Origin of the sequence: Nocardia coubleae NBRC 108252, assembly GCF_001612805.1 — a bacterium.
Classification (GTDB): domain Bacteria; phylum Actinomycetota; class Actinomycetes; order Mycobacteriales; family Mycobacteriaceae; genus Nocardia; species Nocardia coubleae.
Genome location: NZ_BDBD01000006.1, coordinates 1 through 91,652 on the forward strand (window position 1 = coordinate 1; position 91,652 = coordinate 91,652).

71 protein-coding genes are annotated in these 91,652 nt (G+C 67.7%); 34 read left to right on the forward strand and 37 right to left on the reverse strand.

What is annotated here, in order from left to right:
* The 3 genes from NCO8_RS32330 to NCO8_RS05335 all read right to left on the reverse strand — a co-directional run.
* Positions 1–1,499: serine/threonine-protein kinase (locus NCO8_RS32330; RefSeq protein ID WP_067636911.1), on the reverse strand; the 1,499-nt coding region annotated here is incomplete at its 3' end.
* Between the two features lie 100 nt (positions 1,500–1,599).
* Positions 1,600–2,289 (reverse strand): response regulator, encoded by a 690-nt coding sequence (locus NCO8_RS05330; protein ID WP_174550293.1) that lies wholly within the window; start codon positions 2,287–2,289, stop codon positions 1,600–1,602.
* A complete protein-coding gene (locus NCO8_RS05335) occupies positions 2,286–3,584 on the reverse strand; it encodes a sensor histidine kinase (RefSeq protein WP_084456610.1) in 1,299 nt (432 codons plus the stop codon). Before NCO8_RS05335 ends, NCO8_RS05330 begins: the two co-directional genes overlap by 4 nt.
* A gap of 156 nt (positions 3,585–3,740) precedes the next feature.
* Between NCO8_RS05335 and NCO8_RS05340 the strand changes: the two genes are divergently transcribed.
* From NCO8_RS05340 to NCO8_RS05350, 3 genes are read left to right on the forward strand one after another with little or no spacing between them, the layout of a single operon-like run.
* The gene (locus NCO8_RS05340; protein WP_067493456.1) at positions 3,741–4,064 is read left to right on the forward strand and encodes a hypothetical protein; all 324 of its coding nucleotides are present in this window, start codon (positions 3,741–3,743) and stop codon (positions 4,062–4,064) included.
* A gap of 34 nt (positions 4,065–4,098) precedes the next feature.
* Positions 4,099–4,821 carry an ABC transporter ATP-binding protein gene (locus NCO8_RS05345; protein WP_225279117.1) on the forward strand — a complete coding sequence of 241 codons (723 nt, stop codon included), beginning with the start codon at positions 4,099–4,101 and terminating at the stop codon, positions 4,819–4,821.
* On the forward strand, positions 4,818–7,307 hold the full coding sequence (locus NCO8_RS05350) for an FtsX-like permease family protein (protein ID WP_067636913.1): 2,490 nt from the start codon (positions 4,818–4,820) through the stop codon (positions 7,305–7,307). Before NCO8_RS05345 ends, NCO8_RS05350 begins: the two co-directional genes overlap by 4 nt.
* 2 nt (positions 7,308–7,309) lie before the next feature.
* On the opposite strand, the gene NCO8_RS31075 is transcribed toward NCO8_RS05350, so the two are convergent.
* A complete protein-coding gene (locus NCO8_RS31075; protein WP_157104778.1) occupies positions 7,310–10,243 on the reverse strand; it encodes a serine/threonine-protein kinase in 2,934 nt (977 codons plus the stop codon).
* Positions 10,244–10,403: 160 nt separating this feature from the next.
* Between NCO8_RS31075 and NCO8_RS05370 the strand changes: the two genes are divergently transcribed.
* Complete coding sequence (locus NCO8_RS05370; RefSeq protein ID WP_245655247.1) at positions 10,404–11,300, forward strand: serine hydrolase; 897 nt, start codon at positions 10,404–10,406, stop codon at positions 11,298–11,300.
* Positions 11,301–11,310: 10 nt separating this feature from the next.
* Here NCO8_RS05370 and NCO8_RS05375 read toward each other — a convergent pair whose 3' ends face one another.
* Positions 11,311–11,976, reverse strand: coding sequence for a response regulator (locus NCO8_RS05375; protein WP_067493235.1), 666 nt, complete (start codon positions 11,974–11,976; stop codon positions 11,311–11,313).
* A gap of 9 nt (positions 11,977–11,985) precedes the next feature.
* Positions 11,986–13,149, reverse strand: a complete 1,164-nt coding sequence (locus tag NCO8_RS05380; protein ID WP_084456612.1) for a sensor histidine kinase — start codon at positions 13,147–13,149, stop codon at positions 11,986–11,988.
* Positions 13,150–13,315: 166 nt separating this feature from the next.
* Between NCO8_RS05380 and NCO8_RS05385 the strand changes: the two genes are divergently transcribed.
* Together NCO8_RS05385 and NCO8_RS05390 are read left to right on the forward strand one after the other, a co-directional pair.
* Positions 13,316–14,068, forward strand: a complete 753-nt coding sequence (locus tag NCO8_RS05385) for a hypothetical protein (RefSeq protein WP_067636922.1) — start codon at positions 13,316–13,318, stop codon at positions 14,066–14,068.
* Positions 14,069–14,108: 40 nt separating this feature from the next.
* The gene (locus NCO8_RS05390) at positions 14,109–14,540 is read left to right on the forward strand and encodes an SRPBCC domain-containing protein (protein WP_067636924.1); all 432 of its coding nucleotides are present in this window, start codon (positions 14,109–14,111) and stop codon (positions 14,538–14,540) included.
* Positions 14,541–14,667: 127 nt separating this feature from the next.
* Here the strand turns inward: NCO8_RS05390 and gatA are convergent, their stop codons facing one another.
* Both gatA and gatC read right to left on the reverse strand, forming a co-directional pair.
* Entirely contained in the window at positions 14,668–16,155 is a 1,488-nt protein-coding gene (gene gatA / locus NCO8_RS05395; protein ID WP_067493227.1) for an Asp-tRNA(Asn)/Glu-tRNA(Gln) amidotransferase subunit GatA, read from the reverse strand.
* Positions 16,152–16,448: an Asp-tRNA(Asn)/Glu-tRNA(Gln) amidotransferase subunit GatC gene (gatC, locus tag NCO8_RS05400; protein ID WP_067493225.1), complete on the reverse strand. Its 297-nt coding sequence runs from the start codon at positions 16,446–16,448 to the stop codon at positions 16,152–16,154. The genes gatA and gatC overlap by 4 nt, the downstream gene beginning before the upstream one ends.
* A 214-nt stretch (positions 16,449–16,662) precedes the next feature.
* On the opposite strand from gatC, the gene NCO8_RS05405 reads away from it, so the two are divergent.
* Positions 16,663–17,313, forward strand: a complete 651-nt coding sequence (locus NCO8_RS05405; protein WP_067493223.1) for an ACT domain-containing protein — start codon at positions 16,663–16,665, stop codon at positions 17,311–17,313.
* Here the strand turns inward: NCO8_RS05405 and NCO8_RS05410 are convergent.
* The 3 genes from NCO8_RS05410 to NCO8_RS05420 form a co-directional block, all read right to left on the reverse strand.
* Positions 17,306–17,824 (reverse strand): GNAT family N-acetyltransferase, encoded by a 519-nt coding sequence (locus NCO8_RS05410; RefSeq protein WP_067636926.1) that lies wholly within the window; start codon positions 17,822–17,824, stop codon positions 17,306–17,308. The genes NCO8_RS05405 and NCO8_RS05410 overlap by 8 nt on opposite strands.
* 65 nt (positions 17,825–17,889) lie before the next feature.
* On the reverse strand, positions 17,890–18,234 hold the full coding sequence (locus NCO8_RS05415) for a hypothetical protein (protein ID WP_067493220.1): 345 nt from the start codon (positions 18,232–18,234) through the stop codon (positions 17,890–17,892).
* An 18-nt stretch (positions 18,235–18,252) separates the two neighbouring features.
* Positions 18,253–19,437: an AAA family ATPase gene (locus tag NCO8_RS05420; protein ID WP_243749712.1), complete on the reverse strand. Its 1,185-nt coding sequence runs from the start codon at positions 19,435–19,437 to the stop codon at positions 18,253–18,255.
* Positions 19,438–20,000: 563 nt separating this feature from the next.
* Between NCO8_RS05420 and NCO8_RS31080 the strand changes: the two genes are divergently transcribed.
* On the forward strand, positions 20,001–20,141 hold the full coding sequence (locus NCO8_RS31080; RefSeq protein WP_157104674.1) for a hypothetical protein: 141 nt from the start codon (positions 20,001–20,003) through the stop codon (positions 20,139–20,141).
* Between the two features lie 15 nt (positions 20,142–20,156).
* Here NCO8_RS31080 and ligA read toward each other — a convergent pair whose 3' ends face one another.
* From ligA to NCO8_RS05445, 4 genes are all read right to left on the reverse strand, one after another.
* Complete coding sequence (ligA, locus tag NCO8_RS05430) at positions 20,157–22,271, reverse strand: NAD-dependent DNA ligase LigA (protein ID WP_174550294.1); 2,115 nt, start codon at positions 22,269–22,271, stop codon at positions 20,157–20,159.
* Positions 22,272–22,402: 131 nt separating this feature from the next.
* Entirely contained in the window at positions 22,403–23,470 is a 1,068-nt protein-coding gene (locus tag NCO8_RS05435; RefSeq protein ID WP_084456619.1) for a methionine synthase, read from the reverse strand.
* 38 nt (positions 23,471–23,508) lie between these two features.
* On the reverse strand, positions 23,509–24,624 hold the full coding sequence (gene mnmA / locus NCO8_RS05440; RefSeq protein WP_067636930.1) for a tRNA 2-thiouridine(34) synthase MnmA: 1,116 nt from the start codon (positions 24,622–24,624) through the stop codon (positions 23,509–23,511).
* Entirely contained in the window at positions 24,624–25,829 is a 1,206-nt protein-coding gene (locus NCO8_RS05445) for a cysteine desulfurase family protein (RefSeq protein WP_067636931.1), read from the reverse strand. The genes mnmA and NCO8_RS05445 overlap by 1 nt, the downstream gene beginning before the upstream one ends.
* Before the next feature lie 457 nt (positions 25,830–26,286).
* On the opposite strand from NCO8_RS05445, the gene NCO8_RS05450 reads away from it, so the two are divergent.
* From NCO8_RS05450 to NCO8_RS05470, 5 genes are all read left to right on the forward strand, one after another.
* Positions 26,287–27,417 (forward strand): hypothetical protein, encoded by a 1,131-nt coding sequence (locus NCO8_RS05450; protein WP_067636933.1) that lies wholly within the window; start codon positions 26,287–26,289, stop codon positions 27,415–27,417.
* Positions 27,401–28,039, forward strand: a complete 639-nt coding sequence (locus NCO8_RS31085; protein WP_157104779.1) for a hypothetical protein — start codon at positions 27,401–27,403, stop codon at positions 28,037–28,039. Before NCO8_RS05450 ends, NCO8_RS31085 begins: the two co-directional genes overlap by 17 nt.
* Positions 28,036–28,470: a hypothetical protein gene (locus NCO8_RS31090; RefSeq protein WP_157104780.1), complete on the forward strand. Its 435-nt coding sequence runs from the start codon at positions 28,036–28,038 to the stop codon at positions 28,468–28,470. Before NCO8_RS31085 ends, NCO8_RS31090 begins: the two co-directional genes overlap by 4 nt.
* Positions 28,471–28,797: 327 nt before the next feature.
* Positions 28,798–29,988 (forward strand): serine hydrolase domain-containing protein, encoded by a 1,191-nt coding sequence (locus NCO8_RS05465; RefSeq protein ID WP_067636940.1) that lies wholly within the window; start codon positions 28,798–28,800, stop codon positions 29,986–29,988.
* 49 nt (positions 29,989–30,037) lie between these two features.
* Positions 30,038–31,543 (forward strand): alpha/beta fold hydrolase, encoded by a 1,506-nt coding sequence (locus NCO8_RS05470; protein ID WP_245655248.1) that lies wholly within the window; start codon positions 30,038–30,040, stop codon positions 31,541–31,543.
* A gap of 43 nt (positions 31,544–31,586) precedes the next feature.
* On the opposite strand, the gene NCO8_RS05475 is transcribed toward NCO8_RS05470, so the two are convergent.
* Both NCO8_RS05475 and NCO8_RS05480 read right to left on the reverse strand, forming a co-directional pair.
* The gene (locus tag NCO8_RS05475; RefSeq protein ID WP_067493207.1) at positions 31,587–32,231 is read right to left on the reverse strand and encodes a response regulator; all 645 of its coding nucleotides are present in this window, start codon (positions 32,229–32,231) and stop codon (positions 31,587–31,589) included.
* Entirely contained in the window at positions 32,219–33,466 is a 1,248-nt protein-coding gene (locus tag NCO8_RS05480) for a sensor histidine kinase (protein ID WP_067636944.1), read from the reverse strand. The genes NCO8_RS05475 and NCO8_RS05480 overlap by 13 nt, the downstream gene beginning before the upstream one ends.
* 128 nt (positions 33,467–33,594) lie before the next feature.
* Between NCO8_RS05480 and NCO8_RS05485 the strand changes: the two genes are divergently transcribed.
* Positions 33,595–34,428: an SDR family oxidoreductase gene (locus NCO8_RS05485; RefSeq protein ID WP_067637005.1), complete on the forward strand. Its 834-nt coding sequence runs from the start codon at positions 33,595–33,597 to the stop codon at positions 34,426–34,428.
* A gap of 565 nt (positions 34,429–34,993) precedes the next feature.
* Complete coding sequence (locus NCO8_RS05495) at positions 34,994–35,899, forward strand: IS5 family transposase (RefSeq protein WP_067636947.1); 906 nt, start codon at positions 34,994–34,996, stop codon at positions 35,897–35,899.
* Between the two features lie 51 nt (positions 35,900–35,950).
* Here NCO8_RS05495 and NCO8_RS05500 read toward each other — a convergent pair whose 3' ends face one another.
* A complete protein-coding gene (locus NCO8_RS05500; protein ID WP_157104781.1) occupies positions 35,951–38,668 on the reverse strand; it encodes a hypothetical protein in 2,718 nt (905 codons plus the stop codon).
* Between the two features lie 139 nt (positions 38,669–38,807).
* Between NCO8_RS05500 and NCO8_RS31095 the strand changes: the two genes are divergently transcribed.
* The gene (locus NCO8_RS31095; RefSeq protein ID WP_157104782.1) at positions 38,808–38,978 is read left to right on the forward strand and encodes a hypothetical protein; all 171 of its coding nucleotides are present in this window, start codon (positions 38,808–38,810) and stop codon (positions 38,976–38,978) included.
* Between the two features lie 780 nt (positions 38,979–39,758).
* Here NCO8_RS31095 and NCO8_RS31100 read toward each other — a convergent pair.
* Positions 39,759–40,016, reverse strand: coding sequence for a hypothetical protein (locus NCO8_RS31100; RefSeq protein ID WP_157104783.1), 258 nt, complete (start codon positions 40,014–40,016; stop codon positions 39,759–39,761).
* A 567-nt stretch (positions 40,017–40,583) separates the two neighbouring features.
* On the opposite strand from NCO8_RS31100, the gene NCO8_RS05510 reads away from it, so the two are divergent.
* Entirely contained in the window at positions 40,584–41,537 is a 954-nt protein-coding gene (locus tag NCO8_RS05510) for a competence protein CoiA family protein (RefSeq protein WP_067636953.1), read from the forward strand.
* Between the two features lie 623 nt (positions 41,538–42,160).
* Positions 42,161–42,787 (forward strand): hypothetical protein, encoded by a 627-nt coding sequence (locus NCO8_RS31105; protein ID WP_157104784.1) that lies wholly within the window; start codon positions 42,161–42,163, stop codon positions 42,785–42,787.
* Between the two features lie 330 nt (positions 42,788–43,117).
* Here the strand turns inward: NCO8_RS31105 and pip are convergent, their stop codons facing one another.
* A complete protein-coding gene (gene pip, locus NCO8_RS05520) occupies positions 43,118–44,086 on the reverse strand; it encodes a prolyl aminopeptidase (RefSeq protein ID WP_067636957.1) in 969 nt (322 codons plus the stop codon).
* Positions 44,087–44,611: 525 nt separating this feature from the next.
* Here pip and NCO8_RS05525 point away from each other — a divergent pair.
* The 3 genes from NCO8_RS05525 to NCO8_RS05540 all read left to right on the forward strand — a co-directional run bounded on the left by NCO8_RS05525 (position 44,612) and on the right by NCO8_RS05540 (position 51,487).
* Entirely contained in the window at positions 44,612–46,615 is a 2,004-nt protein-coding gene (locus tag NCO8_RS05525; RefSeq protein WP_157104785.1) for a hypothetical protein, read from the forward strand.
* Positions 46,616–47,456: 841 nt separating this feature from the next.
* Complete coding sequence (locus tag NCO8_RS05535; RefSeq protein WP_157104786.1) at positions 47,457–50,675, forward strand: hypothetical protein; 3,219 nt, start codon at positions 47,457–47,459, stop codon at positions 50,673–50,675.
* Positions 50,676–51,052: 377 nt separating this feature from the next.
* On the forward strand, positions 51,053–51,487 hold the full coding sequence (locus tag NCO8_RS05540) for a VOC family protein (protein ID WP_067637007.1): 435 nt from the start codon (positions 51,053–51,055) through the stop codon (positions 51,485–51,487).
* On the opposite strand, the gene NCO8_RS05545 is transcribed toward NCO8_RS05540, so the two are convergent.
* On the reverse strand, positions 51,433–51,978 hold the full coding sequence (locus tag NCO8_RS05545) for a DinB family protein (RefSeq protein WP_067637009.1): 546 nt from the start codon (positions 51,976–51,978) through the stop codon (positions 51,433–51,435). The two genes, NCO8_RS05540 and NCO8_RS05545, sit on opposite strands and share 55 nt — an antisense overlap.
* A gap of 37 nt (positions 51,979–52,015) precedes the next feature.
* Between NCO8_RS05545 and NCO8_RS05550 the strand changes: the two genes are divergently transcribed.
* The 5 genes from NCO8_RS05550 (at position 52,016) to NCO8_RS05570 (ending at position 59,796) form a co-directional block, all read left to right on the forward strand.
* The gene (locus NCO8_RS05550; protein WP_067493199.1) at positions 52,016–52,510 is read left to right on the forward strand and encodes an Lrp/AsnC family transcriptional regulator; all 495 of its coding nucleotides are present in this window, start codon (positions 52,016–52,018) and stop codon (positions 52,508–52,510) included.
* A 156-nt stretch (positions 52,511–52,666) separates the two neighbouring features.
* Positions 52,667–56,134 (forward strand): indolepyruvate ferredoxin oxidoreductase family protein, encoded by a 3,468-nt coding sequence (locus NCO8_RS05555; protein WP_067637011.1) that lies wholly within the window; start codon positions 52,667–52,669, stop codon positions 56,132–56,134.
* A 117-nt stretch (positions 56,135–56,251) separates the two neighbouring features.
* Complete coding sequence (locus NCO8_RS05560; protein WP_067636966.1) at positions 56,252–57,331, forward strand: Glu/Leu/Phe/Val dehydrogenase dimerization domain-containing protein; 1,080 nt, start codon at positions 56,252–56,254, stop codon at positions 57,329–57,331.
* A gap of 29 nt (positions 57,332–57,360) precedes the next feature.
* Entirely contained in the window at positions 57,361–58,854 is a 1,494-nt protein-coding gene (locus tag NCO8_RS05565; RefSeq protein ID WP_067636968.1) for an amino acid permease, read from the forward strand.
* 90 nt (positions 58,855–58,944) lie between these two features.
* Positions 58,945–59,796, forward strand: a complete 852-nt coding sequence (locus NCO8_RS05570) for a 3-hydroxybutyryl-CoA dehydrogenase (protein ID WP_067493193.1) — start codon at positions 58,945–58,947, stop codon at positions 59,794–59,796.
* 37 nt (positions 59,797–59,833) lie between these two features.
* Here the strand turns inward: NCO8_RS05570 and NCO8_RS05575 are convergent, their stop codons facing one another.
* The 4 genes from NCO8_RS05575 to NCO8_RS05590 form a co-directional block, all read right to left on the reverse strand.
* Positions 59,834–65,881 carry a non-ribosomal peptide synthetase gene (locus tag NCO8_RS05575; protein WP_067636970.1) on the reverse strand — a complete coding sequence of 2,016 codons (6,048 nt, stop codon included), beginning with the start codon at positions 65,879–65,881 and terminating at the stop codon, positions 59,834–59,836.
* Positions 65,882–66,315: 434 nt separating this feature from the next.
* On the reverse strand, positions 66,316–67,260 hold the full coding sequence (locus tag NCO8_RS05580; protein WP_067636972.1) for a lysophospholipid acyltransferase family protein: 945 nt from the start codon (positions 67,258–67,260) through the stop codon (positions 66,316–66,318).
* A gap of 5 nt (positions 67,261–67,265) precedes the next feature.
* Positions 67,266–68,084 (reverse strand): GNAT family N-acetyltransferase, encoded by an 819-nt coding sequence (locus NCO8_RS05585; RefSeq protein ID WP_067636974.1) that lies wholly within the window; start codon positions 68,082–68,084, stop codon positions 67,266–67,268.
* A gap of 247 nt (positions 68,085–68,331) precedes the next feature.
* A complete protein-coding gene (locus tag NCO8_RS05590; protein ID WP_084456614.1) occupies positions 68,332–69,648 on the reverse strand; it encodes an NAD(P)/FAD-dependent oxidoreductase in 1,317 nt (438 codons plus the stop codon).
* Between the two features lie 136 nt (positions 69,649–69,784).
* On the opposite strand from NCO8_RS05590, the gene NCO8_RS05595 reads away from it, so the two are divergent.
* Positions 69,785–70,639, forward strand: a complete 855-nt coding sequence (locus NCO8_RS05595) for a LysR family transcriptional regulator (protein WP_067637013.1) — start codon at positions 69,785–69,787, stop codon at positions 70,637–70,639.
* Positions 70,640–70,737: 98 nt separating this feature from the next.
* On the opposite strand, the gene NCO8_RS05600 is transcribed toward NCO8_RS05595, so the two are convergent.
* The 6 genes from NCO8_RS05600 to NCO8_RS05625 all read right to left on the reverse strand — a co-directional run bounded on the left by NCO8_RS05600 (position 70,738) and on the right by NCO8_RS05625 (position 75,717).
* Entirely contained in the window at positions 70,738–70,995 is a 258-nt protein-coding gene (locus tag NCO8_RS05600) for a hypothetical protein (RefSeq protein ID WP_067636976.1), read from the reverse strand.
* A gap of 42 nt (positions 70,996–71,037) precedes the next feature.
* Positions 71,038–71,685, reverse strand: coding sequence for an ankyrin repeat domain-containing protein (locus tag NCO8_RS05605; RefSeq protein WP_067636978.1), 648 nt, complete (start codon positions 71,683–71,685; stop codon positions 71,038–71,040).
* 27 nt (positions 71,686–71,712) lie between these two features.
* Entirely contained in the window at positions 71,713–72,705 is a 993-nt protein-coding gene (locus tag NCO8_RS05610) for an aminoglycoside phosphotransferase family protein (protein ID WP_245655249.1), read from the reverse strand.
* 403 nt (positions 72,706–73,108) lie between these two features.
* Positions 73,109–73,753 (reverse strand): Uma2 family endonuclease, encoded by a 645-nt coding sequence (locus tag NCO8_RS05615; protein WP_245655250.1) that lies wholly within the window; start codon positions 73,751–73,753, stop codon positions 73,109–73,111.
* Between the two features lie 184 nt (positions 73,754–73,937).
* On the reverse strand, positions 73,938–74,894 hold the full coding sequence (locus NCO8_RS05620; RefSeq protein WP_067493179.1) for an electron transfer flavoprotein subunit alpha/FixB family protein: 957 nt from the start codon (positions 74,892–74,894) through the stop codon (positions 73,938–73,940).
* A gap of 37 nt (positions 74,895–74,931) precedes the next feature.
* Positions 74,932–75,717 carry an electron transfer flavoprotein subunit beta/FixA family protein gene (locus tag NCO8_RS05625; protein WP_067493177.1) on the reverse strand — a complete coding sequence of 262 codons (786 nt, stop codon included), beginning with the start codon at positions 75,715–75,717 and terminating at the stop codon, positions 74,932–74,934.
* Between the two features lie 181 nt (positions 75,718–75,898).
* On the opposite strand from NCO8_RS05625, the gene NCO8_RS05630 reads away from it, so the two are divergent.
* The 4 genes from NCO8_RS05630 (at position 75,899) to NCO8_RS05645 (ending at position 81,620) form a co-directional block, all read left to right on the forward strand.
* Positions 75,899–76,687, forward strand: coding sequence for a class I SAM-dependent methyltransferase (locus tag NCO8_RS05630; protein ID WP_067636982.1), 789 nt, complete (start codon positions 75,899–75,901; stop codon positions 76,685–76,687).
* Positions 76,684–78,222 carry a 1,4-alpha-glucan branching protein domain-containing protein gene (locus tag NCO8_RS05635; RefSeq protein ID WP_067636984.1) on the forward strand — a complete coding sequence of 513 codons (1,539 nt, stop codon included), beginning with the start codon at positions 76,684–76,686 and terminating at the stop codon, positions 78,220–78,222. The genes NCO8_RS05630 and NCO8_RS05635 overlap by 4 nt, the downstream gene beginning before the upstream one ends.
* Positions 78,219–79,472, forward strand: coding sequence for a glycosyltransferase family 4 protein (locus NCO8_RS05640; protein WP_067493171.1), 1,254 nt, complete (start codon positions 78,219–78,221; stop codon positions 79,470–79,472). The genes NCO8_RS05635 and NCO8_RS05640 overlap by 4 nt, the downstream gene beginning before the upstream one ends.
* Positions 79,473–79,673: 201 nt before the next feature.
* On the forward strand, positions 79,674–81,620 hold the full coding sequence (locus tag NCO8_RS05645) for a TerD family protein (RefSeq protein ID WP_067636986.1): 1,947 nt from the start codon (positions 79,674–79,676) through the stop codon (positions 81,618–81,620).
* A gap of 21 nt (positions 81,621–81,641) precedes the next feature.
* Here the strand turns inward: NCO8_RS05645 and NCO8_RS05650 are convergent, their stop codons facing one another.
* The gene (locus NCO8_RS05650) at positions 81,642–82,979 is read right to left on the reverse strand and encodes a putative glycoside hydrolase (protein WP_245655251.1); all 1,338 of its coding nucleotides are present in this window, start codon (positions 82,977–82,979) and stop codon (positions 81,642–81,644) included.
* A gap of 116 nt (positions 82,980–83,095) precedes the next feature.
* On the opposite strand from NCO8_RS05650, the gene NCO8_RS05655 reads away from it, so the two are divergent.
* Positions 83,096–84,103, forward strand: coding sequence for a polysaccharide deacetylase family protein (locus NCO8_RS05655; RefSeq protein WP_067636988.1), 1,008 nt, complete (start codon positions 83,096–83,098; stop codon positions 84,101–84,103).
* Position 84,104: 1 nt separating this feature from the next.
* Here the strand turns inward: NCO8_RS05655 and NCO8_RS05660 are convergent, their stop codons facing one another.
* Positions 84,105–85,397, reverse strand: a complete 1,293-nt coding sequence (locus NCO8_RS05660; protein WP_067493164.1) for an outer membrane protein assembly factor BamB family protein — start codon at positions 85,395–85,397, stop codon at positions 84,105–84,107.
* Positions 85,398–85,550: 153 nt separating this feature from the next.
* Here NCO8_RS05660 and NCO8_RS05665 point away from each other — a divergent pair, with 153 nt between their 5' ends.
* Positions 85,551–86,288, forward strand: coding sequence for an acyltransferase (locus tag NCO8_RS05665; protein ID WP_174550295.1), 738 nt, complete (start codon positions 85,551–85,553; stop codon positions 86,286–86,288).
* Positions 86,289–86,343: 55 nt separating this feature from the next.
* Complete coding sequence (locus NCO8_RS05670; RefSeq protein ID WP_084456617.1) at positions 86,344–86,883, forward strand: DUF1697 domain-containing protein; 540 nt, start codon at positions 86,344–86,346, stop codon at positions 86,881–86,883.
* Between the two features lie 46 nt (positions 86,884–86,929).
* Here NCO8_RS05670 and NCO8_RS05675 read toward each other — a convergent pair whose 3' ends face one another.
* The 4 genes from NCO8_RS05675 to NCO8_RS05690 all read right to left on the reverse strand — a co-directional run bounded on the left by NCO8_RS05675 (position 86,930) and on the right by NCO8_RS05690 (position 90,914).
* Entirely contained in the window at positions 86,930–88,255 is a 1,326-nt protein-coding gene (locus NCO8_RS05675; protein WP_067636990.1) for a THUMP-like domain-containing protein, read from the reverse strand.
* Positions 88,256–89,233 (reverse strand): class I SAM-dependent methyltransferase, encoded by a 978-nt coding sequence (locus tag NCO8_RS05680; protein ID WP_067636992.1) that lies wholly within the window; start codon positions 89,231–89,233, stop codon positions 88,256–88,258.
* An 87-nt stretch (positions 89,234–89,320) separates the two neighbouring features.
* On the reverse strand, positions 89,321–90,097 hold the full coding sequence (locus tag NCO8_RS05685; RefSeq protein WP_067636994.1) for an enoyl-CoA hydratase-related protein: 777 nt from the start codon (positions 90,095–90,097) through the stop codon (positions 89,321–89,323).
* Between the two features lie 10 nt (positions 90,098–90,107).
* Positions 90,108–90,914, reverse strand: coding sequence for an NUDIX hydrolase (locus NCO8_RS05690; protein WP_067636996.1), 807 nt, complete (start codon positions 90,912–90,914; stop codon positions 90,108–90,110).
* Positions 90,915–91,652: the final 738 nt, after the last annotated feature.

Here is a 91,652-nt window from a genome sequence, read left to right on the forward strand (position 1 = left end):
CCGGGATGAGCGCCGCCGGGTTGAGGGACAGGCGAGGAAGTTTCGCCCGGTCGACCACCGCCGTACGCCAGACCGCCGGGGTGCGGGGCACTGGGTTGCGGGACTGGCGAGGAGGTTTCGCCTGCTTGGTTGTCGCCGTAGAGGTGGGCGTCGGGGAACGGGCGCATCCGTGGGAGGCCCTGGTCGGGGGTGTAGGCGGGAGGTGGTGTGGGGACGACCGGTTCGGGGGTGGCGTCGTCGGCCGGGAGCGGCGCGAAATAGGTGTCCGCGGGGTGGATTTCGGTGGGGCCGGTGGGCTGGATGACGGCGGGGATGGACACCTCGCCGCTGCCCTCGACCGGAACGCGGTGGAAGCCCGCGGTGTCGGTGCGTGCCTCGGGCGGGCGGATGATCAGCGTCGGCTGGGCGCCGGTCGCGGAGGTCTGGCTGCGGGAGGTCTCGATGCCGCCGGTCGCGGTCACCGCGCCGACCACCCGGAACTCCCCCGTCGGCGTCGGCTTGGGCTGCTCCTGCGCCTCGTCGTCCCGCTCGCGCGGCACGTTCGAGCCACGGCCCGTGCCTGGTCTTGCGGCGGCATCGGTGCCCCGCGCCCCGGTTCCTGGCGCGGCAGCAGCGGCACCACCGATGATTCCGCCTGCGGCATTACCGAATCCGGCCGCCGCGGGCACCCCGTGACCGGGCGCATTGACCGGCCCACGGCCGACGATCGGGGCCGATCCCGGTGCGCTGGCCAAGGCCTGCCTGGCGGCGGACGCCAGCGCACCGGCACTCGCGTACCGCTCGGCGGGATCCTTCGCCATGCCGACGGCGATGACGTCGTCGAATGCCACGGGCAATCCGGCGATCACGGTGCTCGGCCGCGGCGGTTCCTCGGTCAGGTGGGAGCGGATGAGCACGCTCATGCTGGCGCTGGGGAAAGGGGATGCGCCGGTGAGGCATTCGTGGAGCACGCAGGCCAGCGAGTAGATGTCGGCGCGGTGCGAGATGGGGGCGGCGTCGAACCGTTCGGGCGCCATGTAGATGTAGGAGCCCATGGCCATCCCGGCCTGGGTGAGCGCGCTGTCGCCCTCGGTGTGGGCGATGCCGAAGTCGGCGAGGTAGGCGAAGTCGGCGGGGGTGACGAGGATGTTGGCCGGTTTCACGTCGCGGTGCACGAGCCCGCCCGCGTGCGCGGCGTCGAGGGCGGCGGCGATCTGCTCGACGACGGCGACCGCGCGTTCCGGGTGCAGCGGCCCCCCGGCGCGCAGCACGCTCCGCAGGTCGGTGCCGGGCACCAGCCGCATGTCGATGAACAGCACCCCGTCGATGACGCCCCAGTCGTGGATCGGGATGACGTGCGGTTCGGCCAGTTTCGCCGCGGCCTGGGATTCGCGCCGGAACCGGACCTGGTAGGCGGGGTCCTGGGCGAGTTCGGCGGCCAGCAACTTCAGGGCGACTACCCGGTCCTTGCCGGTGTCGTAGGCCTCGTAGACCTCCCCCATGCCGCCTTTGCCCAGCATCGACCGCAACTCGTACGGGCCGAATCTGCTCCCCGTCCGTGACCCAGGTGCCTGCACCGGTGTCCGCCTCCCACGTCTTGCGGGCCGTGGGACCCGCGTCTCAGAACGACGATTCTCCCGGTGTCACTATGCCGTGGTCAAACGCGAACACGATGGCGGCGGCGCGATCGCGCAGGTCGAGCTTGCCGAATATGTGTCCGACATGGCTTTTCACAGTTACTTCCGAGATGCCCAGTTCGGTGGCGATCTCGCCGTTGACCCGGCCGCGTCCGATGAGTTCGAGCACCTCGTACTCGCGGGCGGTGAGGTCGCCGAGGCGGCGGTCGGTGCGGGTACCGGTGTGTTTCACGGTTCGGTAGGCGGTGAGCACCCGACCGGTTACCGACGGATCGAGCCAGGCACCGCCCGCCGCGACGGTACGGACGGCGCGGATGAGGTCCTCGGCGGGCGAGTCCTTGAGGAGGAAGCCCGCCGCGCCCGCGCGCAGGGCGCCCGACAGCAGTTGGTCGTCGTCGAAGGTGGTGAGGACGAGGACCGGTGGCGCGTCGGATCGCGCGCGCAGCAAACGGGTCGCATCGATGCCGCCGACCCGTTTCATGCGCAGGTCCATCAGCACCACGTCGGGCCGTTCGGCGGCGACGGCGGCCGCCACCTCGTCACCGTCGGCGCATTCGCTGACGACGAACCCGTCGCGACGGCGCAGGATGCGGCGCAGTCCGCCGCGCACCAGTTCCTGGTCGTCGACGACGAGCACGGAGACGGGGTTGTCGATCGGCGCGGCGGCCGTCACTGGTCCTCCTGGGTTTTCGGCCGGAGCAAGCCGGGCAGCATGGTGGACAGCGTTCCGCAGGAGCCCGATTTCAGCGGAAACTGGGCATGCACGGTCCAGCCGTCGTCGTCGATTCCGGCCCTGATGGTTCCGCCGAGCAGTTCGGTGCGTTTGCGCATGCCGCGCAAGCCCATTCCGGTGCCGAGGCGTGGTGGCGGGCCGAGAGGCAGAGCGTTGCGCACCTCGAGGGCGGCGAGTTCCGGTGTCATGTCCAGCCGCACCGTCGCCGCGGCACCCGGTGCGTGTTTGGCGACATTGGCCAGCGATTCCTGCCCGATGCGGTACAGCGCGTGGCCGACCGCGCCGGTGACGACCGACAGCTCACCGGTGCGCTGGTAGTCGACGGTGAGTCCCGCGCGCCGGAAGTCACCGACCAGTTCGTCGATATCGGCGGCGCCGGGTTCCGGCTTCGGCTGGGCGGGACTGGTGTCGAGCATGCCGACGGTGCGGCGGATATCGGCCATGGCCTGGCGGCCGAGGCGTTCCGCGTCGACGAGCGCCTCCACCGCCTCGGTGACGTCCTCGTCGGTTTGCAGTGCGCGGCGCGCGGCGGTGAGGTGCAGCAGGGTGATCGAGAGCGAGTGCGCGATCACGTCGTGTACTTCGCGCGCGATCCTGCGTCGTTCCTCGTCGGCGGCCTGACCGGCTCGGATGGCCTGGTTCTCGCGTTCCTGGTACAGGAACCGGCGCTGGTACTGCAGCATCATCCCGACGAAGGTGCCGAGCACGATGCCGAGCACGTACATCGGCAGACCTTCCAGCCGTTCGCCACCCCACTCCAGGTGTCCGGCCAGGTCGAAGGCGACCAGTTCGGCGATCGCGAGCAGGGTGAAACCGAGCGTCATGCCCCGGGTCGTCACCGCGGCCACCTCGCCCGCGACGACGACGAGGACGAAAGGGGCGAAGTCGGCGGGGACTGGTTGCAGCAGGAACAGCGCGCAGGCCAGCAGCCCGCTGGACTTCAGCAGGACGGGATAGGGCTTGATGTCGAACAGCGCGTACAGCGGGACCGGCAGGAACGCCGCGAACATGGCGAGCAGCGGGAGCACGGTCGGGAAGTACTCGTGGCGCTGGATGATCGCAGCGCCGGTGACCGCGAGCAAGGCCACGTCGGCCGACACGATCAGGGCGGGCGGATAGTCGTAGGGCAGCGAGGCGAGCCGCGTCCGCACGGACTCGGTGAAGCGGTGCGCCACCGCGCGCAGCCGGGCCGTCGGCCTCGGCCGCCGTGCCGCAACGGTGTCGATCACCTCCATCCTGTCAGGCTAGCCGCCTGGGCAGCCCCCGACATCGTCCCGGGAACGGTCCGCGTCTCCTACCTGGGTAGGAGAAGAAGTCGCGTCTCCGGCACGACGAATCGCCGCTTCGCGCTCCGTAGCGTTGGCTGCACCCGCTCACGGAAGGTGAAGTTCATGACCTGGACCGAGCTGCATCAACGCACCGACATCGTGCACACCGTTCTCGCCAGGGCGCAGGTCGACCCGAACGACCCGGGTCTCTTCGCCGGTCTACCGGATCTGGACCGTCTCTTCGGCGGCGTCGACGGCCTGCTCCGGGCGCTGGCGAACCGCTGGGACAACCACCTGCGCGTCAAAGTCGAGCAGGCCGAGTTCGACGGCAAAACCCTGGTCGAGGCCTATCTCGAGCTCGCGGCCGAACAGCCCGCGCTGCGTGCTCTTCTCGACGCGCACACCGCGATCGGGCAGACTACCCGCGACCGCGCCCTGGCGCGCTGAGATCCGCCACCCGAATACCCTTGGGGGACAACACATGACCGATAACGGCACACCGCAACCTCCGATGCTGGAATTGACCGGCGTCGTCAAGCGGTATCGCGTAGGTGACCAGCAGGTCCGCGCGCTCGACGACGTGAGCTTGCGCATCGAGACCGGGCAGTTCACCTCGATCATCGGTCCGTCCGGTTCGGGCAAGTCAACGCTGCTGCACCTGCTCGGCGCACTCGACCGGCCCGACGAGGGTTCGATTCGCTTCCGCGGCACCGAGATCGGGGATCTCGACGAAGACCGGCAGGCCGCGTTCCGGCTCGAGCAGGTCGGTTTCGTCTTCCAGTTCTTCAACCTGCTGCCCACGCTGTCGGCCTGGGAGAACGTGGCCGTACCGAAATTGCTGGACGGCACCGGATTACGCAAGGCCAAGCCGCGCGCGCTGGAACTGCTCGACCTCGTCGGGCTCGGTGACCGCGCGCAGCACCGACCCGCCGAGCTCTCGGGCGGACAGATGCAGCGGGTGGCGGTGGCGCGCGCACTCATCATGGACCCGCCGCTGATCCTGGCCGACGAACCCACGGGCAACCTGGACTCCAAGACCGGTGAGTCGATTCTGGGCCTGCTCGGTGACATCACCGCGCAGGGCAATTCGGTGGTGATGGTCACCCACGACATGGGTGCCGTTGCCTACTGCGATCGCGTGATCACGTTGCGCGACGGGCAGATCGGGGCCGACGACCAGGTGCCCGCGCGGGTGCGCGCATGATCGCGGCACTGGATCGGTTGCGGCTGTTCAATATCGGTGACCTCGTCCGGCATCCGGGCCGCACCATCATGTCGACCGCGGTGATGGCGGTGTCGGCGGCGCTGCTCGTCGCGGTGCTGAGCATCTCCGGATCGGTGACCGGGTCGGTCGACCGGCTCACCAAGGGGCTCGCAGGCAATGCGGTCCTCGAGATCACCGGTATCACCGACGCGGGCTTCGAACAGTCTCTGCTGCCCGCCATTTCGGCCACGCCCGGTGTGGCGACGGCGGCTCCCATGCTGCGCAGCACGCTCGGCGCGGGCCCCGACCGGGCTCTGCTGATCGGCGCCGACCAGAACATCAGCGCGCTCGGCGGCGATCTGACCGGACCCATGTCGCAGTACACGGCCAAGCTGGTCAGCACGCCGCGCGGCGTGCTGGTGGGTGCGGCGACGGGTTACCGCGAGGGTGACTCGATCCCGATCGGCGGCGGCACCGCGACGGTCGCCGCTGTGCTCGACGAGGCGGCCACCGATCGTCTCAACGGTGGTCACGTCGTCGCCGCGCCGCTGCCACTGGCCCAGTTCCTCACCGACCGGGTCGGCAGGCTCGATTCGGTGCAGATCATGGCGAAGCCCGGCACCGATATCGCCGAGCTGCGCGCGGCGCTCACCGCGGCGGTCGACGGACGGGCCGTGGTCGCCGAACCCAGCCTGCGGACGGCACAGGCGGGTGGCGCCATCCAGATCATGCGGTACTCGACGCTGATGTCCTCGGCGGCGGCGCTGATCGTGGCGGCCTTCCTGATCTACAACGCGATGAGTATGGCTGTGGCACAACGCAGGCCGATGCTGTCGTTGCTGCGCGCGATCGGCGGTCAGCGTGGACCGATGGTGCGTGATCTGCTCGTGGAGGCGGCGATACTCGGGCTCGTCGGCGGCGCGATCGGTTCGGCCATCGGTGCCGTGATGGGCCGGTTCTCCATCGACCGGCTGCCTGCCGCGATGGTGCAGTCGGTGGAGGCGCGCACCGAGTTCCTCGTCCCGAACTACGCGGTGCCCGTCGCGATCGCCGCGTGTGTGATCGCGACCGTGCTGGCCGCGGCGATCGCGGCCCGGCAGGTGTATCAGGTCGCGCCGGTCGAGGCGCTCGCCCCTGTCGAGTCGGGCGATGTCGCCGCCGCGGGGCGCGGGCTGCGGTGGGCCGCGTTGGTCGGCGGTATCGCTCTCATCGGTGCGGCCGTCGCGCTTGCCTATATCGATCTCGGCCGGCTCTCGTTGGCGGCGATCACCGTGTCGTTCACCGCGACGGTGGTGTTGTGCTTCGCCGCGACCGGGCCGATCGTGCGGGCGGCCGGGTCGATCGCCCGCTGGTTCGGTGCGCCCGGGGCACTCGGTGCGACCACACTGGAACGTGCGCCGCGCCGCGTGTGGGCGACGGCGATGACGGTGACGATCGGGGTGGCCGCGGTCGTCGCGCTCGGCGGCGCGTCGCAGAACATGGTCGATTCGGCGACCGACTCGTTCCAGAGTCTCGGTGAAGCCGACCTGTATGTGAGTCCGAGTCCGGTCGAACAGTTTCCCACCGGGCCCGTGCTCCCCGCCGACGTGTCGGACAAGGTCGCCGCCGTGCCCGGCGTCGAGTACGTGAGCCCGGGACAGATGGCGTTCGCGACCATCGGCAGCGGGCGGGTGATGCTGCAGGGCTACCCGCCGCGGGTCGAGGACAGCAGGCTCGGCGCCGTCGACCCGGCCGTCATCGACCGGATGGCGCGCGGGGAAGGCGTGGTCGTCACCCGCGACGTGGCCCGGTCGCTGGACCTCGAGGTGGGCGATCGGATCACCATGCCCACTCCGTCGGGCGAGCGCACATCCACTGTGCTCCAAGTGATTCCGTACTTCACCGCGATTTCCGGGGTGGTGATGATGAGCCTGGACCAGATGCGGGAGTGGTATCAGCGGCCCGGCGAGACGGTGCTCGCGGTGCGTTTCGAACCGGGTGCCGATCCGGCCGCGGTGCAGGCGGCGGTGCGGGCCGTGGTGCCCGAGCCGATCCATGTCGACACCGGTGCCGCCATGGTCGCGGCCATCTCATCGAGCGTGGAGCAGGGTGCGGCGATGAGCACCATGATCCTGTGGATCGTGGTGCTGGTGGCCACGGTGGCATTGCTGAACACGCTGATGCTTTCGGTGATCGAACGGCGCCGCGAGCTCGGGGTGCTGCGGGCCATGGGAACCAATCGCAAGTTCCTGCTGCGCTCGGTCCTCGCCGAGGCGGCGGGGATCGGGATCGTCGGTGCGGCGATCGGCATGGTCACCGGTGCGGCGGTCCAGTACCTGGGCACCGTGGCGATCGGGCACGCCATGACCATCGACATCGCCTACGCGCCGAGCCCGCTGCTCATCGTATACGGCATCGTCGCGCTGGGGCTGGCGCTACTCGGCTCCATCCCGCCCGCCGTGCGCGCGTCCCGCATGCCGATCGTCGCGGCGCTGGCCGTCGACTGAGGTCACAGCGGCACCTCCGCCCACCAGGCGATCACCTCGTCCTGGGCGGAGGGCCGCGGTGCGCCGCCGGTCCCGCTGCTGCCCCGGCGACTCACCACGACGAGATAGTTGTCGCGGTCCGGATCGCCGGGGAAGCCGATCACCTGGTGCGCGGTCTGGACTCGGCTGGTGGCCGGATCGGGCACCACCCAGCGCCGCACCGTCACCGGCACACCGTCCTTCTCCGCCCCGAAGCGGACGGCGGCGGGGAATGCGTCCATGGCGGAGCGGGCCTGCGCGGAGTTCGCGTATTCGAGGACGAGATAGCTCACCGCACCGAGCCCGTTCTCCACCCGCTCACACTGCCATCCCGCGGTGATCGGGTTCCACTGCAGCGCAGGCTCTTTCCACTCCAATTCGCTCACCTGCCGAACCCCGACACAATTCGCCCCGCGATACCCCTGCCCCTCGATCCCGGTGCCCTGCGGGACCAGCGTCGGGAACACCCGCCTGCTCGCCAGGAACGAATCGGTCGCCTCGGCCACGGCACTCGACGGCCCCGGCACCACACCTCCGACGGCGCCCTCGTCGTCGTCCCCATCCGGCAGAACCACCACGACCAGCGCCAGAACCACCGTCACCAACACGGCAACCAGCGCAGCGAGCACCACCCACCCGAGCCGCTGCAACCCCGACACCGGCCGAGACACCGCCGACTGCCGGCGATAGGGAACCGGCCAAGGATGCCGTCCTTGCGGCGGCCGTCCAGGACCACCCATTCCCGGCCCTCCCCCCGGCGGTTGCATCGGCGTCCCTGCCGACGCGACCGGTGCGGCCCCGGCCTGCGAAGGCACCGCCCCGACATCGTGCCCGCGCTCACCGCCACCCGAACCATCCCGGTGCGCACCGAGATCCGGGACGTCGGAGCCTTCTCCGCCCTGCGCCGCCTCCCCAGCAGCCGGGGGCGACGCCACGTTCTCACCACCGTCCGACCCCGGCACGCCGCCGAGCGCAAACGGCCGGTCCACCGCCGCGGCACCTGTTACGGGGTCGCCGGCAGGGGAAGCACCATGATCCGACTCGTCTTTCAGATCCGGCGCAGCGGAATCGCCCCGATCGGGCAGTTCTTCAGCGCCGCCATCGGTGTCCGACTCGGCATCGGCGTTGTGTTTTCCAGCACCCGAAACCGCTGAACCGTCAGGCATATCGACGTGCGTGCGTGCGTTCCCGACTTCCGCGCTGCCGACCGCTGGGGTTCCACTTCCGGTCGACGTCGGCCGCGCGCTCGCCGCCGCTCCATCTCCCCAGGCGGGCTCTGCGCGCGGGGCCGCCGGCTCGGCAGCTTCCACAGCCGAACTGGCGACACTTTCTCCGTCGACCTCGGTGACCGGCGAGTGCGCTTCCGCACCGCTGGTCGTCGTGTGCGTCGCACCACCGGCTGCTCCCGGTGTGCTGTCCTGTCTAGTCGCGGCCATGCCAGGAACAGCAGTGACTTCCGTTTGTGCCGAGGTATTTTCGGAGTCCGAGCGATCCTGGTTCGGCATACCGAGGACATCGGTCGCAGCGGTGCTCGACACCTCCTCTGCGACGGGTTCGGCGGGCACAACTGCACTGCCGATCGACGACGAACCGTCTGCCGCAGCGGCTTTCGCTGCACCCGGAGCACGACCCGGCGGTGGCGCCGACTGCTGCTGAGCGGGCTGGGCTGGTGACTGCTCGACCGGAGGCTGCTGCGCGACAGTCTGAGCCGGTGGTCGCTGGGCCGACGGTTGGGCCGCAGGCTGGTGAGACACAGGCGGCGCGAACAGTTGAGGCGGCGGAGGCTGAGGCGCGAGCTGCTGTGCAGGCGGTTGAACCCCAGGCTGTTGTGGAAGCGGCTGCGGGGCCAGACCCTGCTGCACCGGCGGTTGAGCCACAGGCTGCTGAACCGGCGGCTGCACCGGCGGCTGGCCGACGTAGGGCTGCCCGCCGGGCGGGCCGGCCGGTGCCACTGGAGGTGCCGCCGGGTGCCAATTCGGTTGGGGGGCAGCGGGTAACGGTGGCGCATAACCAGGGGCCGGCATGGATGCCAGCTGCCCCGGGACAGGTTGCGGCGAGTACGACGCAGGAAGGACGGGCGGCTTGGTCGACGTGAGGGCCCGGCGGGCCGCCTTGGCGAATGCGGTGCACGACTCGTAGCGGGCCGCGGGATGTTTGGCCATGGCTGCGGCGAGGACCGCATCCATGGCGGGCGGTAGGCCCGTGCGGCGCAGGGCGAGTGGCGGTGGGGGTGCGTAAAGCGTGCCCCGGATGATCTCGTTGGGGTCGGGTGAGTCGAAGGGCGCCAGGCCGGTGAACAGCCAGTACAGGGTGCAGGCCAGGGAGTACTGGTCGGAGCGGTGGTCGAGCTCGGCGCCGGTCATCTGTTCGGGCGAGGCGTAGGCCAAGGTGGCAGTGAACATGCCCTGCTGGGTGAGGTGGGTGGAGTCGGCGCGCAGACGGGCGATCCCGAAGTCGGTGAGGAACACCCGCTCCCCCTGCCCGCCGCCGGATCGCGCAAGCAAGATGTTGGCCGGCTTCACGTCCCGGTGCAGCACACCGTGCCCGTGCGCGTAATCCAGTGCGTCGGCGACACCTTCGATGATCTGCACCGCGCGCTGCGGTGGCAGGGTACGCGGGTCGACGGTGGCCGCGTCGATCCCGTCGACGTACTGCATGCTGATCCACAGCTGTTCGTCCTCGGCGCCCCGATCGAACACGGTGACGATGCCGGGATGATCCAGCGCCGCGGCCAGATCCGCTTCCCGCTCGAACCTGGCCCGAATCCGCGCGTCCGCGAACAGATCCCGGTTGAGCAGCTTCAACGCGGTCAACCGGTCCAGGCGCGGGTGCCGCGCCAGATACACCGTCCCCATACCGCCCTGGCCGAGCATCCGTTCGATGGTGAACCCGGCGAACACATCACCGATCTCGTGCACCACGACCCCCTTTAAGCGCCCGTCGCCGGACAGCGCGACCGTCCCGGCATATGCGAAACTTACTGGCATACGCCCGAGATCGTCCGGGCGCGCTAGACGAGTAGTTTGCACCGCCGGAGCACAGCGCCTCCGCGCAACCGGTGGTGGGGAGGGTTTTCAGGTGGCTGGCTCTACTGTGAAGGCTGCCTGTCGCGGTCTCGTGTCCGGTGTGCTGTTGATGTCGGCGGCGCTGACCGGCTCGTGCGCGGTGCCCGGCAACCCGACCGCCGCGACGGCACCGACGGTCCAGCGCGACGAGGGCGAGGCCTGGCGTCCCGGCCAGTCGGTGATCCTGCCCGACTCGCTGGCCGCCGAATTCACCCAGCTGCAGGCGACCCTGCCCGGCCAGGTGGGGATGGCGTTGATGCCGGTCGGCGGCGGACGGATGACGATCTACGGCGACTGGACCACCGGCATCGCCTGGTCCACCATCAAGGTTCCGCTCGCCGTCGCCGCCCTGCGCCACGACCACGACCAGTCCATCTTCGAGATGGTGCAGGCCGCGATCACGGTGTCGGACAACGACGCCGCCTATGGCCTGTGGCAGTCCCTCGGCGACGGCACGGCGGCGGCCGAGGCGGTGCAGCAGGTACTCGACGAGGCCGGTGAGGTGAACGCCGACAAACCGGGGATGCGTACCGAACTCGACTACACGGCCTTCGGTGTCACCGAATGGTCGCTGGCCAACCAGGTGCGCTTCGCCTCCAAGCTGCCGTGCCTGCCCGACACCGAGGTCGTGATGCGGTTGATGGGTGAGATCACCCCCGAGCAGGGCTGGGGTCTCGGCCTGCTCGATCACGCGGAGTTCAAGGGCGGCTGGGGTCCCGACGACGACACCGGCATGTACACGGTCCGCCAGTTCGGGCTGATCCCCGTCGGCAGTGGCCAATTGGCGGTCGCCCTTGCCGCACAGGCGGATTCGGGCAGCTTCGAGGACACCACCGCACTGCTCGACCGGATGGCGCTGCTGCTGGCACGTCATCTGCCCGACCTGCGGGGCGGAGTGTGCCCGCGCTGAGCGGGCCCGCTCAGCCGGGAACGACCAGACCGGATTCATAGGCGAGGACGACCGCTTGGGCCCGGTCGCGCAGGCCGAGCTTGGAAAAGACTTTGGACACATGCGTTTTCACGGTCTGCTCGGCCACGAACAGTTCGCTCGCGATCTCGGTGTTGGACAGACCCTTGGCCACCAGCTCGAGTACTTCGCGTTCGCGCGGTGTCAGTGTCGACAGAGCGGGCGAGGGTGCGGTGCGCACGGTGTTGCGCCGCCGGGTCACATCCGCGATCAAGCGGCGGGTGATCGTCGGTGCGAGCAGGGCCTGTCCGTCGGCGACCACCCGCACCGCGCGCACCAACTCCTCCGCGGGTGCGTCTTTGAGCAGGAATCCGCTGGCGCCGAGGCTCAGTGCCTCGTACACGTAGTCGTCGATGTCGAAGGTCGTGAGCATGAGCACCCGCACAGGCGGGTCGAAACCGGCGGCGAGGATGGCGCGGGCGGCGTCGAGCCCGTTCATCTCGGGCATGCGCACATCCATCAGCACGACGTCGGGGCGAAGCCGTTTGGCTTCGGCGACGGCCACTTTGCCGTCGGGGGCGTCGCCGACGACGCTGATGTCGGGTTGGGCACCGAGCAGAGCGCCGAAGCCCTGCCGGACCATCGCCTGGTCGTCGGCGATCAAGACGGTAATAGCCACGCGACCACCTTACGGGGTCGGCAGCGTCACCGAGACCTCGAATCCGCCGGTCGCAGTGGGTCCGGCGAGCAGTTGTCCGCCGACCGCCGCCACCCGGGTGCGCATGCCGTCGATGCCGTGCCCGCCGCCCGTGCTCTTGCTCGGCACACCGGTGGCGGGGTCGTTGTGGACCGTCACCGTCACCAGCCCGGGCCGCACACCGACCGCGACGCGCACAGGGGCGCCGGGTGCGTGCCGCGCGCAGTTGGCCATCGATTCCTGGACGACGCGGTACACGACCAGCCCGGTGGTCTCGGGCACGGTCGACAGATCACCGTCGACGGTCCACTCGACGGGCAGACCGGCACGCGCGGCCGACTCGCACAGCGCGGGCACGTCGGCGGCGCGCGGTTGCGGTGCGTGTTCGGGCAGTTGCCCGTCGCTGCGCAGCACGCCGAGCATGCCGCGGATCTCGTTGAGCGCGGTGCGCGCGGTGGCACCGATGGATTCGAATTCCGCCGCGGCGGCCGGGTGCAGGTCGGTGATCCGGTAGGGCGCGGTCTGGGCCTGCACCACCACCATCGACATGTGATGGGCGACCACATCGTGCAGGTCGCGGGCGATGCGCGCCTTCTCCTCGAGGATGGCGCGGCGCGCGCGTTCCACCTCGGTCACCTCGGCCTGTTCCTCGAGTTTGGCCCGCGAGGCGCCGAGGGTCTGCAGCAGGTAGCCGAGCAGCGCGAGCGCACCGAACCCGACCGGCCACCCCCACAGCGGACCGTCGGCCGAACCGGGCATGGTCGTGGCGAACAGCATCGATTGCCCAGCCCACGCGACGACCACCACGGGCAGCGGCGCGCGCAACGCCACCGCGAACAGCAGCACGAACAGCACGATGACGTGCACCACCTGGAACGGCAGGTCGCTGTCGGCGGTCGGCGAGATCACCAGCGAGATGAGCAGCGCCGACCCCGCGGAGACGGCCCAGCCGAGGGCGGGATTGAGCCGGACGAGCAGGAGCGGGAACACCGCGAGCCCCGAGATCAGCGGTGCGACAGCGGCGGGCACCTGGTGGGTGACGAACAGCGTGGGCCACGCGATGCTGTACAGAATGAGCGCTACCAGCACGGTTCCCAGGTCGAACCAAGTGGTCGCGTCGATCCGGCGCACGGAGGTACGCAGTTGTCCGGTCATGGTCCTGAGCCTAGGAAACCGGTCACCGACCCACCTCATACCCACGAACCAACTGCGACCCCCTACCCTGGTGTGACCCCGGCGCCGGGACACCACCCGCGCGCCTCGCGAAACCGGTCCACAGCGGGATGCCCGCCGTACGACCCGCTCCTTACTGTCGGAGGCCATGAAAACCCCGCTTCGCCCGGCACCCGCCGCTCGCCGTGCCCGTGCCACAGGTTCCGCGTCGCCCGCCGACACCACCACTCCCCATCGCCGCCGCAGCGGCATCGCGCTGTGCACCGCCGGGCTCGCGATGGCCTCCGCGGTCGTGATGTCGGCACCGGGCGCGATGGGTACCACCCCGGGCAGCGGGGTCGAGAACGCGGCCGCCACCGCCGTGGTGCGCTCCCTCACCGACGACGACCCGGACGCACCCGCGCTGATCCCCCGCGATTTCGGTTTCAAGTTCGGGTACGACCCCGCCGAGCAGGACGGCATGCTGGTGAACCCGAACGGCGGCTGCTCCTCCCCGGTGACGTTGCCGGGCGAGTTCGAGGCCGCCTGCAAGGCCCACGACCTGGGCTACGACATGCTGCGCTACGCCGAGCGGGTCGACGAGCCGCTGGGCCCGTGGGCACGGCGCTCGGTGGACGCGGCCCTGAACCGACGCATCCACGCCGCCTGTGAGCTGCGCGACGACGAGTTCTCCCGCGCGCGCTGCGGTGTGATGGCCGATATCGCCTTCACCGCCGTCGACGTGAACTCGCGAAGGCAGGACTACGCCGCACCGGTGGTGGAGAACGTCTTCGCCGAGACCGACCCCGCCGACCGGCCCAACCTGTGGCCCTTGGCGCGCACGGTGCTGGGGTTGTTCGCGGTGACGGCCGCCTGCGCGGTGATCATCGACGCGCTGCGCAAACGTCGCCGCGTGATCTGACCACATTGCCGATTTCTAGAACTTGTTCTAGCTTTCACGCATGACTCTGGTGATCGACGAGACGGTCGAGATCGATGCCCCCGCCGCGAAAGTCTGGCAGGTGCTCACCGATTTCGCACACTACGGCGAGTGGAATACCTTCTGCTACGAGGCCTCGAGCACCCTGGTGCCCGGCGAGCCGATCGACATGATGGTGAATCTCGGCGGCAACAAGCGCGCCCAGCGCGAGTGGATCCGCACCCACACGCCGGGCGTCGAGTTCAGCTACGCGATGAAGCCGGTGCCGCTGGGCGCGCTGCACAGCCTGCGCTCGCACACCGTGGTCCCGCTCGGCGAGGACCGCTGCCGCTACGAATCGCGCTTCACCCTGGCCGGCTGGCTCAGCCCCGTCGTCACCCTGGCGCTCGGCAAGCACCTGCGTGCCGGGTTCGACGCCATGACGGCCGGGGTAGCCGCTCGCGCCGTCTCGTAACGTCGCCCGCGCGCTGGACTCGGCGCGATGACCGCCCGGCCGCGAACCGACCTCGCTGTCCGCGCCTACGAAAAGCGGGGCCCGCCAAGGATTCTCATCCTCGACGAGCCCCGCTCGGTACGAACCCTCAGACCGCGCCCGGGGTGGGCAGCGGACCACGGGCCGCCTCGTAGGCCGCACCGACCCGGTACAGGCGGTCATCGGCCAGCGCGGGCGCCATGATCTGCAGACCCACGGGCAGGTTGTCGTCGGCCGACAGCCCCGACGGCACCGACATGCCGGGGTGCCCGGCGAGGTTGGTCGGCAGGGTGCACAGGTCCGACAGGTACATGGCGAGCGGGTCGCCGACCTTCTCGCCCAGCTTCCACGGGGTGAACGGGCTGGTCGGCGAGACGAGCACGTCGACCTGTTCGTAGGCCGCGTCGAAGTCACGCGCGATCATCGTGCGCACCTTCAGAGCCTGACCGTAGTAGGCGTCGTAGTAGCCGGCCGACAGCGCGTAGGTGCCGATGATGATGCGGCGCTTGACCTCCGGGCCGAAACCGGCCTCACGGGTCAGCGACATCACCTGGTCGGCGCTGTGGCTGCCGTCGTCACCGACGCGCAGGCCGTAGCGCATGGCATCGAAGCGCGCCAGGTTCGACGACACCTCCGACGGCATCACCAGGTAGTACGAGGACAGCGCGTACTCGAAGCTCGGGCACGACACCTCGATCACCTCGGCGCCCAGTTCCTTCAGCACCGCGACGGCGGCGTCGAAGGAGGCGATCACGCCGGGCTGGTAACTGTCGGAATGCAATTCGCGCACCACACCGACACGCACACCGGTCAGGTCACCGTTGGCGCCCTGGCGCGCGGCCTCGACCACCGGGGCGACCGGCACCTTGCGCGAGGTGGAGTCGCGCGGGTCGTGCCCGGCGATCACCTCGTGCAGCAGCGCGGTGTCGAGCACGGTGCGACCACACGGCCCACCCTGGTCGAGCGACGACGCGCATGCGACGAGACCGTACCGCGACACGGTGCCGTACGTGGGCTTGACGCCGACGGTCGCGGTGACCGCGGCGGGCTGACGGATCGACCCACCGGTATCGGTGCCGATGGCCAGCGGCGCCTGGAACGAGGCCAGCGCGGCCGCCGAACCACCGCCGGAACCGCCCGGGATGCGGGTGGTGTCCCACGGGTTGCGGGTGGGGCCGTACGCGGAGTTCTCGGTGGACGAACCCATGGCGAACTCGTCCATATTGGTCTTGCCGAGAATCGGGATGCCTGCCGCGCGCAACCGGGTGGTCACGGTGGCGTCATAGGGCGACATCCACCCCTCGAGCACCTTCGACGCACACGTGGTCGGCATGTCGGTGGTGGTGAAAACGTCCTTGAGCGCCAACGGAACTCCCGCCAGCGGCGAGGCGGGCTGCTCCCCCGCGGCGATCGCGGCGTCCACCACGGCGGCCGCGGCCAGCGCCTGCTCGCTCGCGACGTGCAGGAAGGCGTTGAGCTCGCCGTCGACCTTGCCGATGCGGTCCAGGTGCGCCTGGGTGACCTCGGTGGAGGACACCTCGCCGCCGTGGATCTTGCTCGCCAGCTCGGCCGCCGACAGCGTGGTCAACTCGCTCATTCGCCCTCTCCCAGAATCTGCGGGACCAGGAAACGCTGTTCTTCCACGGCGGGCGCCTGGTCCAGCGCCTGCTCGGGGGTGAGGCCGGGCACGACCACGTCGGGCCTGGTCACATTGGTCGTCGGGTTCGGCGATGCGGTGGCGGGGACGTCGGCGGCGACCTCGGAAATGGTCCGGACGTGGCTGAGGATCGAATCCAGCTGACCGGCGAACTGGTCGAGTTCGGCGTCGGTCAACGCCAGCCGGGACAGCCGGGCGAGGTGAGCGACCTCGTCGCGGGAGATTGCGGGCACCGCGGGACCCCTTTCGGCTTCGGGTGGGAAGAACTTCCGGTACAGCCTAACGAGGTGGGCGAACAGCCCCGGACGCACCCGCCTCGCACGAAAGTTCGCCCTCCTCGGCGCGATGGGGTCATACTCGAGTCGAGATCCCCCGGTTGGGGGTGTAAGTATTGCTTCACCGGGTATTCGTCTCGAACAGCCTCGGCCGTCAAGGAAAGGAACGCACGTGTCATACCTGCTCCGCGTGCAACTTCCGGATCGACCGGGAAGCCTCGGTTCCCTCGCATTGGCACTCGGCGGAGTGGGCGCGGACATCCTCTCGCTCGACGTCGTCGAGCGCGGCGCGGGATTCGCCATCGACGATCTGGTCGTCGAAGTGCCAACCGGCGCACTGCCCGACACCCTCATCACCGCCGCCGAATCCGTGCGCGATGTGAGTGTCGACTCCATCCGCCCGTACTCCGGCGTCCTCGACACGCACCGCGAACTCGAGCTGATCGATCAGGTCGCCGGCGCGCGCGACGACCGCATGCAGGTCCTCGTCGACGGGGTGCCACGGGTGTTACGGGCGGGCTGGTCGACCATCATCGCGCTCGGACCGTCGGGCGCCTACCGGGTGGTCGGCAGCCCGAGTGCCCCTGAGACACAAGCGGGTTCGGCTCCGTGGATGCCCATCGAGAAGCCGATGTGGCTCGACGGCGAAGCCGAATGGGTGCCGCAGATCTGGCGCGACATGGACACCAAGCTCGCGGCCGCGCCGCTCGGCGGGTCAGGTAAGGCGCTGCTGCTCGGCCGCCCGGGCGGTCCCGATTTCCGCCCGTCCGAGGTCGCGCGGCTCGGCTACCTCGCGGGCATCGTGGCGACCGTGCTCAACTGAGCGCCAACCGCATCACGAACAGCGGCAGGCCGTCGTCGGTGCTCCAATTGCGTTCGGGCACAGCGACGAAGCCGAGACGCTCGTAGATGCGATGCGCGTCGACCATGGTGGACATGGTCGTCAGCGCCACCGCCTCGTAGCCGCCCGCTTTCGCTTCCTCGATCACGGTGCGCACCAACGCCGTTCCCACCCCGAGGCCACGCGCCCGCTTCGACACCGCGAGCATCCGGAACTCGAGTTCGCCGGGGCGGGCGATCTCGGCGTAGGGGCTGCCGGGTTCGGCGATGGTGAGCGATCCGACGACCTGCCCTTCGTGCAGGGCGACGAGCACCTGTGCGTGCGCGGCCCGGTGCGCCGCGTCACCCAGTTCCCGCGTGTAGTCGTTGTCGGCGGGCACATACCCGTCGCCGACGTACACGTCGACGGTGAGGGCGGAGATGGCGTCGTATTCGTCGGGCTGCGCGGTCCGGATCTGCGGACCGCTCACTGTTGCGTGGTTGTTGCCGTGCATTCCCGCATGATCGCACCCGGGCGGCTGTGAGCTTCGACGCACCCGTCCCGGCTACCGGGACCGTCTCAGCTACCGAGATATGGGCGCAGGCCCGGGTGCTGTGCGGACCAGCGGTCGGGGTTGCGCGGTGAGTAGACCACATCGAGCTGGTCGCCGATCGACGGCCACTGCGCCGCGTCCCACGCGAACCGCCCGTACACGACCTTCGCGGGCACCGACGGGCCGGTGATGGTTCCGGTGATGGTCACGTAGTGCTCGCCGGTCATGGCGGGCAGCGGGCTCACCCCGGTCACCGACAGCGACCCGTGCTCGACCTGAACTCCGCCACCGCCGCCACGCCTGGTCAGGAGGGCGCCGATCATGACCACGAGCATCGTCACCATGGCCGCCGCCATCACCACTTCGAGCATGACCCCATGGTAGGCCGACTACAGACCGACGAGTTCGCTGACGCCCTGCGTCCGCCGCACCTGCCACACCGCCGTCCTGGTGCGCTGGGACCGGCCGTTGTTACGGTCGATGAGCGCGCGATTCGCGGTGGTGTAGATCAGCTGGGCGCCGCGAGCGTTGGTCTCCGGGTTCTGGAACAGCTGCACCAGACGGTCGGTCTCCTCCACCGGCAGGCCCGCACCGAGATCGTCGACGGCGAGGACACCGCCGGTGTCGAGCGCCTCGAGCATGGCGGGCAGCACCCGCAGCAGTGCGCGGGTCGCCGTCGATTCGTCGGCCAGGTCGAACGCGATGTCGATGCCCTCGTGCACCAGGCTCAGGCCGGGGCCGCGCCGGTCGACCATGCGGCGGTAGAGGGTGTCGCGGGCGGCTCGCAGCGTGCTCAGTTCTCGTTCCACGAGAACGGCATCCGCGCCGCCCTGGTCCAGTTGTGCTGTGAGCGAGGCGATTCCGGCATCCATGTCACGCAGGTAGTCGGCGTACATCGGGTCGTGCTCGGCGATCAGCAGATCCTCGATGCCCAGATCGGCTGTGCGCAACAGCATCAGCAGGCGCGCGGCGTTGTCGGGCGAACGGGAGATGTGGCTGCCGAGCTCGTACGCCAACGCCTCCACACCGATATCGCCCTGCTGCACTTGCAGATTCGCCGCGAACCAGCGATAGGCGGGTACCAGGGCCTCCGCGTACAACTGACCGGCCAGGCTCAGCAGCAAGGCGTTCGGCCGCAGCAACGGCACCAGCGCCGTCACCCCGTACCGGGCCGCCTCGAACATCGGGCCGATCTTGACCTGATCCCCGTTGCGCTCGAACACGATTCGCTTCCGCGAACGCGGATGGGTGTAGAGCCACTCGGCGATCACATCGGCACTGTCGAGGCGGAAGCCGTAGGTATAAGGGACGCCCTCCGCCACGAAACCGGCCACGAATTCGGTCGGCCGGTCGGCGAATCCGAGATGCGGCCGACGCACCGGACCCGCATACGGATCCCACCCGCTCACCGAATTCAAGACGGCATCACGCATCTGCGCGAGCGCGTCGACCACACTGGTCTTCCCCGACGCCGCGACGCCGTACACCGCCGTCACCGGCACCGCGAGCGGTCCACCGGCCCCCTTGGTCAGCCGCAATTGCTGCGCCTCGGCCAAAGACCCATGATTGGCCACCTGAAAACTCCGCAACAAGTGCTCTTCCGCCTCTCTATTCCGCCTCCCCGAGAATCTAGGCCAGATTCAGGTGGGGGGAGACTCCCGTTGGCGGCCAGACCATGTAGCAGGTCACCGTCGCCCGTCCCCGGTGAGTTACCCATGTTCTCACCTGTCTCTCGACGCGGCAGTCGATGCCCGAGGCCTCGAACAGACGTCAGAAGAACTGCGTGGACCGACGGTAACAGACGTCATCGGCACCTCTGGGCAGCTGAGAGTCGCTGGGTCTCGGCGGAAGTGTCCAGGTTTGCGATCGTGTGCATGTCGCGCGCGGGGGTGTGGGTCTGGCGTAGTCTGGCCGAAAATCGGTGAGAGGCGGAGCTGCAGTGATGATTCGTGGGCTGGTTGTTGCGGCGTTGGGGGCCGGGGCCGTGGTTCCGGTGCTGATGGTCGGTGCGCCGACCGCGGCGGCCGATCCCTGTCCGGACGGGACCGCACGAGTGTTCCTCGGAAACTCGACGAACAGTTGCCAGGGGGCCGGGACCGTCAGCTACACCGAGGCGCCGGTGTCGAAGGTGTGCTCGATGACCGGTAGCGACGTCGTCGTCGACATCGAGGGCAACTCGAAGAAGACGCACCGGCACGTGGAACTCACCAACGGCCAGTGCGCCCAGTTCGACATCCGCACGCAGATGGCGAACACGGTCACCGTCACCCCGAGCTGAGCCGAAACCGAGTCGCTACTCGGCGTCCGACTCGGCCGGTGGGCTGACCGGCTCCGGCCCTTGCTCTAGCAGCAGACGGAAACTATCCTCGTCGAGGATCGGCACACCGAGTTCTTCGGCTTTGGCTGCCTTGGAACCAGGGGAATCGCCGATCACGACGAACGCGGTCTTCTTCGACACCGAGCTCGCCGCCTTGCCGCCGCGGACCAGAATCGCCTCCTTGGCACCGTCGCGGGTGAAGGTCTGCAGCGAGCCGGTGACCACGATCGACAACCCCTCGAGAGTGCGTTCGATCGAGGCGTCGCGCTCGTCCTCCATGCGCACACCGGCGGCCCGCCACTTGTCGACGATGGCGCGATGCCAGTCGACGGTGAACCACTCCACCACGGCCGCGGCGATCGTCGGACCCACGCCGTCGGTCGACGAAAGTTCTTCCACCGTCGCGGATTCGATGCGCTCGAGGCTGCCGAACTCGGCGGCCAGCGCGCGGGCGGCGGTCGGGCCGACGTGCCGGATGGACAACGCGACAAGCACCCGCCACAGCGGCCGGTCCTTCACCGCCTGCAGGTTCTCCAGCAGCCGCCTGCCGTTGGCGGACAAGCCGCCTTCCTTGTTGGTGAACAGCGGAACCGACAGCAGTTTCTGCTCGTCGAGATCGAACAGATCGCCTTCGTCGGTGATGGCGCCGGAGCGCAGCAACGCGTCGGCCGCCTTGTCGCCGAGCGCCTCGATGTCGAAGGCGCCGCGCCCGGCGAGATGGAACACCCGCTCGCGCAGCTGGGCGGGGCAGAACTGCTGGTTGGGGCAGCGGATGTCGGCGTCGCCCTCTTTCGCGGGCGCCAGTTCGGTGCCGCAATTGGGACAGTGGGTGGGCATCACGAACTCGCGTTCGTCACCGGTACGGGCGTCGACCACCGGGCCGAGCACCTCGGGGATCACGTCACCGGCCTTGCGGATGGTGACGGTGTCACCGATCAGCACACCCTTGCGCTTCACCTCCGAGGCGTTGTGCAGGGTGGCCATCGCTACCGTCGATCCCGCGATGGTGACGGGCTCCATCACGGCGAACGGGGTGACTCGCCCAGTGCGGCCGACGTTCACCTCGATGTTCAGCAGCGTGGTGGTCGCCTCTTCCGGCGGGTACTTGTAGGCGATGGCCCAGCGCGGGGCACGGGAGGTGGAGCCGAGGCGCCGCTGCAACGCCATCTCGTCGACCTTGATGACCTGCCCGTCGAGCTCGTGCTCGATGTCGTGGCGGTGCTCACCCCAGTAGGCGACCCGTTCGATCACCGCGTCGACGCCCTGCACCAGCCGGGTGTGCTCCGACACCGGCAGTCCCCACGCGGCGAGCGCCTGATAGGCCTCGTGCATGGAGGTGGGGCGGTAACCGTCGATGCGGCCGAAGCCGTGGCAGATCATCCGCAGCCTGCGCTGGGCGGTGATCGCGGGGTTCTTCTGGCGCAGCGAGCCGGCGGCGGTATTGCGCGGGTTGGCGTAGGGCGGTTTGCCTTCGGCGACTATCTGGGCGTTGAGCGTCTGGAAATCCTCGAGGCGGAAATACACCTCGCCGCGCACCTCGAGCAGTTCCGGGATGGGGAACTGCTCGGTGGCGGTGAGTTCGGTGGGGATGTCGTCGATGGTGCGGGCGTTGAGGGTGACGTCCTCACCGGTTCGCCCGTCGCCACGGGTGGCGGCGCGCACCAGCCTGCCGTTCTCGTACACCAGGTTCAGGGCCACGCCGTCGATCTTGACCTCGCACAGGTAGTGCAGGTCGGGGCCGGTTTCGGCCTCCACGCGGGCGGCCCAGGCGCGCAGTTCGTCGAAGTCGAACACGTTGTCCAGCGACAGCATGCGCTCGAGGTGGTCGACCGCGGTGAACTCGGTGGCGAATCCGCCGCCGACCAGCTGGGTCGGCGAATCGGGTGTGCGCAGATCGGGGTGCGCCTCCTCCATCGCCTGCAGTTCACGCAGGAGGGCGTCGAACTCGCCGTCGGTGATGATCGGCGAGTCCCGCACGTAGTAGCGGAACTGGTGCTCACGCACCTCGTCGGCCAACTGCTGCCACCGCACCCGCTGCTCGGGGGTGGCACCTTCGGCACTCACGGAAACCGCGCTGTCGCTCTCACTCACACCCAGCACATTAGTGGAGGCCACCGACACTTTCGGCGACCGTCCGGGCCCGTCGCCGACCCGTCTTCCACTGAGGTCCGAACCCCGGACGCCGAAGCACCCGCCTGGCTACGGCACCGGACAGGCGACCGCTACTCGACGTTCAACGACTCCGGTTCCTCGGCGAAAGCGCGCGCCACCTCGGTGCTGAGCGCGAGTGCACGGCGGGACCATTCGAGAGAGGCACCGGCCAGCCCACAGGCGGGGGTCACCAGGATCTGGGTGGCCAGGGTCGCGCGAGGGAAGCCGAGCCGGTCGACCAGGCGGACGGCGGGTTCGGCGATCTCGCGCCAGGTGATCGGCGCGGCCGGCTGCTCGGCCGGGGTGAGGCCGAGGGCGATCTTCTTGCCCTGATCGACGATGTCGCCGAGGGCGTCGAGGTCGGCGGTGGTGATGGTCGCGGCATCGAAGGAGATGCCTGCGGCGGCGGTGCGGCCAATCGTGGCCAGGGCGGGACGAGATGCGCAGGTGTGCAACAGGACCGGCGCGTTCTGCGCCTCGATCACGGTGTCGAGAATGCGCAGGGCGTCGGGTTCGGGAAGCGCGCGAATGGTGTTGAGGATGCTCGGCCCCTGCAACGAACCTTCGAGCACCGTGGAGAGCTGCGGTTCGTCCAGCTGGATGACCACCCGGGCCCCCAGCCTTCTGCGCACCTCGTCCGCGTGCCGCGCCAAACCTTCGGCGAGAGACTCCGAAAGATCGCGCACCGCACCGGGATCGGTGAGAATCCGATGTCCACCGGGCAGTTCCACTTCGGCGGCCAGGGTGAGCGGTCCCGCCGACTGCAGCTTCACGACACGGCCGGTTCCAGCCGAACCCGCTGTCTCCCAGGCTTCTTCGATCGCATCGAGATCGAACTGGAGCAGGTCACGTGCCCGGCGGGACACCGAGCCCGGGCGAGCGGCCAGCCGGTAACCGCGCGTGGTGGAATCGAAGCGCAGATCCACCAGCAGCGCCGACACCCGGCCGATCATGTCGGCGCCGATCCCGCGCTGCGGCAGTTCGACCAGGTGCGCGAGGTCGGGCAGTTCACCGATGATCGTCGCGGCGGCTTCCCTCGGATCGGTACCCGGCCACGACCCGATGCCCGTGGCGATGCCGCCGACGAGAAGGTCCGCGGGCGCGCTCTCCTCGGAGTTCTTGCTTCGCGACAATGTCACGTGCACAACACCTTTCGTGTCGTCGAACGGCGCGCTCCTCAGGCGGAAGCGTCGGTGATCCCCGCGTCGACCCCGGCACGATCGGTGCCGTTGATGGTGCCGCTGCCGACCACGGTGTCGCCACCGTCGGCATCGGGCAGGTAGAGCACGATGGCCTGACCCTTCGCGACACCGCTGAGCGGTTCACGCAGCCGCGCGACCAGCCCGTCACCCACCGGTTCGACCACAGCGGGCGCGGTGCCGCCGTGGGCGCGCACCTGCACCACGCACTCGACCGGTTCGGTCGGGCGCACGCCGGAGGTCCAGATGGCGCGGTCAGCGGTGATGACGTCGACCTGCAGGTCTTCCACCGAGCCGACCTTCACCGTGCCGGAATCGGGGTCGATCCCGGTGACGTAGCGAGGCTTGCCGTCGGCGGCGGTGTGGCTCAGGCCGAGGCCCTTGCGCTGACCGACGGTGAACCCGTGCACGCCTTCATGGGTGCCGAGCACGGTGCCGTCGGAATCGACGAGCGCACCGGGGCGGATGCCGATCTTGGCGCCGAGGAACGCCCGGGTGTCGCCGGAGGGGATGAAGCAGATGTCGTGGCTGTCGGGCTTGTTCGCCACCGCGAGACCCCGCTCGGCCGCTTCCTCCCGGATACGCGGCTTCGGGGTGTCGCCGACCGGGAACATGGCCCGGGACAGCTGCTCCGCGGTGAGGACCGCGAGCACATAGGACTGGTCCTTGTCCGCGTCGACCGCGCGGCGCAGCACACCGTCTTCGAGGCGGGCGTAGTGCCCGGTGACCACGGCGTCGAAGCCGAGGGCCTGCGCGCGGTCGGCCAGGGCGGAGAACTTGATCTTCTCGTTGCAGCGCAGGCACGGGTTCGGGGTCTCGCCCGCGGCGTAGGCGGCGACGAAATCGTCGATCACGTCTTCTTTGAAGCGGTCGGCGAAATCCCACACGTAGAACGGAATGCCGAGCACATCGGCGGCGCGCCGGGCGTCACCGGCGTCTTCCTTGGAGCAGCAGCCACGCGAGCCGGTACGCAGGGTGCCCGGCGACGCCGACAGCGCCAGGTGCACCCCGACCACCTCGTGACCGGCGTCCACGGCCCGCGCCGCGGCCACCGCCGAATCGACTCCACCACTCATGGCGGCAAGTACTCGCATCAGGCACCTCCTCTAGCGCCGGCCAGACCCGCGGCCCTGGCCCTTTCGATGACCTGCGGCAGCACGGTCAGCAATGTGTCGATATCGGATTCGGTCGAGGTGTGGCCCAGCGAGAACCGCAGCGAACTGCGCGCCTGCCACGGCTCGACACCCATGGCGATCAGGACGTGACTCGGCGAGGCCACCCCCGCGTTGCACGCCGAGCCGGTCGAGCATTCGATACCGGCGGCGTCGAGCAGCATCAGCAGGGAATCACCCTCGCAACCGGGGAAGGTGAAGTGGGCGTTGCCGGGGAGTCTGCGGTCATCGGCCGGACCGTTGAGCACAGCGTCGGGTTCCAACGCGAGCACACCGGCGATCAGCTTGTCTCGCAACGCTTTCAGGCTGTGCGCGGCCTCGACGGAGGCGGCGCGCAGGGCGGCGGCGAAGCCGACGGCGGCCGCCACGTCGGAGGTTCCCGAACGCAGGTCGCGTTCGTGCCCGCCACCGTGGATCAGCGGCACACAGGGCACCTGCCGACCGAGCAGCAGCACGCCAATCCCGTGCGGACCGCCGACCTTGTGCCCCGCCACGCTCAGCGCGGCCAACCCGCTCGCCCCGAAATCGACCGGAACCTGGGTCACCGCCTGGATCGCGTCGCTGTGCATCGGAATATCGAATTCCTGTGCGACGGCAGCCAATTCGGCTATCGGCTGGACGGTGCCGACCTCGTTGTTGGCCCACATCACACTCACCAGCGCCACTTCGTCACCGTGCGCCTCGAGCACTTCGCGCAGCGCGTGCGGCGACACCACACCCTCACCGTCGACGGGCAACCAGCTCACCTGCGCACCCTCGTGCTGCTCGAGCCACTCCACCGCGTCGAGCACCGCGTGATGCTCGACGGAGCTCACCACCAGGCGGGTCCGGCGCGGATCGGCCGCCCGACGCCCCCAGAAAATCCCCTTGATCGCGAGATTGTCGCTCTCGGTGCCCCCAGAGGTGAAGATCACTTCCGACGGCCGCGCCCCCAGCTCAGCGGCGATCGACTCCCGCGCCTCCTCGAGCGTCCGCCGCGCGGCCCGCCCCGACCCGTGCAGCGACGAGGCGTTCCCCACCATCCCCAAGGCAGCCGTCATCGCCTCGACAGCGGCAGGCAACATCGGAGTGGTCGCCGCGTGATCGAGGTAGACCGTCTTGGGCGCACCCGAATAAGCCGACTTCATGACGGACAAAGCCTATACCACCGCTGACCTGGTCATCTTCGGGGTCCACCCCTGCTTCCTACGATTTTCTCGGACTCGTCCACGACTCTCAACATGAGTGGCACCCGCCTGTATTCCTGGATCCATGACATGAAGGCCGACTGAACAGGCCGAGGCGGGCTGCAGGAGGTGATGCAGAGCGGACGTCAGGCAGTGAACCCAGCAGCCGCGTAGGCAAGACAGGACGGGCAGCAGGTTCGAGAGCGGAATAGCCCGCCATGCAGCCAACTACTGAGCGAGATTGCGCTGGTCTCGACAGGGACATAGCCGCACGGCACCGAATTCGCCACCATCGTTGCGCTTGACCTTGTGAAGCGAGCCTCAGGTTCTCCGCCCGGGTACCCATTTCACTTATCGGGCAGCGCAACCCCCGCAATGATCGCCTAAGCTACTTTCGTGTCGTTGAGGGGGAGATGTCGTGAACGACATGGCCGTACAGGTAGCCGTTCTCGATGGATTCGGGTTGGACCTGCAGGAAGTGGGGGCGAACTTCTCCTCGAACGCCTCACGCATGCTGTCGGGACTCTCGATTCCCAGCGGATCGGCTGGACTACTCGCCTCGCTGAGTACACCGTTCGAGAACTTCAAGGCGACGCTGTCCGCAGCGCATGAACAGGATCTGACGAACCTCGCGTCGTATCAAACGAACCTTGCCACCGCCTCGCGTGAGTTCCAAGGCACAGACCACGTCGCCGCGCAGGCGATCTCGACCCTGTCGTCGAGCGGGCTGAGCGATCTCGCCGTAGCGGGAAACAACATGGTCAGTGGAGGGTTGACCCGGTTCACCGGACTTCAGCTACCGACGTTGCCACTGGTCGAAGACGAGCAGTTCACGGTGCGACAGGTAGTCGAGTCCGCAGTCCAGTCTCTGATGCATTTCGACGAGCCGTTGAGCCGAGCGATCGGTATCAAACCTGCCGCCGACTATCTTGTACCGTTGGCTGCGGACTGGGAAGCCCTGGAGACCCTGGGCGGTCGCATTCGTCAGCTCGGTTTCAACGACTTCGTGGCATCGGAAAACCTGTCGAGCGGAGTGCGGTGGTTGCAGGGCAACTGGACGGGCGGCGCCGGTGAGGCTTTCGCTTCGACCGCGAGCCGTCTCGCGCAAGCTGTCGCCGTGAGGAGCTCCGATCTCGATGTCGTCTCGAAGATCATTGCCAACGGTGCAGCTTGCCTGGAACGCTTGGTGTACAACCAGGCGATGGGTTGGAGCAGCGGACTATCCCAGCCGTTGAGCATGCTCGGCTTCACCCTCCCCCTCGGAGCATGGGCCCAACTCATCGATCGACCGATGAGCCAATCCAACAAGTCCCAGATCGTTTCAGCCGTCGATACGTTGAAGGCGGCATCGGACGCCCGACGAGACGCGATCACGACCATGATCGGAAAGATCTCCCGAGCGCTCGAATACACGCCGGGGAGCACCGCTCCCGTTTACTCCGCAGCTGAATACGAGGTACCCGACAAAGTGATCGCCGATCTCGGTACGACCCGCTACGGGTACGGGAACAACGTGTGGTGGGAGGCCAGCCTTGCATCCCCCGCCTGACCGACAGCTTCCAGAAGACCGTGCGATCTACGGCTCGAAGACCAGCGCTGCGGACAAGGCAGAAGCTGCCGCAAACAGCGTCGATGCGGCAGCCGTTCAGTCGTGGTTCGACGTGCAAGGTTATACTTTCGCCGAAGATCTCCTGAGTATATATCTGGGAAACAACGATGCCGGCTTCGAAAACGAAATAAGCTCGGCGCAATTTAATCAGATCATGCAAAGCGGCAACGCGCAACAAAAGGTCGCCGAATGCCTCGACGAGATCAAAGAGCAAGCACGCCAGGATCCTCAGATCGGCGTCACTCGCGACTTGACTTCACAATGGCTGGGTGCGGAGGAAACAGAAGGCGACCTGTTCTACGCACTGGGCCACTATGACATTGCCGTCGGCAGCTCCACAACAGTCATCGAGGGCAAGGACGGTCTCCTCGCCGAGATCATGTATAAAGTCTACGTATACGACTTCTACAACTACGATAAAAAGCAGCTCGAGGCTCTCAGTCTGAATATCGGGAATACCCTCAACAACGAGATGCGTCAGCTCGAAGAAGCCGGATGGGCGCGCAGCTTCCGATCTCGAGGTGCTTCCACCGGAACTATGAGATGGTTCGACAAGCTGTGAAACGTGCCGCATGGACTCTCTACCTGTGTATATCCGCCGGTTCGATCGCGATAGCAACCGGCGGGTGCTCGCAGGAAGCCGAAGGCCTTCGCAATATGTCCGAATGCTCGGGCGTTGTCTTCCCCGACGGAGCAAAAACGATATGGTTCGACCATGACGGAGGATTCAATGTGTCGAACACCGTGGCGGTGATCGACATCCCGCTCGACACTGTCGAAGAGTTCAAGCAGCGATCGGGATTTGCACCCTTCGCTCCTGGGGTTCCGAAGTCATGGAGATCCTACTGGGAGGCGACGGGCATGGTCGACCAATTGGCGAGCGCCACCGAGAATGAGCATTCGGCGAAAGACAACAGGGAGCCACGGCGGTACGTCGTCATCCATGACGGCGGCGGCGATACACGGCGGGTTTTCGTCCGCGCAAATTGCTGAGCCGCGCGTTCGACGGCCGGCGGATGCGCCACACCGGGCAGACACTGTCGCCCAACTGCGTAGACCAGCCCGCTGACCTGGTCCTGCAACTTCTCCGATTCGTGCACGATTCTCAAACATGCATGGCGCCCGTCTGTCTTCCTGAGTCACCGATCGTAGGCCCGGTGAGCAGGCGTGGTGGTGCTGGCACTACCACTTCGCGGCAGTAGGCGGGAACCCGTATTCGGGTGCGCGTGGCATGGGCGGGCGGGTTGTCGATTCCTAAGCTCGAAATCGTCGGAAACACACCGATGATTTCCGGCTCGAACAGGAGAAAAGACGCTGCTCATGAACCGATTTCGGTGGAACTCCGGTAAAGCGGGCCTTTCAGTTGTTGTGGTGGGTGCGGTGCTCGCGGTGGCCGCGTGCGGGGGTGGGACGTCGGTGGGGGCACCGGACGAGGTGGTGACGATGCCGCCGCCCGCGGTGGCCGCCGCGATGGACGCGGTGGTTCGCCAGGGATTCCCGGGTGTCCAGGTGGTGATCGATGGGCCCGGCGGGCATCGGACGTTCGGTGCGGGCGTCGGTGATCTGGGCACCGGCGCACCGTTCCCGGACGACGCGCGCGTCCGGATCGGGAGCAACACCAAGACCTATGTGACCACGGTGATCATGCAGTTGGTCGCCGAGGGCAAGGTCGATCTGGACGCGTCGATCGAGCGCTACCTGCCCGGGGTGGTGCGCGGCAGCGGCAACGACGGCAACCGGATCACGGTGCGGCAGGTGTTGCAGCACACCAGCGGGGTGCCGGACTATCTGGGCAGTGGGTCCGGCGACGGCATCGCAGCCCAGAATTCCCAGCAGCTCGATCCGGACGAGGAAGCGCTGCGGTGGCAGCACTTCGAGATGACCGAGTTGGTCCGGCTGGCGATGACGACACCGCCGCAGTTCGAACCGGGCGCGAAATCGGTGTACACGAACACCAATTACCTGCTGGCCGGCCTGCTGATCGAGCGGGTGACGGGCAATCCGGCCGCCGACGAGATCGGGCGCCGGATCCTCGAGCCGCTCGGTCTGCGCGACACCTATGTGCCCGCTTCCCGCGAAACCGGCATCCGTGGCCCGCATGCCCGTGGCTACCACCGGGTCGACGGTGAGCCGGTCGATTTCACCGACTTCGACCCGTCCTGGGCCGCCACCGCCGGTGACATGGTCGCCACCGCGACCGATCTGAACCGCTTCTTCATCGCGTTGCTGTCCGGCAAGCTTTTGCCGCCTGCGCAATTGGCCGAAATGCAGCGCACTGTGCCGTTCGACCGGATGCCGGGCGCGGACTACGGACTCGCTCTGATCCACCGGACCGCGCCGTGCGGTGCGCAGGTGTGGGGGCACGGCGGCAGCATTCCCGGCTTCGAGACCCGCAACGGCGTGACGGCCGAGGGCACCGCGGTGACCGTCACGGTCAACCAGTTGCCGACCACCGACGAAGAGGCCGACGCGGTGAACAGCGTGCTGGACGCCGCCCTGTGCGCCTCGTGATCACCCGCCACCAAGGGCTATGCGGCCGAACAACATACGAGGAGAAGCAGTGAAACGCGCGAAAGGGCTGACGGTCGCCCTGACTGGCCTGATGGCCTGTGCCGCCCTGATCGGCTGTGCCGGTCCCGAGGCGGAGGCGGACCCACACACCGCGGTGCCGGACCGGTTCACCGGTCAGCAACTGGAGTGGAAAGACTGCGGGGTTCCGAAACTGGACGAGGCCGGGGCACAGTGCGCCGATGTCACCGTGCCGGTGAACTACGCCGACCCACAGGGTCCGACGCTGACGGTGGCGATCTCCCGGATCGCCGGTTCCGACCCCCAGCGCGGCGTCATGCTGTCCAATTCGGGCGGTCCCGGTGGTGAAGGCCTGGACTTCATGGTCGATGTCGGCAAGGCGATGACGCCCGAGGTGCGGGCTCGTTACGACCTGATCGGGATGGACCCGCGTGGTGTCGGGCGCTCGTCGGCCGTCGATTGCAAGTGGCCGGTCGGCTTCGGGTTGCATTCGGCTGGGCTCGACGCGGTCGGCTTCGCGGAATCCGTTGCTATGCAAGGCGATCTGGCCGCCCGCTGTGCCGCAACCGAAGGGGCGCGGCTGCCCCACATCACCACCCGCAACACCGCACGGGACATGGACGTCATCCGCGGCCTTCTCGGCGCGGAGAAGATCAGTTACTTCGGCACCTCGTACGGCACCTACCTCGGTGCGGTGTACATGCAGATGTTCCCCGACCGCAGCGACCGGATGGTGCTCGACAGCGCGGCCGACCCGGACGAGTACGGGCCGGTCGGCATGATGCAGGCCATGGGCCCACTCAACGAGGCCGCGTTCGACCTGTGGGCGGATTGGGTCGCGGCGCGTGACGCGGAATACCACTTCGGTACCAGCCGCGCCCAGGTTCGCGAGGCCGTTCGAGCGCTGATCGGACAGGCCGCGGTCACACCGATCCGGTTGGGCGAGTACGAGATCGACGAACACTGGCTGCCGGTGGTGTTGTTCGTCGGGTTGGACAGCCCCGACCAGTACGAGATGGTGGCCCGACAGATCCGGACCATCGCCGACGCCGCCGCGGGAAAGCCCGCCCAGCCCGACGAGACACTGGATTCCACTCTCGGATTCGTCTTGAAGGCGCGGCCGAATGACAATTCGTCGCAGATGGCGATCATGTGCGGTGACGTGGCCACGCCGCGCGATCCCGCGTTCTACCGGCGCAATATCGAGGCCGCCCGCGCCACCCAGCCGCTGTTCGCCGGGTTCACCAACAACATCACTCCGTGCGCGTTCTGGGCGCCGCCCGTCGAACCGGCCACGGTGGTGCGCAACTCGGTGCCTGCCCTGATCGTGCAGTCCACCGGTGACACCAGGACCACCTACGACGGGGCTGTCGCCCTGCACGAGGATCTGAGCGCTTCCCGCATGGTCACTCTCCAGGATGTGCCGATCCACTGGATCTTCGGGCGATACCCGAACTCCTGCGTGTACTCGGCGGTGAACACCTACTTCCGAGACGGCACGCTGCCCGCCGACGACATGACCTGTCGAGCCGACTGACCGGACTCGGGTGTGGCCCTGAACCCTGCACGGGTTCAGGGCTTCACGCGTTCAAGTAGGCAAGCACGGCGAGAACCCGACGATGGCCGACGTCCTCGGCAGACAGTCCCAGCTTCGCGAAAATGCTCCGAATATGTTTGTGCACAGCGCCTTCGCTGACCACCAGCCGCTCGGCGATGGTGGCGTTGTTGTGGCCCTCCGCCATCAGCGCGAGCACCTCGCGCTCGCGGGCGGTCAGCGCGGCCATCGGGTCGTCGGCCTTGCGGCGCACCAGCAGTTGCGAGATCACCTCGGGGTCCATCGCGGTGCCACCGGCCGCGACCCGGCGCAGCGAATCGAGGAAGCGATCGACCTTGCCGACCCGCTCCTTGAGCAGATAGCCGACACCGCCCATCCCGTCGCCGAGCAGCTCCGCGGCGTAGCTGTCCTCCACCCAGGACGACAGCACCAGCACGGGCAGCCCGGGGTGCAGTTTGCGTGCGCTGACGGCCGCGCGTAAGCCGTCGTCGGTGAATGTGGGCGGCAGGCGCACATCGACGACCACCGCGTCCGGGCGATCAGCCGCCACCGCCGTGAGAAAGTCGTCGGCGTTGTCCACGGCGGCGACCACCTCGATACCCGCGGTGCTCAGCAGCAGCACCAGCCCCTCGCGCAGCAGGGCATTGTCCTCGGCGATCATGACCCGCACGGCAACTCCACCCGCACTACAGTAGGGCCACCGGGTGGACTGGTCAGCGTCATCCGGCCGTCGAGTGCCTCGGCCCTGCGCCGGATTCCGGCCAGCCCGCCGTCGTAGGTCTCCACGGCGCCGCCCACGCCGTCGTCGCGGATCTCGATCGTCAACAGCTCGGGCGCACCGCCCAGCACCAGCGAGATGCCCGTGGCACCGGAATGCTTGGTGGCGTTGGTGAGTGCCTCGGTGATGACGAAGTACGCCGCCGCCTCCACCGCGGCGGGTCGCCTGCCGACCTCGTGGAGGTCGAGCGTGCAGGGGATCGGGTTGCGGGCGGCCACCGCCGCGACGGCACTGGCCAGGCCACGGTCGGTGAGCACCGGCGGGTACACGTTGCGCACCACATCACGCAGCTCGGCCAGCGCGGCCGTCGCGGTGTCCTGTGCCTTGCGCACGAGCTCGCGCGCGGTGTCCGGGTCCTGGTCGCGCAGCTGGTCGGCCAGTCCGAGCTGCATGATCACCGCCGCGAGGCGCGCCTGCGCACCGTCGTGCAGGTCGCGTTCGATGCGGCGCAGTTCGGCGCCGTGCGCGTCGAGTGCGGCGGCGCGGGTGGCGGTGAGGGCCGCGACCCGGTCTGCCAGCAGGGCGCCCTCGGGTGGTTTCAGCAGGGCGCGGGTGGCCATCGCCTGCCAGCGCGCGGCGACGGGGAGTTGCAGAGTCACCAGGGCCACCGGGATCGCGAGGACGAAGCTCAGTATCGCCCTCGGCCACGAGTCGACCGTGAATCCGAAACTGGCGAACTCCTCCCCCGGCGGCATCAGTTGCCAGAATGCGGGGATCGTCAGCTGGATGAGCGTGCTGAGCGGGAGGGCGAGGGCGAATACGGCGAGGTAGAGGCCGGTCAGCGCGTGGGCGGCCAGCCAGCCGAAGTCCCGGCGGTTCGCCGGATCGGTGAACACCGTCGCGACTCGCTGCCGCAGGCCACCGGTGAACGGCTGATAGGCCTGCACCGCGGGTTCATCGAGGTAGCGTGCCGCTCGGCGCCGATCGAACGACACCAACGGGCGGACCAGCCGAACAGCCTCGGGCAGTGCCGGTATCCCGACCCCGATCAGGCAGAAGGCGCCGACGATCAGCACGCCGACCACCGCGAACAGCGCGAGCAGAGCGGTGACGCCACCGACCGCCAGGTACCAGACAGCGCCCGGCAACCGCCGTGCTTTGTCTCGCGCCGAGCGCAGGGCCTTCATCACCTCGCCATGCTGTCAGAACGGGACGCGACCGTGCCCGGCCGGTCCGCCAGTCCGAACCCTTGACCCCAAGTCGAGTTGAGGTCTTAGCGTGGCGTTCGTCGATCACCACGCGAGAGGACATGCTCATGATTCTGGTTACCGGGGCCACCGGAAATATCGGCGGCCCGTTGCTGAAAGAGTTGCGGGCGTTCAGCTCCGAGCCGATCAGGGCACTCACCCGTGATCTTTCCGGCGCTGCCTTCCCGGCGGGGATCGAGGCGGTCGAGGGCGACCTGGCCGACCCCGCCTCGGTGGCGACGGCGCTGGATGGGGTGCGGTCGATGTTCCTCGTGCCGGGGATCGGGCCGGACGCCGAGATCATCGACCGCGCCCGTCGAGCCGGTGTCGAGCATGTGGTTCTGGTGTCGTCGATCACCGTGGAGACCCACCCTCACCTCGGTCCCGCAGTCGACAAGGCGTCGGTGGAGAAGATTCTCGAGGCCAGTGGGATGAATTGGACGATTCTGCGGCCGACGCAGTTCGCATCCAATGCGCTCATGTGGGCACCGACCATCCAGGCGGGGCAGCCCGTCCAGCTGCCCTACGCCGACGTCGGGCTCCCCACGATTCATCCCGCCGATATCGCCTCGGTGGTCCGGGTCGCGCTGACCGAACCCGGGCACCGAGGGCAACGGTATGCGCTCACCGGCCCCGCACCGGTGAGCGCGCGTCAGCAGGTGACGACCATCGCCGGACTGCTGCACCGCGACGTCGAGGTCACCGAGATCACCCGCGAGGAAGCCCGGGCAGGGATGGTCGCGGTCTTCGGGGAGGACGCCGCCGACGCCGTCCTGGATGTGACGGGTGGCGATGTCAACCACGCGCTGCTGCGGGTGCGTGACACCGTCGCTCGAGTCACGGGGTCAGCGGCCAGGACCTTCGAGCAGTGGGCCGAGGAGAACATCGACTCCTTCCGGTGAGGGTCACCGGACGGGGAACGAACCGACGAGTCCGCCGTCGATGACGAGGTCCTGCCCGGTTGCCGCCGGCACCCGACCACTACCCGACGACATGCCCGCCGCCGCACTCTGGGCACGCCTCGAGATCCCCGCCACCGACCTCGACCCCGACACCACCGACCACCACCCGAACCAGCAGGCTGGCTCACTCCTACGCGTGTACTCACGCGGGCTCCTGAATGGCAGCTACCGCCTGCGTAATGAACGTCTCTCACCCCTGCAAGTGAAGCCGACTATGCACTCTCAAGACTAAGAGCAGCCCGCGCGATTAGCGGCATTCCCGGACTGCGAGAGATGTCAAGCCATGCCGCATACGACGACCGCAATGCTGATTGCGGACTACCGGATTCGGACCGGGGTTCGGCCCGCAGCTAGGTTCTGTCTCGAAGTCAGTGATGGGGTGGCACCGCGCAGCGATGCCACCCCATCAGCACGTTCGGTCGAAGCTGTTGCCCGCGTTGGCATATAGGTGAGGTCTCCGGTATTTCGGATTAGCGACCAAGCAAATCTGAACACCGGAGACCTCGTGGCCAGCCTAGCGGTGGCGGGGCGAGCGGACCTGACCGATGCCCAATGGGCGCGGTTGGAGCCGCTGCTGCCTCGTGGGAAGAAGGCGGGTCGCCCGCCGAAATGGACGAAACGCCAGCTCATCGATGGGATCCGGTGGCGGTGCCGGGTCGGGTCGCCGTGGCGCGACGTTCCGGCCGAGTACGGGTCGTGGCAAGCGGTCTACGGATTGTTCCGGCGATGGCAGCGTGCCGGGTCGTGGGCGGCGATCGTGACCTCGCTGCAGGTCCTGGCTGATGCGGCCGGAGTGATCGAATGGCAGGTCAGTGTGGATTCCACCATCACCCGCGCGCATCCGCATGCTGCCGGTGCCCGCCGCGACGGTGGCGGGCAGGCCGAACCGCCCGCTGGTCCGGGGCAGTGCGAGCCGTCCGATCACGGGCTGGGGCGGTCGAGAGGCGGGTGGACCAGCAAGCTGCATCTGGCGTGCGATCAGGGCTGCCGGGTGTTGTCGGTCTTGATCACCGCGGGTCAGGCTGGTGACAGTCCGCAGTTCCAGGCGGTGCTTGACGGCATCGCGGTGCCGAAACTCGGTGGCGGTCGAGCGCGAGTGCGGCCAGAACGAGTGTTGGCGGACAAGGCGTACTCGAGCCGCGTCAACCGGGAATGGTTGCGTCGTCACAAGATCAAGGCAACGATTCCGGTCCCTGCGGATCAGGCCGCGCATCGGCGTCGGCGTGGGAGTTCCGGTGGGCGGCCACCGGCGTTCGATCCGGTGGTCTACCGTGATCGCAATGCTGTTGAGCGGGGTATCAACCAGCTGAAACAGCATCGGGCGGTGGCTACTCGGTTCGACAAGCTCGTTGTCCGTTATCAAGCCACGATCCATGTCGCTGTCATCAATCAATGGCTTAGACACTCGTGAGGGTGGGCCAGTGGCCGCTCTCACGACTTCGAGACACTGCCTAGGTCGCTGCTATTCAAGGAGGTCATGCCACGCCCACGGCTGGGCCGGGGTGTGGTCGTGCGGTTCCAGGCCGAACCGAAATGCCTCCCGATCGGGTGAAATTTTGAGGAACTCGCTGAACATGCCCGCTGCGGGTAGTCGTATGGATAGCTTCTCGACCTGTTCGTGTGCCTCGGTCTCGTGAAACTTGCCCAACAGTTCGGTTACCCAAGGCTGGTCATTGAGGACGGTGTGTGTGGCAGGGTCACGCGCCAGCAGAACTCGTACTTGATCGTGTGCACCGATCCCATTCAACTCACCCGATAGCCAAGCCAATCCGCCAGCATCCGCGAGAGCTGTGTGTCCAGCGGGATCGCGGGCCAGCAGCACCTGCACCTGATCGTGTGCACCGATCTCCTGCAACTGATTCAACAGACTGGCGACAGCACCTGGGTCGTCGATTGCGACATGGGTGGCCGGGTCGCGGGCCAGCAGAACCCGCACCTGGTCGTGTGCACCGATCTCACTCAACTGGTCGAGCAACCAGGATATTCCGCTGGCGTCGGTGAGAGCAGTCTGCGAGCCGGGGTCGCGCGCGAGTAGTTCCTGGATCTGTTTCTGGGCCCCAGCCTCCTGTAGTTGGTGCAACCGACGTGCCACTTCATACGGGTCATCGAGTGTGATGTTCGTAGACGGGTCGCGGGCCAGCAGAGCCCGTACCTGTCCGTGCGCGCCGACCATCCGCAACTCGTGCAGCAGCCAGGTCACTGTGGTTGGGCTATGGAGGGTGGCGCTGGCGGCAGGGTTGCGGGCGAGCAGAACCTGTACCTGTTCGCACGCCCCGGCATCTCGAAACTCGCGCAGTAGCAAGGCGACTCTGCCCGGGTCGTGGAGGGCGGCGTGCGCGGCGGCACGCACGGCCAGCACCTGCACTTGTTCGTGTGCCCCGGTCTCGCGTAACTCTCCCAGGAGGCTGGCGAGCCCGAGTGGGTCATCGAGAGGCACATACGTTGCAGGATTGCGGGCCAGCACGACCTGCATCTGTTCGCGTGCACCGGATTTACGCAGTTCACGCAGTACCTGAGCCAGATTGCTGGCATTGTCGAGAGTTACGTGCGCGGCGGGGTCGCGAGCAAGTAACGCCTGCGCCTGTTCGTGCGCACCTGTCTTGCGGAACTCGCTTAGCAGTTCGGCTACCCCGGCGGGGGCGAGGGTGGTGTGTGCGGCGGCCCACGATGCCGGATGCGGATCGTCGGGAAACAGAGTGTGGATGAACCTGACGAGGGCATGGGCCGCGCGAGGGTGGCCGTGCCTGGTGGCGTTCTTCCACAATTGGATTGCGTCGCGATATATTCCGCGGTCCCAGGCGGCTTGGGCAAGGGTGTGTTGGTGATTGTGGTGGACGTGGACAGCGGCTTCCCAGAACCCGATCGGTGGGATCAGATGAGCGCGAGTACGTCGGCCATGCTGGTCGAGGTAGTCGGCCAGCTGGAACACCGGCTCTCCCTCGGCGCTACCACCACGGCCCGGGCGCTCCCGCTGGCCGCGTGCGCCAGCCGGTCGGGGGCGTATGGGGGTGATCGGGCCGCGTGCTCCCTTGCACGAACGGCTGGTCTCGGCAAGGGCGGCCTCGAACCAGTCTTGTTCTAGGCAGTCCCAGATGGCGTCGCTGAGATAGCCAGCGGCGGCGTCACGGAGCAGTGAGAACGGCAGCCTATTGGGATGCCCCATCCGTACTGCGTCCATCGCTGCTTGGATTACCGCCCTACCCGTCGCACTCGCTTCGTTGTCGTAGAAATGGATCAGTTCGGGGCCACCGGCCAGATATTGAGTAATCCGGCCGTCCTCGGCCCGCTTGCAGGCCAGTTTCAACCGTGGATCCTTCTGCGCAGCGGTGCGCATCGCGGTCAGATCGGCACCGGTGAAGCTCGCGGACACCTTGATCACAGCCTGTCCGAACAATTTGCGGGTCGCCGAGCCGGGATCGTTGCACAGAGAGCTGTAGTGCTCGTGCCATAAGCTCCCAACGATCAACACGGGTGCGCGGCGGGGGTCGGCGAGAACGGTGCGCAACTGCTCGGACAAACGACCGCGCTCCTGCTCACTCCGGGGTAAAAAGTAGCGCTGGGTCTCGTTAAGCCATACCACCGTGCGCGGCCCGACCCGCTCCAGTTGTTCACTCAGCTCCTCCAGGTGAGACGACGGATGCCACAATCGCCACCCGCCCCGGCCTCGCAACCGGCCCAACGCCTCCCACAACGCCCTGGTCTTGCCGGTCGAAGAATCACCGAGAAGGACCGCGATCCCGCTTTGCCCGCCCAGAGCTCTTTCCACTACTGCACGCAACCGATCATCATGGGCGCGGCCGACATACAGCGGCAACACCACCGCTCCGTCACCATCTCCGGCCACGGTGATCGGTTCGTGTACTTCCAGCGCGAAGGGATCCCGAACCTGTGCCAACCACACCCCAGGCCTGTTCCGGGAATCGTCACTTGCCCGTGTGTGCGCGTCTTTCCATGCTCGCATCGCCCCCGGTTCGGAGACTCCCCACGCCCCGAGGACAGGAGCGAGATTCTCCCACTGTGGGAAGGTCTTGCCGTGCACCCAATCGTGGATCGTGTTAGGGGCAGCCGTGACTGCCGCAGCCGCTGCAAGCTTGTGGTAGCTGACACCAGCGCCGGTGTAAAGCAATTGCAGAGCCCGGTGCAGATCCTCGCGGGTATGGATTTCGAGCGGGGCAGTCACTACCATCTCTTCGCCTAGCTGGGACCGTGTTCGGCGTCGTTCGGCAGGCTATACACGCACTGGCTCACCGACCTGAGATCGCGTACGACTTGACCGCACCGGATGCACCGAATTCGGCAGTCAAGTCACTCTGACCAGCATGATTTCAGACATCCTCGCCAGCAGCGCTGTCATCGTGCTGGTGCTACCGAACGCCGCCCGAATCCCTGTCGCGCTTACTGAACTTATCAATGCCTGCCAGCCACTCGTCCACGCCGCGCAGACGCTCGCTACCGCTCGGCGGCGCACCGGCGACCGACCTCAAGATTAACGCCGTGCCCCGCCGATCACCCCGCCCTGGACACAAGATCATTCTCGTCTCTCAGATCAAAGTACAAAGTACCTATCGCTGGCCATCGAGATCGCCCTCACCATCGAGCGGCAAAGAGCAATGGCTCGCCGCAGACCACCCTGTCGGAGGAGACCGCCAAGCTATACCGCACACAGAACGACGACCATCGCCCGCGTGCTCGTCGCGCACCGCCGCATCGAGCGCGCCGCGATCGCTTCCTCGGCGACAACCCCGACATCGACCACGCCCAACCAAGACGAGCCCGAACGGGTAATCCCGCAACGGTCCAGCGTGACCTGCGGATGCGCCTCACCGGTCCGCAGGATCCGTGCGGCGAAACGCACGACTGACGCGGGTCCGATGCTGTGTGGGATCTGCGGTGAGGCCTTCGTCGGAGATCCTGAAGGCGGGTTTGCACGGGACCGGTAAGCCGAACGCGACGCAGAAGCCTGGTTACGCAGCCTGTTGCGCGCAACAGAAGTTGGGGTTTCGCGCTCGGTTGAACGTTGCCAGCGACCCCGCATGGGCCTGCGGCAGGGCGGTGACGTGCTTGTTCTCCGGGACTGCGGGATTCCTATGTGAGCGACATCCTCCTCTGAGGAGACGCTGGGCGGTCGGCTAGAAATGCGTAACATGCGTAAGATGGGACGAGCAGAAGGTTCGTTCATTGCTGAGTCACGCTCCTTGACTTGCACATAACGACGAAACCCCGGTTGGAGTACGACGTACTCCAACCGGGGTGGCTACGGGTTGATCCTGTCAGTTTCCTACGCCGAGCAGGATCTCTCCGAACTGCACGATCGCCGTCAGCACGGTTTGCACCGGGCTGACGGCGTCGTCGTTTCCGACCACGTACATCAGCCAGTGCACCGTGCGAACCACGCGCAGATACTCGATGAGCATCAACGCGCCTGCTCGGCTGTCGGCTATGCCCTTGCGGGCGATAGCCGTTGCCTTACGGGCAGCGGTCGCTGCGACCTTGCGGTCGCGGTTATCGTTTGCCTTGGCGGGTCCCATGCGGGCCTCCACCTCTCACTTGGGGGTCAACGACCCGGTGGGTGCCGCCGACGGTTGCGGCGGACGGGCAAGTCTCGATGCCGGTCGATCGAGACTTCCCGCCCGCCACACTCTTTGCGAACCACGGTTCCGAGAGAGCAAGCAAACAAGGTGCCGAATCCGCTGCAGATTCGTGCAGTGGATTCGCCGGTTCAGAGTCTACTGCCGCCGGCCCGACAAACTGCACCCTGAGCCGAGCCACCGGGCGGAATTCGCCTGTGGCACCTGCGCTCTGAGGCTCCATGAGATGCCGCCAGGTTCCCACTGAGTCACCGCCGAGTCTCCAATGAGGAACTTTCAGTATCGCGAGTGACGTTGGTCACATGGATAGTTTCTGGGCAACCCATCGGACGTGAATGCTCGTGCATCGGAGCCCTGCACTAGTTCGCCGGTCGATACTGGCGGGCCACCTCCCCGGATCGGCGGCGGCCGGACGAACCAATTTGATGCCTAAACATCAACCGCCGACCTTGTCGGAGGCTCGAGTTACCTTGGGGTGGTAGGCCATTGGTATGACAGGGGTGCTCGATGGGGGACGACCAAGATCCGTGTGTCGCATTCAAGATGAACGCGGCGCTAGACCCGTATCGCGACCATCTCATCGACATTCGCGTCGATGAGAACTGGGAGCAGTGGCACGGAATCGGGAAGCTGGGTCTGCGTTGTGTGCTCTGCCGTCGCGTCGTCACGCCGTTCCTGTCCACCCAGAAGAACCGGTTCGTTCGCCACCAGAGCGGAGAAGGAGCCTCGGCTTCCACGGCTGCGAAGAGGAGTGCGCACGAGTCATTTCTGCACCAGCGATGCAAGTACTGGGTCGCTGACCAGTTGCGCGAGGCCGGCGCGATCGCTGAAGTCGAACGGCAACTCGGTGACCGCCGCCCTGATGTGCTCGCGGTACGTGATGGCCGACGGTTCGCGGTCGAAGTCCAATGGTCGTCGCTGAGCCTCGCTGCCGCCCAGGAGCGAACGGCAGATCTTAGACGCGCCGGCGCCGACGAGGTCATGTGGTTGACCCGCGGCTATACGTGGGTCGAGAAGTTGCCCACGCTCGGCCTTCACGGGTTCAATCCCGGCAGCGATGGCTACACAACCGAGTTTGGCTTCCTTGCGCTCACCCCGAGCGGTGGACTTAGGACAGCCAGCCGGCCAGTGCGGCAAGCATTGCATCAATGGCTCGACGGCGAGATCGCGTGGGCCTATCGAGACGTCGAGAAGGCGGGATGGGCCACCGTGCAGGACTGGGCGAAGCACACGAAGCAGCAGGCAGAAGAGATCGAGCGACTTGGCGGTGAACTCGGCAAGGCGACGGACAAGATCGAGAGGCTCAGCACGACAGTGCGCAAGCAGAGCGCGCGGATCGACGCGGTGGAATCAGACCTGAAGGGCGCCAAGGCCGACCTGTCGCTGGAGCAGGACAAGGTCGAAGAGGGCAAGCGCCAAAGGCCCGGGATGCTGAAACCTTCGAGAAAACTCGGTCGCTGATCGAGAAGGCCATCGGTCAGCGCGACCAGCACGCCGGGGCGGCCTCCGCCCTTGGCGCCCAACTCGAAGCCGAGCGCGAGGCACACAACCGCACAGCGGCCGCGTTGGTTTGGCGCGCGAGGCTGGTGAAGGTCCTACTCGCCGTCTGTCTCGTACTGGCGGTACTCGTTCTGCTCAGCAGCAATTGATCTAGGTATCAAGGAAGTATGGACCGGTCAGGAGGACCGAATGCGACTGAGAATGCAGCTAAATCAGTTCGGCGCGTTGTGCATTGAATGCCAAGAGGGCGTTGGATCAGGCGGCGGATTCATCTTTAAGCCGGGGTCAAGCAACCGTGTCCTGTGCTTGGACTGTGCGTACGTCGAGTGTGGTCGATCGCGTGGCCTGATCGCGCAGCCACCCAGCGTGCCGTTGGACTGATGCTGTCCGTCGGGAGAGTCTGGTAGAAGTTGCGACCATCCGCTCGACGCCTGCACCGGCATGCGACGGGTGCTGCGCATCGCAGATAGCGCTTCGCGCTGTGGTTGCGACTAGGCACAGCGTCCGCAAAGCGCTGCTGCTGCACGGAGTGTGCCTTCAGCGTCCACCGAAACCGGCACGGCCACAGTCTGTACTCTCCGACGATGAGTTGGAGTTGGGCCATTCCGGGAGCCATGGGCGCGATCTACACCCTGCTGATGGCCGTACCGGCTACTCACCGACGTCGATGCGCGTCGCGCGCCGAACTGCTCGCCAAGCTCGTCGCCGCAGCAGGGGATCGCTGCCCAAAAGCGTTGCGGGCGGAGATGATCGAAAAAATCACCTGGGTAGCAGCCTATAGTGCCATCCGCTACACCGGAAAGCACCGACTGATCGTGTGGATCGGATGGCCTTTGTCCGTTGTTTCCTTCACGCTGTGTGCCGCGGCCGTCATCGTTCACGAAGGCGGTCAAGCACCGAGATCCCCTGCGATGTTTCTGGGTACAGCGGCGGCGGTCGCTGCGATCTCTGCCCTCCAATTCATCCCCGTGGTCTTTGTTATGGACTGGATGTATGCCCGTCGTCTGCTGTATGTGAAGGTTGGTGGGCGAGACGACTTTGCCCGCCTCCGTTTCCCCGGTCTGCGACGACGCGGGTACTCCTCAGTCATCGTCAAGAGGCTGATATCGCAAGTCTTCGGGGATCAAAGATGTGGAGAACCGGTCAGTCAGGGCGACCTCCTCGCCCTACGCCGTGCCATGTCCGAATGGGAAAACTCTCCATTTCAGTGACCGCTGCGCACATCAAGAGCACCTCAGTAGGCACCCACACGCGGCCACTCGCCGTGGGTAACCGCCAGAAGCGAGCAATCACGGAGTGTGTAACCGACCTCTCCCCCGGTGAGGTGTGCGCCCTGCGTACTCCACGTCGCCTAAGCAGTGCAAATAACAACTAAGAATCCGTCGGCCCAGTCCCATCACCGACCCGGTCAGCCGGGCTGCGTTAGGCAGCACCGCAGTGTAGGAGAGGCTGGCCACGTCGCTCGGTAAGCGGCATGAGTCGGTTGTTCCGCAAACAAAGGTCGAGGCACGCCTACCGCGGCGGATACCCGTCGCCTCCGTTTAGCTGATCTGATTGGTATCGGGCTGCGCGAAGCGGGCGATGGCACGGGTAACCGCCTCGCCCATGGCGGGGCTGGCGGTGTGGCCGGAGTCGTCGATGACGCGCAGGCGGGCGGCCGGCCATGCTTTCGCAAGTTCCCACGCGGTTTCGAGTGGGGCGCTGAGATCGAGGCGGCCGTGGATGAGTTCGCCGGGGACCTCGGCCAGCCGCCCGGCTTCGCGCAGTAGCACGCCTTCCTCGAGCCATGCGGCGTGCGCGAAGTAGTGTGTGCAGATCCGGACGAAGGCGAGCATGGCGGTGTCCGGTTTGGCACTGTATTGCCCGGGGCTCCCCGTAGATTCGTGCGCTATCACCGCGTCCTCCCAGCGACACCACTCGATCGCGGCCCCGCGGCGTACCACTGGGTCCGGGTGTTCCATTAGCTGCCGATAGCCTTCGACCAGGTCACCGTCGCTGGGCGGCGTGGCCCGGAATCGCTCCCACTCGGCGGGCAGCAGCCGCGCGACACCCCGATACAGCCAGTCGATTTCGCGACGGCGGGTGGTAGTGACGCCGACCAGCACGATGCCGGTGACCCGCTGCGGGTATCGCTGGGCGTAGGCGAGGATGAGCGTCGAACCCCAGGAGCCGCCATACAGCAGCCAGCGGTCGATGCCGAGGTGGATGCGCAGCCGTTCCATATCGGCGATCAGGTGCTCGGTGGTGTTCACCGCCATGTCGGTGCCCGGGTCAGCAGCGCTGGGAACGCTCCGTCCGCAACCGCGCTGATCGAACTGCACGATCCGAAAGACGTTCGGATCGAACGACTTCCGTGATCGCGGGCTGCTCCCGCTGCCGGGCCCGCCGTGCACCACCAGCGCCGGGCGCCCCGCGGGGTTGCCACTGGCACACCAGTACACCTGGTTTCCGTCGCCGACCTCGAGCAGACCGTCGGCGTACGGCTCGATCAGGGGAACGGAGGTCGCCACGTTGCCGAGGTTAGCGCGGGCGCGCCGAGTCGAAGACCACGCAGGCGTTGACCCGGTCGTGGCGGGACCATGGGCTAAGACCTGGGTGCCGCGGTATCCGCGCATCGGCATTACAGGATGCGCGGACGGAACCCGGTGGGGCGATGTGGACGCAAGACCGATCCGCGCGGAGGGGGTGACATTGTCTTCTCCCTCCGTGCTCAGGCTGAGGAGTGTGTAACGAACATCTCACTCCGGTCGGTTGTGCCAGCGCTACACACTCCGTCGCTGACACAGGCGGCATCTGTCGTAGTCCTGTCAAGCGGCTATGGGTGTGACGACCGCATGCGAAATTGCCGCCCGCTGTCAGTTCCCGGACCGAGATCACAGCAATGGCGGGGATCCCACCCAGTACCTCAGCGGCGAACTTCACGGTCAGTTGCTGTCGGGGTGTCATACAACTTGGGCAGAACCAGAAGCGGCCACTATCTGCGGTCATTGTGCTGTCCGTGAAAACTGCTGGACAGTTGCGGGACAATGGAATCCATGACCGATATCCTTCCTGACGGGCACGCGATCGAGGACGCTGCCCTCGATCCCACCGACCAGCAGGAGCCCATGGACCTCGCCGAGATCGACCCCGACGACGAGCCCGTTTCGCCGCCACCCTATGGGTTCGATCCCTCCGAGGTCGCCGATGCCGCGCGCGTGCTCGACCATGTCTTCGCCACGCTGCGCAGCGGGTGGGAGGCGTGGGGCACGGTCGAGGCGACGGTGACCGAACTCGATGTCGTCTTGACCGACTCGTGCCGCCGCGCGCTCGGGCAGATCGCCGCGTGTCCGCTGCGCATGGAACCCCGAGGCACCCCAGGGGCTGAACTCGACACCGGCGCCGCGCTCGGCCGGGAGGCGGTCGCCGCGGTCGGCGACGACGAACTCGCTCTGTGGACCGCGTTGATCGAGAAGGTCCGCGCGCCAGCGGCTACCGCCCGGCTCGGTGAGCTGATGTTCGCCCGCAAAGTACCCCCGGCCCACGAATACGCGCGCCGCGCCGCGCAGGCATACATCGACGCCGTTGACAGCGGCGACTACCAATACGACGCCACCGTGCACCTGATGCGCGGCTGGACACTGGCCCGCCAGCTCAAGGACCAGGGAATCGAGAACGCCGCGCTGGACATCATGACCGCCCGGCTGAACGCGCTAATGACCGGCGAGTTCCGCGAGCGGCCTGGTGCGGTGTATCCACTGCTGCAGGTCCTGTGCCAAAACCCCCGCGACACCTCCCGCAAACAAGCCCAGCACGAGCACGCGGGCGCGGTGCTGAGCACGTTGGCCGCCAGCGAAACCCATGACCACCTCATCGCCGAAACCGCAGCGCTGCGGCGCAAGCTGCTCGGCTCCACCGCCAGTGATAAGCAGCGCGCCGCGGTCGACCTCGATGAGATCGGCGGATACTGCCGCCGTGCCGAGAACGCGCCGAACGCGGCGGTGCGCCTGCACTTCCTCGAACGCGCCGCCGTGGTCGCGACGAAGCGCGGCCAGCGCAACGAAGCCGACCGCATCACCGCTCTGATGCAGGCCATCGACCCAGACGAGCTCGGGTTACAGGTCATCACCACTTCCAGCTCGGTACCGGCGTGGATACCGGAGTCTGCGCTCGACCCTTACACCCAGGCGCCGTCTTGGCGTACCGGAGTGACGCTGTTCTGCACTGACCCGTGCGCACCGACCGGAAGCGTCGCCAACAACCGCGCGTTGGCAGCGCGCATCGGCAAAGGCATGCTGCGTCTGCCCTCCGTGCTGCTCGACCGCGGACTGCCGCGCGCCACGCTGACGAGCGACGACGAGCAGTACCAGCACGACCTGTCGCGCACCGCGAAGGTCTGGGCCGATTACCAGGGGTCGGTGCTGGCTGCGGCCTTGCGACGGGTCGGGGATCGTTACGGAATCCCCGAGCTCGAGGAGGTAACCGCGGCACTGCTCGATCTCGGTGCGCTCGACCCACGAATGGCCCGGAGCCTGGCCAAAGGCTTCCGCTACTTCTGGGCCGGCGACTACGAAGCTGCCGCGGCGGTGGTGATCCCCAAAATCGAGACCGCCGCCCGAGCGCTGCTACGGGACCTCGACGAACCAACCTTCAAGGTGCAGATCTCGAAGGTCAAGCCCGGAGGTCACATCCAGCTGCATCCGCTGCTGGAAGCGCTCGAAAAGGCCGCCCTCGACGAGGACTGGGCCTATTTCCTGCGCTGGCTGCTGCTCGGCCCGGTTGGGCGCAACCTACGCAACGACTACGCTCATGGACACCTCGATGAGGTCACTTCCGCCGACGCTGCCCTGGTGCTGCGCGCCGCTGCCGTCCTCATCACCGCCGCCCCCATCGCCGACGATCTCGGCCGCCGGGTCCAGGTGGCGCCCATGACAGTGCTGCGGACCCGGCCGGCCCGGCTCACGGAATCGGTCCTCATCCACGTCAAACGAGCCGCCGCCGGTGCCTTCACCGCCGCCGAACTACTACGACGCGAACTGCGAGGCACCCCACGCCAATAGCCCTAGCCTCCTCGACCGACCATCTGCACTAGCATCCGGATCAACCGCCTGCCATCGGCCTTCGGAGTCTTGAGGCTGCTCAGGTCAAGCGCAAGCGCTTCCGGTAGCTCAGGTCGGCGGTTGGTAATCACTGTTCCGCCTACCTACTGGGCAGTGTGAGTGGGCTGTGATTCTTAAGTGGGAACCAACCCCGGGGCGATTCAGTCTCCGGTGGAGGGATACCCGCTCGGCCGCTCGAACAGCTCGAGCATGCCGCGCTCACGCGTCAAGGCGATCCGGTCTGGGCGTGCTGTGGCGACAACACAGTCCGCGTTTTGCCGCCGCGTCATCGGGATGGCAAAGGGGCAGGGCCACACGATCAAACGAGCGGGCCGGGCTTTCCACTGCGCATCAGTTGCTGTCGCCTTATGATTTCTCGTGCGGACAACCAGGACCGGGGGGATCGACCGCGTTGCTGCCACCGGGATGCACTTCGAAATGCCGGTGGCGGCGGGGGGAGTTGCGACCAGCGCCAATGGGGGGATCTGTTGGCCATCCATGTCGTCTCGGCAGATGGTCACGTTCATAGTGGCGACGTGGCCGCAGACGGTGATCGTTGCGTCAGAGTGCCGCGACCGAACCCACTGACCGAACCTTCGACGGGCAAGGTAGATGACGGCGAGCACCGACCGCACCGAACTCCGGCGCCTCGTCAAGACACCGGGACAGTCGCCTGGGCTTGCGGCACTCCGCTTTTCTGGTGTCTATGTGCTAGCCAAGGCTGGCACCGGGCCAGTCGGCGCTGCCCAGGTGATCCTAGGGATCTCGGTGTGCGATTGCTGGGCCCTTGCAGTATTACTTAGTGGTGCTCAGCGAAGAGAGTGGACCAGCGCTCGACCTTCCCGCCGAGGTAGCAAACCGGATCGTCGCGGAACTCCCCGGTCGAGGAGAGAAAGTGGTCGCGGCGTTGCAGACCGCCGCCTATCTGCTCAGCGCCGCCGTTCACCACGACGCTGGTTTACGGCTGGCCGAAAGTGCAACCTATAACCTGCGCGAGGCTCTAGACGCTGTTGTCAGCGGACTCACCCCGGTAGAGGGAGGACTCCCCGCTGTCTTGGCTGCATGGCAACAATACGAGCAAGAAGCGGGTCAGCCTGGCAACGACGACGCGATATCGCTGCGAGTGTTCAGCCAAGTGATTCGTCGGGCGGGCGAGCAACAGGATCGGAACTCCTACCACGAGGCGCGACTTCTCGGCTACCTTCGCGACAAATCAGGCATCGAACCACTTGTCGGGGAGCTCGATCCGGTCGCCGAGTACAAACGCCTGCGGAAAAGAGCGAATCGAGGGGTCCACACGAGCACGAATCTCGGCGATGCCTCCATTCTTTATCAACACACCGTGGCGTGGTTTGTTCGAATGTTCACTCCGCCAGCAGACGTTGTCGTCGCGCTCCGCGAGCTTGCCGCGGAGCCGTGGACAGGGCCCGACCAGATTAGTCGTATACACCGTCTAGCCTCGAATCCGCACCAGCTGCGCTTGTTCTTTCGGCATCTCAAAGCCGCCGCGTGGCTGGAGCCGCTGTACGGCGCTGGGATGATGCCACTGCCCCAACCCGAGTCGCCATGGCCGGTTTACGGACTGCTAGAGGGGCTCGGCCGAACAGAACCCGCCGCCGTTGCATCTGTGGTTCAAAAGCTGCTGCCCGCCTGTAAGCAGCTTCCCGCCGATCAACAACTAGACGCGCGCTTCGACTTACTGCGGTTCGCAGTGAACCTCGGGCAGGAGGGGCACGGAGTCGTCGGCGACATAGTGAAGTTGCATCCCAACAATGACGCTGTGCGTTCGCTCGCTACCACTGCAGTAAAGGATGCTGATCCGACTGCGCCGATCGTGGAGAAAGTTGCCTCCGCGGTGCTCAGTGCCGCCGCTACCGATCGGGACATTTATTACTACAAGATCCTACTGAATGCGATCGAAAACGGAATGACCGCAGACAATGCCGTTACGCGGACACGTCTGCTCATCGCGAAAATTCGCGCAGCCACCCAAGGTCATGCGACCGGACGGATCAATATCGATATCGCGCGGCTGACCACGGAGCTGGGCGATGATGATCGACAGTTTCTGGTCGTGGCCACTCACTATCTCGCCCGAATCCTGGCTCGTGCACTCGCATGCGGCGTGCCGGGAACGCAACTGTGGGCCTGGGTCGCCAATATTCCCGGGGCAGTCGGCGAGCGGCTTGTTTGTCGTGTGCTAGTGCTGGCTGACGATGTCCCGATCGAGGACAAGATTAAGTACGTCACACTCCGGCTTGGATCCGACACAGTCTCCGGGGACGACAAAGACCTGGTCGACGCCGTACTCGCCGCGAACCCCGATCCGACCCGAGTCCAGGAATGGTCCGCCGCCCTCGGTAAGCCATCTGCAGCATCTGAGAATATCGCTGCGCCGCCTAGGGATTGGCTCAAGGCGTGGCGTTGGTCCACAGTGCTTCCCGGCTATCTGCTCACCGATTGGCAACCCGTGATCACCACCCTTTCTCAGGAGCACGGGCGATTCGATGATACATGCTTTTCGCGCCGCCTCCCCACCTTCATTCGATCGTCGGAGAGTTCGCCATATAGTGTCGATCAGCTAGCCGCTCGCACTCCACTCGAAGCGGCACAGTTGGTATCGCAATGGCGTCCGGATTCCGCAGCGGATTACAAGATGACCACGCCACGCGGGCTCGCAAAGACCCTGGAGACCGTTGTTGCCGCGAATCTTTTTGGCTGGACACAAGATCCGGTCGCGCTGGTAACCACGCTGCGCGAGCCAGTCTATGTGTTGCACTACTTGCGCAGCATTACCGAAAACGTAGAGGGGATCAGCGAGCAGACCGATCAGGTCATCGAAGCGGTCCGGGTCGCGACCACCGAAAGGTGGGCACCGAACACCCTTAGCCAGGATCGGTTTGATTTCGAATCCGACTGGACAGTCGTCGACATCGGTGCACTGGACCTAGTCACGAAGCTCGCCGATCTGAACGGTCTATTCGCCCAGGCAGCCCTCGACGATGCCTGGTCTTTGATCTTGAGCGCACTGGGAACGTCACCCCAGGAGCCTGCCACCACAACGGACATCGCGCGCAGTCGGGCAGTCAGCGGAAAATTCGGGCGGGGGCTACAGGCCGCCATCTCACTCGCTGCGTGGGAAGAGCGGAACAACCCGCCCATTCGAGCGCAGTTCTTCAACCTACTCGACGAAGTCCTCAAGCCCACCTCCCGAGTCGGGCTTGAGTCTCGAGCGATCCTGGCTTGGCAGCGCCCACGCCTGGAGCACATTGCACATGATTGGCTTAGCCAACGAGTCGATCTTGTATTCCGCAATGCCGAATACGGCTCGTTCACTATCGATCTCACCCTCGAAATCGGCCGCCCTACACCTTGGTTGCTACGAAACCTCCGCCACGACCTAGTCTCCGCCGCTCTGCGCGGCGCGGAAAATGCGGTCGGTCACCTACTGGTGGGCACCCTGCAGGATGAGCCCGGCTACGACAGCGGCGCCGTCATCGCAGCTCTGCGTTCGGCTCCCCAGGTCTTGGCTGAAGCCGCTGCCGAGATGGCGAGACTGGTACAGAACGAGCCGGCCGGATCGCAAGACCTCGATACGGCCTTAGGGTTTTGGCGATCGCTGCTGGATGCTGACCGCACAACAGCGCCAGCCGAAGTCCTTTACAAAACAGGTCGATGGAGCTACGTGACCGGAGTGCCGGACAACGTCTGGACCGAGCTCACCATCCGAACCTTAGAAATCACCAACGGTGATATCGAATATGCGATCGAAGTTGCCGATCGCTGCAAAACCGTTACAGTGCCGGACCGCAGCACCAAAATCCTTCTCCTGCTACAAGACCGCGGCGAACCATGGGAACGCCACCACGCGGCTGAGGCAGCGATGGACGCACTACGCGCATTGAGCACTACCCGCTCGGACTCGAATTTTCTGGCGCTGCAAACCAGACTGATCGAACTAGGACGCCACGAGGCTGTCGACGTCGCTCCGTACAGCTACGAGGCGCCTCCCAGTGCGTAAGTCAAAACCCCTCTGGAATCGGAGTCCCCACCCCAAGCTGTCTTGCTGTTGGCTGGAGCCCGCAGAGCAGGTCCGACGGTTGTGCAAGTTCTGATGCGTCAGAATGCTCTACGGAGTGCGTGACCAACATGTCACCCCGGCGAGCACCGCGACCTCTTCGCGACGCAAGCCAGGAGTGCGTCGGCTCCGAGCTTCGCCTACGGCCAAACCGGCATCCTCGGGACTCACTCGGGCCCGCCGAGATCGCAGGAACTCCTTCATCTCGGCGCTCCGTCTGGCCCGGGCTTCCGCGGACAGCTTGGTCGAACTCATGGCGATGATGGTATTCGCCGTGCGATCGCGGATTCGGTGCGGCGATGCACCCTACGATGAACCGCATGGCAGTCAGCATGAGCAATGTCGGCATCGTCGTCGAGGATCTCGGGGTGGCGATCGAGTTCTTCCAGGAGCTCGGTTTGGAGCTCGAGGGGCGGGCCGTGGTGGCGGGTGAGTGGGCCGGGCGGGTGACCGGGCTCGGGGACCAGCGGGTCGAGATCGCCATGATGCGGACGCCGGATGGGCACAGTCGGCTCGAACTCTCGCGCTTCCTCGAGCCCGAGGTGGTCGCCGATCACCGCACGGCCCCGGTGAACGCGCTGGGTTATCTGCGGGTCATGTTCCAGGTGGACGACCTCGACGACACCCTCGAACGCTTGCGCAAGCACGGTGCGCGGGTGGTCGACGAGGTGGTGCGGTACGAGGATGTCTATCGGCTCTGCTACGTGCGCGGTCCCGAAGGGTTGCTGATCGGGCTGGCCGAAGAATTGGGGTAGGCGTACGATGAGTTCCGCCGGATCTGCTCGCGAAGAATATCGCCGTGGCCTGCGTGTCTGGCGAACTCCTCGATCATGGCGAGCAGCGTCCAGCGCATGCTGACCCTCCCCTCGCCGGGGATGTCGAGGGTGTCGTCGAGGTCGAAGCGGGCGGCGATGTCGCGGGAGCGGTGACTCGCGCGTTCGAACTCGGCGATGACCTCGTCCAGCGATTCGTCGTCGGACACGGCGAACGTACCTTCGTCGCGGCGCGAGTATCCGTCGCATTCGTGCTCCGCGAGCCCGGCCCAGAACCGCTGAAACCAGATCCGCTCGGCACCGGCCGCGTGTTTGAGGAGCGAGATCGGTGTGGTGAGCGATGGGACGAGACGTCTGCGCGCGTCGGTTTCCGACAGCCCGCGGGCGGTATCGATGAGCGCTTCGCGGTTGCGGTCGAGCATATTCTCGAGGAGCAGCCGCTCCCCACCATCGGTAATCCGTTCGGTCTTCATCTCTTTCACTCCATTTCCGTTGTGCCAGAATGCGCGGATGGCCATCAAGTTCGATGCTGTCGACGCCGCGTTGCTCGCCGAGCTTGCGCGGGATCCCCGGGCGCCGATTCTCGAGCTGGCGCAGCGGCTCGGGATCGCGCGCAACACGGTGCAGGCGCGGATGAAGCGGCTCGAGTCCTCGGGGGCGGTACGGGGGTATCCGCCGGATATCGATGTGGCGGCGATCGGGTTCGCGGTGCACGCGTTTCTCGGAATCGAGCTCGATCAGAACAAGATGGACCCGATCATCGAGCGGTTGCGCGACTTCCCGCATGTGCTCGAGGTGCATGCGACGACCGGTCGCGCCGATCTGCTGGTCCGGGTGGCCGCGCGCTCACAGCAGGATCTGCTGGAGATCATTCAGCGGGTGCACGCCATCGATGGGGTCAACCATACCGAGACGATGCTCGCGCTGGCTACACCGATCGGGTATCGGAGCCTGCCGCTGGTCGAGGATCTGACCGCACGCCGATCCGACGACGATGTGAGCTAGGTCTCTCGCCTCGAGCAGATTGACTCATCCGCATCAGTGTCCTAGATCACTTTTGAGCAGTCTGATCAACTTTTTGTGTGACTGTTGACACAGTTCACCCCTTCACGGCACATTTCGCAGCACGGGTAGCAGTTTCCTTCGTGCAGTGAGGTGTTCATGACCAGCGTCGTCTGTTCCACCGCCCGACCGCTGGCCGAACCGGCCGCGTCCTACGATCTGGCCGACCGGTATCGGTCCGGCGCGGGTCCGGTCCTGCTCACGGGTGTCCAGGCCATCGCCCGGCTGCTGGTGGAACAGCATGTGCGTGACATCCGCGCCGGGCGCCGGGTCGCGACCTTCGTCTCGGGGTACCAGGGCAGCCCGCTGGGTGGCGTCGACAAGATGCTGCTCGGCATGCCGGAGGTGCTCACCGAACACGACATCACTTTCGTGCCGGGACTCAACGAGGAACTGGCCGCCACCTCGGTGTGGGGCAGCCAGGCCGACCTGCCCGCCGGGCGCCCGACCCACGACGGCGTGGTCGGCGTCTGGTACGGCAAGGGCCCCGGTGTGGACCGGGCGACCGACGCCATCCGCCACGCCAACATGTACGGGGTGAACCCGCGTGGCGGGGTGTTGCTGCTCGTAGGTGACGATCCGTCGTCGAAGTCGTCGACCGTGCCCGCCGTGAGCGAACGTTCGCTGGCCGCGATGGGTGTGCCGGTGTTGTTCCCGCGCAATGCGGAGGAGATCATCACCCTCGGCATGCAGGGCATCGCGCTGTCGCGGGCCTCGGGGTGTGTGGTGGCGTTGAAGATCGTCGCCGATGTCGCCGACGGCGCGTGGACGGTAGACGCCGACGTGGCCGACCTCGCCGTGACGGTGCCCGAGGTGCAGTGGGAGGGACGGCCTTTCACGTATCGGCAGCGCCCGATGGCCGCTCCGACCGACAGCCTGCTCGCCGAGGCGGACCTGTACGGCCCGCGCTGGGCGATGGTGCACGCCTACGGCGCGGCCAATGCCATCGACAGCATCGAGGTGGACCCGCCGGAGGCGAAGGTCGGCATCGCCGCCACCGGAACGACATTCGACGCCGTGCGCCAAGCACTGCTCGAGCTCGGTGTCGACGAGGCCGCGATGCACCGGGCCGGAATCCGGTTGCTGCGCATCGGGATGCCGTATCCGATCGGCCCGGCCAAGGTCACCGAGTTCGCCCGTGGACTCGAGGAACTGATCGTGGTCGAGGACAAGACCGCCTTCATCGAGACCCAGATCCGCGAGATCCTCTACGGCACGGAGCACACGCCACGCATCCTCGGCAAGCACGACCAGCGCGGTGCCCGGCTGATGCCGGTCGACGGCGAACTCGACGCCGGGCGGCTGCTCGCCCCGCTGCGCCGGGTGTTGCGCGAGCGCGTCGAGCTGAAAAAGGCTGCGCCGCCCGCACTTCCGCTGGAGGTGCTCAGCACCAAGCGCACGCCGTACTTCTGCAGCGGCTGCCCACACAACCGGTCCACCGCCCTGCCCGAGGGCTCGATCGGTGGCGGCGGCATCGGCTGTCACACGCTGGTCACCATGTCGGGCCGCGCCGACAGCGCCGTCACCGGGCTGACGCAGATGGGTGGCGAGGGCAGTCAGTGGATCGGGCAGGCACCGTTCACCGATGTGCCGCACCTGTTCCAGAACATCGGCGACGGAACGTTCTTCCACTCCGGGCAGCTGGCCGTGCAGGCGTGCGTGGCGGCGGGAGTGAACATCACCTACAAGCTGCTCTACAACGAGGTCGTCGCGATGACCGGGGCGCAGGACGTGGGCGGCATGCTCACCGTCGCGCAGCTCACCCACAAACTCACCGTGGAGGGCGTGAAGCAGATCATCGTCTGTGCCGACGAGCCGAAGCGGCACAGCAAGCGGGCGCTGGCCAAGGGGACGCTGCTGTGGCATCGTGACCGGCTCGACGAAGCCCAGCGGATGCTGCGCGAGATCGAGGGCGTCACCGTGCTGATCTACGACCAGCATTGCGCCGCCGACGCCCGCAGGCAGCGCAAACGCGGCACACTGCCGGTGCGCAACACCCGCGTGGTGATCAACGAGGCCGTCTGCGAGGGCTGCGGCGATTGCGGCACCAAGTCGAACTGCCTGTCCGTGCAACCCGTCGACACCGAATTCGGGCGCAAGACCCGCATCGATCAGACCTCCTGCAACACCGACTACAGCTGCCTGGACGGCGACTGCCCATCGTTCGTGACGGTGGAGGTGTCACCCGACAAGCGTGCCGGCCGCAAAACCCTCGAACCGCCCGCTGTTCCGGATCCGGCACCGGGCGTGCCGCAGCGCACCCAGAACGTGCTCATCGCGGGTATCGGCGGCACCGGCATCGTGACGGTGAACCAGGTGCTGGCCACCGCCGCCCTGCGCGCCGGGTACGAGGTGGAGACGCTCGATCAGATCGGCCTGAGTCAGAAGGCCGGGCCCGTGGTGTCGCACCTGCGGTTCTCGGGTTCGGAGCTGGAACCGGCCAACCGGCTCACCCCGGGCAGCGCGGACTGCCTGCTCGCGGTCGACCTGCTGACCGCCACCGATCCCCGATACCTGCGCTACGGCAATTCGGCGAGCACGGTGGCCGTGGCGTCGACGAGCAAGACACCGACCGGCGACATGGTGTACGACAAGTCGACGTCCTACCCCGAGACCGATACTTTGCTGAATCGCCTTGCCGCCGTGACGCGTTCGATCAACCACTTCGACGCACTCGCGGCTGCGGAGACCCTGTTCGGCAACACCGCGGCCGCCAATTTCCTCGTCGTCGGCGCGGCGGTACAGGCGGGTGGGTTGCGATTGCCCGTGGCGGCGATCGAGGAAGCCATCGGGATCAACGGGGTCGCCGTGTCGGCCACCCTTGCCGCGTTCCGCTGGGGCCGTGTCGCCGTCGCGGATCCGGCGGCCTTCGCCGCGGCTGTCGACGAGGGGCAGCCGCGGCGGCTCCCGCCGACCGCACCGGCTGAGCTGTTGGCCCACACCGGCTTCGAAGGCGAGGTACGACGGATCGTGGAACGGCGAGCCGGTGAGCTGGTCGGCTACCAGAACACGACGGTGGCGCGGCGCTACATCGACACGGTCGAAAGCGTCTGGGCGGCAGAACGTTCCGTTACCGAGCGGACCGAGTTCAGCGAGGCGGTAGCACGTGGGCTGTACAAGTTCACCGCCTACAAGGACGAGTACGAAGTGGCGCGGCTGCTGGTCGACCCGGCGTTCCTGGCCGAGGTACAGGCCCAGGTGCCGGGTGGCGAGAAGCTCACCTACAAGCTGCACCCGCCCGTCCTGCGCGCCATGGGCCGGAAGAAGAAGATCGGGCTCGCGCCGAAATCCCATGTGGCGCTGAAGGTCCTCGCCAAGGGTAAGTTCCTCCGCGGCACGAAGCTCGACCCCTTCGGCTACGCCCACGTGCGCAAGGTCGAACGCGAACTCCTGGCCCAGTACACCGCCATGGTGACGCGGCTCGCCGCCGAGCTGAGCGAGGAGAACTACGAGACAGCCACTGCGGCAGCCGCTCTCGCCGACGTCGTGCGCGGCTACGAGGACATCAAACTCGCCAATATCGAGCTGTACCGCGCCGGGCTGCGCGATCTCGGCATCGACTTCTGAGTGATCACGGCGCCGAATCCATCGGCGCCCAACAGCACAACATCAGGCCGCAGACCCGCGGCACGAACTAACCACCCGGACACGACCCGTGGTGGAGGCAACCGGAAAGGATCGACAGTGACCGTCGCACACCCCGAAGCAGGAGTTTTCGGACGATCGCACGAGTTGAGTGCCCGCGCCCACGAGCAGGTGGTGTTCTGCGAGGACGACAGGTCCGGGCTGAAGGCGATCATCGCCATCCACTCAACGGCGCTCGGCCCGGCGCTCGGCGGCACCCGCTTCTACCCCTACGCCGACGAATCCGCGGCGTTGCAGGACGTGCTGCGACTGTCCTGGGGCATGACCTACAAGGCCGCCGCCGCGGGTGTCGACCTCGGCGGCGGCAAGGCCGTCATCATCGGTGACCCGGCGACGATGAAGAGCGAGGAACTGCTCGCCGCCTACGCGCGTTTCGTCGACACCCTCGGCGGCCGCTACATCACCGCGGGCGACGTGGGCACCACCACCGACGACCTCGACATCATCGGCAGGCACACCCGCTACGTCACCGGCCGCAGCGTCGCCGCGGGCGGCAGCGGTGACAGCGCCCGGCTCACCGCGCTCGGCGTGTTCCAGGCCATGCGCGCGGGCGCCGAATCCGTGTGGGGCGCACCGACACTGGCAGGCCGCACCGTCGGCGTGGAAGGCGTCGGCAAGGTCGGCCGCGAGCTCACCGCCTTGCTGCTCGCCGACGGCGCCGAGGTGTGCGTGACGGATGTGAACGAAGCGGCGCTGCGCCGCATCGCCTCCGAGCACCCCGAGGTCCGGCTGCTGTCCACGGTCTCGACCGCACCGGTCGACGTGTACGCCCCCTGCGCGCTCGGCGCCACCCTCACCGCGTCGACCGCCGCGACGATCGAGGCCAAACTCGTCTGCGGCGCGGCCAACAACCAACTCGCCACCCCCGATGTGGAGCAGGCACTCACCGAACGCGGCATCACCTGGGTCCCCGACTTCGTCGCCAACAGCGGCGGACTCATCCAGGTGGCAGGCGAATTGCGCGCCGCCCCACCCGCCGAGGTGGAAGCCGAGGTCACCGACATCTTCCCGCGCTGCCGCGAGATCATCGCCGCGGCGAAAGCCGACGGTATCGCCACCGGTGCCGCCGCCAATCGATTCGCCGAACGCCGTCTCGACGCCATCCCCCGCTCGCTCTGAGCGCGCCCGAGTTTCAAGGAGGAGACACAGTGGCGATCACGAGCGGGTTGTTCCGCACGAAATCTGTCGAGCAATCGATCCGGGACACCGACGATCCCGATGCCAAGCTGCGCAAGGACCTGACGGCGAAGGACCTCACGATCTTCGGTGTCGCGGTGGTGATCGGTGCGGGCATCTTCACCCTCACCGCCCGCACCGCGGGCACGGTGGCCGGGCCCGCGGTCTCGCTCGCGTTCGTCTTCGCGGCCATCGCGTGCGGGCTCACCGCCCTCTGCTACGCCGAGTTCGCCTCGACCGTTCCGGTGGCGGGCAGCGCGTACACCTTCGCCTACGCCACGTTCGGTGAGGTGATCGCCTGGATCATCGGCTGGGATCTGATCCTGGAATTCGCGCTCGCGGTCTCCGTGGTCGCCAAGGGCTGGTCGCAATATCTCGGTGACGTGCTCGGGTCGTCGGCACCGGTGGTGCACATCGGGTCGGTGAGTTTCGACTGGGGTGCGGTGGTGATCATCGCGGTGGTCGGCGTGCTGCTGGCCACCGGGACGAAGCTGTCGTCGCGGGTCTCGGCCATCGCCGTCGCCATCAAGCTCGGCGTGATCGCGCTGGTGCTCGTCGTCGGCGCGACCTACTTCAAGCCGTCGAACCTGTCGCCCTACATTCCGCCCGCCGAGCCGTCGGAGAAGGCCGAGGGGCTGCGGCAGTCGCTGTTCGCCTTCGTCACCGGGTCCGGCGGCACCAGCTACGGCTGGTACGGCCTGCTCGCCGCCGCCAGCCTGGTGTTCTTCGCCTTCATCGGCTTCGATGTCGTCGCCACCACCGCCGAGGAGACCCGCAACCCGCAGCGCGACATCCCGCGCGGCATCCTCGGTTCGCTGGCCATCGTGACCGTGCTCTACATCGCGGTGTCGCTGGTCCTCACCGGCATGGTCTCCTACACTCAGCTCGCCGACGGCAATGCCACCCTCGCAACAGCTTTCGCCATCCACGGCGCCACCTGGGTGAAGAACATCATCGCCATCGGCGCCCTGGCCGGGCTCTCGACGGTGGTCATGGTGATGTTCCTCGGGCAGACCCGGGTGCTGTTCGCCATGGCCCGCGACGGACTGCTCCCCCGCAGCTTGGCACAGACCGGTCGCAAGGGCACGCCGGTGCGGCTCACCGTGATCGTCGGTGTGATCTGCGCGCTGCTCGCCGGGTTCGTCGACTTCGGCACGCTCGAGGAAATGGTCAATATCGGCACGCTGGTCGCCTTCGTGCTGGTGGCGGTGGGCGTGCTGGTCCTGCGTCGCACCCGCCCCGACCTGCCGCGCGGGTTCCGCGTGCCGTTCGTCCCGGTTGTTCCCGTGCTCGGCGCGCTGGCCTGCCTGTGGCTGATGGTCAACCTCTCCATCGAGACCTGGCTGCGCTTCATCATCTGGATGGCACTCGGTGTCTTCGTCTACTTCGCCTACGGCCGCAGGCATTCCGTGCTCGGTCGCCGACGACCGGATCCGGACAAGCCGGAATTGACACCAGTGGGATAGGCCACGTTCCACCTCCCCTGGCACTGAGTGCCAGGGGAGGTGAAATAATCGCCGGGACAGCCAGGGAAACGCGATGTTGGGAGTTCTGCAGTGGAGTTGATCGGTGTAATCGGTGGCGGCACGATGGGTGCGGGTATCGCCGAGGTGTGTGCCAAGGCGGGCAGCTCGGTGCTCGTGCTCGAGACCAAGCAGGAGTTCGCCGATGCCGCGCAGCAGCGCATCGCCACCTCGATCAGCAAGGGTGTGGCGCGCGGCAAGATCTCCCAGGAAGACGCCGACGCGGCCATCGCCCGCGTGCGGGTGACCCTGGACATGGACGAGTTCGCCGACCGCGACCTGGTGATCGAGGCCGCCCCGGAGATCGAGTCGCTGAAGTACGAGATCTTCGGCAAGCTGGACAAGATCGTCAAGCCCGAGGGCATCCTGGCCACCAACACCTCCTCGATCCCGGTGATCAAGGTGGCCGGCGCCACCCAGCGACCCGAGCGCGTGGTCGGCGTGCACTTCTTCAACCCGGTGCCGGTGATGCCGCTGGTCGAGATCATCTCCACCCTGGTCACCGCCCCCGAGGCGGCCGAGGCCGTCACCGACTACGCCAAGAACACCCTCGGCAAGCTGACCGTGCAGGCCGGTGACCGTTCCGGTTTCATCGTCAACGCGCTGCTCATCCCGTACCTGTGCTCCGCGATCCGGATGCTCGAGTCGGGTTACGCCACCGCCGAGGACATCGATACCGCGATGAAGGGCGGCTGCGGTTACCCGATGGGCCCGCTGACGCTGCTCGACACCGTCGGCCTCGACATCGCGCTCGCCGCCGCCGAGTCGCTGTACGCCGAGTTCGCCGAGCCGCACTACGCCCCGCCTGCCCTGCTGCGCCGCATGGTCGACGCGGGTCGCCTCGGCCGCAAGACCGGTCGCGGTTTCTACGACTACGCCAAGTGAGAACCTGGTCCCGCGCCCGCCCGGGCGCGGGACCGGCTCAGGCGACGCCCGCCGGGGCCGGGAAGAACCCGGTCTCGATGTAGTGGTCGAAATAGCGGGCGATGACGGCCGCGTCGACCGCCGGAATATCGATGGGCAGCGTTTCGGCCGACTCGACGCTGCTCGACTCGACCGCGTCGAGCACCGAGCTCGCCCCCGCCGCCGCGACCGCCGCCACATAGTTGCCGCTCAGTGCCGACGCACGCGCCAGCATCGGGTCGACACCCGGCTGTTCGGCGGCCGTGGTGAGGATCTGCCCGAACTCCATCGGATCGATGAAGTCGAAACGGTAACCGCGCCGCACGATCTCGTCGTAGACGATGCCGAGCGGCACCTCCGGACCCGCCGCCCGGAACACCTGACCCAGCGCCGAATCGTCACGTGACCGCCGCACGATGCCCGCCGCGACGTAGTCGACCGGCGCCATCCCGATCGCGACCGAGCGCACGTCGACGGCCGTGCCGAGCACGAGCATCGAGCGAAGCATCGTCCACCAGGCGTCCTCGGCCGGTGCGACGCCGGTGCGGGAATCACCGGTGATGAGGCCGGGCCGGTACACCGCGATCGGCACGCCGCGCTCGGCCGCCGTGTGCATCAACTGTTCGGCGACCCACTTGGTGAGCGCGTAGCCCGGAAGCCCGGCAGGCACGCCGTCGGCCTGCGGAATGCCCGCGAGCACCGACGTCGTCGATACGTAGTGCACCGCTTTGACGCGGGTGGTGGTGGCCAGGCGCAGCACCTCGGTGGTTCCACCGACATTGGCCTCGCGCATCCGCCCGTACGGCTCGAGATGATTCACCAGGGCGCCGTTGTGGTAGATCACGTCGATCCGGTCGGCCAGTTCGGCGAAGCGGCGTGGGTCGATGCCGAGCTGCGGCCGGGCGAGATCGCCTGGGACACCGGCCAATCGGGCCCGATCGACCTCTATGCCGTATCCGGCCGCCGTGGCGACCACACGGTCGAGTGCGGTGTGGGCGTCGGCGGCGCGCACCAGGCAGTGAACGGTGGCGGTGGTGTGCTCGAGCAGTTCGCGCAGCAGGAAGCTGCCGAGGAATCCGGTGGCGCCGGTGAGCAGGATGTTCGCCGGTTCACCCGAGCGCGGTGGGACGCACCCGTCGAGCGTGATCGACGGATCGAGCACCCGGTCGAGCGCCGGATCGGGGCCGGTCGAGGAGGCCGCCTTCTCGTCGCGCAGAGCCAGCGCCAGGTCGCTGACCAGCGGATAGCTGAACAGCAGCCGCAATGCGACCTCGATGCCGAGCCGTTCGGCCAAACTCGCGCGCACCCGGATCGCCGACAGCGAGGTACCGCCGAGGACGAAGAAGTCGTCGTCGCGGCCCACCCGCTCCAACTCGAGCACGCTCGCGAACACCTCCGCGACGACTCGTTCGTCGTCGGTGACCGGTGCCTGGTACTCACGGATCTCGCGCGCGGGTGCGGGCAGCGCCTTGCGATCGAGCTTGCCGGTCGCGCCGAGCGGGAACTCGTCGAGCGCGAGCACCCGGTGCGGGATCATGTACGGCGGCAACAGGGTTCGCGCGGTGGCCAGCACCTCGGCGACATCGACGCCGGACGGCGTGACGTAACCGACGAGCTGTTCGTGGTGCACCGTCACCGCCGCACCGGCCACCGACGGATGCGCGCGCAGTGCCGCCTCGATCTCGCCGGGTTCGATGCGCAGGCCGTGCAGCTTGAGCTGTACGTCGGTGCGGCCGAGGTAGGTCAGTTCGCCGGTGGGCAAGCGGCGCACCAGGTCACCGGTGCGGTACATGCGTTCGCCGACCGGACCGTAGGGGTCGGCGACGAACCGTTCCATCGTGCGACCGGGGCTCCCCAGGTATCCGCGGGCGAGTTGCGCACCGGCCAGGTACAGCTCGCCGGGTGTGCCGAGGGGCACCGGCCGCAGCCGGGCGTCGAGCACATAGGCGCGAGAGTTCCAGTGCGGCAGGCCGATCGGGACGATGCCGTCACCTACCTCGGTGACGTCGGCGGCGGTGATCGAGACGGTCGCCTCGGTCGGCCCGTACAGGTTGTGCAACCGGCCGGAGGTGGCGGCGGCGAAACGGGCGACGGTCGCGTTCGGCAGCGCCTCACCGCCCACCCAGACCGCACGCAGCGACCGCAGTGCGCCCGCGGGCGCGGCGTCGAGGAGCATCTGCAGCACCGACGGCACGATGGTCGTGCCGGTGACACCGTGGCGCGCGATGATATCCGCCAGGTAGGCGGGGTCGGTGAGTCCGTGCGCGGCGGCGACGACCATGTGGGCCCCGGCGCGCAGCGGCGTCGCGAAACCGATCATCGAGGCGTCGAAGGTGAACGGAATCGACTGCAGCACAACATCGACGGCGCCGACCGCGTACTCGCCGACCATGTACGCGGTCTGGTTCACGATCGCCGAATGCGGTACCCCGACACCCTTGGGTTTGCCGGTGGAGCCCGAGGTGAAGATCACGTAGGCCAGGTCGAGGGTCCGCAGCGGACGCAGCCGGTCGGCGTCGGTGAGCCAAGTGTCCGAGAAGGCGTTCAGCGCACCGGAATTCGCGACCAGGTCGACCGAGATCACGGGCAGGTCGTCGACCTCGACGGTGTCGGCGACCGTGCTGAGCACGCAGGCCGGGCGCGCGGCGGTCAGGATGTCGGCGCGGCGTTCGGCGGGCGACTCCGGGTCGATCGGCACATACGCGCCGCCCGCCGCGAAGACCGCGTACATGGCGACGACCAGGTCGAGCGACGGCCGGATCGCCACCCCGACGGTGCTGCCCGGCCCGACGCCGGTCGCCACGAGCAACCGGGCCAGCCGGTTGACCCGGCTCGCGAGCTCGCGGTAGGTCAGGGTTCGATCGGCGAACGTCACCGCGGGCGCCTCCGGGGTGCGCGACGCCTGCGTGCGGAACTCGTCGAGCAGTGTCACGTCGGGAACCAGCCGCAGCTCACCGGCCGGTTCGGTCCGCTCGGACTCGGTGAGCAACGGCAGATCACCCACGGCGCGGTCCGGGTGGGCCACGGCGGCCGCGAGCAGCGTGCCGAGTCGGGCACCGAGTGCCGCCATGGTCGACTCGTCGAACAGCGCGGTGGCGTAACGCCACGAACACCGCAGCCCGGCCGGTCCGTCCCCGTCTTCCTGGGGAACCACCGTCAATTGCAGGTCGACTGGGGCCACCTCGTCGCCCAGATCGACTGCCGCCACACTCAATTCGGGCAGTTCCAGGCGCGCGGCACCGAAGTTCTGGAACGACAACGCCACCTGGTACAGCGGATGATGCGCCTGGGTGCGAGGCGGATCCAGTTCGGCCACAAGACGTTCGAACGGCACGTCGGCGTGCCCGAAGGCCGCCAGATCGCTCTCGCGGACCCGGTCGAGCAGGGCGGTGAAGGGTTCCCCCGCCGCGATACGGGTGCGCAGCACGACGGTGTTGACGAACATGCCGACCAGGTCGTCGAGTTCGGGCTCACCACGACCGGCGACCGGGGCGCCGAGGGTGACGTCGTCGGTGCCCGCCATCCGGGCCAGCAGCACCGCCAGTGCGGTGCGCACCACCATGAACAGCGAGGCATTGTGTTCGCGGGCAAGGATTTCCAGCGCCCGATGCAAGTCGGCGTCGAAGGCGAAGTGGTGCGCGGCGCCCCTGGTGCTAGCGATCGGTGGGCGCGGACGGTCGGTGGGCAGCTCGAGCAGGGCGGGCGCGCCCGCCAGCGCGGTGCGCCAGAAGTCGAGCTGGCGGGCCAGCAGGGAGGCGGGATCGTCTGCGGCGCCGAGCAGTTCGTGCTGCCACAGGGTGTAGTCGGCGTACTGCACCGGCAGCGGTGACCAGGCGGGAGCGTGCCCCTCGGTGCGGGCGATGTAGGCCGTCATCAGGTCACGGGTGAGCGGGCCGAGGGAGAAGCCGTCTGTGGCGATGTGGTGCACCACCACGGCGAGGACATGCTCGGTCGCCGAGAGCTGGAAGACGGTGGCGCGCACCGGAACCCGCGCGCACACGTCGAATCCGCCGAAGGTGATCCTGGCGAGCTCACCGCGCAGGTCGGCCTCCTCGATCGCGGTCACCGCCACCTCGAGACCGGCCGCGGCCACCGGAAGGACCTGCTGGTAGCCCTGGCCGTCGTGTTCGGGGTAGACGGTGCGCAGCACCTCGTGGCGTTCGAGCACATCGTCGAGGGCGGCGGTGAGGGCGGCGGTGTCGAGCGGACCGCACAGGCGAAGCGCGACCGGAATGTTGTAGGTGCTCGCGTCGGGGTCGAGGCGGGCCATGAACCACATACGCTGCTGGGCCAGCGACAGCGGAATCCGCGCACCACGCTCGCGGCGGGTCAACGGCACACGGGTGTCGGCGACGAGGTCGGCCAGCGCGGTCGCCAGCGCGGCGACACTCGCGTGCTCGAACACGGTGCGCGCGGGCACCCTGACGCCGGTGAGCGCGCCCAGGCGCCCGGCCAGGCGGGTGGCGAGGAGGGAATTGCCGCCGAGCGCGAAGAAGTCGTCGTCGCGGCCCACCCGGTCGGTGCCGAGCAGCTCGGCGAAGACTTCGGCGACGGTCCGTTCGGCGTCGGTTCGCGGCTCGGCGAATTCGCGTGTGGTCAGTTCGGGGTCGGGCAGGGCGCGGTGGTCGAGTTTGCCGACCGGAGTCAGCGGCAGTTCGTCGAGCACCACGACGGCCGACGGCACCGCGTGCTGCGGCAACCGCTGCTCGGCGAGCCGGGTCAGTGCCGCCGGATCGACGGTCGCGCCGGGCGCGGGCACCACATAGGCGACGAGGGCGTCGACCCCGCTGGGCAGCGTCCTGATCAGCGTCGCGGCGAAGTGCACCGAGTCGTCGGCCGAGAGCACGGCGTCGATCTCGCCCAGTTCGATGCGGAAACCGCGCAGCTTCACCTGCGCGTCGGTGCGGCCGAGAAACTTCAGGCCCATCCCACCGGGCACCGGCTCCCATTGCACCAGGTCACCGGTGCGGTAGAGCCTGCCGCCGGTCACCGGGTCGGCGACGAATCGGCTCGCGGTGAGCCCGGCGCGGTCGTGATAGCAGCGGGCCAGCCCGGCGCCTGCCAGGTACAGCTCGCCGGGGACGCGGTCGGGCACCGGATGCAGCCGGGCGTCGAGGACCACCGCCGTCATGCCGGGGATCGTGTCACCGATCGTCACCACGTCGCCGGGGTCGAGCCGGTCGCTCATGGCGCAGACGATGGTGGTTTCGGTCGGGCCGTAGACGTTGAAGAAGGAGCGACCCGGCGCCCACTGCGCGATCAGCTCCGGCGGGTAGGCCTCACCGCCGACGGCGAGCACACGCAGCTCGGGCAGCGCGGTGGCGTCGAGACCGGCCAACGCGGCGGGAGTGATGAAGGCGTGGGTCACCCCTTCGGTACGCAGCAGTTCGGTGAGCTCGTCGCCGCCGTACACGTCCGGCGGCGCGATCACCATCGTGGCGCTCGCACCCACCGCGAGCAGCAGTTCGAGCATGCTCGCATCGAAGCTCGGCGAGGCGAAATGCACTGTGCGCGAGTCGGTGTCGATAGCGAAACGACGAACCTGCTCGGCGCACAGACCGGCGAGACCGGTGTGGGTGACCGAGACGCCCTTGGGCACACCGGTGGAACCGGAGGTGTAGATGATGTAGGCCAGCTCGTCGGGACGCAGTTGCGCGGTGCGCTCCCCCGCACACACGGGTTCGTCCGACGCGGCGGCGAGTTCGGCCTGGTAGGCGGCGGAATCGATGGAGAGCCAGCGGATTCCGGTGTCGAGGCGGGCGGCGTCGGCGGCCATGGCGAGGCCGAAGCCCGCGCCGGAGTCGCCGAGCATGTGGGCGACGCGTTCGGCCGGGTAGCGCGGGTCGACCGGCACGAAGGTGGCGCCGCACTTGGCCGCCGCCCACACCGCGACCACCGATTCGATCGAGCGGGTGAGCGCGAGGACGATGCGGTCACCGGGGCCGAGCCCGCGGGCGATGAGCACACGGGCCAGCCGGGAGGACCACTGGTCCAGCTCGGTGTAGGTGAGCGAGCGGCCGGCGAACCGCAACGCGGTGGCCTCGGGGGCACGCTCGACAGCTGCCATGAGCAGCCGGGGCAGGGTGGCGGAGGTCGGTACTCGTCCACGTCGAACGGGGCGGGGTCGACGGACGCCAGAAACTTGCTCGGTCACCGGAAACGCTTCCCTTCACCATGGATCAACCCATGCGTTCGCACTGCTCACACGCCGCCGGGCGACGACTACACCCGGCGTATCGGGAAAATCCTGCGTGACGGTACCGCAAATATCTCATTTAGTTCATGGCATAGCCAATTCACAGGTTTCACTTCGCAGCGAAGTGGGTAAAGGGGACTCTTCGGTCAGCCGCGCAGGTCACGCGGTGATCAGGGCAGCATCGCACGCGCACGCTGCGGTAGCGCCCTTTTCACATTGCGGGCAGCACCTGCTCGGCGGCAGGACGAACACCGGTAGCGGAGGCCGCGTTCGCGACCTCCGCTACCGGAACAAGACCGGGAGGGTTACCAGGCAGTAGCTCCGGTGGACACCGGCTCCTGCTGCGTCACCGAGGGATCCTGCACGCGCGTATTGCCCGATTCGATCCATTCCGTGTCGAGCACACCGTGGCGCGAGCGGTCGGCGCCGCGAATGGCGCGCTCACACCGGCGCGCCAGATCACGACGGTCGGTGCCGGGGTGCTCACGCGGTTCCAGCACGATCTCGACGGTCATGCCCTTGCTGCGCAGCACCCGCTTGGCCGAGTCGGCGAAGGTGTCGTCACCGACGAAACCCGGGACGGTGCACGGCGTTCCGTCGCGGTCGAGGTAGCGCAACCGCACCGGCTGCACCGGGGTGGCGGTGTCCACGGCGGCCTGGAACATCGCCGGGCGCAGCGAACCGTAGGCTCGGCCGCACCAGGTGGTGCCCTCGGGGAACACCACGATCCGGTTACCCGCACTCAGCCGTTGCGCGACTTGCCCGACCACACCCGGTAATTCGCGCAACCGGGCGCGCTCGATCGGGATCACGCGGGTGAGCTGGGCCAGCTTGCCGAGCAGTGGCCACTCGACCATGTCGGCACGCGCCACGAAACTCACCGGTTGTACGGCGGCCAGCGCGACCACGTCGGCCCAGCCGATGTGCCCGGCCACCACCATCATGGGCGTGCCCGGATCGGCGAACCCCGCCGCCGAGGCGTCGGCTCCGCGGTTGTCGATGACGCGCAGTCGCATCCCCAAGCAGCGCAACGCCGCTCGGGCGTACCGGCGCTGCATGTCCTCGCGACGCGCCTTCGGGGTGGCGACGGTGAGGACGGGGAAACCGAGCACCAGTCCGGCCACCCCGGCCAGCCTGGTCAGCATTCTGGCGGTACCGACCTCGTCGATCGGTTCGATACAGCCGGAACCACAGGGGCTCGACGGCATCCACGAGTGCGAGTGGGGGGCGGGCGGCGCGTCGAACACCATGGCGGTTACTTCCCGTCGAAATTGGCGGCCGCGCTCTGCAGCCGCTCCAGGTACCGGGTGTTGATGGTTTCCATACCGAGCAGCGCGACGAAGTCGGCGACCGCGAAATCGGGGTCGTGCGCCGGTTCGCCGCAGATCTCGGCGCCCAGGCGCAGGTAGCCGCGTAACAGCGGCGGTAGCTTCGGGCGGCTCGGCGGGGTCAGCTGGTCGAGGGACAGTCCGTCGACGACGACCGGGTTGTACGGCTCCACGTAGCGTTCCGGGTCGCAGGAGTGGCGGCCCAGCAGCATGTCGCGCACGCCGCGCACGTTCACCCCGGCGGGGTCCTGCGGGCTGTCCTGCATGGGCACCGACACACAGCCCATCACCCAGTCGTAACCGGTGAGCTGGATGTAGTGCAGGATGCCTGCCCACATGAGGGTGAGCACGGAGCCGTTGCGGTGGTCGGGCACCACGCACGCCCGGCCCATCTCCACGATGCGGTGGCCCTCGGGGTCGAGGCGGGTGAGATCGAATTCGGTGGCGGTGTAGTAGCCGCCCGCCGCGATCACCTTGTCCGGCGGCAACATCCGGTAGCAACCGACGAACTGTTCGGTGAACTCGTCACGTACGAGCAGGTGGTCGCAGTGCTCGTCGAACCGGTCGGCGTCCAGACCGGTACCGTTGTCGGGCATCTGGAAACCGGGTTCGGCGGCGAAGACCTGGAAGCGCAGGCGCTGCGCGGCTTCGCGATGCTCGGCGTCGGAGGCGACGACGAGCGAGTAGCGAGACTTCCCCACCCCGGAGTCCGGCGCCGGCGCGGTCAACACGGACGAAATTGTCATGCACTTGATGAAGCCAGCCCGACTTGGCATCGGGGCGACGCGTCAGTGTCGTGTCGATGCCCGTTCGGTGAACGAGACACCCGTCACACCGGGCGTTCACCGACCCGCTGCCCATCGTTCGCCCACCTGCGGGTTTCTGGCCGAACACGGTGGATTTCGCGTGAGATCCGGAATGCGGGTGCGCAGTGCGTAGCTTGCGAAACGGGGACGGCCCGCCGGTTTCCCGGCGGGCCGTCGGACAGCCGGATCAGGCCGCGACGCGATCCTTCTTGTCGTTGTTCGCACCGTCTGTCCCGGCGCGCTCGTCACCGGATGCGGCCGCCGGGAGCTCACGCACTTCCGCCTCGGCGAACCCGGGGCGAGCCGTACCGGCGAAGGCGACCAGCCAGGACGCCACCGCGGCGAAGCGGTTGCGGAAGCCGACCAGGTACATCAGGTGCACGGCCAGCCACATCGCCCAGGCGATGGTGCCGCGGAAGGTGATGCGCTCGTTGAGCTTCACCACGGCGCTGAACCGGCTGATCACCGCCATGCTGCCCTTGTCCCAGTAGACGAACGGCGTGCCTGCGTCCTTCTTGCCGCGAATGATGTCGGCGGCGTGACGCCCCTCCTGCATGGCCACCGGCGACTGGCCGGGGTAGCCGTTGAGCGAGGTCATGTCGCCGATGGCGTAGATGTCGGCGTGCCCGCCGACGGTCAGGTCGGGGTTGATCAGGATGCGGCCCGCGCGGTCGGTCTCGGCGCCGGTGGCCTCGGCCAGCAGCGTCGCGAAGCCGCCCGCCTGCACACCCGCCGACCACACCACGGTCTCGGCGGCGATACCGCGCTCGATGCCCTCCTTGTCGCGGACGGTCACCTTGCCCTCGGCGATGTCGGTGACGAAGGTGCCGAGCAGCACCTGCACACCGCTACCCTCGAGCGAACGCTTGGCGTACTCCGAGAGCCCACCGCCGAACGGCGGGAGCACCGCGTCGGCGCCCTCCACCAGGGTGACCGAGACGTTCTGGTGGAAGTGCCTTTTCGCGAGTTCCTTGATCTGGCCCGCCACCTCGACACCGGTCGCGCCGGCGCCGACGACCACGAAGCTGAGCAGCTTGCGCTTGGTCGCCTCGTCGGCGTGCTCGGCCTTGGCGAAGACGGTGGCGATCTGGTCGCGCAGCCGTTCGGCGTCGTCGATGGTCTTGAGCGAGAAGGTCTTGTCGGCGAAGTCGTCGCGGCCGAAGTAGCTCTGGCTGGCGCCGGTGGCCGCGATCAGCGAACCGTAGCGGATCTGGCGGGTGCCCTCGGCGGTCTCGTAGGTGAGCACGGCGGCGTCGGCGTCGATGCCGGTGACCTTGCCCAGGCGGACGTCGGCCTCGGGGTGGCGGCGCAGTACGTTCTTGATCGGCGGGGCGATCTCCTCGGAGTCGAGTACGCCGGTCGCCACCTGGTACAGCAGCGGCTGGAACAGGTGCTCCGGGGTGCTCGAGATCAACACGAAGTTGATTCGCGACTTGGCCAGCTGCTTGGCTGCGGCAAGTCCGCCGAAGCCCGAGCCGACGATGACGACATCGGTGTGTTCCATGATCGCGCGCTCTCCAAGATCGGTAATGAATCCTTTCCTATGAGTAAACGCGATGCGGAACGCAAACGTTTCCCCCGCGTGGGCGCATAATGAAGATGACTCTTATCTGCATAACTAATATATGGGAGGTCAGCAGGTGGAACTGCGTCAACTTTCGTACTTCGTGGCGGTCTGCGAGGAGCTCAGTTTCAGCCGTGCGGCGAGCCGCTGCTTCATCTCCCAGTCGGCCATCAGCCACCAGATCGCGCGCCTGGAACGCGACCTCGGCGCCCAGCTTTTCGAGCGGACCACCCGGGCCGTTGTACCCACCGAAGCGACGCTGCGACTGCTCCCCCTGGCCAAGCAGATGCTGAGTCTCGAGTCGGCGATCCGGGCGGCCGTGCGCACCACCGGGCCGCGAATTCGGTTGGCCGCCAACATGTCTTTCGCGGCGCCGTCGCTGTCCGCGATCGCCACCGCGCGGGCCGCGCACCCCGACGCCGAGATCGAATACGTCATCAAACCGTTCCGTCAGCGGATCACCGCCGTCGCCGACGGTGACTGCGATCTGGCCCTGATCCGCGGCAGTGTGGAGCAGCCCGGTCTGGCCGTGGAACAGCTGTGGGTGGAGGACCTCGTGATCGCCATCTCCAGCAGTCATCCGCTCGCCGAACGCGGCGCGGTGACCCTCGCCGAACTCAGCCCCTACCCCCTGCTGCTCCCCCCGGAACAGGAGCAGGTGTTGTTGCACACACTCATCCGCTCGGCCTTCGCCGACCTCCCCACCGGCCCCACCTTCGGCCCCCCGATCCCACCCGACCACACAGCGACCATGGAGCTACTCAACCGCCCCGAGTCCTGGACGATCCTCTACGAAGGACCCACCAAGGGCCTGCTCACCCTCGACCTCACCGACCACCGGTTGCGCATTCCGGTGTCGGCGGTGTTGCGTGAGGACGCTCGGGAGAATCCGATCGTCAAGACGCTGTTGGATGCGTTGCATCATGACTGAGCAGGGCTGTCACCAGCGGTTGGCGCGCAACGCCTTGCGGTAGCGGATCCACCGCCCGGTCGACGGAGACAGCGCGCAGCCGACGATTCCGATGGCCGTCAACGCTCCGAGCGATGCCGCGACGGCACCCAATTGACACCCTCGACGGTGGCGGCCACCGTGGCTCCGAGCCCGTACAAGACGGCAGGCGTCGCCAAGATCATCGTCATCACCCGGCCCGACGTTCTGCCCTGCAACATCAGCGTTCCCGAGATCAGGGCGACAGCGGCGGCCGCGCCGAGCAGGCCGATGGCGACGGTGTTGCCCTCGGTGTCGAGTCCATCGGTGTTCGCCCGGTTGGTCAGGTAGGCAGCCAAGACCGCGAATCCCAGCAGTACCGCGCCGACTTGCGGTTCGCGCTAGAAGCCCTTCTCTACGAGCTCGAAACCGTCGGGCCGGATTCGGTGCCGCTCACCGGAGCCGCCGGCGACCCGGCACCAGCTCGACACGTCGAGTTCGGCTCTGTCCGCGGCCAATTCGATCGCGAAGCCGCCGTACATGCCGGGAATTGCCGCCCACATGGTCGCCTCAGGGTATTCGAGCAGGGGTGCCAGCGGTGGTGCTCGGAAGCCGCAGTCGCGGCACAGATCCAGTACCCGGCCGAGAATCACCCCGTGTAGTTGACATTCGAGCTGCGCCAAGTCGGTGGCGTCGACCTCGCGCACCAATCTCGGTGCGAGCAGCGCCGCCAGCTCGATGTGACCGTTCGCGGCCGCGATATCGGCGGCAGTGTCACCATCGGCAGTGCGCAGGGTGCGCCACGCACCGAGCTCGAGCAGACGTTCGACCACCGGGACCGGGCCACCGAGGAAGGCCGCCTGGTGCAGTGGCGTGAAGCCGGAGGTGCCACCCACCCGCGTCGTATTGACGCTGCGATGACGTTCGGCGAGTTCGAGCACGACCTCCCAGTCCCCGCTGCGCGCCGCGTCCGCCAATCGATCGCGCACAGCGATCGCCGCCTCGCTGTAGAACTTTCGCCGATACCATCCCCACCACAAGATCTCCACGCGCTCAGCGTACTGACCGGGCAGGAATCACTCGGCTGTGCTGCGACCGGGGGTTTGTTCGAACGGGAGTCGCGCCAGCGCGTTGGCGACTGCGGCGTGGAGATCGCGCATTTGCGGGTCGTTGTCTTCGACGGCCCAGGTGAGTTCCTCGACGGTGCGGATCAGGGCCCAGCCGCGGGCGCGTTCGGGGTCTACGTCGAGCGCTGCTGCCGTGGCGGCGATCACCGCGTCGGCGTGCAAGGGGGTCGGGTCGGACTGGATCTGGATCATCAGGAGGAAGCCTGCGTCGAAGGATGCTTCACCGAGGCACGGTTTCGGGTCGATCAGTAGCCATGGTTCGCGTTCGGCAGCAACGATATTGCCGAGGTGGGTGTCACGGTTGACGATCAGGAGGGGACCGTCCGGCTCGCTCAGTGCGACGCACCAGCGCTCCACCGACGTCCGTAGAGACGGTGAGATCGCTTGCGCCACAGCAGGGTCGGTGAGTCGGGTGCGGAGGCCGTCTATGACGTCGGTCGCGGCGGGGAAGGCCGGAAAGCTGTCGGGAAGGGCAGGCGCTGGTCGTCGGAGCCTGCGGTACAGCTCGCATGCCGACTTCACCTTCACCGCGTTCTCCGGCCGGCCCTCGAGGCTCGGGAAGCCGGGCTGGGTGAGCAATTCCGTTCCGGGGAAAGCCCATTCGAGCAACATCGCACCGGTGGCGGGGTCGAATTCGAACAGCCGGACAGCGCCGTCACCGTCGTAGGCGTACAAGGCGGTCGCCTCGGCGATGTTCTCCTCGTCGACCATCGGCACCTTCAGCACGGCCTGCCGTCCGTCGTCGCGCCTGGCCCCGGCGACGTAGGCGTGCGTTCCGCCGCCGAACGGCGCGGTGAACTCGCCGAGCCCCCACCGCTCGGCCAGCCCGGCCACGACGTCCGGCAACTCGTCGATCCACCGCGCACCGGCCACACCGAACACCGCACGAACCGTCTCCTCGACCGCCGACGGCAACTCCACAGGCAACCCACCCGACACCATCAGCCCACCCTGCCGACGCCGACCCCTGCCGTCAATCGAATCCCTACGCCCTCGACAGACCAGCACCGAACCTGACAGCGTTGCGAACATGACGGATCCGCTGACCCCCGACTTCCCACCCGGCTACGAAGTCTCCACCGACACCGGCCGTATCGACGCAGCACGCGTCCACACCTGGCTGTCCGCCGACTCGTATTGGGCGAAGGGCAGATCGCGGGACAAGCAGGACAGCGCGATGGCCGGTTCCCTCAATTTCGGTGTCTACGACAGTACGGCTTGCGCCGGATCATGCTCGCCACCCACGACGCCCACGGTGTCTACGAGAAACTCGGCTTCGAGCCACTGAGCAACCCGGAGCACTGGATGGCCCTCGAAATGCGGTGAGCGCTACTGGCTCGCCGAGTCAGAAATCCAAGGACAGCCAATCGATTTCGATGGGGAAGGGGTACGGGAACGAGATGCCCGACGCGGAACCGCGAGCCCACTCCCCCGCCAGCAGATAGTTGGCGTTGCGGAGTGGCCGAACGCCAGGGGGAAGCTGCGCGTGGCCGGTTTCGAGGATGTACACGCGCAGGGCGCCGATACCGGTGAGGTCCTTGGTCAGGTCCACTTCCCAGTACGAAGGGATACCGGCATCCGCGTAGCGCGCTTTCTTCGCTTCGATGTCGGCCTGGGTGGAGGAGGGCGACAACACTTCACCGACCAGAACAGTGTCGGAGGCACGGACGTCGGAGCCCGGCGGCAGGCAGCGGTGCACGAGGAAGTCCGGCGTCACGAAGTCCGACTTTCCGGTGGAGCCGAAAAATACGTTCGTCTCGAGATTGCCACGCCAGCAGCGTTCCGGATGGGAGCGGTTGTCGGTCGTTGCCGCCTCCCTGATCGCTTGGGTCAAGAGCAATGTGGCCAACTGGTGCTCGCCCGGCCCGCGGCGCACGAAGACCACACGCCCCTCCCACAGCTCGATCTGAGCGGCGATCTCCTCAGGTAGCTCCTCCAGTTCCTCCCAGGTCATCGACTCGGGAAGATCGGGGCGATCGACGCTCGGCATGGCCACATGCTACGCAGCAGAAACGCAAAACTCGCCAGAGCTGCCGTCCAGCGACGACAGATCTGGCGAGTCAGGGGTAACTCACCGGGGACGAGCTACCGCAACCCACGTCCCGACGCGGGCCGGGTGCGCGACGAACGCCGCACACGACCGGCCCGCCAAAGGCGCGGAGAGGCGGACCAGCTCAGCCCTTGTGGGACTTGACGGCGTCGGTCAGCTGCGGGGCGACGTTGAACAGGTCGCCCACGATGCCGTAGTCGGCGATCTCGAAGATGGGAGCCTCTTCGTCCTTGTTGACCGCGACGATGGTCTTCGAGGTCTGCATGCCCGCGCGGTGCTGGATGGCACCGGAGATGCCGAGGGCGATGTAGAGCTGCGGGGAGACAGTCTTACCGGTCTGACCCACCTGGAACTGGCCCGGGTAGTAGCCCGAGTCGACGGCGGCACGCGAGGCACCGACGGCGGCACCGAGCGAGTCGGCCAGCGCCTCGACGACCGAGAAGTTGTCGGCGGAACCGACACCGCGACCACCGGAGACGACGATGCTCGCCTCGGTGAGCTCCGGACGGTCACCGGCGACGACCGGCTCACGGGAGACGACCTTGACGACGCCCTCTTCCTGCGCGGGCACGGCCACGGCGACCTGCTCACCGGCGCCGGCCTGCGGGGCGGCCTCGATGGAGCCGGGGCGCACCGAGATCACCGGCACGTCGCCGGTGGCCTTGGCGTCGACGGTGAACGCGCCACCGAAGATGGAGTGCACGGCCGAACCGTCACCGTTGACGCCGATGACGTCGACGAGCAGACCGGAGCCGATGCGCGCGGCGAGGCGGCCCGACACCTCCTTGCCCTCGGCGGTGGCGGCGACGATCACGGCGGCGGGGGCGGCGGACTCGACCAGCGAGGCGAGCACGTCGACCTTCGGGGTGACCAGGAAGCTCTCGACCTCGTCGCCCTCGGCGACGTAGATCTTCTCGGCGCCCGCGGCGGCCAGGGCGGCGGCCAGCTTGTCGGCGGTGCCGGGGGCACCGGTCACGACGGCGGCCGGGGTGCCGAGCGCGCGTGCGGCGGTGAGCAGTTCGGTGCTGACCTTCTTGACGGCACCGTCGGCGTGCTCGACGAGCACAAGTACTTCAGCCATTGTTCTTTCTCCTAGGGAAGTTCTCGGACGGTCCGGATCAGATGATCTTCTGGCCGATGAGGTAGGTGGCGATCTGGTTGCCGCCCTCGCCCTCGTCCGCGATCTTCTCGCCCGCGGTGCGAGCGGGCTTCGGGGTGGCGGCGGTGACCGCGGTGCCCGCGTTGGCCACACCGACGGTCGACGGGTCGATGCCCAGGTCGGCGAGGGTGAAGACCTGAACTTCCTTCTTCTTCGCGGCCATGATGCCCTTGAAGGACGGGAAGCGCGGCTCGTTGATCTTCTCGTTCACCGAGACGATCGCGGGCAGGGTGGCCTCGAGCTTGAACACACCCTCGTCGGTCTCGCGCTCGCCGGTGATCTTGTCGCCGTCGACGGTGAGCTTGCGCAGGTGGGTGAGCTGCGGGATGCCGAGGTACTCGGCGATGATCGCCGGGACCGCACCCGCGCGGCCGTCGGTGGACTCGTTGCCGGCGATGACCAGCTCGACGCCCTCGACCTGGCCGAGCGCACCGGCGAGCACCCAGGCGGTCTGCACGGCGTCGGAGCCGTGGATCGCGGGGTCGTTGATGTGGATGGCCTTGTCGGCACCCATGGACAGCGCCTTGCGGATGGCCTCGGTGGCGCGATCCGGACCGGCGGCCAGCACGGTGACCTCGCCGCCCTGGGCCTCCTTGATCAGCAGCGCTTCCTCGACGGCGCGCTCGTTGATCTCGTCGAGGACGGCGTCGGCGGCCTCACGGTCGAGGGTGTAGTCACCATCGGTCAGCTTGCGCTCGGACCAGGTGTCGGGGACCTGCTTGATGAGTACGACGATGTTCGGCATCGGTCTTCGTCGACCTCCTTCTGGGTTACACGTGAGTGGTGGGCCGCACGAGCTGGGCCGTACGTCCGTGTGGGTGCTCAGAGGGGAACAGTACCCTACGCTAAGTTACCGGTGGGTAACCTACTTGCGCAACAGGTCCCTGGCTCAGGAGCGGACCATCGGTACCAGTAACGTCGAGGCCATGAGCGAGGCTGTGATCCCTGCCGCACCGGTGGACGCAACACATGACCCACTGCCGCTGACCGGTGAGCGGACGGTGCCGGGTATCGCCGAGGAGAACTACTGGTTCCGTCGGCACGAGATCGCCTACGCCCGGCTGCTGGAGCACTGCGCGGGCAAGACCGTGCTCGAGGCGGGCTCGGGCGAGGGCTACGGCGCCGACATGATCGCCGGGGTCGCCCAGCGGGTGATCGGCGTGGACTACGACGAGGGTGCCGTCGCGCACGTGCGCGCGCGCTACCCGCGCGTGGAGATGATCCAGGGCAATCTCGCCGACCTCCCGCTCGACGACGAATCGGTCGACGTGGTGGTGAACTTCCAGGTCATCGAGCATCTGTGGGACCAGGCTCAGTTCCTGCGCGAATGCCTGCGCGTGTTGCGCCCGGGCGGACGGCTGCTCATCAGCACCCCGAACCGCATCACCTTCTCCCCCGGTCGCGACACCCCGCTCAACCCGTTCCACACGCGCGAACTCAACGCAGCCGAACTCACCGAGCTGCTGGTCGAGGCCGGTTTCACGGTGTCGCGGATGCTCGGCGTGCACCACGGCGAGGCCCTGAAAGCGCTGGACGCCAAGCACGGTGGGTCGTTCATCGACGCCCAGATCGAGCGCGCCCTCGCCGGTGAGCCCTGGCCCGCCGACCTCACCGCCGACGTCGCCGCCGTGACCATCGACGATTTCGACCTGCGTGAAGGCGATATCGATGCCAGCCTGGACCTGGTCGCGATCGCCGAGAAGGCAAGGCGTTGACAGATTCTCGCTCCGTCCCGGGCCAGTTCACGCTGGTCCTGCACTCGCATCTGCCCTGGCTGGCCCATCACGGGCGCTGGCCGGTGGGTGAGGAATGGCTGTACCAGTCCTGGGCCGCGTCCTATCTTCCCCTGGTCCGGGTGCTGAAAACCCTTGCCGCCGAAGGTCGCTCACATTTGCTGAGCCTGGGGATCACCCCCGTTCTCGCCGCCCAGCTCGACGACCCGCACTGCCTGGCGGGCATGCATCACTGGCTCGGCAACTGGCAGTTGCGCGCCGACGAGGCATCCATGGCGGGCAATGTGGCGCTCGGCAGGCACGAACATCGGCTCGCCGCAACGGCTCTCGCCGATTTCGAGCAGGACTGGCGGCACGGCAGCGCGCCGGTCTGGCGTTCGCTGATCGATGCCGACGCCATCGAACTGCTCGGCGGTCCGCTCGCGCATCCCTTCCAGCCGCTGCTCGACCCGCGCCTGCGTCAGTACCAGCTGACCGAAGGCCTCGCCGACGCGCGGTTGCGCTGGGGCACCACCCCCACGGGAATCTGGGCGCCGGAATGCGGTTACACGCCGGGCATGGAACTCGGCTACGACGCCGCCGGTGTGACGCATTTCATGGTCGACGGACCGTCGCTGCGCGGCGACACCAGCCTCGGCAGGCCGGTGCGCGACGCCGATGTGGTCGCCTTCGGTCGCGATCTGCAGGTGAGTTACCGCGTGTGGTCGCCCAAACAGGGTTATCCGGGGCAGAGCGCGTACCGCGATTTCCACCACTACGACCATGCGACGGGACTCAAGCCGTCGCGGGTCACCGGCAAAACGGTGGCCGGTCCTGACAAGGCCCCTTACGATCCCGAACTCGCCGCCGAGGCCGTCACCCGCGATGTCGCCGACTTCGTCGAGACCGTGCGCGCGCGGCTGATCGAGGAGTCCGAACGGATCGGCAGGCCCGCGCTCGTGGTCGCCGCGTTCGACACCGAACTGTTCGGCCACTGGTGGCACGAGGGACCGCAGTGGCTCGAGCAGGTGCTGCGCGCGTTGCCCGAGGCCGGGGTCACCGTCGGCACCCTCGCCGATGCCAGGGCGAACGGGTTCGTGGGCGAACCCGTGCAGCTCAACGACTCGTCGTGGGGTTCAGGCAAGGACTGGCGGGTGTGGGCGGGCGATCAGGTGGCCGACCTCGTCGAGCTCAATGCCGACGTGGTTCGGCTGGCGCTGGACACCCTCGACAAGGTGCGCCGCGACGGTGCGTTGCGCGATCCGGTCGCCGACCAATTGCTGCGCGAAGCGATCCTCACGGTGTCCAGCGACTGGGCGTTCATGGTGAGCAAGGACTCCGCCGCGGGCTACGCGCGCGACCGCGCCCACGAACACGCGCATGCGGTGCGGGAACTCGCGGAGGCGATCGGGGCCGGTCAGTTCGCCAAAGCGACCCGTCTCGCGGCAGGATGGAGCGCGGCCGACGGACTCTTCCCAGGTCTGGACGCACGGCGGTTGCCGACCGCCGTCCCGTCGGTCGCCGAAGGATCGTCATGAAGATTTTGATGGTGTCGTGGGAGTACCCGCCGGTCGTGGTCGGTGGGCTCGGTCGGCATGTGCATCACCTGGCCGTCGAACTGGCCGCGGCCGGGCACGAAGTGGTTGTGCTCGCCCGCAGGCCGACCGGCACCGATTCGCTCACCCACCCGACCCATTCCTATATCGCCGACGGTGTTCTCGTCGTCGCGGTCGCCGAGGACCCGCCGTGCTTCGACTTCGGCGAGGACATGCTCGCCTGGACGCTGGCGATGGGGCACGCGATGGTGCGCGCGGGCGTCGCGCTCGGCAAACCCGGCGTCGGTGACGGCTGGACGCCCGATGTGGTGCACGCCCACGACTGGCTCGTCGCCCACCCGGCGATCGCGCTGGCCGAGTTCTACGACGTGCCGCTGGTGTCGACCATTCACGCCACCGAGGCCGGGCGCCACAGCGGCTGGGTGTCGGGGCGGGTGAACCGGCAGGTGCATTCGGTGGAGTGGTGGCTCGCCAACGAATCCGATCAGCTCATCACCTGCTCGACGTCCATGCAGGACGAGGTGGAGCGGCTCTACGGGCCCGAACTTCCCCCGATCACGGTGATCCGCAACGGTATCGACGTCACGTCGTGGACGTTCCGGCCGCGCGCACCCCGTTCCGGACCGCCCCGGCTGCTGTATGTGGGCAGGCTCGAGTACGAGAAGGGTGTGCAGGACGCGATCGCCGCGCTGCCGAGGATCCGGCGCGCGCATCCCGGAACCACCCTCACCGTCGCCGGGATCGGCACTCAGTTCGACTGGCTGCGCGAACGTGCTCGCGTGCACCGGGTGGCGCGCGCCGTCAACTTCGTCGGCAATCTCGGCCACACCGAACTGCTCGGCTGGTTGCACGGCGCCGACGCCATCGTCCTGCCCAGCCGCTACGAACCGTTCGGCATCGTCGCCCTCGAGGCGGCCGCCGCCGGCGTACCCCTGATCGCCTCCACCGCGGGCGGACTCGGCGAAGCGGTGATCGACGGCGTCACCGGCGCCTCCTTCGCCCCCGCCGACATCGACGGCCTGGTCGACGCCACCCGCGCCGTCCTCGACGACCCGCTCACCGCCCAGGACCGCGCCTACACCGCCCGCGAACGCCTCACCGCCGACTTCGCCTGGGACGTGGTGGCCGCCGAAACCACCCAGGTCTACACCACGGCCAAGCGCCGGGTCCGCACCCCTCTCGGCCGCCCCACCATCCCCGAACGTCCTCTCCCGGAACGGGATCCGAAGTAGACGTCGCTTCGGCACGCACATGACGCCGACCGATTTCTAATGCGTTGAAGTTCTAAACGTGAGCTGTGTAACAGTTCGGGGTTCGCGGCCGACACCCTTCGGCCACCGCTGAATCGCGGTGTGCGGCAAGGGGGTCGGCGGCCGGTCGGCCGTATTCGCCTTGCGGTGATCGTCGTGCCGAGCCTCGAAGGGTGAGCTGCTGTGTCGTCTCCGCTGTTGTCCAAGGGCCAGAACATCGCATTACCGACGGATGTCGAACGCGTCGACATCGTCATCGGCTGGCCCGAGCCGACTGTCGAACTCGACGCCTCGGCACTCTTACTCGGCGCCGACCGCCGCGTCGCCTCCGATGCCGATTTCGTCTTCTACAACCAGCCCGAATCTCCCGAAGGCTCGGTCAGATTCCTCGGAACGAGCGTGACGGACGAAGGCCGGCAGGCCAGGATTTCGATCGACCTCTCCGCACTTCCCACCGGCATCCACACCGTCGCGCTGGCGGGTAGCGTCGGCACCGGCACCTTCGGCACACTCGGCAAGCTCGCCCTGCATGTGATCGACGCGGCGGGCCGCTCTCTCGCCGAATACGTGACTGCCGATGCCGACACCGAGTCGGCCTTCGTCTTCGGCGAGGTCTACCGCCGCGAAGGCGTCTGGAAGGTGCGCGCCGTCGGACAGGGCTGGGAATCCGGACTGGCCGGACTGGCAACGGATTTCGGTGTGTCGATCGACGACGACGAGCCAGCGGCCGAACCGGTTCACGACGCGCCCGCGACCACTGTCACCGAGCCGGCGCCCGCCGCCGCGCCCGCACGTGGTGTACGCACCGCCAAGCGGCCGGTGCGCAAGTCGAAGCCGATCGAGTTCCGCCAGGCCGAATCCGACGCCTGGCAGCCCGCCCGGCTGTTCTCGGTCTTCGGCATCGGCGCAGGCGAGGAACAGGAACGGCGTACCACTTCGGCGCTCGTCGCGACGATGCAGGCCGTGCGCCCCTTCGCGCGGGCGGTCTGCGCGAGGATGGGTGCACCGGTCGGTGCCTTCGAGGGTTATATCGAAGTGCAGTACGAGGCAGGCGATTCGACGGTGGTGCCCGATGCCGTGCTGCGGGTGAGCCGGGGCAGCAAGCAGTGGACCGGGTTGCTCGAGGTGAAGACCGGGAACGGCAAGCTCAGGAAAGACCAGCTCGAGAGCTATCTCGATGTCGCGCGACGCCGCAAGTACGACGTCGTGGTCAGCCTGTCCAACGATATCCCGGCCGGCCCGGGCGAACTGCCGGTCCAGGTCGACCGCCGCAAGCTGACGAAGGTCGCCCTGCGGCACCTGTCGTGGGCGGAGGTGGCGCACGAGGCACGCATGTTGCTCTCGCACGGCAGTATCGACGACCCGCTACAGACCTGGGTTCTCGGCGAGTTCCTGCGTTACCTCGACCATCCCCGTTCCGGCGCGGCGGAATTCGTCGACATGGGCAGGCACTGGGTCGTCGTGCGGGACGCGGTCATGGCGGGCACGTTGCGCGCGGGCGATCAGAAGGCGCTGACCGTCGCCGATACCTGGGTCTCGCTGTGCAGGCATCTCGCGTTGCGGCTCACCGCCGAACTCGGCGTCGAGGTCAAACACATTCTGCCGCGCAAGTTCCATACCGATCCGGCAGCCAGGGCCGCGGCCGTCGCCGAACGGTTGGCCGCCGACGGCTGCTTCGAGGCGGTACTGCGCATCCCCGACACCGTCGGCGATCTTACGGTGGTCGCCGACGTGCGCACCAACAAGGTGCGCTGCCGCATCGCGATGGCCGCCCCCGACGAAGGCACCTCGGCGCGCCGGGTGTCCTGGTTGATCAAGCAGCTCGCCGAGGCACCGGGCCGGGTGCAGGTGGAGGCCGTGTTCTCCGAACGCGGCACCGAGAGCTGCGAACTGCTCGACGTCGTACGGGCGAACCCGAAGTCGCTCATCGAGGGACGAACCGGCTCGATCGTGTCGTTCACACTCGAACAGAGCTTCCCGATGGGCAACCGTCGCGCCGGAACCGCGGCGAGCTTCATCTCGAGCGTCACCTCCGCGACCGACACCTTCTACGGGACAGTGGTTCAGCCGCTGCGCGAATGGGTTCCCGCCGCGCCACGGCAAGCCGATATCGGTCAGGCCGAGGCTTGATCCGACGTCGTCGACCCGCTGTCACGCCGGGTGGATCCCACCTCCGTGATAGCGGGTCGCGGCGTTCCAGAAGAAGAACCCGTCGATACCGGCGGCGCGGGTGGCGTCGATCTGGGCTTTGACTTCGGCGTCGCCATAGGTGACGCCGAGGGAGAAGTCCTGGAGCCAGGGGATGACGCCTGCGTTGGTGCCCTTGGTCTGGGTGATGAAGTCCTGGAGGGAGCGGTAGACGATGTCGTAGGGCTGGGCGTTGGGGTTGGCGACGCCGTATTCGCCGGGGTTCCAGTGGGAGGGGTAGATCATGGGGGCGACGAAGTCGACGTGGCGGGCGATGAGGGGGATGTCCTGGGCGATCTGGTCGGGGCGGGTGGAGGCGATGCCGTAGACGGCGGCGCTCTGGTGGGCGCCCGCGCTGTTCACCGGGTGCCTGCTCTCGGCGAGGAAGGCCGCGATCGCCACCGACGGCGTGTCGGTGAGGCCGGTGAAGGTCATGCTCGTGAGGCTGCCGTCGGGACGGCGGACGTAGTCGTACATGATGCCGTCGAACCCGAGCCGCGCGCCTTCCACGGCCAGGTCGATGTTGTAGCGGCGCACGTCGGGATGGGCGAAATTGGTGAAGGCGATCGGCCCGTAATGGCTGGAATACGGTTGGCCGGAAGGGTTCTGGACCACCCAGTCGTTGCGCCCGCTGTGCCACGCCCACGATGCCAGAGTCGGATCGCGGAACGCGACGATACGCCCGACCACCTGCACACCCATGTCGTGCAACTGCCGAATCGCGGCGGGCGCGTCGTAGATGTTCGTGGCGGCACCGGACTCCCGGGCGAGCGGCACCTGCGAGTCGTAGCCGACAACGCCGTCCTCGTCCTTGATGTCGAGCTGCACGGTGTCGATGCGTCCCTGGCGCGCGAGGTCGAGGACGGATTCACGCAGCCCGTCGTGCGACCAGGCGTGTGCGGTGACGTGCACCGCCCGCATCCTCGGCAGGGTCCGCGCGGTGACGACGGTGCTGCTGGCCGAGTTGCCTGCGTCGTCGGCCGCGACCACGTCGAAGGCGGGCGCCCACGGCACCGCGAACTCGAACGACCCGTCTTCGGCGGGTGTCACCGATTCCGCGCCGATGGAGACCCGAACGGCGTCGACGGCGGTGCCGCGCACCATCACCGGCGACCGGTACGACGTCACCGGGTCGGCGGGGTTCACAGTCAGCGTCGGTGGCGTGGTGTCGGCGAGCGGCACCACGGCCGATCTACTCAACGCGAATCCGGCCACGAGCGCGACCACGACGATCGCCAGGCCGACTCCGACGACGGTGCTCGTCCACCGCCACCGGACGGCCGAACGGAATGAGAACCCCAACGCCAACACCGCCTTCCAATACTGTTGACACGCCAACTATTTCGCGGTTCCGACACGGATGTGGCGGGTATCGGTAGATCAACTGTAAACCGAGGCCGCCGCGTAATATCGCATTGATGACAGGTGGTTCTCCTGCACTTTCGCGACTTCTGCCGATCCTCGCGCTGACCACCGCCCTCGCGGCGTGCACGGACACGAGCACCGAAGCGGCCTCGGTCGACCCACCCGCCGCCCACAGCACCACGGCGGCACCCCCGAACCCGGCCGAAGTCGGCGCCAACGAGCTCGGTCTCGTTCCGGTGTTGATGTATCACCAGATTTCGGCGAACCCGGCGGGCGAATACGACCAGACCCCAGCCGAATTCCGCGACGAACTCGAACGCCTCTACCGCGAGGGCTACCGCCCGGTGACCGCCGCCGACTATGTGTCCGGCCGCCTCGACCTCCCCGCGGGCACCCACCCGGTGGTCCTCACCTTCGACGATTCGACCACCAGCCAGCTCGCCTTCACCGACTCCGGCGCCGTCGCACCCGACAGCGCCGCAGGCATCCTCGCCGAATTCGGCGCGCGCTACCCCGATTTCCGCCCGGTCGCCACCTTCTACGTGAACAACGAACCGTTCCAAGGCGATCCGCGCGCCCTGCCCTGGCTGGCGGCCAACGGTCACGAGATCGGCGCCCACACGGCCACGCACCCGAACCTGTCGACGCTGGACGACAACAGCGTGCAACGCGAGTTCGCCGAGAACGTGCGCGCGGTGACGGCCGCCGCGCCGGGCGCCACCGTGCGGACGATGGCGCTACCCCTCGGCATCCACCCCGACAACCGGTCCCTGACCACAGCGGGCAGCTGGGACGGCACCGCCTACACCTTCGACGCCGTGATGCTCGTCGGCTCGAATCCGGCCCCGGCGCCCTACGCCGGGCTCGACCCGGCCGGTGTGCCACGCATCCGTTCCGGCCGAGGTGCGGTGCCCTTCGACTCGGCCCATTGGCTCGATCACCTCGCCGCCCACCCCGACCAGCGCTACACCGCCGACGGCGACCCCACGCGCGTCTCGTTCCCCCGCGCCCTCGCCGGCGAGCTGAACCCGCGCTTCACCGCGCAGGCGAACCCGTACTGAGCTACGCGTCCGGGGTGAAGGTGAAGATCTCGCCGAGGCGGGTGGCGACGACGACCTGACCCTCGGGCCCGATCGAGGTACCGGTGGTGGTGCCGGTGGCGTTCGGCAGCGGATCGGAGTCGATCGTGGTGCCGGTGGTGGTGTCGAAGGTGATGAGGTTCAGGCCCGCGCCGATGGCGGCGACCGTGTAGCCGATCTCGCCCGAGGTCAGGGCGGGGGTGCCGCGCTGGGCCAGGTCCTTGCGTTCCCAGGCACGGTCGGCGCGGTCGCCGTGATCGCGGATGGCGGCCAGGTAGCCGTCGTCGCCGGACGGGAGGATCAGGTCGTCGACCAGGGCGATGCGGCCGCGCGGGGTCCAGCCGAGTGCGTGGGTCCAGCGGGTGCTGCCGTCCTCGGTGTTCACCGCGATCAGGCGGCCGCTGTTGTCGCCGACGTACACCGTGGCGCCGTCGGCCGACAGGGCCGGGCTGGTCGCGCTGCCGTCGGTGAGCATGTCGGCGCTCCACAGCTGCGTCACAGTGCCGTCGGCGTAGGACATCGCCCGCAGCGAGGCCATCGGCTTGCCCGGTTCCCACACGGTGACGAAGAAACGGCCGGTCTCGGGGTCGACGGCGGTGGTGTTGGCGACCGCGCAGCGCGGGCCACCGACCTGGCAGTCGTCGAGGCCGTCACCGGAGGCGGGGCGGGTCAGGCCGGGGTACTTCAGGAAGTCGGGTTCGCCGAGCAGCTGCAGGGTCGGCACCTCGCGTTCGCCGGTCTGGCGGCTGAGCACGTCGACCTGGCCGGACTGGGTCACCGTGAGCACGCGGCCGTCACCGGTGAACTGGATCGCCACCGGCACCCCGGCGACGGGGGTGCGCCAACGCGGCTGACCGAGGTAGTTGAACGAATTCACCGCGCCGTCGTCGCCGACGTAGACATTGTTGATGCCGTCGACCACGGTGGGCGCCTCGATCGTCGACGGACCGAGCGGGTTGCAGAACCGTTTGCGGCCTGTCTGCATCTGATAGGAGAACACCGCGCAGTTGCCGGTGCTTGTGGTGACGAACAGCTGACCCTCGCCGCCGATCGTCACCGGCTGGGCGATCGGCCCACCCACCGGCCGCGACCAGCTCAACGTCATCGCCGACGCACCGCTCACCGGGCTCGCGGCGCTGTTGCGGCCGTCGTGATGGGCTGCGGGCCAACCCTTTCCGGAGCCGACGGTGATGTCGTCCACATCGGTGCCGCAACCGGCCAGCGCCACCACACCGGCGGCAGCGAGCGAGGCGGCGACGCGAGTCCGAGTTCGCACCTGCTGATCTCCTGGGTAATCGGGCCGAGGATCGGGGTATGGCACGGTAAGTGTGCCCTGCGAAAGTACTCTGTGTACCCGATGACCGAATCCCCGGGGCTCACCCGGTGGACGCCGTCGAGGTCGGAAGAGGGAGAGTAGTTCGTGACGAGCATGTGGGGCGCGCCGCTGAGCGCGCGCTGGCGTGGATCACGCCGCCGCGATCCGCAGCAGGCGCGTTTTCTGACCAGGGATTCGTTGCGCTGGGTGCTCGCCAATCGCGCCTACACCCCCTGGTACCTCGTGCGTTATTACCGCCTGTTCAAATTCCGGCTCACCAATCCACACATCGTGCTGCGCGGAATGGTGTTCCTCGGCCGCAATGTGGAAATCCACGCCACCCCCGAATTGGCGCGCATGGAAATCGGGCGCTGGGTACATATCGGTGACGGCAACGCCATCCGCTGCCACGAGGGTTCGCTGCGCATCGGCGACAAGGTCGTGTTCGGCAAGGACAACGTGGTCAACACCTACCTCGACATCGAGATCGGTGAGTCGACGCTGGTCGCCGACTGGTGCTACATCTGCGACTTCGACCACAAGATGGACGACATCACGCTGCCCATCAAGGACCAGGGCATCGTGAAGAGCCCCGTGCGGATCGGCCCCGACACCTGGATCGCCGCGAAGGTGACCGTCCTGCGCGACACCCGGGTGGGCCGCGGCTGCGTGCTCGGCGCGCACGCGGTGGTGCGCGGCGACGTTCCCGACTACAGCATCGCCGTCGGCGCGCCCGCCAAGGTCGTGAAGAACCGCAAGGTGGCCTGGGACGCCGGTGCCGCCGAACGAGAGGCCTACCTGGCGGCGCTGGCCGATATCGAACGGAAGAAGAACGCGGGCGCCCAAGCCTGAACGACACTCCGCCGACAGGACCGTTCCTGTCGGTGACGGTCGGTACGGTCGCGACGTGGACAGTTATGCGGCGCTGCTGCGCGGGATCATGCCGACCAACCCGAACATGCGCAACGACAAGTTGCGCGGGGTTTTCGAAGGGCTCGGTTTCGAGGGCGTCGCGACGGTGCTGAGCAGCGGCAACGTGGTGTTCCGCACCGACGACGACCGCGGCGATCTCGAAGACCGCATTCAGCAGGCGCTCGCGACCGAGCTCGGTATCCCCGGCGGCACCATCGTGCGCTGCCACCCCGAACTGCGTGCGCTGCTCGATCGCGACCCGTTCGAGGGCCTCACCCACGAGCGCGGTTCCTATCTCACCGTCACCTTCTTCAAACACACCATGCGCGAAGCCGATACGTCCGCGTTCACCGACGACCCGCTCACCCGCGTCATCGGCTACGACCCCGGCGCACGAGCGTTCCTCACCGTGATCGACAACAGCACCGGCAAGACGCCCGATTTCATGGCCCGGCTGGAGAAGACCTACGGCAAGGACATCACCACGCGCACCTGGCTCACCGTGCAGCGCGTGGTGAAGAAGATGGAGGCCTGATTCGGGCGAACCGCACCGAGTCGTGGCCCCGTAGCGGTGCGGTGTGTCAGGAAAGCTGGGCCGCCTGTGCGGTGCAGAGGAAAACTGTGGCGTTGCGGCCTATTCGGGTGACAACCAGGGTGAAGGGCCGGTTGCCGCGAAGTTTGAGCTTCTTGCGCAAGGCATCCGGATCGACGTCGACGCCTCGGACCAGGATTTCCAGGGCACCGCAGTCGCGGCGGGCCAGTTCCTGACGGAGGGTCTTCTCACGCAGATCGAAGCGGTCTTCGATGCGGAAGCCGCGCATGCCGGCGGGCACGGTATCGCCGGTGAGGTAGGCGATGTGCGGATCCAGCTGCCAGAGGCCGTGTTTCGCGGCGTAGTGGCGAACGAGACCAGCGCGAACGACGGCACCGTCGGGGTCGATGATCCACTCACCAGGCGCTTGTTCGGGAATGTCGTCGGGCTCGGCATCGGTGAGAGTTGTTGCGCCACCGCGAGAATCGAGGACAGTGGCGCGGCGGGTGATGCCGGGTTCGGTGAGGCCGGGCGACCACAGGCACGCTTCGCGCACGGCGCCGTCGAGGGAGACGATCTCGATCTCCCCGTCCCACCCGAGCCGGTCGAAGTCCAGGCCAGGCGCGGACTTCACGGCGATGTCGCGGCCCGCGTAGGCAGTGAGCAAGTCGGGCAGCGGGGGTTGGAGTTTGGCGGGGTCGTAGGTGCGGCGGCCGTCGGCTCGGCGAGCCGGATCGGCGATGACGACGGTGCCGCGGGTCGTCGGGACAAGGGCGTCGGCCTTGGCCAGCACAATGTTTCGGACACCGACCCGCATGATCGCTGCGGGTTGTCCGCCGCTGTCCGGCCCGCGATCAGCCACAGGCGGCGGTACGACACCGCCAGAATGAGTGCCACCACAGTCCGACGGGTACGCGCCGACTGATCCTGGCCCCGGCGTCGAGAGGGGGACGACCCCCAGATTGTGGGCGGCCATCGACAGCCGCACGTCGTCGAGATCGCTGCCGACCACCACGGGGCACACCATCGCCAACTCGGCCAGTTCCGCACCGATCGAGCACGTCACGTCGTGCACGGCACGGCCGGCCAACCGCGCGGCCCGATGCCGGGCGACGAGTGCGGGGGTGGCCTGTTGCAGCGCGTCGTCGGTGAACAGCCACTCCCCCGCCGCGGGCAGCTTCGCCAGCGCCTTGCGCCGCAACCGCACGGTCTCGATCAAGGCGGCACCGTGCTCGGGAAACGAGCGACGCACCTGCTCGATATCGCGCAGGTGCGTCGCCGCCGTCAGCTCCAGCCGGTCGACCTCGGCGAGCGCGGCACGTCCCGCCGCGCTGCCGAGGAAGGCGACATCGTCGCGGCCGAAGCGGTATCCCACCTACTTCTGCGCCGCGCCCGGCTTCACGCCGGTGATCATCGCGTTGTAGAAGAACTCGCGCGGAACCACCTTGCGCAGCACGTTCTCGTCGAACCAGCTCAGGCCGAGCCAGGCACGGTACTGGGCCATGCGGTACCCGACGGTCAGCTTCTCGTCGGGGACGGCCGCCTCGAACGTACGCACCGGCCAGCCCCACAGGGCGGCGGCGAATTCCTCGGTGGTGGCCTTCACGTCGACGGCACCGGCCGACTTCGCCATCTTCTCCAGGTCACTGGGGTCGAAGGTGTGCAGGTCGACGACGGCCTCGAGCGCGGCGGCGCGCGACGACTCGTCCAGCTCGGTCTGCGGACGACGCCACCCCGACAGGAACGGCAGCTTGGTGACCTCGGTGGTCACCTTCCAGGTGAGCTGACCGAGCTTGCGGGCGTAGAAGTTGCCCACGGTGGTCGGTTCACCGGCGAACACGAAACGCCCGCCCGGCTTGAGCACGCGCAGGCATTCCTTCAGCGCCAGCTCCACATCCGGGATGTGGTGCAGCACGGCGTGCCCGCACACCAGGTCGAAGGTGTCGTCCTCGTAGGGGATGGTCTCGGCGTCGGCGACCCGGCCGTCCACGTCGAGGCCGAGGTGCTCGGCGTTGCGCAGTGCCACCTTCACCATGCCCGGCGAGAGGTCGGTGACCGAACCGGTCTTGGCCACCCCGCCCTGCATCAGGTTGAGCAGGAAGAACCCCGTGCCACAGCCGAGTTCGAGCGCCCGCTCGTACGGCAGCGGGGCGGGGCCGACCGCCAGGTCGAAGCGGCCGCGGGCATAGTCGATACAGCGCTCGTCGTAGGAGATCGACCACTTGTCGTCGTAGGTCTCGGCTTCCCAGTCGTGGTACAGAACCTGGGCGAGCTTGGTGTCCTTCAGCGCTGCTTCGACCTCGGCCTCGGTGGCGTGCGGGTTCGGCGCCGGATCATCGGGGTGAACCGTCATAACACGCAAGAGTAATAGGAGACCCTCAGCACGCAATCGCCGGTCTTGTTTCGCGTCATTCCTGCTGGTCGACTGACCGGTCCAGAGTCAGCGTCCGGTGAATACGGCGCTGTTCGGGCCGTCGGCGGCGAAGGATCGGGTGCCGGTGCGGGTGTCGTCGGTGTCGAAGAGGGCCGACCACTCGGTGACGGCGGTCGAGTGGGCGTGGGGGCCCGCTTCGAAGACGGCTTTGGCGGCGGCGAGGGCGCGGGGGGCGGCCGTGACGAACTGGTCGGCCCAGCGGCGGGCGGCGGTGAGCACGTCGTCGGGGGGGCACACTTCGTCGACCAGGCCGAGTGTCGCGGCTTCCTCGGCGTCGACGAAACGGCCGGTGTAGACGAGGTCCTTGGCACGGCTCTGGCCGATCAGCAGCGAGAGCCTGCGGATACCGGACAGCGGGATCAGACCGGCCTTGATCTGGGGGAAACCGAGCTTCACGTTGTCGCCGACGATGCGGTGGTCGGCGCCGAGCGCCAGCTCGAGTCCCGCACCGAGGCAATAGCCGGCAATGGCGGCCACGGTCGGTTGCGGCACGCGGGTGAGGCAGCCGAGGGCGGCCTGCAGGTCGGCGGCCATGGCGGCGGCCTGGCCGGAGTCGAGCTCGGCGAGCTCACGCATCTCGTCGCCCGCGCTGAACACCCGCTCGTCGCCGTAGACGATCAGGGCGGCCACCCCCGGGTGGTCGGCGACCGTGCGCGCGGCCGCCGCGACCTCGCGGGCCAGCTGGGCGTCGACGAGGTTCAGCGGCGGACGATCGATGCGCAGCAGCGCGACGCCGCGAGCGGAGGGCTCGGCGGGCAGCTCGAGGGTGACGAATTCGGCCATGGCGCCAAACCTACCGGCCGCGCAGCGCGTCCACGTCCGGGAGCTGGTCGAAATACCGTTCGTTGTCGGGAAAGTCCGACAGCGGACGACCGTCGGCGCCCGGCGAGTACCTCGGCATGATCGGCGCGATCGGCCGCTGGGCGGCCAACACCGCGGCGGTGTCGGCGAACTCGCACAGGGCGTCGAGTTGCGACCAGGTGGGCGGCATCAGCACGTGCTCGCCCGCACGCCAGCTCTCGAGCGCCTCGACCGGTGTCTGCCAGCGCACGTGCGCGGCCTCGGAGGTCGCACCGTCGGCGATCTGCCCCTCCGGCAGCACCGCCACGAAGAACCGGGTGTCGTAGCGGCGCGGTTCGGCCTCGGGCGTGATCCAGTTCGACCACGGACGCAGCAGATCGGCGCGCAGCACCAGGCCCTCGGCGGCCAGGAAGCCCGCGAGCGAGATCTCGCGCCGCTCCAGCCGACCACGGGCCTCCCGGTAGACCGTCGAATCGCACACCACGGTGTCGACGGTCGGGCCGGCGAGCAACACACCGCACTCCTCGAACGTCTCGCGCACCGCCGCGGCCACCAGCGCCTGCGCGGACTGCTCGTCGGTGCCGAATCGCTGTGCCCACCAGGCGGGTTCGGGCCCGGTCCAGGCGATGTCGGCCGTGCCGTCGGCCGGATCGACCCCGCCGCCCGGGAACACGGTGACCCCCGCCGCGAACGCCATCCCGCTCACCCGCTGCTGCAGGAAAACCTCGATGCCGCGCACACCGTCGCGCACCAGCATCACCGTCGACGCATCCCGCGCCCGCACCACGGACTCGCTCATAGCCGTTCCTCTCCACGACCAGCACCATTGCCGATCGATACGCGACAGACCCCGACCACACCGCACGGCCGGTCCCCGATCCTTACGCACCCTAACCGTTGCTTGGTCCGTGATGCGACCGACCGGTCCACCCACCGGTCCACCCCGAGCAACCGACCCGAAGCCACCCTCACCACCGGGTCCGCTCCAACAACAGCCCAAACCCGCTCCCGGTGTGCCACCTACCAGGCTCCTCAGCCCCCCGGCACCACTCAAGTCAGCCACCCACCAGCATCACTCGAGTCCGCCATCCACCGGGCTCCCACAGCCCGCCCGACGCCATTCGAGTTCGCCGCCTACCGGGCTCCCAGCCCACAAAACACCACTCGAGCCCACCACCCACGGGTCTCCCGCTGCCCGCCCGGCACTACCCGAGTCCGCCACCCACCAGGCTCCCAGCCCACAAAACACCACCCGAGTCCGCAGCCTGCCGCACTCCCAGCCAAGCGGCACCACCCGAGTCCGCCACCTACCGCACTCCCAGCCAAAGCGACACCACCCGAGTCCGCCACCTACCGCACTCCCAGCCAAAGCGACACCACCCGAGTCCGCCACCTACCGCACTCCCAGCCAAAGCGGCACCACTCAAGTCCACCGCCTACCGCACTCCAGCCCGCACGGCACCACTCGAGTCCACCGCCTACCGCACATCCAGCCCCGCGGCACTACTCAAGTCCGCCACCTACCGCCTTCCAGCCG

Excerpts from the sequence above, each read along its gene's own strand:
- NCO8_RS05335 (WP_084456610.1), bottom strand. The coding sequence starts at position 3,584 with ATGGAGGTGATCGACACCGTTGCGGCACGGCGGCCGAGGCCGACGGCC.
- NCO8_RS05340 (WP_067493456.1), top strand. The coding sequence starts at position 3,741 with ATGACCTGGACCGAGCTGCATCAACGCACCGACATCGTGCACACCGTT.
- NCO8_RS05345 (WP_225279117.1), top strand. The coding sequence starts at position 4,099 with ATGACCGATAACGGCACACCGCAACCTCCGATGCTGGAATTGACCGGC.
- NCO8_RS05350 (WP_067636913.1), top strand. The coding sequence starts at position 4,818 with ATGATCGCGGCACTGGATCGGTTGCGGCTGTTCAATATCGGTGACCTC.
- NCO8_RS05380 (WP_084456612.1), bottom strand. The coding sequence starts at position 13,149 with ATGACCGGACAACTGCGTACCTCCGTGCGCCGGATCGACGCGACCACT.
- NCO8_RS05385 (WP_067636922.1), top strand. The coding sequence starts at position 13,316 with ATGAAAACCCCGCTTCGCCCGGCACCCGCCGCTCGCCGTGCCCGTGCC.
- NCO8_RS05390 (WP_067636924.1), top strand. The coding sequence starts at position 14,109 with ATGACTCTGGTGATCGACGAGACGGTCGAGATCGATGCCCCCGCCGCG.
- gatA (WP_067493227.1), bottom strand. The coding sequence starts at position 16,155 with ATGAGCGAGTTGACCACGCTGTCGGCGGCCGAGCTGGCGAGCAAGATC.
- NCO8_RS05410 (WP_067636926.1), bottom strand. The coding sequence starts at position 17,824 with ATGCACGGCAACAACCACGCAACAGTGAGCGGTCCGCAGATCCGGACC.
- NCO8_RS05415 (WP_067493220.1), bottom strand. The coding sequence starts at position 18,234 with ATGCTCGAAGTGGTGATGGCGGCGGCCATGGTGACGATGCTCGTGGTC.
- NCO8_RS31080 (WP_157104674.1), top strand. The coding sequence starts at position 20,001 with ATGACCGGTAGCGACGTCGTCGTCGACATCGAGGGCAACTCGAAGAAG.
- mnmA (WP_067636930.1), bottom strand. The coding sequence starts at position 24,624 with ATGCGAGTACTTGCCGCCATGAGTGGTGGAGTCGATTCGGCGGTGGCC.
- NCO8_RS05445 (WP_067636931.1), bottom strand. The coding sequence starts at position 25,829 with ATGAAGTCGGCTTATTCGGGTGCGCCCAAGACGGTCTACCTCGATCAC.
- NCO8_RS05465 (WP_067636940.1), top strand. The coding sequence starts at position 28,798 with ATGAACCGATTTCGGTGGAACTCCGGTAAAGCGGGCCTTTCAGTTGTT.
- NCO8_RS05480 (WP_067636944.1), bottom strand. The coding sequence starts at position 33,466 with ATGAAGGCCCTGCGCTCGGCGCGAGACAAAGCACGGCGGTTGCCGGGC.
- NCO8_RS05485 (WP_067637005.1), top strand. The coding sequence starts at position 33,595 with ATGATTCTGGTTACCGGGGCCACCGGAAATATCGGCGGCCCGTTGCTG.
- NCO8_RS31095 (WP_157104782.1), top strand. The coding sequence starts at position 38,808 with ATGATTTCAGACATCCTCGCCAGCAGCGCTGTCATCGTGCTGGTGCTA.
- NCO8_RS31100 (WP_157104783.1), bottom strand. The coding sequence starts at position 40,016 with ATGGGACCCGCCAAGGCAAACGATAACCGCGACCGCAAGGTCGCAGCG.
- NCO8_RS05510 (WP_067636953.1), top strand. The coding sequence starts at position 40,584 with ATGGGGGACGACCAAGATCCGTGTGTCGCATTCAAGATGAACGCGGCG.
- NCO8_RS31105 (WP_157104784.1), top strand. The coding sequence starts at position 42,161 with ATGAGTTGGAGTTGGGCCATTCCGGGAGCCATGGGCGCGATCTACACC.
- NCO8_RS05525 (WP_157104785.1), top strand. The coding sequence starts at position 44,612 with ATGACCGATATCCTTCCTGACGGGCACGCGATCGAGGACGCTGCCCTC.
- NCO8_RS05540 (WP_067637007.1), top strand. The coding sequence starts at position 51,053 with ATGGCAGTCAGCATGAGCAATGTCGGCATCGTCGTCGAGGATCTCGGG.
- NCO8_RS05545 (WP_067637009.1), bottom strand. The coding sequence starts at position 51,978 with ATGAAGACCGAACGGATTACCGATGGTGGGGAGCGGCTGCTCCTCGAG.
- NCO8_RS05550 (WP_067493199.1), top strand. The coding sequence starts at position 52,016 with ATGGCCATCAAGTTCGATGCTGTCGACGCCGCGTTGCTCGCCGAGCTT.
- NCO8_RS05555 (WP_067637011.1), top strand. The coding sequence starts at position 52,667 with ATGACCAGCGTCGTCTGTTCCACCGCCCGACCGCTGGCCGAACCGGCC.
- NCO8_RS05575 (WP_067636970.1), bottom strand. The coding sequence starts at position 65,881 with ATGGCAGCTGTCGAGCGTGCCCCCGAGGCCACCGCGTTGCGGTTCGCC.
- NCO8_RS05580 (WP_067636972.1), bottom strand. The coding sequence starts at position 67,260 with ATGGTGTTCGACGCGCCGCCCGCCCCCCACTCGCACTCGTGGATGCCG.
- NCO8_RS05585 (WP_067636974.1), bottom strand. The coding sequence starts at position 68,084 with ATGACAATTTCGTCCGTGTTGACCGCGCCGGCGCCGGACTCCGGGGTG.
- NCO8_RS05590 (WP_084456614.1), bottom strand. The coding sequence starts at position 69,648 with ATGGAACACACCGATGTCGTCATCGTCGGCTCGGGCTTCGGCGGACTT.
- NCO8_RS05610 (WP_245655249.1), bottom strand. The coding sequence starts at position 72,705 with ATGGTGTCGGGTGGGTTGCCTGTGGAGTTGCCGTCGGCGGTCGAGGAG.
- NCO8_RS05615 (WP_245655250.1), bottom strand. The coding sequence starts at position 73,753 with ATGCCGAGCGTCGATCGCCCCGATCTTCCCGAGTCGATGACCTGGGAG.
- NCO8_RS05620 (WP_067493179.1), bottom strand. The coding sequence starts at position 74,894 with ATGGCTGAAGTACTTGTGCTCGTCGAGCACGCCGACGGTGCCGTCAAG.
- NCO8_RS05625 (WP_067493177.1), bottom strand. The coding sequence starts at position 75,717 with ATGCCGAACATCGTCGTACTCATCAAGCAGGTCCCCGACACCTGGTCC.
- NCO8_RS05630 (WP_067636982.1), top strand. The coding sequence starts at position 75,899 with ATGAGCGAGGCTGTGATCCCTGCCGCACCGGTGGACGCAACACATGAC.
- NCO8_RS05640 (WP_067493171.1), top strand. The coding sequence starts at position 78,219 with ATGAAGATTTTGATGGTGTCGTGGGAGTACCCGCCGGTCGTGGTCGGT.
- NCO8_RS05655 (WP_067636988.1), top strand. The coding sequence starts at position 83,096 with ATGACAGGTGGTTCTCCTGCACTTTCGCGACTTCTGCCGATCCTCGCG.
- NCO8_RS05665 (WP_174550295.1), top strand. The coding sequence starts at position 85,551 with ATGTGGGGCGCGCCGCTGAGCGCGCGCTGGCGTGGATCACGCCGCCGC.
- NCO8_RS05680 (WP_067636992.1), bottom strand. The coding sequence starts at position 89,233 with ATGACGGTTCACCCCGATGATCCGGCGCCGAACCCGCACGCCACCGAG.
- NCO8_RS05685 (WP_067636994.1), bottom strand. The coding sequence starts at position 90,097 with ATGGCCGAATTCGTCACCCTCGAGCTGCCCGCCGAGCCCTCCGCTCGC.
- NCO8_RS05690 (WP_067636996.1), bottom strand. The coding sequence starts at position 90,914 with ATGAGCGAGTCCGTGGTGCGGGCGCGGGATGCGTCGACGGTGATGCTG.